This is a genomic window from Paenibacillus paludis, from assembly GCF_042610515.1.
Taxonomy (GTDB): domain Bacteria; phylum Bacillota; class Bacilli; order Paenibacillales; family Paenibacillaceae; genus Paenibacillus_AQ.
In genome coordinates this window covers 228,272-343,614 of sequence record NZ_JBGJZP010000002.1, presented here as the reverse complement: position 1 = coordinate 343,614, position 115,343 = coordinate 228,272, and the positions used below count along the sequence as shown (strand labels likewise).

The following is a 115,343-nucleotide window of genomic DNA, read 5'->3' as shown; positions in this document are numbered from 1 at the left end:
ATCTCCGGTAATATGCGATTCCGGAACCCCGTTGGCACGCATCAGCCGCCATTTGTAATGATCTCCGTAGAGCCAGGCCTCGGTCAGGTTGCTGAATGCACGGTCTTCATAAATCTCTTTTGGATCGAGATGGCAGTGGTAATCAATAATGGGCATAGCTTTGGCATGTTGATGGAACAGAAGCCGTGCGGTGTCGGTTGTTAATAGAAAATCATCGTTTAAAAACATAATGACGCTCCCTTTGCATGGATTTGGAATGGAAATAGGGTATTATAGCGTGACTCCAGTTTTGAAAATAGCCAGCTCGCGCACTTCGTTTTGCTCATTCCGTGTTTTTTGACCGCTGGCAACATCGATAATATAGCCGATAAACTCCTCAAGCACATCGGCCATCGGGACCTCCAGCAGCGGACCGGCGTTGAAATCCATCCAATGGCCTTTTTTGGCAAAAAGCTCATTGTTGGTCGCCACCTTAACCGTAGGCACAAAGCTACCAAATGGAGTTCCTCTGCCGGTTGTGAACAATACCAGCTGGCAGTCCGATGCGGCCAGCGCAGATGCGGCCACCAGATCGTTGCCCGGTGCCTGGAGGAGGCTGAGCCCTTTTTTGCGCAGCTTTACGCCATATTGCAGCACATCCACCACAGGGGAGGTTCCTGCCTTCTGGGTACAGCCCAGCGATTTGTCTTCCAACGTGCTGATGCCTCCGGCTTTGTTGCCGGGAGAAGGGTTCTCATAGACCGGTTCCCCGTAAGAGAGGAAATATTGCTTGAAGTTATTGATCAGGGATACGATATCTTCATAGACCTCACGGCTTTCCGCACGGGCCATCAGCATTTTCTCCGCTCCGAACATTTCAGGCACTTCGGTCAGTACCGAGGTTCCGCCCTGGGAGATAATGAAATCGGAAAAAGCGCCCAGCAGCGGGTTGGCGGTAATGCCCGAGAATCCGTCGGAGCCGCCGCATTTCAGCCCGATGTTCAGCTCGCTGAGCGGAACTGTCTCACGGGCATCATCCTTAGCTGCTTCATACAGCTCCTCCAGCAGCGTGAGACCTGCTTCCACTTCATTACCCACTTCCTGGGCGACGAGGAATTTGACCCGCTTCTCGTCATAATCACCCAGCATGCTGCGGAACTCGGAGACAATGTTGTTCTCGCAGCCGAGACCGAAGACGAGCACACCCCCGGCGTTGGGATGATTCACGGCATCCAGCAGAATGCTGCGGGTCATCCGGTGGTCATCGCCAAGCTGGGAGCAGCCGTAAGGATGCTTAAGCACGGTAAAGTTGTCGAAGGTTCCCATATCCGGATGTTCAGCCTTGAATTCCTGCAGCATTTGCTCAGCGATGCCGTTCACACAGCCTACTGTGGGAATAATAAACAGATCGTTGCGGATACCAACCTTGCCGTTTGTCCGGCGGTAGCCCTGAAAGGTCAAATCCCGGGAAGGGTAAGTGACCGGATGAAGATCGGGTACGTATTCATATTCCTCTTCACCCGCCAGATTCGTCTTGATGTTATGCGTGTGAATCCATTCGCCCGCTTGAATCGGAGCAATCGCGTGGCCGATAGGATAACCATATTTCGTAATAACGTCATCCGCCGCAAAGCTGGTCAACGCCATTTTATGACCCTGCGGGATGTCCTGGACTGCCTTAAGAGTCATTCCTTCAAAAACAAGCTCTTCTCCGGCGGAAATGGGGCGCAGCGCCACAGCTACCGTATCCCGGGGATTCATTTTCATTAGACGCTTCATGCTGTCCCTCCTAAAAGTATGGTGATTTCATTAACTTCCTTGATTAACTTCCTTGATCAGCTTCCTCTAAAGCTTGCTTTGGAACCTTTAGAAGAAGCTGTGATTGTTAGTCCGCCTATCGTTCATTAACCTGCCAACGGTAGAAGTCTCAGCTTACAAACTGCTCCAGTGCAGCCCGGCTGTCCGAGCTTTCCAGCTTCTGCAGATGGGACGCAAGCACCTCTCCCAGGCCCGGCACCTGCGACAAATCTTCGCCCCACAGGCTCTCGTCCTTCAATATCGCCTGAACGAAGTTGGCAGGATTGCTCCACGCTTCATCAAAAATGGCCAGCACTTCCGGACTGTCCTGACGCGCCACAAGGTCTCCACGGTAGCTGAGCAGCAGGCCGGCAAAGGAGAGGGTAATCAGCTCCGGCAGCTTGCCGCGCTCCTGCTGGTACTTTAGCAGCACAGGGAGCAGCCGGGTTTTGAATTTGGAGATACTGTTCAGGGAAATGGATGTAAGCTCATGACGGATAAAAGGGTTCTTGAACCGCTCCTGCACAGCGTCAGCATAAGGCAGAAGCTCCTCTTTCGGCAGATCCAGCATCGGGATCAGTTCTTCCTCTATCAGTTCCCGTACAAACCGGGAGAACGTTTGGTCATTCATCACATCCTCAACCGTCTCAAGGCCGGCCATCATGCCCAGTGGCACCATCGCCGTATGAGGGCCATTCAGCAGATGAACCTTCCGTTCACGGTAAGGCGTCATATCATCAGTCACCACGACATTCAGCCCGGCTTCCGCCAACGGCAGCTTCTCTGCAAGCCATGCCGGGCCTTCAATGACCCAGAATAGAAACGGTTCAGCAGTCACCATCAGGTTGTCAAGATAACCCAGTTCAGCCTCCAGCTCCGCGGCTTTATCGCGGGGATACCCTGGTACAATCCGGTCTACCAGACTGCAGCAGAACGTATTCTCCTGTTCCAGCCATTGCAGGAAGGCTTCACCCAGGTTCCATTCCGCAGCGTACTGCTGCACAATTTGCCGCAATTTCTCGCCGTTGCGGTCGATCAGCTCACAAGGGATGATGACGAAGCCTTTTTTGCCCAGTTGAAAACGCCGGTGCAGAAGTGCTGTCAGCTTAGCCGGGAAACTCTTCGGCGGCGTACCGTCCGCGCGGTCACCCGGATGATAGGCAATCCCGGCTTCAGTGGTGTTAGAAGTGATGAATTCCAGCCCATCGTCCTCAGCCAGAGCGAGATAAGCTTCATAATCGGTATAGGGATTAATCACCCGGCTGACGCTGGAGATGATCTCGCGTGAATTCACAGGCTGCTGCTGCATGATTCCGTTTAGCAGAACGGTATACAGGTTATCCTGGGCGGCCATCAGCCCGCCAAGACCCTGCTCGATCGGCTGAACCAACACTGCACTTCCGTTAAATAATCCTTGATTGTTCATTTGCTGCAGCTGCCAGTCTACGAAGGCGCGCATAAAGTTGCCTTCACCGAACTGAATCATCCGTTCAGGATGCAGGGGCAGATGGGGGTGAGTGCTTCGGGATAAACGGTTTGTCGACATTGGTTTGATCTCCTTTGAGTTCAAATAGTTATATGCACACGTTAACATTTTATTTTAAAAAAGAGAGGCTCTTTTTTAAACAATATCAGGGACCCGGTATTTGCTCTGCCGGACCGCATTGGACCGGCAGGGCAGGGGCGGGCAGATCCTTCCACATCCCTAAATTTCAGCGACCGTGTCCCGTACGACCAGCGAAGTCTTGACGAACAACTGCTGGGGTTTGGTCTCCGGCTGCTGCAGGAGCTGAATCAGCATCTTGGTGCCGAGCTCACTGATATCGGCAATAGGTTTGCGGACCGTAGTCAATGCCGGATTCGTGTAGCGGGCGAACATAATATCGTCGAAGCCGATGAGTGAAATCTGTTGCGGAATGCTGACCTTACGGGCATAGCAGGCATTCATGGCGCCGATAGCCATATCGTCATTGGAGCAAAAGACGGCCGTAGGCGGATCAGGCAACTCAATCAGCGTTGTCATTGCGGCATATCCGCTTTCAATGCTGTAATCACCGGCTGCAAAATAACTTGAATTCAGCTGAAGCTGGTGGGCGATCAGGCTATCTATGAAGCCCTGTTTACGTTCGGTTGAGGACTTGAAGCCGGGTTTGCCTTCAATAATTGCAAAACGCTGATGCCCTTGTGTTACGGCATAATCGATCGCTTCCTTCACACCTTCGCGGTCATTGGCTACAACGTTCATAATGCCGGGATCCTCCAATTGGCGGTTCAGCACCACAAGCGGGATGCCCATTGTTTTGACATGGTAGATAAAAGCGTTATCCTCGTCGCTCTGGCTCATGACCAGAATACCGTCAAAGCGCTGCGGCTGAATGTTGGCGTAATTGTGAACGCCGTCAATTCCGTTTACAGTCAGGTTAAAGTTCTCATCCAGCACATGGCTGATCCCTTTAATGACGTCGACCAGAAAGCTGGACGATGTTCCCTGATCAATACTGGAGAAGAACAGGCCGATGGTAAAGGACCGTTTGGTGACCAGGCTTTTGGCGCTGTAGTTCGGCACATAATTCATTTCCGCGGCGATTTTCTCGATCTTGTCCCGGGTTACTTTCTTGATTAGCGGGCTGCCGTTTAGTGCTCTGGAAACGGTGGTATGGGAAACGCCGGCAACACGTGCAATATCTTTGATAGTAATCATAATATCTCTCCGGGAAATAGAATTGTTAACGATTCCAGTGTAGTTCCTGAACGGGATCAAGTCAAGCGATTTATGAAATGCACACGTTAAAATTTATACTGGCAGAACACGCTGCCGGGCGCTATAATTTATTTGCATGCGGACGGAAGAGGAGGAAAATGAAATGCTGGTGGGCAAAGAGGGCTTTTGCGATTTTCATTCGATCCAGGGGGCGGTTGATGCGCTTGAACGGCTGCCTTCAGGTAAAGCGGAGACGTTGTATATTCTGGCTGGTATTTATGAGGAGGCTGTGCGGATCTATCGTTCGGACCTGACGATCAGGGGCATCGGACAAGTAGAGATTACCAACAACCGTTACGCAAGGCAGAAAGATGAGACTGGAGAGGAACAGGGCACCTTTGCCACTCCGACCTTGTTTCTGGGTGGGAGCAGGCTGGTGCTGGAAAACCTGACCCTATCCAACACGGCCGGGCAAGGCACTGAAATCGGGCAAGCGCTTGCAGTATATGCACATTGCGACGAAACGGTCTTCCGCAACTGTATCTTAAAGGGGCACCAGGATACCCTGTTTACTGGCCCGCTGCCTCCGGCGAACAAACAGGGGGGAGCTTTCGGAGGTGTTCCCCTCAAAGAGCGGCATAACCATTACCGCCAGCTGTATACCCATTGCTACATAGAAGGTACGGTAGATTTTATTTTTGGCGGTGCGACGGCTTATTTCGAGCATTGCGAAATCCGCAGCCTGCGGCACTACAATGATGGTCCTGGCTATATCACGGCAGGCTCCACACCGCCGGGCCAGCCTTACGGCTACCTGTTCAAGGATTGTTACCTGACAGCTGACCCGGATGTGGATGAAGTGTATTTGGGCCGTCCCTGGCGCGGCTATGCCAAGACAGAGATGGTGAATTGCCGCATGGGCGGGCATATTCATCCAAGCGGTTGGGATAACTGGGAGGATCCGGCCAATGAAGAGACCGTCCGTTACCGCGAATATGGTTTAGCGAAGGATGACCCTTTGAGGAAACAGCGTGTAGGCTGGGCTATTTTGCCGGACATGGGGGAAGAGGCGCCGGGCAAAGAGCAGGTTTTTGCCGGTACGGATTTTTGGAAAGTGTAATTCCCTGCCCGATTTTGAACAATTGTTTACGAGATGAGCCGCCGGGGAGCCTTCTATGAACTGAAGCAAATGCAGGGATAAGATAGCCCGCTGCAAGGGCATGAAAAAGTGGACACCGGGTCAATTTAAGTGTCCGCTTTTTTGCGTTGGGGTCATTTTTAAATCCGGATAGTTATTGTTTTACTAGAAAAAGCAGGGGAATTGCCCTGAAAAGGGGAAATTAAAATAAAGCTTATGTGCGGTGCGTTAGGCCTTGTTATGCTGAAACTTCGTAATATCCCTGTCATAGTGCGAGATGGAGCCGTCGAATCTTTTTAAGCGTACATACTCTTCGGAGAATTTCTCAACAATCCCGAAGCCTACCTGGGAGTACATTCCATCGGGGTCAAGCTGCAGCGCGGACACAAAGGTCTGCGACAAGGCAGCAACAAAAAAATCGGCATTTTTAATAAGTGTTTGCGGCATAGTCCCGTCCCTCCGTTTATCGGCTCGAATTTTAATCGTTCCATAAAGTCATTTCAATCATTTTACGACAGGCTGTGACTTTTGAAAATAGGATTTAATTTGTAATATTTGCGAAAATAAAACTGTGGTTATGCAGGGAGGCAGGTGGCTTTCTAGTGAGGCCTATGAGGAAATTCGCTTACAGAGCGCTTGTTGTGCTGATTCTGCTAGTTATTTTGACTGCTGTAATATACGTGCAAGTCAACAAATTCATCTTTTCTCATAGGGTAAAGGCCTATCTGATCGAAGAGAAGGGTTACAGCGATGAAACGATATCTTCGGTAAAAGGGGTTTGGGGAATCAAAGCACCGCCTTTTTTTGCCGTAGTGAGTTTTAGCGATGAGCCTGAGGTGGAGTATACTTATTTTGCCCATAATGAAGTAATGCAGTTCAGCCATGAGATCAGTCTTAAAGGCCGGAAGTCGGGAATCCGTGAGTCCAGTCTTAAGCATATTGAGCCTTATAATCCTTATTAAATACAATCTACAGAACAAGGTGGAACCCTCATGAATGACCTGACACAGCAAGCAAAAGAATGTTTTGCCCGGTATTTGGGCAGCTTTGTGCAGATGCACCGTGAAGGTGTACTGGAGCAGTACAAGAAATATGAAATCCCAAGGGAAATGGAGCTGCAATGGTTTCAGGAGATGGTAACCGATTATTTGCAGCAATTGTCGATCCGTGATTGGGAGGCGGTGTCCGCACTGGATGCACTTTCCAGACAGTTCCAGGCTCCTGTTATCGTAGGAAATACAGCTTCCTTCGCTGCCCGCAACCTGCTCAGCGCCGACAGCATCGTCCGGCTGATGTATGCCGAAAGTCTGGTGGGAATCATCCGCTCGAACAAAGGGGTCATTCCCCGCGATCTTTTGTTCAGCGCTTGCCGCACAGCGGTTCAATTGCTTGAGTCTGTGATTGCAGAGCCGCTGGTCATAGATCCCGGACATGAACTGCAGTCGCTTGGACTTAAAGATAAGCGTGGGCTGAACAGCAGAGCGAAAAAAAGCATAGAAGAGATAGAAGTGCTGATCAATTAAAGCAAGCAAAGCAATATCGAAAGGGGATGGAAGATTTGCACTTAAGAACAGAAACAGCGGATGATTACCAACGAGTATTTGATCTAAATTACCGGGCTTTTGGAAACCGCGAGGATGAATCGAGGCTGATTGAAAGATTAAGAGAGTCGGCAGACTTCATTCCTGAGCTTTCCATTGTGGCTGTGGAGAATGAGATGGTCATCGGCCATATTTTGTTAAGCGGAGCCAAGGTTACCGATGGTATTGCGGCCCATAACGTTATTGCGCTTGCCCCTATAGCTGTACATCCCGATTATCAGGGAAAAGGCGTGGGAGGACGGCTCATCGAGGAGGGGCTCAGCCGCTGCAAGGCGCTGGGATACGGGCTTGTGCTGCTGATCGGCCATCCCTCCTATTATCCCAAATTCGGCTTTACACCAGCACGTGCATTTGGGCTGGAGCTAAAGCAATTTGAGGTGCCGGACGAGGTATTCCAGGTGTATGAGTTACAGGAAGGCCAGCTGGGGGACATTAAAGGTGAGCTGAGGTATCCAGAGGCGTTCTTTTGACACTTAAAATGAATATGACATAAGGCTGTCTGGTTCGTTATGCTACGCTTTCCTGACAGAGAGTCTGAATGAAACAGCAGGAGGAGACTAACGTATGGCTGAACCATTAAAAGCAATGTACAACGAGGAATTTCTGCGCGGCTTCGGCGGAAAGATTAAAGCCGTATACGGGCTGTTCGATCTGGATGGCTTCGTCCAGTCGGCGATGAAGGCGCCTTGGGAGGAACTGGAGCTTAAGGGACGGATGCGGCGCATTACAGAGACGCTTGGGTCTTTTTTGCCCTCGGGGTATGAGGACGCCTTGGATATTCTGTATGCAATAGATGCTCAATGTGTAGGGTTTCCGTACCTGATCTTCCCCGACTTTGTCGAGGTGTACGGGCAGGCGGAGGAACACTGGGAGCGGTCGATGGAGGCTTTGGAACGGTTCACAAGAGGATCGTCGGCGGAATTTGCCGTTCGTCCCTTCCTGCTGCGCGATCCGCAGCGGATGATGGCGCAGATGCTGCGCTGGTCCGGCCATTCCAGCGAGCATGTGCGGCGGCTGGCCAGTGAGGGTAGCCGGCCCCGTCTGCCGTGGGGGCAGGCGCTGCCGATGTTCAAGCGTGATCCGGCTCCGGTGCTGCCGGTGCTGGAACGGCTGAAGGCTGACCCGTCGCTGTATGTGCGCAAGAGTGTGGCCAACAATTTGAATGATATCGCGAAGGATCATCCTGATGTTGTCATCGGGATTGCCCAACGCTGGAAAGGTGAGAATGAGTACACGGACTGGATTGTGCGGCATGCCTGCCGTTCGCTGATCCGCAAGGCGGTCCCGGAAATTATGGCACTGTTTGGATATGCGGCTGAAGCGGAGGACACACCGCTTGTTATCGATGCCTCGCTTTCTGTCGATCCGGCTATCGTGCAGATTGGGGGAAGCTGCGAACTGCGGTACAGCCTTGATATTGCTCAAGGCGGCCCTGTGCGAATCCGGATTGAATATGGCATTGATTTTGTGAAAGCCGGAGGAAAGACATCACGCAAATTATTTCTCCTGTCTGATAAAACAGTGCCCGGCGGCAGTACTTTAAAGGCCACACGGACACACCGCTGGGGTGATTTGACGACCCGCCGCCATTATCCGGGAGAACACCGGATAACGCTGCTGGTGAACGGACGCGAAGCTGCTACGGCCATGCTGCAGCTGGAGAAGCAGGAGAAGGGGGATATCGGGCTGTGATTATCAACAATTTAATAATCAAGCTGAAGGACAGCAGTCCGGGCAGCATAGCCAAGACAAGAGAGGTATTGCTTGGCATGCGCGAGAGAATAGAGTATATCCGCGATCTGAAAGTAGAGATTGACGTCCGAAGCGGCTCGTATGATCTTATGCTAATCGTTCAGTATGCATCAATGGCGGACATGGAGGCTTATCTGGTGCATCCTTATCATCTTGAGGTGTCCGGTTACATTGCGGGCGTGCTGGAATCGTCAGCTTCCCTCTGCTATATAGATTGAACTTAAGAATTACATGTAGTCACGGCCAATCCCAAAATAGAAGAATTATAAGTTCAATTTATATTGGGGGGGATAAAGTGAATTTTGAATTTCCTGTATTGGAGACGGACAGGCTTAGATTAAGAGAAATTACAGCAGAGGATGCCGAGGGGATCTTCGCCTGCTTTTCCAGCAGCGAGGTCATGCGCTACTATGGGCAGGAGCCGCTTACGACACTTGCACAGGCGGGGGAATATGTTGATTTCTTCGCAGACAGCTTCCGGGACAAGCGAGGTATCCGGTGGGGCATTGAGCTTAAGGGCAGCAAAGGGCTTATCGGGACGATCGGGTTTAACGCCTGGTCACCAAAGCACCAACGGGCCGAAATTGGCTATGAGCTCAATCCGGATTTTTGGCGCAAAGGTTATGCCGCGGAAGCGGTGTCCAGGGTTCTAGCTTATGGCTTCGAAAGAATGGAGCTGACCCGGATCGGCGCTGTAGTATTCACTGGAAATGAAGTCTCTAAAGCGCTGCTGGTTAAACAGGGGTTTCAGCAAGAGGGGCTATTAAGAAACTATATGGTCCAGGACGGCAAGCCGCATGACACAAATGTATATTCCATCGTAAAATGAGCAAGTGTTCTCTGAGTACAGCATTTACAAAGATACGATCCCACGCGGATGGTATCTTTTTCTAGTTTTCGGCAGCCTATCTGCAACATATTGGAGTGTTATCATCGTTTAGAAAGAAATGGAGCAAGCGCGGGAAACCGCCAAAGGAGGAAATGAAGATGTTTAAGCTGCTGGCCTGTCTGCCGCTGCTGCTGGTTCTGCTGCTTGCAGGGTGTGAAAGCACGGATGGAGGAAACGGAAGCACTACACAGTCTGCAGCTCCAATGCAGAGGCCTGACCACCGTATGCCTGAAGTGATGCCGGAGGATTTTGCCTTCTCTGTCCGTTTCGGAATTACCGGGAAGAATGAAATTAATACCTTTGAAGGCACCGTAACCAAGGATTTGGTGACCCAAGGTGAGGCAACTGCGGATCTGACGTTTACCGGGAGCGAAATGGCGGACATCTATACCCGCCTGCGGGATATTGATGTAATGGGTGAGCTGAAGCTGGAACCGGCGAGGCAAAACTGCAACCAGACACCCTATGATGAAGAGCATTGGCAGATAAGGCTGAATGGAGAAGAGCAAACACTGGAATGGTCCGAGGAAAAATGCGAGGTCACCGAAGATGCCAAAAAGCTGAAGGAAATAAGAAGCTATATCTTTGAACTCGTCAAGAAAAAAGCGGAATATCTGGAGATGCCTGAAGCGGTGGGCGGATATGACTGAGTGGAGAAGGGATATGCGGAATTAGTAATAAACACAGGGCTATCCCATAAGTAGATATTCCTACTACCTGCTCAAAAAACGAGGGGTGTCCCCAGCAGCCATTTCACGGCTTTTGGGACACCCCCTGCGATCGGACGGAAATTAGTCCGTTATATTGCCGGCCATTCCGACGACATAACTCCGCAGTCCGCCAGAGAGAGTATTCAGCAAGGCTGCGGATATCGTGATTGCCGGCAATCAAGCTCCCCACGGTTTATTTCTTCACTTCTGTGACGCCGGATACAATGCCCTGATCTGATGAGTCGAAGGTGGATTGATATTGAGCATTCGCGAAATAGACGTTGCCCTTGATGGTGGCATTCACAACGCTGAAGCCGTCCGCCTCCACATAAACGTCCCCGACAAAAGTACCGCCCTGAATCCGGGCATTTTCACTCTTAATGGTGATTTTGGGAGCAGTCAGTATGAACGAGTTAGTGATGTTGTGCTCCGCATCCTGGGTATAGAGGGCGATTTTGCGCGCCGGTTCTTCCTTGTTGATGAACTGGCCGTCCACAACGAGGTCTTCGGTGAACGTAAGGTCATTCAAGGTTGCTGCAATCCAGGTTCCGTCTTTGCTGATCGCTTTTTTGAAATCCTCTCCATTGTTAACTACGGATGCTGAGGTAACAGCGTCAGTGGTTTCCGTAACATTGGTATTGCCGTTTGCGGACGTATTTGGATTTGCGGCATTATTGTTGTTCGAGTTACCGCATCCTACGAGTAGGGTCAAAGCGAATACTGCGGCCAGGCCTGCAATCTTTCCCATCTAAAGAACCTCCTTATGGTGTGTGAGACTTTGTGGTATGTTCTTTCAAAATTAATGTAGAATGATTAGTGCGGAAATATTGCGATGGAATTCACATTTCCTACATTATATTTACCGATCGTTCTATAAATGGTAAAATCGACCCAGAGAGGAGTATGATGATGGCAAGAAGCAAAGAGTTCGATATCGACAATGTACTCGGTAAAGCCATGATTGTTTTCTGGCAGCAGGGCTATGAGAAAACCTCCATGCAGGACCTGGTGACCGGAATGGGAATTCATAAGCGCAGCATGTATGATACTTTTGGCGACAAGCATACTTTATATATGAAAGCTATAGACCGGTATGTGCAGAATACCTCAGCCAAGATGGAAGAACAGGTGAAGGAAGCGGCCTCAGCAAAAGGGGCAATTCGTCAACTGTTTGAACTGATTCTTCAGATGGCAGAAATGGACCCGAAGGGCTGCCTGCTTGTGAACACTGCGGTTGAGCTGTCCTATCATGATCCCGAGGCAGCAGCCAGAGTGAATGAAGCGTTCATGGATACAGAGCAGCTTATTGAGAAATTGCTGCTGGATGGCCAGGCAAGCGGTGAAATCTCCAGACGCCGTCCGGCGGCGGATCTGGCGGCATATCTGCACAACGCGCTGGTAGGACTGCGGGTAATGGTCAAAACAACCAGGGATGTAGACAAACTACAAGGGATTATAGATACTACGCTTGTGGTGCTCGATTAAACTTCTCGTATAGTATGAGCTTGTGCCGGGTCAAATATCCGCAGATTTTTGAGCGGCAACAGGCTCTGAATATAATTTGGCTTCAATATGGCCGCAGTTTGGATTACAATATTCTTCTGATGAATTTTTACGCGAAGGAAGGTCTGTACCATGGCTAAGCAGAAATTTTATGTAGTATGGGAAGGCAAACAGCCGGGAGTGTATGGTACATGGGCAGAATGCCAAGCACAGACGGATCATTACACCGGAGCAAAATACAAGTCCTATGAATCCAGAGCTGCCGCAGACGCAGCGTACAAAGCTGGCTGGAAGGGGAATTGGGGAACGGGGGCATCCTCATCTGCTTCCGGTAGCACAAAGGGGAAACCGGCTGCCTCACGGGGACGGAGCGCTAGTGTAGAAACCTCGGCAGAGATAGACTATGACAGCATATCCGTTGATGTCGGCACACGGGGCAATCCGGGACCGGTAGAATACAAGGGTGTGGACACTCAGACCGGCGACATTATATTCAGCTGCGGACCCATTAAGAAAGGTACGAATAATCTGGGAGAATTTCTGGCAATTGTTCATGCGCTGGCCCTGCTGAAGAAAGAGGGCAGCAGCAGGACGGTTTACAGTGATTCTGTGAACGCGATGAAATGGGTCAAGCAGAAAAAGGTGGCCACGACTCTGCCTAGAGATGCCTCTACAGAGGAGATTTGGATACTGATTGACCGCGCCGAGCGGTGGCTGCAGAGCAATACTTATGACAACAAGCTGCTGAAATGGCAGACCAAAGAGTGGGGCGAGATCAAAGCGGATTACGGGCGGAAATAGCCCTGGCAACCCAGCTTTAGAGCTGCCCTGCCACTGGAGTGCGTAAGCCAGCCTTATATTATGGGTAATAACAGGTAATGAATAATGATTACGTGAAAGACCGGAAGGAGAACGGGGATGTTCGGCAACGATTGGGATGAGGTATTGCAGGAGGAAACAACAAAGTCCTACTTTCAGGAACTGCGCTACACGCTTGCGGGTGAATATAAACAACATACAGTTTATCCGCCTAAAGAGCTGTTGTTCTCGGCGCTCAAGCTGACACCTTACAGCAAGACCCGGGTGGTTATTCTGGGACAGGATCCTTATCATGGTGCGGGACAAGCTCACGGGTTAAGCTTCTCAGTGAAGCCCGGGGTGCGTATTCCGCCCTCGCTGCGCAATATTTATGCGGAGCTCCATACGGATACCGGGCTGCCGGTTCCGAACCACGGCTCACTGCTGCACTGGGCCGAAGAGGGTGTCCTCATGCTGAACGCAGTGCTGACTGTGCGCGAAGGCCAGCCCAATTCACATAAGGGACTAGGCTGGGAGACTTTCACTGACGCCATCATGGAGAAGCTGAATGAACGGACGGAGCCGATGGTATTTATTCTGTGGGGAAGCCATGCTCAGCAAAAAGGGGCTTATATCGACCGGGACCGGCATATGGTGATTCAGTCACCGCATCCGAGTCCGTTCTCGGCACATCGCGGCTTTCTGGGCAGCCGCCCCTTCTCCAGAGCCAATCAGTATCTGGAGTCACATGATCTTAGAGGAATAGATTGGTCCATACCGAATGTATAGGTAGCACGGACACAGCGAAGGGGGTGGAGCAATGAAGCATTGGGTTGGCAGACCGGTCATTATGTATTGCGGGGAAGAGCCCTACACCATTATGAAGGGCGTTCTGCGCAAATGGGATCCAGCCGCTTCGGTGGCCGTGATCGGCCATCAGGAAATTGCTGTACCTTTTCGTGACATTGTGTTCATTAAGGCTCTGGCTCCCAAAGAGAGAGCCTTGCCCCCGGTTCTTCATTCCGTTGGATATGTCATGAGAGAGCGCCAGCAGTTCGATAACGCAGTTTATTTTAAATCAGCAGTAACCGTGTGGAAAGGTGATCAGCTGATTGCTTTTAATACAACTATAGCTTCGCATACCAAAGGTTCGGTTACCCTGGTGGACGGGCAGAATCTGATGAAAGGCACACACATCTTTGTCGTCCGCTCCCTGCGGGGCTGAGCAAGACAAAACAAAAAACGGCTGCACCCTCCCGATTAAGGATGGCGCAGCTGTTTTTTGTTTTGTTTCAGGGGCCTATATGAGAAGTTAGCCTAACCAACAGCTGCTATAGCTGTTCTTCCTTGATGACCTCAACCTCTTCAACACGTTCCGCGATGATAATCTCATAGATTCGCAGGAATATGATTTTGATAATCATATACACGGGAAGAGCAATCAGCACACCGATGATGCCGAAGAAATCTCCGCCGATCAGCACAAGGAGTACCGTCGTGAGCGGGTGAACATCCAGCGACTTGCCGTAAATAATCGGAGAAAGCACATTATCTTGAATTTGCTGGGCGACCACAATAATGACCAAAGACCAAATCGCCATGGATGGCGAATCAATGAATCCCACAATGACTACCGGGATTGCCGCCAGCAGAGAACCGACATAAGGAATGAAATTAAGCGGTATGGAAATTACGGCGAGCAGGAGCGAATAGGGCAATCCAATAATCAGAAAGCCGATATAGAGCATAATTCCCAGCACAACATTGAGCAGTACCCGGGTCACGATAAAACCGCTGAGTGCGCTGTCGATATCCTTCAGCATTTCCTGGCCTTCCTTGCGGTACTTTTTCGGAATCAGGCTCTGCAGAATAGGGGACAGCTTGTGTCCGTCCTTCAGCATGTAATAAAGAATAATCGGCAAAGTGGCGATGACCACTACAATGCTTGAAATGACACCGATAAGATTGGTCATCGAATTGGTGACCCAGGTAATCCCATCGTTCAAATATCCTGAGAGCCGGGCGGCCACGTCGGTATCCCCTTTGAAGAATCTTGACAATGAAGGATCATTCTGCAGCTTGTTGAACTGATCCTGCATTCCCTGAACCAGGTAAGGGGTGTTGTCAATAAAGTTCTGAATCTGTTCACGAAGTGTCGGCCAGACCAGCACCCAGAACAGGATGAATAGTCCCACAGCGACAAGATAGATCAGCAGGATGGATAATCCGCGTCCCAGTTTATGGCGCTCCAGGAATGAGACCAGCGGCCGCAGCAGGTAATACATGAATCCGGACAGCATCATCGGCACAAGCAGCAGATTCAGGATTGCCACCACAGGAGTGAACAGAAAAATAACTTTGGAGCCCAGATACAGAATCGTCAGAAAGGCGATAATGGCTAGGCATGTTCGAAAATACTTGCTTTGTAGCATAGCAGCCTCCCCTTCATTCTAAATAATGCCTGTATGTATCAGCATCAGGATCATTGGTAGATCTACCAATATACTAATAGTACATTAAAATCGCGGTAAATCTAAACCCGATTCTATCTTTATAACCGATATACGAGAGTTTGATTCAAGTTTATCCGGAACCAGGACAACCGGCCGGCCGGTTCAAGCCGCAAAGGTGGCGGTTAATATCGCTTAAACAGGAGGGATGTCATATGACTATGCTGGTTGTAGGAATATTCGGGCACCGGAGCGATGCGATACTGGCGATAGAGGCGGTGCAGGAGCTCGGAGTCAAAGCGAAGCAGATATCGGTTGTGACGAAGGAGAAAAATACGCTGGAGGTCATCAGCCACGATACAGGGATTGGCAAGCCCGAAGCCGGGGAAGGCAATGCAGGCTTGTTCGGAACAGCGAGAGGCCTGGGGGTAGGGCTGGATATGTTGTCCGATACGGCGGTGGCAGCGGGGCCTGCAGCGAAGAAGCTGGCTGGAGCTGATCTGGATATCGACGGTCTTGCCGTCAGCCTGATTAGCATCGGAATCCCAAAGGAGGATGCTGAGGCCTATGCCAAACATGCTGACCTCGAGCATATTATTGTGATTGTCACACTTAAGAATGAAGAACCTCGCGGGGAGATAAACGCCATATTTGAAAAGCATCAGGCCATACCGCTTGGGTCTGCCTAATGCGAAAGAACTTATTGCCATGGATTAAGCTTTAACGCGGTGGACGGGATTTCCGTCGGGCCGCTTTTTTTTTTCTGGATTGTATGAATAAAAGCGGGTCGATATTTACCTGGCCTCCGGTTTCCTTGGTCACTTGCTTCGCTTTGACGAGGGCCAAAAATGCGAATACTTCTCCCAAAGCGGTCAGACCGGCAGCGATAATTTCATAATCTTCAGCGCTTAGCTCCGCGGATTCTACCGGATTGCTGGCGCCGGGATTATTATTCAGATTGCTGACACCCATGCGGTTGCGATATCCAAAGTTGTTTTTGTTATTGGCCATTTTCTGTTCACCCGCTTTTCCCCATATGTATTATAAAATATGTAACACCCCGGGCAGATGAAATAGGCGTTCGGGAGGATATTTCAGACAGCCGGCTTTGAGCAGATATGATCAAGAAAAAGGAGCTTTACAGATGATGAAAACGCTGTTATTATCATAAATAAGCAAAAGTAATCACAAACAGTCAATTTCAATCAAAATCGAGCAGTGGAATCTATTCGATCAAAATATGGAGTATAAGGATTATTGTTAATTCAGATCCTAAAGAAGCCGGAAGGTAACGCTGTTCCGTTAAGGAGTGAACCGTCATGCTGTTTGAAGAGGAAAGAAAACGTAGCATCGTGCAGTTTGTCGAGAAGCACACGAGGGGCTCGGTGCAGGAGCTTAGCCAGCAGCTTGGCGTATCCGAATCGACGGTCCGCCGTGATCTTAAAGAGCTGGAGGAAGCACGGCTGCTGAAACGGACGCATGGCGGGGCGGTCTCCCTGCAGAGCGTCAACTTTGAAGCGGTCTTTCAGGACAAGGAAGACCGGTTCCTGGAGGAGAAGCTGCGGATCGCCCGCAAAGCGGTGGAGATGATTCAGGACGGCGATGCAATCCTGCTTGACGGAGGAACAACAACCCTGCAGATTGCCAGGGAGCTGAAATCCTTCTCTAATCTTAAGGTCATTACTAACTCTATCATGGCGCTAAACGAGCTGAAGGAGTGCCGTAATATCGAAGTATCCATCACAGGCGGTATGCTTCGTCCGGATACACTCGCTTTTGTGGGACCGATGACGGAGCGGTCACTGGAGATGGTTCGGGTGGATAAGGCGTTTCTCGGTACGAACGGGCTGGATGTGCATGAAGGCATTACCACACCGAATATGCTGGAAGCCGCCACCAAACGCAAAATGATCTCCGTTGCCAAGCAGGTCATCCTGCTGGCCGATCATAGCAAGGTCGGGCAGGTATCCTTTTGCAAGGTGGCGGATCTGCAGGAAATTGATCATTGCATTCTGGACTCGGAAACGCCGGAGAGCTTTATCCGTGAGCTTGAAATGATGGATATGGACTATACATTAGTTTGAAAACTAGAAAACCACAATAATGAGGGATAATCATGATTTATACAGTGACACTTAACCCTTCCATTGACTATATCGTGGAAGTTGACCAGGTAAAGCTTGGCAGCCTGAACCGGATGAAACGTGATTTGAAGCTGCCGGGCGGTAAAGGGATCAACGTCTCGCGTGTTCTGAACCAGTTGAACGTCCAGAACAAGGCAATTGGCTTTCTTGGGGGCTTTACCGGCCGTTATATTGAAGATTGGCTGCATGAAGAAGGCATTGCCAGTGATTTCGTATCCGTCTCGGATGATACCCGGATTAACATCAAGCTCAAAGCCGGAGAGGAGACGGAGATTAACGGAGCGGGTCCGGTGATCCGTGATAACGAAGCTGAGGCGCTGCTTCAGAAGCTTGCTACTTTGCAGGCGGGTGACATCGTTATAATGTCCGGAAGCATTCCTCCTTCGCTGGGTGAGGATTTCTATAACAGGCTGATAGGCGTATGCAAGCAGCACGGGGCTGAATTTGTTATTGATACGACCGGACAAGCATTGCAACAGGCATTGCCTCTGGGACCGCTGCTTGTTAAGCCGAATCATCATGAGCTGGCAGAGTTGTTCGGGGTTCAAATCAGCAGCAAGGAAGATCTTATTACCTACGGGCGTAAGCTGCTGGAGCTCGGGGCGAAGCATGTGCTGGTCTCCATGGCTGGAGAGGGGGCTCTGTTCATTTCAGAGAATAGCCTGTTCCGCGCCAACGCGCCGGCAGGCAAGGTGAAGAATTCGGTAGGTGCGGGGGACTCTATGATTGCTGGTTTTGTTGGCACATTGTCCTTGACAGGAGATGTATTGCAGGCATTCCGTGCAGGAGTAGCTTCCGGCAGCGCAACCGCATTCTCCGATGATCTGGCGGACAGAGAACTTATTGAGCAGCTCAAGCCCTTGATCGAAATTTCGCAGTTGTAAACGGGCAGTTTAAGAAAAAAAGGGGAGTTGAAATAAATGAAAATTACAGACTTGATGATAAAAGAAACGATGATTATGGACCTCAAGGCCACGACCAAGGAAGCGGCGATCGACGAACTGATCGCCAGTCTTGCAGGCAGCGGGCGCATTAATGATCCCGTGCAGTTTAAAGAAATGATCTTACTTCGTGAAGCTCAATCCAGCACCGGCATTGGCGGAGGCATTGCAATGCCACACGCCAAAACCCGGGCCGTCAACGAGGCAACGGTAGTGTTTGCCAAAAGCGCAGCGGGCGTTGATTTTGCCTCACTCGATGAAGAGCCGGCACAGCTGTTCTTTATGATTGCCGCGCCGGAGGGTGCTGGAAATATGCACCTGCGTACACTGGCTTCATTGTCCAGGTTGCTCATTGAAAGCGAATTCATCGAGGCGCTGATGAAAGCTTCCACCCCGGATGAAGTATCCGCTTTGTTCGATGCCAAACAGGCAGAGCAGGAGGCCAAGGCCAAGGAAAAGGACAATGAATCCGAAAGCGTAAAGCAGGCTCCTGAACGCGTAATTACAGGCAACCCGGCTTCTTCAAGCTTCGTCGTTGCGGTTACGGCGTGCCCTACAGGAATCGCCCATACCTTTATGGCTGAGGATGCATTAAAGAAAAAGGCCCTGGAAATGGGCGTCAACATCCGTGTAGAGACAAACGGTTCTGAAGGGGCACAGAATGTGCTGACCGAGGACGAAATCCGCCGGGCCAGCGGTGTTATCATCGCTGCCGACAAAAATGTGGAGATGGCCCGGTTCTCCGGCAAGCCGGTGCTGCAAAGACCGGTAAGCGACGGTATCCGCAAACCCGAAGAGCTGATCACCAAAGCAATGAATGGAGATGCGCCGATATACCGCAGTGAAGGCCGCAGCAGCGGGGATGCCCCAGCAGGGAACTCCTCCAGCATCGGTAGCAAGATCTATAAAGACCTGATGAACGGCATTTCACATATGCTGCCATTCGTAGTCGGCGGGGGGATTCTGCTGGCGATCTCCTTCCTGTTCGAGCAGGTGGCAGGTGTAGATAATCCGCTTGTGAAGCTGCTGCAGACGATCGGCGGGGGAGATGGTGCCTTCCATTTCCTGATTCCGATTCTCGCCGGATTTATCGCACTCAGCATTGGCGACCGCCCGGCACTCATGCCCGGAATGGTCGGCGGTTATATGGCCTTGAACTCCAATGCCGGATTCCTTGGCGGACTTGCCGCAGGTTTCCTGGCAGGGTATGTGGTCATCCTGCTGCGCAAGGTTTTCGCCGGTCTGCCCAAAACTCTGGACGGCTTGAAGCCGATACTGCTCTATCCGGTATTCAGTCTGCTCATTACCGGCGGCATTATGTTCTACCTGTTTGATCCGGTATTCAGCTGGATCAATGAAGGACTTATCAATGGTCTCAACAGTCTGGGCACCAGCAATATGATCATTTTGGGAATTATTCTCGGTGGAATGATGGCGATTGATATGGGCGGTCCCTTCAATAAAGCAGCTTACACTTTTGCCATTGGAGTATTTACGTCCAGCGGCAACACTAACGGACTAATGATGGCTGCCGTTATGGCGGGAGGGATGGTTCCTCCGCTGGCCATTGCGCTGGCAACCACATTCTTTAAGAACAAGTTCACAGAAACGGAACGCAAGTCAGGTGTAACGAATTATGTGCTCGGCTTGTCATTCATTACCGAAGGAGCTATTCCCTTCGCCGCAGCCGATCCGTTGCGTGTCCTGACCAGCTGTATTATTGGTTCAGCTGTAGCTGGCGGACTTACACAGCTGTGGAACATCAACGTCCCGGCTCCGCACGGCGGAATTTTTGTAGCCGCTCTGTCCAGCAACGCTCTGCTGTTCATTCTGGCGGTTCTTATCGGAGCTGTTATCTCCGGCCTGACGCTGGGACTTTGGAAGAAGCCGATTAAGGCTAATTAAGACAGTACAACATCCGTACTGCGGGATTCAGAATTCAACTCTGAGTCCCGCAGTTTTTTTTGCCTGAACGACCTGCATTTTGCAGGCGTATTTCTGTATAATTACAAATATACTTAACGAGAAGATAAAGGAGCGAGCGAGATGATTCTGCACAAAGGGGAGGCTTTGTTCCGCCAGGGAGACAGCTGCCAAAATCTGTACAAGGTAAAGAGCGGGCTGTTTAAGGTGACAAGGCTGCATGAGAACGGGAACATGGTGCTGTTCAACCTGTTGTATCCCGGTGAGACGGTTCCCCATCATTCCCTCATTTCGCCAAAGGAGGCGCATGGAACGGCGGTGGCGATGATGAGAAGCGAGGTGGAGGTCATTCCGGCTGCGGAATGGTACCGCGAGCTGCGCGAGGAGCCGGATAAAGTGATGGAAATCGCTTTGCTGCTCCAGGAGAAGGTTCGTTTTATGCAGACACGCATTGACCACCTTACTGTCGGATCGCCGGGGGAGCGGATGGAGCTGCTGACCCGCTGGCTGAATGAGTACTCATATGGAGCACAGCTGACAGACCTGCTGACACAGGAAGAAATTGGGCAATTGATCGGCGTCCGGCGGGAGACGGTGAACCGTCTGCTGCGAAATCCGGGCTAATTCATGCTTTTTATTGGAAAACTGTTTAGAGTGACTCCTTTGCGTGGTATAATCTAAACAGAACATATCAAACTAAAGAAAGGATCAGGATACCATGTGTCCCCGAAGGACGATTCCCCAAAGGACGATTTGGAAACGTTATGATCTGTCTTATACTTAGCTTCCCTGTAGAATGTGCGCGAACCGTTGTTAATTGACGAAGCCGCCTCTGCGTGGGAAGGGAGTATTGTATGCGAAGGAAGAACTCTTCTGGTTTTACCCCTCGTAGAGGCTGGCGGGACGTATAAGCCGCCATTTACGATAAGGGGAGACCTGTATGAAGAAACAAGACAGTGGCATGAGGTTGCCGCTACGACTCATTATTATTTTATCCGGAACATTGTTACTTGCATTTACTTATTATCACATCAATTATCAGAATCATTTGACCGAGGGCGGGTTTGTAGGCCTGGCACTGCTCGGCAAATACGTATTAGGAATTTCACCTTCACTATCTACGCTAATCTTAGACATTCCAGTACTCATAATCGCAATGATATTCAAAGGAAAATCGTTCGTGGTGAACACCTTCATCTCCGTAGGAGCCTTCACGGTATTCTATGGTTTGATGGAACGCTATTCCGGATGGGTCATCGACTTGCAGGATAACTTGCCGCTTGCGGCGTTGTTGTCCGGTGTACTGACAGGTCTAGGAGCGGGAATGGTCCTGCGCGGCGGCGGGGCGAGCGGTGGAGACGATATTTTGTCCCTGCTGATCAGTGAATGGAAAGGAATTAAAGTGGGTACGGTATTCATCCTGATGGATGTAATTGTTTTGGCGTTGTCACTCTTCTATATGCCTCTCAAGGAAACCTTGTATACGGTGATGGCCGTGGTTGTAGCCGGCTATGTGATCACCTTTACCACGTCCTTGGGCAGACCGAAGCTGAGCAAGGCGCCGAAGATCCAGCCTGCACGCGTGAAGCCGCAGGATGGTACGGTAATGTGAATAGGGCAAAGTTAGCCCCATGTCATGGGGATCATTATGAGAGGCCAACGGGAACTTACCCGGCTGGCCTCTTGTTTGTGTGGCGAAGTTAACCGCCTTCCGGTAAAAAACAATTAAAAAAGTTGATGTCGGGGAATTGTGTTATATAATGGAAACAAATAAAAGAACGGTGGGATCAGCGCTTTGATGATGACTATATTCCTGACAAAAGAAATCGGTTAATCCATTAACTGAATAACGCATGAACTGACCAGGCACAGGTATTCCCGGAGTACTGAGGGATTATTCCGCATGGCCGCAGCTCATGTTTCTTTTGTTATGAACTATAGTCTAGTCTCAAGCTGCCGTATCCATTGCCGCGATAGAGGTCTCTCTATTGCCGGGCACCGTTTGCGTAAAGCCGTGGATGAACAATGTTCATTCACGGCTTTTTGCTGTGCCCTGGAGGAGGCAGACTGGGCTTTATTTTACCAATTCAAAGGGAGATGATGAGTAATGAACAGAGTTAAACCAAACGTCACTGCAGAGGAAATCGAAAGGATTGTCAGAAATGACCGGGGAATGCAGGCCGAGAATATCAATGCGATGGAAGGCGGGAATCTCAGCACTGTCTTTTCATTCAAGGCTGAGGAACGCGAGTATGTTATTAGGTTCAGTGCAATGGAGGATGCCTTCCAAACCGAGTCCTATATTGCAAATCTGCTCACCTCACAGGGAGTCCCTTTTCCGAGAGTATTGGGGCTGGGGCTACATAAGGCTTACAGCTATTGTATCTCGGAGTGCGTGACAGGGCATAATCTGGCAGACCTGCAAGCAGAGCAGAGGGCTGCACTGCTTCCCGAGCTGGTTCAAGTCATTACCGGGATGAACGGGGTGAAGCTGGACAGCAGCTCTTCAGGGTATGGTTTCTTGAACAATGAAGGGAATGGCATCTATGCCAGCTGGGAGGAGTTCATCCGCTCTTTTTACGGGCAGGAGCAGCAGGAAGGCTTCTGGGAGAATTGGCATGAGCTGTTCACCAGCAGTTGTCTGGAAAAGGATGTATTTGACGAGTGCTACGCCCGGTTGCTTGCATACAGCAAATATAACGCGCCGCACCGCCATTTTGTCCATAATGATTGCCATGAGTGGAACATACTCACAGACGGCCGCCGGATTACCGGAATTATCGACAGCAACAGCATATACGGGGATTTCATGATTGATGTGGCCTCAATGCATGCAATGATACCCGGTGTGGATATGGCACAGGTTATCCACAGGCATTATGAAGAACTGGGAGCACCGGTTGCCCATTTTGAGGAGCGCTTAACAGGTGCCCGCTATTTTAAAGGGCTGGATGCTATGAGGTTTTACGCAAAAATGGGCTGGGACCATGCTTATATGGAGACGCGTGACCGTCTGCTGTCCATACCCTGCAATATTTAACAGAATGCTGAAACCGCTGCTGGAGGGAGCGCGTATATATCTCATTCAAAAACATAGGATTACAAAAACTTTGGGGGGATAACAAGGATGAGTGCTCACGAAATTGATTATGTCATTATGGGCGAGGAAATACAGTGTGTGGAGGTGCAGCTTGATCCCGGAGAGAGCGTAATCGCTGAAGCTGGGAGTTTCATGATGATGGACCCGGAGGTTACGATGGAGACGATCTTTGGCGACGGATCAGGATCTGGACGGACAAATGGTCTGGTAGGCAAGCTGATGGGTGCAGGCAAACGCCTGTTGACCGGAGAAAGCCTGTTTATGACGATCTTCACGCACAGCGGGGGTTATGGCCGGAAGAGTGTTACCTTTGCGGCTCCATACCCGGGCAAGATTATCCCGCTTGATCTTCAGCAATACCATGGTAAAATCATCTGCCAGAAGGACGCGTTCCTCTGTGCAGCGAAGGGTGTTTCGGTGGGAATTGAATTCCAGCGCAAGCTGGGCGCAGGCTTCTTCGGCGGTGAAGGATTCATTATGCAAAAGCTGGAGGGAGACGGACTCTCCTTCGTCCATTCCGGGGGCTATGTGCTGGAACGGACGCTGCAGCCTGGAGAGACAATCAAGATCGACACCGGCTGTCTTGTGGCCATGACTTCGTCTGTAGATTATGATATCGAATTTGTCAAAGGTGTTAAGACCGCGCTGTTTGGCGGGGAAGGATTGTTCTTTGCTACCCTGCGCGGGCCGGGCAAGGTATGGGTACAGTCGCTGCCGTTCAGCCGGATGGCGGACCGCATTCTGTCGGCAGCCGGCAACACCGGCCGCAAGGAAGAAGGAAGCGTCCTTGGGGGCCTTGGCAATCTGCTGGATGGCAGATAGGATTGCCAGAGACAAGAATTAGAATTGCAGCTTTTCCACTTCGCGGGTACAGCGTGATTAGAGAAACAGCCGTCTTCACCGGATTACCCGGGAAGGCGGCTGTTTGTGTTATTTTACGGCCAGAATAATATTAGTATGTATCCCTTCAGTAAAGACTCCTTTGGGGTCAAGAAGCAATAACCTCTCTTCCAGCTCTCTCTCGAATAGAGGTGCCCGGTCGCCGAGAAACCGCTTCGAACCAAAGGAGGTGGAATACAGATTCCCCAGTATGGCTTCTATAGTCCACTGATATTCATACATTGGCAGCCGGTGAGTTTCAAGGCGGAAGCTGGATCCGGCTACGATATCCGTGTGACTTTTGAGCGGATGAGAATAGGTCGTATTGCCAGCCTTCCGCTCCTCGCCATACCATTTGCGCACGATCCGGTCCACTTCGTTCTGCCAAGGCAGGGGCGCTTGATCAGGCTTATATTGATCCACAATAGCGACCCCGCCTCCCGGAGCAACCCGGTTGTAGAGCAGTTCGAGCACCAGGTCCCTGTCCATCCAGTGAAAAGCCTTGGCTATAGTGACCAGACGGTACACGGGAAATGTGGCCAGAGCCAAATATTCTTCCGCTTTTCCCGCAACCCATTCCGTATTAAGCGCTCTCATTTCCTTGCTGATCCGCATTGCCTCATTGATCATTTCCTGTTCGTAGTCGAGTCCGGTCACGCGCTGAACCCAATCGGCAAAACGCAAGGCAAGCTGCCCGGTTCCACAGCCCAAATCCAGCAGTTCGCCTTCCCCGTCCAGCCCAAAGCGGTTCACAAGGAATCTCACCAGCCCGGAAGGATAGAGCGGACGATACTTCGCGTAATAACCTGCCGATCCTTTGAAAAGATCCTGACCATAATCTATCATGCCTCTCATCAGCTCCTTTGACTGAAAATTATAACCTATATTTGACTAGCCTGCAGTGACTGTATATATTATTGGGCAAACCCCTTAGCTTCACTAGGGCATAAACCGGAGGCCTGATATGTTCAAAATATTTATCATTGAGGATGACCGGGGGCTGGTGGCGCTGCTCCAGGAATATTTACATAGGTTCGGCTATGGAACACAGGCGGTGAACGATTTTGAAGCGGTTCGGACCGAGTTTGAGCAGTATGCGCCGCATCTCGTACTGCTGGATGTTAATCTGCCTAAATTTGACGGTTATTACTGGTGCCGCCAGATCCGCGGAATCTCGACCTGTCCGATTCTTTTCATCTCCGCCCGCGACGGCAAAATGGATCAGGTGATGGCGCTGGAGAACGGAGCGGATGATTACATTACGAAGCCGTTTGATTATGAAATTGCCATGGCCAAAATCAAAAGCCATCTGCGCCGCGCTTACGGCTCCTATGCTGTGGGAGCGAACGAGCGCAGTCTGGCGGTGTCAGGGTTGACGCTGGATGTGGAACGTCTGGTGCTGTCGCGCGGCAATGCCAAAGTCGACCTCAGCCATACGGAAGCGAAAATTCTCGACGAGCTGATGAAAAAAACAGGCACCATCGTGACCCGCGACCGGCTGCTGGAGAAAATCTGGGATGACCAGGCGTTTGTTGATGACAATACGCTGAATGTCTATGTCACCCGTGTGCGCAAAAAGCTGGCGGCGATGGGTATTCAGGACGGGCTGCAGACCGTACGCGGGCAAGGGTACCGGTTAAGCGACAACTGGGGGGAAATGACGTGAAGCTATTTTTGCGGGAACAGACGCCGTTAATCGTGATCTACCTTGCCCAGCTTATGATCATTACCCTGGTGTACCGGCTGGACGGAGGAAGCGGTGTGAATGTCAGTCTGTACGCCGGGCTGCTCAGCACCTTTTTGCTGCTGGCCTATCTGGCGTACCGTTATTTCTCCAACCGGTCATTCTATGAGCGGCTGGAGAGCCTGCCTTCATCGCTGGATGAATCGGGAGGGCCCGCACAGGGCTCTCCGCTCGCGGAAAGCCTGCGCAAGCTGCTGGCACAGCAGTTCCGGCTCTACCAGAATGATTTGCACAGCTACCGCCACAAGCTGGAGGAGCATATTCATTTCATCAACCAGTGGGTGCACGCTATGAAGACTCCGCTCTCGGTGATACACTTGATTATTCAGGATAAAGACGGTCCCCCGTTTACGGCCATTGGCGATGAGCTGGACCGGCTGAAAAAAGGGCTGGATACGGTGCTCTATACCGCAAGACTGGATACGTTCGAGCATGATTTCTATGTAGAGCAGCTGGAGCTGGCGGACATCGTGCGCGGTGTGACCTCAGAACAAAAACGGCTGTTCATCCGCAAACGGGTGTTTCCGGCGATAGCGATGGACAGCGGCATAACCATCACCTCTGACGAGAAATGGCTGACGTTTGTGCTGACACAGCTGATAACCAATGCCTTGCGCTATACGATAGAAGAGAGGCGTGTAGTTCATTTTCGCGGATATCTTCAGGAGAAGGGCAGGGCGGTGCTGGAAGTCCGCGACGAAGGAGTCGGCATCCCGCCGGGGGATTTACCGCGTGTCTTCGATGCTTATTTTACCGGTGTGAACGGCCGCAGCTTTCAGGAATCCACGGGGATGGGCCTCTATTTGGTGAAGCAGATCTGCAGCAAGCTGGGGCATGAGGTGGAAATTTCCTCTGAGGTGGGCAAGGGTACGGCAGTGCGGATTATTTTCTGAGCCGGGGCTGAAACCGCAGGATCAGAATAACGACAGCCGATACTACTGTTAAAGACATGGTGTTTGTGATGAAAAAAGCAAGTCCCACGCCCGTCAACACCAAGTTGACAGCATAAGCCTCCATTAAACCAATCCCCAGCAGCATCAATAAGTAGGACTTCAGGTTTAAGTCCGCAACCGATTTTGTCTTGAGAATTTGGATGATTTGCGGTAGCCAGCCGAGGGAAAGAATGACACCGCCGATCAGCTGCATAAGCGAAAAGAGCATGAGAGCACCTCACAGTTCCTTTTTGTACGTTGTATGCGCCGCGGGCGGAATGGGTTCTTTTCACCCCAAAAAAACCGCCGCCTCTGGGATGAGGCAGCGGGTCGTTCAGGAAGCCAGGCTTACGCCATCATTGCTGTTTCAGACGCAGCAACTGCTCCAGCAGTTCCTGCACCCTGGTGTCAGGGAACGACTGGGCCAGAACCTCGTTAACGGTCACCCGGGCCCGGTCCAGCTTGTCTTGCCCTATGGCAGTAAGCGAGGTATAGATGCTTCTGCGGTCATCATCACAGGTCTTTCTTTGGAGCGCGTTGCAGCCTTTGGCTTCGAAACGGCTGACCAGTCTGGAGACGGCGCTCTGGCTTAACCCGACCATCGACTCCAATTGCTGCAGCTTCAGCTTCTTCTCCGGGGCTTCGGAGAGAAACAGCAGCAGATAGAATTCTTTTAGAGACAATTGGTATTTTTCCTGAAGTTTGGTTTCTAACTCATTTGCTACATTCATTTGTATATGGGTCAATGACAACCAGCTGGTTATCAGTTCATTGGCAAGAGTATCCTTCATCGCATATCACAATTCCTCTCCCGGCTATATACCGACTCATGAAATTAAATATTCAACTATTATAGCATCATACGCCTGTGGTTTGATAGATACAGAGGAAACGGCTGCAGCGTACCGGAATTCTGTCAACTCTATTCTGCTTACAATAATGTAAGGTGACTGTAAGTTTCAGAAATAGCAGCTGTAGTTTACAGTTTGTATAATGAAGTCAATCCAAAACGATCAGGTGAACGAAGGAGCGGAAGCACTTGCCCATATTAGACGTCCATAATTTATCCAAAATATATGAGGGCAAGGTATCGATTCATGCGCTGAACCATATTCGTTTTGCCGTGGAGAAGGGTGAGTTTGTAGGTATTATGGGACCTTCAGGCAGTGGGAAAACAACACTGCTCAACGTGATCGCCACGATCGACGAGCCTACCTCAGGCGAGGTAATGATTAACGGCGGAAATCCGAATGCGCTCGGGCGCAAGGACAAAGCGCTCTTCCGGCGGAAGGAGCTGGGTTTCGTCTTTCAGCATTTCAATCTGCTTGATACGCTTACCGTAGAAGAAAATATCGTGCTGCCGCTGACGCTCACCGGGGTGCCGCTTCCGGAAATGGAACACAGGCTGCAAGAGGTGGCTGAGCGGCTGGCCATCGGTCCGCTTCTTCATAAACGGACGTATGAAATCTCCGGCGGGCAGATGCAGCGGGTGGCGATTGCCCGGGCAATGATTCACCGGCCGGCGCTGATTCTGGCCGATGAGCCTACGGGCAGCCTGGACTCCAAAACAGCGGCCGAAGTGATGAGCCTGCTGGCTGAAGTGAATGAAGCGGAAGGGGCAACGGTGCTGATGGTCACCCATGACGCAGTGGCGGCGAGCTTTTGCCACCGGGTCATCTTTATCAAGGACGGACGTTTCTACAGCGAGATGTACCGGGGCAGCAGCAGGCCGGCTTTCTTCCAGAATATCATCGACATGCTGTCGCTGCTGGGAGGAGCAAGCCATGACCTTTCGGCAGTTCGCTTATAGAAATGTAACGCGGAATAAGCGTAAATACGCCGCTTATTTTGTCAGCAGCGCATTTTCCGTAATGATCTTTTTTCTCTGCGCACTGTTTATATTTCATCCGGCGATTTCGGGTGATATGATCCTGGATACGGCGGCTGACACCATGATGGTGGCTGAGGGAATCATCTTTGTATTTTGTTCACTGTTCGTGCTGGTGTCCGTAGGGTCTTTTCTGCAGTCCCGTAAGCTGGAATTCGGCATCCTGCTGATGCACGGCATGACGAAGCGGCAGCTGAACCTGATGGTCTTTTTGGAGAATATGATGATCGGCAGCTCCGCCATTCTCACCGGCACTTTGCTCGGTCTGCTGCTGGGCAAGCTGTTCCTGATGATTGGGGCGGGGTTCCTGGGCATTGGCCCGCTGGAATTTTATCTTTCCTGGCATGCGCCGGTACTGACGATTTGCAGCTTTGCTCTGCTGTTCATGCTGATCTCGTTAAGTACCTTTGCCTTTATCGGGAACGAGTCGGCGAGAGGTTTGTTTCAGCGCGGACGCAAAGGAGACAAGGAGCCGCGGGTGTCTGCCTTACTGGCGTTCACTTCTGGCTTGCTGCTGCTTGGAGGCTATGTTCTGGCCGCTACCACGACCGCAGCATCGGTGGAGAGAGTGATGTTTCCGGTAGTGGCGATTACGGTCGCCGGCACTTACTTGTTCTATACACAGCTTAGTCTATATGTGGTTAGGATAATGAGGAAAGTCCGGCGGTTTTATTGGCATAAGACAAACATTATTACGCTCTCGGGCTTAACCTACCGCTGGAAAGACAACGGGCGGATGTTTTTTATGGTGACGATTGTTTCGGCGGTATCCTTCACCTCTGTCGGGGTATTTGCTTCTATTCATACACTCTCCAAAGAGCTGAAGCTGGACTATCCGGCAGCGGTCGGTTATGTGGCCAAGGGCAATGAGGCCGGGTCCGCTGCGGAAGAGGATTTAAGCGGGATAAAAGCGGAACTGGAGCGGTTGAATCTTCCCTATCGCTCGCTGGAGATCCAAATCAAATATGCGGAAGTAGAGTCTCAGACCGGTCCTGACCGTACAGAGCGTTTGCCGCTGATGGCTTACAGTGATTACAAACAGGCGCTCCAGCAAGCCGGATTTACCTCCCGTGAGCAGCCGCTCATGGGGAACGAAGGTCTGGTCATGATCGGTTCCCAGCGTGACCGCAGCCTGACCTCTGATCGGGTTCATGCCCTCTATAAGCTGAAGCAGGGAGTAGATATTCAGGAGATCGGATATACGGAGCATGTGCCGATTGCTGAATATCTGCTGCCGGAGCTGGACGGGAGGGATGGCGGTGATTTCAGCGGAGTTGTCGTCAGTGACAGCTTGTTCTCCGCCATTGATCCCGTGCAAAGCGATTTGTATACCGGGTTCTATATGGACCCATTCCAACAGACGGTTGGCATTGCTTCGGGACTTGCGGACAAAGGCAAAGTGTCCTACGAGAGCAAATCCCCTTATGCCGTTGTGGTCAGCGGCACGCTGTTCGAAATTCAGCAGACACTATACAGTACGATGCTGTTCGCTTCACTTTTGGTCGGCACAGTTTTTTTTATCGCCGCAGGCAGCTTTTTGTACTTCCGGTTGTACATGGATCTTGACCATGACCGGCTGCAGTATTCGACCTTGTCCAAAATGGGCCTGACCGACCAGGAACTGGACCGGACTGTGACCCTGCAATTGTCCCTGATGTTCTTTGTTCCGGTGGGGCTAGCCATCCTGCATAGCTTGTTCGCCTTTATTGCGCTGCAGCGGCTGTTCTATCTGTCCATCGCTGCCGAAACGGGCGCGGTGCTTATCGGCTACCTGGCTGCGCAGGGGTTATACTTCTTCCTTATCCGCAGCCGTTATTTGCGCAATCTCAAAAAAAATCTCATCTGAACGCGGAGGAGCACGATATGAAAACATGGATTACCGATTTTATGGAACAGTTCGGCTATCTGAGCATTTTTCTGATGCTGGCCCTGGAAAATATTTTTCCGCCTATTCCCTCGGAGGTAATCCTTCCGTTCGGCGGTTTCATGACAACCACTTCCGGGATGACCATCCCCGGCGTGCTGATCGCCTCAACGGCCGGCTCGCTGCTGGGAGCGCTTGTGCTGTACTGGATCGGCCGGATGCTGGACGTGAACAGACTGGAGCGGATTGTGGACCGCTGGGGCGGACTGCTCCGGATAAGCGGAAAAGATATCCGCAAAGCGGATGCCTGGTTCGACAAATACGGCTACTGGACGGTATTATTCTGCCGGATGATTCCGCTGGTGCGGAGTCTGATCTCCATTCCTGCCGGAATGTCGGGGATGAAATTCGGATTATTCATGCTGTTTACGACGATTGGGACGCTCGGCTGGAATGTGCTGCTTATTCTGCTGGGTGCTGCGCTGGGAGAATCCTGGGAGGATATTGGCGTGTACATGGAAGCTTACTCGAGTGTCGTCTACGTATTGATTGCTGTGGGAGTTGTTGTGGGTGGTGTGCTCTATTTCCGCAAACGCCAGTCCGGTAGAAAACCGGTAGATACCACAGATTAATTAAATTCACAGGTTTCGCAGAACATTTAAAGCCTCGCATAGGGTGAGGTCAACAAAAAGGAGGGGATCAATATGGAGCTGCTGACTATCATGAAAGCCATCATTTTGGGAATTGTAGAAGGATTAACTGAATTTGCTCCGGTATCCTCGACCGGCCATATGGTAATCGTGGATGATATGTGGCTGAAATCCCAGGAATTTCTCGGAAAATATGCGGCGAACACGTTCAAAGTAGTCATCCAGCTGGGTTCGATCCTGGCGGTAGTCATCATTTTCCGCAACCGGTTCATCGACCTGCTGGGTCTCAAACGATTCAGCCGCAAGGAGCTGACGGCGGTGCCGGAAGGACAACCTCCGGTGGAGACGGAAGGCCGGCTGAAGCTGGCGCAGGTCATTGTAGGACTTATCCCTGCAGGAATCCTCGGTTTTCTGTTCGAGGATTACATCGATGAGCATTTATTTTCAACATCAACGGTGCTGATCGGTCTGGTCATTGGTGCAATATTCATGATTTTTGCCGACCGGTTCGCCCCCAAAAAAATCAAGACAGAGAGTGTTGACCAAATTACATATAGACAGGCGCTATCGGTAGGTTTGATCCAATGCTTGTCGCTCTGGCCCGGCTTTTCACGCTCCGGATCGACCATCTCAGGTGGTGTGCTGCTGGGTATGAGCCACCGTGCGGCTGCCGATTTCACCTTTATTATGGCAGTGCCGATTATGGCGGGTGCGAGTCTGATTTCACTGGTCAAGAACTGGCAGTATTTTACGATAGATGCCCTGCCGTTTTTTATTGCCGGGTTCATTAGTGCCTTCCTGTTCGCGCTGCTCTCTATGAAGTTTTTCCTGAAGCTGATCAACCGGATCAAGCTCATGCCGTTTGCGATTTACCGTCTCGTTCTTGCCGGGGTAGTCTACCTCGTCTGGTTCTAAAAGACAGTTTGAAACAGTCCGTTGACTGCTATCATTTATCGAAAAGGAACCGGCTGTACCTCCTTAACAAGGACGGTACAGCCGGTTCTTTTTGCTGTACACCAAACGTTCGCTGAAGCTGCTTCTTGAAGAGAGGCTGTGAGGGAATGTGCGGCAGAATCGCCGCAAAATGAGCCTGCACGGCGCCAGCTATAGAGAATGTGTATAACGGGAATACCCGTAAATCTGTTGCGGATAAGGTATCGGATTCAGTATGATGGCATCAGATTACGGGATGAATACAATTTGCAAATATCGGAGACAGGCGCCAGCCGGAGTATCAGAAAGGCCCGGAGGCTTAATAGGGAAATTCGGTGACAAGCCGATGCGGTCCCGCCACTGTAACGGAAGAGTTCATAGCAGCCCATGTCACTGGCCATATCTACTTCGCCGGGAAGACTTGCTGATGGATGCCGACGCCGCTAGCCAGGAGACCTGCCTGTCTCAACAGCACTGCAGTACCTACGGAAGATAGGGAGGTGTTAAGACGTTACCCATTGGCAGCCCATGGGCGTCTTTCCCTGCGGCCTGGTTAGGGGAAGACGCTCTTTATTATCGATACCGACTGAGATCATTAACTAAAGCTTAAGGCATTTACTATAGACAAGGGAGTGACTGTAATGACAAACAACATCAAGACGAGCAGCCTCGGTTATCCGAGAATCGGAAAGAACCGGGAGTGGAAAAACACGCTGGAGGCTTACTGGAGCGGCAAAATCAATGAAGAAGCCTTCCGCGCGGAAATGGCCGGGATTCAGCTTCAGCACCTCAAGACACAGCAGCAGGCCGGGATCGCACTGATTCCTGTCAATGATTTCACCTTTTATGACCATGTGCTGGATACCGCTGCTATGTTTGGCATTGTTCCTCCGCGATATGCCTACGATGGCGGAGACATTCCGCTCGATCTGTACTTCGCCATGGCGCGCGGCAATTCGGCCGCCCCTGCCTGCGAGATGACCAAATGGTTCAATACGAATTACCATTATATCGTGCCGGAAATCGGCGGGCAGACTCCCCGCCTGATTGAGAACAAACCGCTCGCTGCCTACCGTTTCGCCAAAGAGCAGGCGGGTATTGAAGGCAAGCCGGTTATAGTCGGACTCTATACCTTCCTGAAGCTCTCCAAGGGGTTCGCTGCCGATCAAATTGCAGAGGTTGCTGCCCGTTTCCTGCCGGTGTATGTGCAGCTGCTGCAGGAGCTGCAGCAGGAAGGCGTGGCTTGGGTACAGATCGACGAACCGGCTATCGTAACCGGCTTAACCGCGGAAGAAGTTGAACTGCTGGGAACTATCTACAGAGAGATCGCTGCAGCAGTGCCCGGACTTCATGTCTTGCTGCAGACTTACTTTGAAGCCGCAGAGCCGCTGGAAGCGCTGCTGGAGTTGCCTGTGCAGGGTATCGGACTGGACTTTGTCCATGACGGCGGGGCTAATCTGGCCTCGATCCGGCGTCTGGGCTGGCCAGAGGACAAATGGCTGGGAGCGGGCATTATCGACGGGCGCAATATTTGGCGTTCCGATCTGGATGCCAAGCTTGAGCTGGTCCGCGCGCTGAAGTCCCATGTGCCGGACGAACGGCTGATCCTCCAGCCATCCTCCAGTCTGCTGCATGTGCCGGTAACTGTTCAAGGCGAGGACAAGTTAAAGCCTGCGGTACGGCAGGCGTTGGCCTTCGCCGACGAGAAGCTGGCGGAGCTGAGTCTGATTGCAGCAGCGGCGGGCGAGGATGGGCAGGTCTATGCCGCAGCGCTCGCCGAGAGCCGCGAGGCGCTGAAAGTGTTCCGCGCCTTGCCGGAACGCGGGCGCCAGGATGTGGCTGAGCAGGTGAGCAGCCTGGATAAGCTGCCGGACAGCCGCAGCTTGCCCTTCGCGGAACGCGTGAAGGTGCAGCAGCAGAAGTGGCAGCTGCCGCTGCTGCCGACAACGACGATCGGCAGCTTCCCGCAGACGCCTGAAGTGCGCCAGGCCCGGCTCAAATGGCGCAAGGGTGTCTGGAATCAGGAGCGCTATGACGGATTTATCCGCCAGCAAATTGCAGATGCGATTACTTTTCAAGAGGAGCTCGGGCTGGATGTGCTCGTGCACGGTGAATTTGAGCGGACGGATATGGTTGAATTCTTCGGCGAGAAGCTGGCAGGGTACCTCTTTACCAAAGGGGGCTGGGTCCAATCCTACGGTTCACGTTGTGTGAAGCCGCCGGTCATTTATGCCGATGTTGCGTTTACCGGCCCTATGACCGTGAAGGAAAGTCTGTACGCCCAGTCGCTCACCAGTCTTCCGGTAAAAGGGATGCTGACCGGTCCGGTGACCATTCTGAACTGGTCGTTTGTCCGTGATGATCTCAGCCGTGAAGAGGTGGCCAACCAGATCGCCCTTGCCCTGCGGTATGAGGTTCAGGCGCTTGAGGAAGCGGGAATCGAGATGATTCAGGTGGATGAACCGGCGATCCGTGAAGGCCTGCCGTTAAAGGCTGAAGATCATGAGCATTATTTGAACTGGGCGGTAAGATCTTTCCGTATCGCTACCAACTCTGTGAAGGCGACCACGCAGATCCATACGCATATGTGCTACAGTGAGTTCAATGACATGATCGGATCGATCTCGGCGATGGATGCCGATGTAATCTCCATCGAGACCTCGCGCAGCCATGGGGAGCTGATCGTCAGCTTTGAAGAACAGGAGTATGACAAGGGAATCGGTCTTGGTGTGTATGATATTCATAGTCCGCGTGTACCGAAGGTAGAGGAAATGACACAGGCTATTGAGCGGGCGCTGCGTGTGCTTGATGCCGGACAGTTCTGGATTAATCCGGACTGCGGCCTGAAGACACGGGGCTGGGAAGAAACCGGAGCGGCGCTGCGCAACATGGTGCAGGCTGCCGTGATTGTCAGAGAGAAGAGCGGAGCGGTCAGCCGCTGATACGTCCATTATACCGGGTGCACATTTTCCCAGTGATCCGTAGGGGGGCTGAATATCCCGAGGAAGTCCAGCTAGGGTCGGCATATATACTGTAAAAACCAATCCGGGGTATTCCACCCCGGATTGGTTTTTTGCGGCGATCTTTTTTAGCATAAACACTTGATAATAATTCTCATTCTTGATAGAATGGGAAACAGAAAAGAAGGAACCGTGGAGGGTCCCTTCTAAGTCTACCCTTATTTACTTTCGAAAGTTTTGCAGTCTGTTTCTTCAGACTGTGTAGGCTCTTTGGAGCTGTGATAAGCAACAAAAATGGACTCAGCGTTGCATTTGTTCTCTTCTGCCCAATAGGTGCAAGAGTTCACTGCGCACAATACGTCTTTTGCCATGAGGGTTCACCTCCCCTTATAGTGGATTGGCAACATGATTAGAACGTTGTGATTTGTCCTGTTCAGCAAGGTGGAGCTTGTCCGAACAGAACCCTGCCCTTATTCCTTGTGAATAGAGGGTTTTTGGTGTTTCGTGTCTTTTCAGACACGATTATTGTAGCAAATAAAGCCTCATTTCGCAAACAGGATCATTCAGCATTCGAATGATCCTGTTTGCGATGTAAACGGTGTTATTTTTGGGAATAAACATCAAAAAAGGTCCGGAATTCTCTAATCTCCTGCAACCTTCCAGCTTTTGGAACGTCAAAATAAATAACGCGGAAGAGACTCAGAGATCAAAGGGCCTTTCGCCGGGGTAGTTTATATAGAAGAAGCTGAAATTCCACTACACTTTTGGAGGAATGAGAATGCGAAAATGGGGTCTGCATTACTTTTTATCTTTATTGGTTCTAGCAGTTGTGCTGGCAGGCTGCGGTTCAGGCGACGACAGCAACTCGGCTGCTGATCAACTCAGTGCGAACACCTTCTCTGAGGGAGGGGCGGCAGATTCAGTACCTGCGGCTGCTTCGGTTCAATCAAAGGATTCTTCGGCGGAGTCTGCTACAGTAACAGCAGGCGGACAGGATCAGAAAACCGATGCGAACAAGACCGGTACAGCCAAGAATCTTGGTACAGAACAGGGTGCTGAACAACCTTCCGGATTTACCGGGAGCGATGTTGCAGCCGGACTGAACAAGAAGCTGATCTACCGGGCCAACCTCAATATGGAGGTAAAGGACTATGCCTCAGCGCAAAGTGATGTACGTAACATGATTACTTTGGCCGGCGGCTATATTATTGAATTCTCGGAGAATATGTCTGAATACGAGAAGGGCGGGACCTTTATTCTGAAGGTGCCGGCTTCCGGATTCTCGTCTTTTCTGGATAATCTGGAGAAGATCAAGAATGAGAACATTCAGCAAAGCATTACAGGGCAGGATGTCTCAGAAGAATATGTTGATCTGGAATCACGTCTTAAGGCTAAGCAGCTGATGGAGAACCAGTATATCGAGTTTATGAAAAAAGCAACCAAATCGGCCGACCTGGTCGCTTTCGCTAACCAGCTTGGAGCGATTCAGGAGGAAATCGAACAGATTAAAGGCAGAATGCGTTATATTGATCAAAATGTCTCCTTCTCCACCGTGGAGCTCCGCCTCTATCAGACGGACGAAAGTCTTGCCGTTACGCAGAAGAAAGAGCAGGGTCCGCTGTTAGAGCGGGCATCGGATGCACTCAAGAGCAGCCTGAACGCTTTGTCCATTATGTTCCAGTGGCTGGTTGTTTTCCTTGCAGCGGCACTTCCGGTGCTCCTTATAGGCGGAGTGGTTACAGCGATTGTCCTCTGGTACCGGAGAAAATCCAAGGAGCGTGAGAAGACGCATATGGAGCGGATCGGCCAGATCAACCGGGAGCAGAACAGGGAGAATCTGAACCGCAGCAGCACAGAGCCTGCGCCGGAGAATAGAACTGCCCCCGAGGAAGATGGCGGTGAACCGGAGAATAAAGGATAAAGAATGAGCACCCTGTATGGGATGATAAGTTTTTTTGGAGCTTGGTTGTAATTCTCTTTTGAAATTTCCCTAATAGATGAGAAGCAAAGATGGCGCGCCAGCTTCTACTAACTAATATGTATAGGGAGATGGATAAGAATGAACAGACACGGAGCAGTTAGAACAATTACCAATGCAGCCAGCTACACAGGGGTAACAACAAAGCTTATTCTGCCGACAACGATTAATCCGGTAAACGGCTACGTCGACTGGTACTTGGGCATCGGAGATGCCTCCATTGAAGCGGGGATTTCCTACTCTTACCTCGGGTTCAAAGTGTTTCTTGGAGCCTCCTACGGAGGAACCAGCACGTACTATGATTCCCAAGTTGTATCGAGTCTTGCCAAAGGCCAGACGGTTGACCTTAAGCTCACTTATGATCATTCCACGCGTCAAGCCACCTTGTATCTGAATGGTGCGGCGCTCCCTTGGACCGACCACAAGGATGTCGGCAATGCGTCGAAGGCGCTGGGGACGTATAACAAAGTGAAAATGATACACGGTGTGGAGGATCAAGGCGCCAGCTCGTACAGCCAGGCCAGCTTCTCCCAAACCCAGCTGCGTACGGACACAGCCGGGGCAAATTACACCCCTTGGACCAGCAGCCTCTCAACAACACAAAAGGTTGCTGTAGGCAGTGGTGATCCAACCAGTGCGAATAAATTCTCAGTGATTAATTTTGCACCACTTATTACGAAGCTTGACCCTGCATAAGCAAATACAAAAAAAGAAACTCTGTAATCAGAGTTTCTTTTTTTTGTATGGGTTAGATGTTTAGAATTCCTGCTCGTTATGAATCAGGCATGCTGGAAGAGCACACGGTACTCTCCATAGCCTTCCTTCTCCAGATCTTCTTTCGGCACAAAACGCAGGGCAGCCGAATTGATGCAGTACCGCAGGCCATTTTCACCGGGACCGTCGTTGAACACATGACCAAGGTGGGAATCGGCAGTTTTGCTGCGCACTTCCGTGCGGATCATTAAGTGGCTGAGATCGGTTTTCTCCTTGACCGAATAGTCGCGGATTGGCCGGGTAAAGCTGGGCCACCCGCAATCGGAATCGAATTTATCATGGGAACTGAAGAGCGGCTCACCGGATATGATATCTACGTATATACCGTCTCCATGATGATCCCAGAATTCGTTACGGAAAGGCGATTCCGTAGCGTTGTTCTGCGTTACTTCGTATTGCAGCGGCGTCAAACGTTCCTTCAGACTGTTCTTATCCTCCTGATATGTCCAGTGATTCTCGATAAAAGCATCCCGGCCGGAGCCCTTGCGGTAACGCTTGTAGTGTCCGGGATTCTTGTGATGATAACCCTGGTGGTACTCTTCGGCAGGGTAAAACGGTTTAGCCGGCAGGATTGGAGTTACAATTGGCCCCGAGAAACGTCCGCTGGCCTGTAGCGCAGCCTTGGAAGCTTCTGCCTGCTGGCACTGCTCCTCCGAATGGGTGAATATCGCCGTGCCGTAGGAAGTTCCGCGGTCATAGAATTGTCCTCCGGCATCTGTAGGGTCTATCTGTTGCCAGAACAGCTCCAGCAGCTTGCTGTATGGGAAAATATCCGGGTTAAAAGTAATCTGTACCGCTTCAACATGCCCGGTCGTTTCTGAGCACACTTCTTCATAGGTCGGATTGACCGTATGCCCGCCCGTATAACCGGAGAGGATCTCGACAATACCCGGCAGCTCCTCAAAAGGAGATACCATGCACCAGAAACAGCCTCCCGCAAAAGTCGCTTTTTCTGTTTTGGTGCCTATATGGTTAGACTGAACATCACTCATAAATATCCCTCCATTCATAGAATGCAATTAAATAGATCACAATTCAATTTAATTATAAAGCAAATTAGATCACTCTGCCAGCAGATGCCATTCGTGTGGCAGAATGCTTGTAAGCAACATCCTCATAGCTGCCGGGACTCTCACTGCTACATGTGTGCTCAGTTGACTCTTTATTCCAAGGAACGGCGGGGCCGGAGGGACCATACGGCCAGTGCGATTACGGCGACATAGATCAGAATAGCTATAACAGCGCTTTTCGGATGAAGGAACAGCTGTCCTCCAAGAAAGGCGTACAGCAATATGCCGGGGATTTTGCCTAGACCGGTAGCGGTGAGATAACTCCAGAAGTGCAGTCCGGATACACCGGCGTAGATGTTCACCGCCATTTGCGGAATTACCGGAGTCAGACGGGCAAGCACGATGGAAGCAAAGGGGCGCCGCTGTACGGCAGACGAGAATTTCTCAAGCAGTGGTATAGAGGCTAAGTATGTACCCGCCCTGTCTTGAAATATATATTTTACGATGCCGTACACTACCGCGGCAGCTATAGTGGTCGCTAACCAGCAGATGGCTGCGCCGGCTACACTTCCGTAGGCATATCCGAATAAAGCGATGACAGCCTTATAGGGTATGACAGGAAAAAAGGCCAGCAATGTGGCCGCGCCGATCGACAGGAGGAGATTGTGATCCTCCCGCAGCCAGCCCAGGATTTCATTTCTATAGATAAACACAAGGATTACACCCGCAATATACAGCAAAGCCATCAGCCATTTTCTCATTCTACTATTCCCTTTCTTCCGTTCATTCATCTCATCATACTGAAAAAAAAGTAATTAATGAAGCAAAGATCATTTGTCGAATGAGCTTGTCACTGTATAATACATCTAAGAATGACAGAAGGGGGAGATGCTACGATGAATAACACTGCACGTAAAAGAGTGGCGATGGTCGGCATCGGGGATATCGCCCGTAAAGTCTATTTGCCGCTGCTCTCCCGTCATGACCAGGCCGAGGTAGTTGGAGTGCTAAGCCATTCTCCGGCTACGGTTCAGGGAGCGGTCGGTATGTACCGCTTGCCCAAAGGCACCACCGATCTAAATGAGCTGCTGTCCTGGGATCTTGATGCGGTCTTCGTGCACAGTCCCACGCCTACTCATTATGAGATTGTGACCCAGTGTCTGGAGCACGGATTATCAGTGTATGTAGATAAGCCGCTGTCTTATGAGCTGGAACAATCCCGGCGGATGGCGGAACTGGCCGATGACAAAGGACTGCTTCTGGCTGTAGGCTTCAACCGCCGGTATGCCCCGATGTATATGGCAGCCAAGGCCTGGCTAACTAAAGCCGGCGGTATCAGCCATTGTCAGGCGGTCAAACACCGCGCGAAGCTGCAATCCGGCAGCAGCCGTGAAACTGTGCATGATGATCTGATTCATATGCTGGACCTGCTGCTCTGGCTCTGCGGCGGGGATTATGAGCTGCTTCACAGCAATCTTAAGTCCGATCGGGAAGGCAGGCTGCTTCAATCCTCCGGAATGTTGTCCTGGACCAGCGGGGAGAGCGGAATGTACAGTATGGTCAGGGATGCCGGAGCTGACCTTGAGAAGCTGGAGCTGCACGGAAACGGCAGATCAGTAGAAGTGGTGGACATGGAGAAGGTTACGTTATTCGAGAAGGGTTCCCTGCCACGCAACCAAAGCTTCGGAAGCTGGGATACGATTCTGGAGCGGAGAGGCTTCAGCGGCGTGGTCAGTCATTTTTTGAACAATATTCATACCCCGGAGCAATGCGGCATCTCAGCTTCCGCCGTTCTGCCCAGCCATGTGCTGGCAGCGAAGCTTGCCGAATGACAGAAGAGCAGAAAGGAGCACACTATGGACGAGTACAGCAAATCAATGGAAGAGCAGATTATCGAAAGCTACAAACGGGATGAGGAAATGATGATTCTCGTATTTGCCCAATGGTGTGTGAACAACAAATTAGACCCGCATATGCTGTATCTGCAGGCTTACCCGCAGCAGGAGGGCAATGCCGCGCTCAGCAGGGCACTGGCGCTGACTGTACCCGAGGAGGAAGCAGGCTTTATCTCCGATGATACGGTTCTAGGAGTGTTGTCCCTCTATAGCAACGATGATCTGGCTTACGTGGTAACCGAGGCGATTGCACAGCGAAAGCCGCCGCAAGGCACCATGGATTGACATCAGGGATATAATAAGGTAGGCTAATGAACTTTTTTTTGGTAAACGATGTTCATTACGCTATAAATGTGGTAAAATTATATATACTAACTAATTGTAAGTTTCACAAGTGAGAGGTGAGAACAATGGAAGAACATCAGCTGACGATGTGCCCAAGATTCGAAACGGCCTTCTCTTTCTTAGGCAAACGTTGGAATGGGCTGATTATCCAGACATTGATGAGTGGACCGAAGCGTTTTAAGGATATTTCCGGCCTGATTCCATCAATGAGCGATAAGATGCTGTCCGAACGAATGAAGGATCTGGAATGTGAGGGTATTCTGGTAAGGCATGTGTATCCGGAAACTCCGGTGCGCATCGAGTACGAATTAACCACTAAGGGCCGCGCACTTGAGCCGGTTATGCAGCAAATTCAGTCCTGGGCAGAGAGCTGGGTCGAGTAGCCCGCGCTTCAGTGTCCTATTGATCGCCTCTTTTCCGCTTCATGGAAAAGGGGCTTTTTCAAATTTATTCAAATTTTTTCAAATAAAACTTGCACAATCAACCGCAGGATATAATATAATAGAAAAAACTGTTGCCGGACGTGTGCGAGCGTTACCAAATATATGAATGTGCTTTCGAAGTGAGTTTTGTCGTAGTGGACTCGATAGAAGTAACGCTAACAAAACTAAGTGTATGCTTTCGAAGTGAGTTTTGTCGTAGTGGCCTCGAAGAAGTAACGCTAACAAAACTAAGTGTATGCTTTCGAAGTAAGTTTTGTCGTAGTGGACTCGATAGAAGTAACGCTAACAAAACTAAGTGTATGCTTTCGAAGTAGTTTTGTCGTAGTGGACTCGATAGAAGTAACGCTAACAAAACTTTTAGGAGGCGAGGAAGATGAAAACCACCTTGTTTTCCCGGGAAATAACATATGGAAAAGACGATGTTGCCGAGCTGGAGACCGCCTCAATTAAAGTTCAGCTCATTTACGACAAGACGTTGTTTATGCTGCACGGACATCTTCCCGGCTCGTTATGGGATGCGTGGATTGGAGTGCCCTACGAAATCATATCTTCCTTATACAAGGGAGATAACGATAGCGGGAGCGTGTTTCAGAAATGGATCCAGAGCCCGGCCGGCTGGAAATGCATCGGCTGTGAACGGCATTGCCTGGAACCATCGGCAGTCCCGGACAATCTCAGCTCCAGCCAGCAGCGCAGGTTCACCTTCCATAATGGCATCCGGCAGAGCATGGTGCTGCAGGCTGTAATATGGTCGCTGTATGAGAATACGGTGCTGCTTCAGCCATACTTGGGCGAAGAAGCCTTTCTGGATGGCGATGATCTCGATACGATTTCCACGTATTTCGTACCGACCTATATGAATAATCTAAGGCTGGCCGAGATTGGCAAACCCAGCAAAGAATATAAAGAAAAGAACATAAGGGTGTATCAGGAATGGATCGCAGCTCCCGATCTTGTACTGCAGTGGAATGGCGGCCTGACTGAGGGGCGATGGATGACAGGAGTCTATGTAGACCATTCCCGCTTCGCCGGTCTGGGACCTTATTTGAAGGATTCTGAGGGTAAACGGACGTATATGCAGGCTACGGTTCGATAGCGAAGCTTGATAACAAGAAGGATGGTAAGAATATAAAAAATAAACCAGTGGGAATGTCTATGACAACAGCGCGTGCCGGCACAATCGGTGCGCGCTGTTTTGAGTTGGGCTTGAAATCGCTGAGAGTAATAAGTACGGACAATCTGAACTATGGCTGTGAAAATAAGTTATTGACTGTTCCCTTGGGTATTAGCTTATTTTATTACAAGGAGGTGTTATTGATGAAAATAAGTGCGATTATGGATATTACGGGCCTTACCAAAAAAGCAATAAACTATTATGAGGAAGAAGGGTTACTAAGCCCTCATGTTAATCCTGAAAACAATTATCGGGAGTATTCGCAAAGTGATGCCGGTGTATTGGTGCAAATATCTGTTTTGAGACAATTTGATGTACCTCTAAAGGATATCAAAACCATGATATCGAACCCTCAAAGGTTAAAAGATTGTTTAGAACAACACTTAGTAAGACTTGACAATGAGATCAAAAGACTTGAAAAAAGCAAAAATGTGCTTCGATCCAGCCTGAGCAGTTTCGATTCTGATGAGATTGGACTTCTGCAATTAACACAACAACTATCGGTGCTGAATAAAACTCTTGAGCTGGATGAGCGTAGCAGAGAGGGTTTTATGAAAAAGCAGATTGAGCGTATTTTTCCAGGGAACTTTGGGAAGATGTTGATCATGCAATACAGTTCTTTCTTAAATGAACCTATAGATACGCCGGAAAAAGAGGAAGCGTGGATTTCCATAGTTAAATTCTTAGATGAAGTCGAAGTGATAAAATATCCACAGGAAATAGTCGACATGTATGAAAAGCTGACAATTAAAGATATTGAAAAGTATGAAAAACATATTAATGACTATATCGAGAAACGGCTTACCATAACAGACGAGGGACTTGTAAACGAAAGAGAGAAAATTACTGATTATATTCACCGATTAGAACACGATCCTGATATGCAGGCAGAATATATAAGATTGACAAATCTATCCGAAGGGATGAGGGGATTGATGAATGAAATTGGATATTATGATAAGTTTGTTAAAAATCTAAAAATTCTAAGCAAAGCGTTTTGTGCTTATAATGAAAAAGTGGAAGAGCTTTCGGAATTTTCAAAGTTATCAAATATTACATTTGACGTTCAATAAAATTTTATATATTCAGTGCGTTCAATCACTAGCTTGAGCTTCTCTGGGCGTTAAGGTGGAAGGGTAACAGAAACCAATAACGTAAGGGAGGGGCCATTATGACGGCCAATCAATTCAATAATACAATTACAGGAACACGGGACAATGCGGGAAGCGATTCTGCGGCAGCGCCTATCCAGTTTACCGGAGCGGACATGGTCAGAGATATTGTACTGCAATTCCCGAAGGCGGCAGATTATTTCAAGGGACAGCGGATCGACTTCTGCTGCGGGGGTGCAAAGCCGCTGGCCGAAGTGGCAGCTGAGAAAGGGATTGACCCGGAGACACTGCTTGCAGATCTGCATAAGCTGCTGAAAGAGCATCCTGTGCTTGATGTAGACACTGCATGGAATGAGGCATCTTCCGCTGAGCTGGTTGAGTATATTGTGAACAAGCATCACCGGTACTTGCGCGAAGAGCTGCCCCTGATCAGTCAGAATGTAACCAAGGTATTCCGCGTCCATGGCGAGGATTCTCCGCATCTGGGCGAAGTTTACCGGTTGTTTAACCTCCTGCGGGAAGATTTGCTGCAGCATACAGCGAAGGAGGAGGAATCCGAATTCCCTAAGATGCTGGCCTACTCCGAGAATCCGAGCGAAGAAGGATTGGCCGAGCTGCGCGGGCTGCTGCATACGCTGGAAGAAGAGCATGACGGAGCCGGTGAGATTTTGCGGGAGCTCCGCAGAGTTACGAACGACTTCACTCCGCCAGAGCATGCCTGCACAACCTACCGCCTGACCTATGCCCGCCTGGAGGAGTTAGAGGGAATGACCTTCGAGCATGTGCATCTGGAGAATAATATCTTGTTCCTGCGTTATCAGTAAAATAGAGCATGCTGTTCTCAAAGTCCCTGCGGGGACTTTTTTTCTTCTGCACCGTTTCGCTGCCTGATTAACGCCCGAAATTTATCGTTTGAGAACAAAGCTAGTTTGCGTTATTCTTAAAAGATAGTATACATAATGACTAAAGACCTGAGAAAATGATTGAGGTTATGATCGGGCGGAAGAGGGCGGTGCCGGGAATGTCCACGAAATTTCTGTGGCGTTTATGGTTAGGATTAATTATCATTGCGACGCTAGGCGGATGCTCGTCATTTGGTTCAGATGCGAACGGAAACAATGCCGCAGCCGGGGCTGCAGGCCCTGCTTTTTCACTAATGGCCGGTGATAATGAGCTGGCAGGGAACTCGGGGAGACAGCTTAGCGAAGCATACAAGCCAGGAATAACGCTTATAGAGCTGCTGAAGAGTAGCGGTGTCGTTACTTTTGCCGAAGACGGATTTAGCATACTGGCAGTCAATAAAATTTTTCTTGCCCCGGACATGATCTGGCAGATTCAGCTTGGCGGCAAAATCATAACCGATTGGAATAGTCCAGTCTCGCGGGAGCAGGCGATTGTTATTACTGCGAAGCCGGCAGCCGGAGATGCCCCGCTTCTGCCCATTATTCTTACAGTGAACGGCGGGAGTGAGCAGCCTGAACTGACACATTCACATATTTTATCTTATAGCGAGGACTTGTCTGTCAGGGGTCTGCTGAAGAGTAGCGGAATTGTTCAGTTGGCGGAAGACAACAAGACGGTAATCACGGTCATGGGGTACACGCCGCTCACCAGTGAAGACTGGAAGCTGAAAGTGAACGACAAGACGCTGCTTGACAGCGGAATTGATATGAAGCTCAGACCTCAAGATGTACTCGAGATTTCACTGGTTCTCCGGTAAGATGATAAGTAGCATAGCCAGATTTCCTTAATGCAAGCGGTAGCATAAGGGAAGCTGGCTATTTTTCTTTCAGCAAAAAACCTTACATACGCTGGCATAAAAATATGTGAAAAGATTCACATTTATTGTGATTTGAATCACAAATGCTCTTCAAATTTAAAACGTATAATTTTGTTATCAGATATGTATATGAAGAAATCCAGAAGCATTAAGGAGGGTCTTAACAGTGACCGTGGAGAGAGAAAAGTTAGTTTTGATAGGGAATGGTATGGCTGGCGTAGGCACTATCGAACAGATCCTTAAGCTTGGCGGCGCTTATGATATTACGATCTTTGGAAGCGAGCCTCATCCCAACTACAACCGGATAATGCTGTCCTATGTCCTCGAAGGAAGCAAGAGCATTGAGGATATCATTCTGAACGACCGGCAGTGGTACGAGGATAACAATATTACTCTGCATACTGGAACCACTGTTGTCCGGATTGATGAAGCCTCCCGTCAGATCGTTACAGATAATGGAATGTCGGTTCCTTACGATAAAGTTATTATTGCAACAGGTTCAAATTCATTCATTCTGCCGGTACCGGGCAGCACAAAGGATGGAGTTGTAGGCTTCCGCGACATTGCGGATTGCGACGCCATGCTGGCTGCAGCACAGCAATACCGCACAGCGGCTGTGATTGGCGGTGGACTGCTTGGTCTTGAAGCAGCCAAAGGACTTGTGAACCTCGGTATGGATGTTACCGTCGTGCATTTGCTGGAGGATTTGATGGAGCGTCAGCTTGACCATACTGCTTCATCCATGCTTCAAGCTGAACTTGAACGCCAGGGTGTGAAGTTTGCCATGGGCAAACAGACGGTTGAGCTGACCGGGGAGGAACGGGTAAACGGCCTGCGTTTCAGCGATGGAACCGAGCTGCAATCAGATTTTGTAGTGATGGCGGTCGGAATCAAACCGAATGTCCAACTGGCCAAAGACAGCGGCATCACGGTGAACCGCGGAATTGTCGTGAACGATTATCTCCAGACCTCGATGGCGAATGTCTATTCTGTAGGAGAATGTACAGAGCACCGCGGCACCTGCTACGGGCTGGTAGCTCCACTGTTCGAGCAGGGGATGGTGCTGGCGAAGCATTTGTGCGGCGCCTCCACCCAACCGTATGAAGGTTCTGTCGTAGCCACCAAGCTGAAGATCTCGGGGGTGGATGTCTTCTCTGCCGGTGATTTCACTGAAACAGCGGAGCATACCGTCATTTCGGCTAAAGATGAATGGAAGAGAACCTATAAGAAGATTCTGCTCAGAAACAATATTATTGTCGGTGCAGTTCTGTTCGGCGATGTGACTGAATCCGCAAGTCTGCAGAAGCTGGTCAAGCAGGGCACCGAAATGACCGACGAAATTTATGGCGAAGTAATGGGCACGGGCTGCTGCGGCGGAGGCAGTGCGAAAAAAGGCTTGTCAGTCGAAACGATGGCTGATGAGGAGATTGTCTGCGGCTGCAACGGCGTGACCAAGAAGGCGATCGTTGATGCCGTTACGGAGAACGGTTTTACCACGGTAGACGAAATTAAAGCCTGCACCGGAGCTACCCGCTCCTGCGGTGGCTGCAAGCCGGTTGTCGAGCAGATTCTGCAGTTTGTTCTCGGTGACAGCTTCCAGGAAAGTGCGAAGCAGGGGATTTGCGGATGCACCACCTTGAGCCGCGATGAGATTGTAGCAGAGATTACCGCTAAAGGCTTGAAAACGACCAAAGAGGTTATGAATGTGCTGGGCTGGAAACAAGCGGAAGGCTGCTCCAAATGTCGTCCGGCTGTGAACTATTATCTTGGCATGATCTACCCGGATACCCATGAGGATGAGAAGGAATCGCGGTTCGTCAATGAACGGATGAGTGCGAACATCCAGAAAGATGGTACCTTTACCGTTATTCCACGGATGTACGGCGGGGTAACTACACCGGAAGACCTGAGACGAATTGCCGATGTTTCCTTGAAATATAACGTGAAGGTTGTAAAAGTGACCGGTGGTCAGCGTCTGGATCTGGTCGGTATCCAAAAAGAGGATGTGCCTAAAGTATGGGAAGAGCTGGATATGCCTTCCGGTTATGGCTATGCGAAATCGCTTCGTACGGTAAAAACTTGTGTAGGTTCGCAGTTCTGCCGCTTCGGGACACAGGATTCCATGGGTATGGGAGCTTTTATTGAACGTAAATATGAACGCCTTGATTTGCCGGCCAAATTCAAAATAGCAGTCAACGGCTGCCCGCGCAACTGTGCGGAATCCTGCACGAAGGATATCGGCATCGTCGGCAACGACGGCGGCTGGGAAGTGTTCATTGGCGGCAACGGCGGGATCAAACCACGGATAGCCGATGCCTTCTGCAAGGTGAAAACCGATGATGAGCTGATCGAAATCTGCTCCGCCGTGATTCAGTACTACCGTGAAACCGGGAACTACCTGGAAAGAACCTCGGAGTGGGTCGAACGCATGGGACTGGAAAATATCCAGAACGTGATTCTGAACAATGAGGACAACCGTAAGGAGCTGGCTGCACGGATTGATTTTGCCCTGGCTCAGGTAACTGATCCTTGGAAAAAAATGCTGAATGACGACAGCACCCGCACCGCGCTGTTTGAGAAGGCAAGAGTCTAATCATAACCCAAAAGGAGAGAGAACAATGGATAGCGCAAAACAAGAATACGCCGTAGGACCGGTACAGAGTTTCCTGCCGCAAATTGGACGTGTTGTAACAGCCGGGAATCTGGAGCTGGCCATATTCCGCACCTCGGACGGAGCTTTCTATGCCGTAGAGAACAGCAGCCCTCATCCCAAGGGTGGGCCTCTCGCTGAGGGAATCGTATCGGGACATTATTTGTACGATCCGCTGTATGACTGGAAGATTGACCTTCGCAGCGGCGAGGTTCAGGCACCGGACCACGGTACAGTAGCAACCTTTCCCGTTTCTCTTGACGGAGATATCGTGAAAGTCAGCCTGCAACAGGCAGTTTTTCAAAGCTAAATTAAGATGAGGAATGGCGGGGTGGAGAGATGTTTACGCAAAGTGTCGAGAACATCGTAGAAACAGCAGTAGGCAAACGCGACAAAATGAACGAGAGTCTGCCGAGGTATTTTCTGGCTGCATTATTGGCCGGGGCTTACGTTGGGATCGGAATCATTCTTATTTTCTCACTCGGCGCACCGCTAGCGGCGGCCAAATCTCCTTTTCAGCCGCTTGTGATGGGCACCTCCTTCGGGATTGCACTGACACTGGTCGTATTTGCCGGATCTGAGCTGTTTACCGGGAACAATATGTTTTTTACCGTAAGTACGCTTGCCGGAAGAACCAGTGTCTGGGATACGGTAAAAAACTGGATTATTGTATTTGTCGGCAATGTTGCCGGTGCGGTCATTCTGGCGCTGCTGATTCAAGGAACGGGTCTGTTCAAGGCAGCTCCTGCTGAGCATCTGATCTTTACCGCTGCCGCCAAAAAAATGACTCTGCCCTACTCGGAGCTGTTCTTCCGCGGTATCCTCTGTAACTGGCTGGTCTGTCTGGCCTTGTGGATGTCCTCGCGAGCGAAAAGTGAAGCGGCGAAGCTGGTGCTGATCTGGTGGTGTCTGTTCGCCTTTATCGCCAGCGGATATGAGCATAGTGTGGCTAACATGACACTGCTAAGCGTAGCCGTACTGCTGCCGAACCATCCGGAGACCATCAGCATTGCCGGCTGGCTGCATAACATGATTCCTGTTACCCTGGGCAATATCATCGGTGGCGGTGTGTTTGTAGGTATGGCCTATTGGCTGATTTCACCGGTGCGCGCTGCCCGAGGCAAACGTTAATGTAACGATAAGTTTTGAATAGCAAGGAACTATAACTGTCTTGTGGGTCATAGCCCGCAGGACAGTTTTTTTGTTAAACTGTATCTGCACGGGGACTTTACATTAAGTCATATTGTTATTTTTTACAGGGAGAGATCTGCGATGAAGAGCTTCAATCATTTTGGGGTTTATGGAATTTGTGAACGTGAGGGCAGGCTGCTGGTCATACATAAAGGAAGAGGGGCTTATACCGGAAGATATGATCTTCCCGGGGGAAGGCTGGAGGAGAATGAATCGCTGGCTGATGGCTTGGTCAGAGAATTTATGGAGGAAACCGGGTTGTCCGTCAAGGTGAGAGACAGTCTGGGTACCTTTGATTTTTTTGTGCGCTATCAGGAGAATGACTTTACACATATGCATCACATCGCAGCGCTGTACACTGTGGACATCACGGACCCTCAACATGCTGTTACCATCGGAGTATTCGCGGAGCAGGATTCACTGGGGATGGAGTGGGTGGATCTGGCAGCCATTACGCTGGATTCGGCTTCACCGGTGGCGGTACTTGCAGCAGGTTGGCTAAGCGGAGGCAGCTTATCTCCAGAGGCTGGATATTATGGGGAATGGGAGATGAAAAGAGGCTCCATGTAGTACAGCTTAACAAATGGAGCTTTGCCTCAAGGCAATACAAACGGAAAAAAAGACGCCCGCAAGGCGTCTCAGACCACTCTATTTTTATTGTGAAGAAAATTTGGGCCCTATATGTTTCATTGAGGAGAATAGAGGGTATTATTACAAGGAAATTAAATACGGCAAATTTCGTTCGGACATAATTCACAGTGGCAGATTTCCTGCAGCATGCCAAGATCTTTAATTACGATCATGCCGTTTTCGTATTCCACAGCGTCTTTCTTGCGAAGGTCGCTCAGCATCCGGTTGACGCTCTCACGGGTAGCACCGATCATGTTGGACAGATCCGTATGCGTGATTTTTTTGTTGATCAGAATGTTGTCGCCGTTCTTCTCGCCGTAAGTGTTGCCGAGGCGGATCAGCGTCGAACAAAGTGCGCCAGGCTTGCCGTACATCATCAAATCACGGAATTTCGTCTGGGTGAGACGGTGGTGAATGCCCATCCATTTCATAAAGTCAATGGCGAAATCACAGTGCTGGCAGATCAGAATCTCCAGATCCTTCTGCTCAATCACACCAACCTCGCTCTCCTCAATCACTTCTGCGGTGAAGCTGTGCTTCGTGCTGAAGAAAGGGTCTGCTTGACCTACCATATCACCAGCCTGATACATATAAAGAATAAGTTCCTTACCCTCGTCAGTAGATTTGGTCAGTTTAACACGTCCACGTTTGATATAAAACAATTTATCCGAGTAGTCGCCTTCCCAAAACAAGTGAGATCCTTCAGGGACCATGCGTTCTTTCATTGTGACAAGAAGTCTGTTGAAGTTCTGTTCGGAGAAACAGTTTGTATTCCCGTGGGCTTCGATAACATTATAATGTTCCTTGATCATAATCGACATCCCCTTTATTCCCTCAGTTTTTCAGTAAATTTTAAATTAATTATACCTTGAAATCCCTCATTATGGGTAAAAATTTTCGCCAAAAAGTGTCGAATTTTTAACATTGTGATAATTTTCACTTCAAACGTGTGAGATTTAATATGCTTTTCAGTGCTGCTCAACTTCATTGATCATATCCTAAACTGCAGGATTCCTTCAACTCCGTAAAAATGCACATAACTCCATTACAGGCAGACATTGGCCAAGATTCTCCGGAAAGATACTCTTGAAGTGAGCGTCCGGCGTTTCCTGTGAGCACAAGGGGACATGTGGATACAACTCGGGAGAAGGAGAAATCAGACATGGCAAAAGTGGCGGATAAATATTTAAAGGTCGATCCATGGGCGATCATTGAAGAGGGGTTTGATCCGGAAAGGAACCGTACCTCGGAATCGATTTTTTCACTGGGCAATGAGTATATGGGTGTGCGTGGTTATGCAGATGAAGGTTATAGCGGTGATTCACTGCCTGGCAGCTATTTTAATGGTCTGAACGAGCAGCAGGAGATTGGTAATCACTATAAGGGTATCATTCGTTCCTTGCGCTACATGGTAAATGCAGTGGACTGGCTGCACACCCGAATTACTGTGGACGGAGAAGTTCTGGATCTTGCAAAAAGCAAGGTTTCGGAGTTCAGCCGCAGACTGGATTTTCAGAGCGGGACGTATTGCCGTGAATTCATCTGGCATCTGGAGTGCGGGAAGAATCTAAAAGTAACATTCACCCGGCTGGTCAGTATGACCCTGTCCCATCTGGGGCTGCAGCAGGTTGCCTTTCAGCCGCTGAATTTCTCGGGGACAGCAGAAGTGTGCACAGGGCTTGATTTTAACATGATTCATGAGGAACGCGGGAAGAGCATGTGGAAAAGCCTGCGCAGCGGGGTGGAAGACGGCGTCACTGCGATTATGGCGGAAACGCTGACTACCGGCAATAAGCTGTTTAGCAGCTTTGTCCTGCACTCTTCGCAAGTGCTGAATACTGCACGGGTAGAACTGGATCGATTTATTGGCCAGCAGTTCACACTGGAGCTGACCCAGGGGAAAGCCGTGCATTACACGAAGCTTGCCGTCAATTGCACGGATAGTGACTCCTCACGGAGCGAAGATAGTCTGTGGGCAGAAGGAATGGAGCTTGCGGTTGCGGCAGGCAGACTAGACGAGCAAGCAGTATTCTCCGAACAAAAGACCTACTGGAGCGGCATCTGGCAGACCAGCGATATCCGCATCGAAGGTGATCCTGAGAACCAGCAGGGCATCCGCTTCTGTATCTTCCAGCTCTACCAGACGTATCACGGTGACCATCCCGGCTTCAACATCGGTGCCAAAGGCTTAACAGGCGAGGCTTACCGTGGTCTTGCCTTCTGGGATACCGAGTCCTACTGCCTGCCGTTCTATATGTTCAATAATCCCAAGGCAGCCAAAAGCCTGCTCGAATTCCGCTATAAAACGCTGCCGGAAGCGATGCTGCGCGCCAAAGACGTGGACTGCGAGGGAGCCTGTTATCCGATTGCCACGATTGACGGGACGGAGAGCTGCGACCTGTGGCAGCATTCTAATCTGCAGCTTCATGTTGGCACTGCCGTTTCCTACGGCATCTGGCATTATGTGAAGAATACGGGCGACCGGGCCTTCCTGTACAGCAAAGGTGCAGAAATGCTGATCCAGATCAGCCGCTTTTATGCTACACGAGGGCAATGGGGACAGCGGAGCGGAGAATACGGCTATTTCGGTGTCATGGGTCCTGATGAGTTTCAATTGATGGTGAACAATAACTGCTATATCAACCTGATGGCCCAAAAATTGTTCGAATACACGCTGGCAACGGTCGCTGAAATGAAAGAGCAGGTACCTGATACGTTCGCCGGAGTGATGGCCAAGACGGGATTGCGTGACGAAGAATTAGCGGACTGGAGCCTTAAAGCTCAGCATATGCGGATTCCGCTGGACCCGAACAGCGGGATCTATGAGGAGCATGACGGATTTTTCGATATGCCGCATATTGATATTCATTCCATACCTGTCACGGATTTTCCGCTTTATGCGAATTGGTCCTATGACCGTCTCTACCGTTACGACATGATCAAGCAGCCTGATGTGCTGATGTTCATGTTCCTGTACAGCGGGCAGTACTCCAGAGAAGCCAAGGTAGCGAACTATGAATATTACGAACCCAGATGTATCCATGAGTCTTCACTCTCTCCGTCGATCCATTCCATTCTGGCCAGTGAAATCGGTAAACATGAAGAGGCTTATACCTTCTTTGAATTTGCCACCCGGCTTGATCTGGATAATTATAACCGCAACACCCGGGAAGGCCTGCACACCACTTCAATTGCTGCCGCATGGATGAATATTGTATACGGCTTTGGCGGCATGCGCTCTGATGGCGATTGTCTAAGCTTCCAGCCTTCGCTTCCGCAGCGCTGGACCTCTTACAGCTTCCAGGTGATGTATGAGGGAGTGCTGCTGCGCATCGAGGTCACGAAGGACACGGTGAGCTTTAAAGCTGTGGATGGCGGAAGTACAGAGATTGTCGTCTATGGACAACAGCTGAAGGTGGATACTGCCGGCACAGCGATTCCGCTGGGTGAAGGGATGTTGGCCGGATGAGCTGGACAGTAGCAGAGCATGACTTCGACAAAAGCAGGGTGACGACGAACGGAAACAAATATATGACCGGCAACGGCTATATGGGTTACCGCGGTACGCTGGAGGAATTCACCAAGGAGCAGCTAACAGCTGTAACTCTGGCCGGATTGTACGACAAATCCGGCGAGCAATGGCGAGAGCCGGTGAACGCTCCAAACGGTCTGTTCACCAAGCTGAGCTGCAATGGCCAGCCGCTTGGAGTTCTGGAGGCTGATCCGCTGTTTCATTGTCAGGAGCTGGACTTCCGTAACGCTGTCCATCGGCGGGAGACTGAATACGGGTTCCGCGGCGGCAAGCTGACCTTCACGGCCGAACGGTTTGTCAGCATGGATCAGCTGCATTTGCTGGCAGGCAGGCTGACCCTGCACAGCACAGCAGATTGCCGTCTCTATATTGAGACCGGCATCGACGGAGAGGTGTGGGATATTAATGGCCCACATCTCACGGAGAGAAAAGAACAGTTCAAGGCAGGGACAGCCCTCTCCACTGCCATAACCGGTGAGCTGAAACTGCCGGTAGCTGTCGCGGAAAGGGCAACCTTCACCTTTGATGTTCAGGAAACCGCCGGGGAAGGTGCCATGCGTGTGATCTCTTTTGACGCGAAGGCGGGAGAAACCTACGAATGGTTCAAATATGTCGCGGTTTATACCGGACTTGATAACGCTGGCGATCCGGCAGCGGCAGCGGAGCAGGAGGTCCTGACCGCGGAAATGGCAGGCTACGAAGAGCTGCTCAAGGCTCACTGCGCGGTTTGGGAGGAGCGGTGGTCACGCTGCGATTGCCGGATTGAAGGTGATGAGGCGGCCCAGTTTGCGCTGAGGTACAGCATTTATCAGCTGCTGATTATTGCACCCGCCGAATCGGAGAAGGTTTCGATTCCGGCGCGGGGGTTATCCGGGCAAGTGTATAAAGGTGCCGTGTTCTGGGACACGGAAATGTTCATGCTGCCTTTTTTTCTGCACAGCGATCCCCGGATTGCCCGCAATCTGATGATGTACCGCATCCATACACTGGATGGAGCGCGCCGCAAGGCAGCGGAATACGGATTTCTTGGCGCTTTTTATGCCTGGGAAAGCCAGGACAGCGGAGACGATGCCTGTACATTATTTAATGTAAATGATGTATTTACCGGCCGTCCGATGCGGACTTACTTCCGTGACAAGCAGGTGCATATCAGCGCGGATGTGGTGCACGGGATCTGGCAATACGTAACGTTTACCGGTGATGACAGTCTGCTGGTGGACGGTGGGGCAGAAGTGATCTGGGAATGTGCCCGCTTCTTCTATTCTTATGCCTACTATAACCCGGTCAAAAAACGGTATGAGATCCTCGATGTTACCGGCCCGGACGAATATCATGAGCGGGTGAACAACAACGCTTTTACAAATGCGCTGGTGAAGGAGACACTGGAAATCGCCCTGCGGGTTGTGCAGTTGCTGCAGGACAAATATCCCGGGCATTACCCGGGACTTGCAGCATTGTTTGCGGATGGACCTTTCGTGGCGGAATTTAACGAGATGCTGGAGCATTTTTATGTTCCACAGCCTGATCCGGAGAATCTTGTGATTGAGCAGTTCGACCGTTATTTCAAATTGGAAGAGGTGACACTTTCCGAGCTGAAATCCCGGGTCATCAACAAAAATGAATATTGGGGCGGCGGCAGCGGGCTGGCCACTACCACGGCTATTCTGAAACAGGCTGATGTTGTGCTGATGCTGAATCTGTTCAAAGCTTCCTTCTCTAAGGAAGTGAAACAGGCAAACTGGGAATTCTATGAGCCGCGCACCGAGCATGGCTCCAGCCTCAGCCCCTGTATCTACGCATTGGTGGCCGCGGACATCGGCTCGCCTGATTGGGGATATCCGTATTTCATGCGTACAGCCACGGTTGATCTCACCGGGGAGTCGAAGCAATATGTCGGTGACCTCTACATCGGGGGAACCCATCCGGCCGCGAACGGCGGCGCCTGGATGGCTGCAGTACTCGGCTTTGCAGGGGTACAGTTTGACGGTGAAGTGCTGCGCCTAAATCCGGCGCTGCCGGGACCGTGGCAATCTGTGGAATTGCCTGTGATTCTGCGAGGCGGCCTCTTCAGACTGCGGATCAGCCGAAATGATGTGGCAGTCACTGCGGCTGCGGATAACCGCGAGCCATTGGCTATCAGCGCATTTGGCGGCGGGTGCGTGTCATGTCTGCCGGGTGCCAAGCTCCGTCTCTTGAATAGCGCAGCTGCCAGTGAGCAGGAGAGGAACGGGCAAGGAAAGTTCATTAGAGAGGAAAGAAAATAAATGCTGGAACATATGAAAGGCGCAATCTTTGATCTCGACGGTGTGATTGTGGATACAGCTAAATATCACTTTTTGGCCTGGCGTTCACTTGCCGAAGAGCTTGGCTTCGTGTTTACAGAAGAACACAATGAACGGCTTAAGGGGGTAAGCCGGACGAGATCGCTGGACATCCTGCTGGAAATCGGCGGCATGGAATTCAGTGAAGCGGAGAAGCTTGTCATGGCAGACAAGAAAAACCGCCTGTATGTAGAGTACATCTCCGGTCTGAATGAATCTGCACTGCTGCCCGGGGTTAAGGAATACTTGAACAGCCTGAGAGCGCGAGGTGTAGCCATTGCCCTCGGTTCAGCCAGCAAAAATGCCGCGTTCATTCTGGATAAGCTGAACATTGCCGGATTGTTTAATGCGGTTGTTGACGGCAACAAGGTAACCCTTGCCAAGCCGGACCCGGAAGTATTTCAAACCGCCTGCAAGGAGCTTGGTTTGCAGCCCGGCGAGTGTGTGGTGTTCGAGGATGCAGAGGCTGGCGTTGCAGCAGGAAAAGCGGCAGGGATGCTGGTTGTCGGTATCGGTAAACCGGAGGTGCTGAAGGAAGCCGATCTGGTGGTTACCGGATTGCATGAACTGTAAGGCCTTGATAGACTAATGATAGAAGAGGATAAATTATCCTCCGTCTCATTATTCTATTATAGAAGGAAAGTATGAGGGATGCAGATGGAAACGTTGTTGTTATGGCCGGAGGGAGCTCCGGGAGCTCTGGGAAGTAGCGATGAGGACAGTCCGGCGATTACGCCGTATCTGGTAGAAGGAAAGCACAATGCTGCGGTATTGATATGCCCGGGTGGCGGCTACGGCATGCGGGCATATCATGAAGGGGAGCCGATAGCAGAGTGGCTGAATGCACTGGGAATCTCAGCCTTTGTACTGCGCTATCGTGTGGCGCCATATCAATATCCAAGCGCGCTGCAAGACGCCCAAAGAGCGCTGCGCACAATCCGCTTCCGTGCTGGCGAATACGGAATTGATCCCGGCAAACTTGGAATCCTGGGCTTCTCTGCCGGCGGGCATCTCGCTTCGACCACTGGAGTCTCGTTTGACCGGGAAAATGCCGGGGCGGCCGAACCGCTGGACCGTCAGTCCAGCCGCCCGGACTTTATGATCCTGTGTTACCCGGTGATCACCCTGTACGCCGCGGCAGCCCATCAAGGCTCCAGAGCCAATCTGCTCGGGGAGACTCCGGAGGAGGAGCTGGTCAAGCTGCTCAGCAGTGAGCTGCAAGTAACAGCGGACACTCCGCCGACCTTCCTCTGGCACACCTCAGATGACGGTTCAGTACCTGTAGCGAACAGCCTGCTGTTCGCCGCCGAATTAGAACGTCATCATATTCCGTTCGATCTGCATGTATACGCGCACGGGAGACATGGGCTCGGCCTGGCGGATGAAGAACCTCATACCCGCACTTGGACAGAGGCATGCGCTTCCTGGCTGCAACTGAACGGCTATGCCAAACAGCGCTAATATTTAGCTATAAGTAAATGTGAGGGAACTTTAGGGAACTGTCCTGTGACAGTTCCTTTTTTGCCTGCACACCGGAGTAATTGCATACAAATACCCATAATAAACTTTAAAATAAACATATGTAAGCGCTTATTCATTTGATATATTATTGAAACTGGAGGTGTATCCAGATGTTGTCAGCACTTATGAAGCCGTTCGTCAGGCTGAACGTTAAGCAGCAGCTGATCCTGCTGTTTCTGATTATGGTCTCACCTATACTGATCCTGAACAGCTACGGAAATTACAAGGCGGAGGAGATTCTGAAGCGGCATGTCACCAATGCTTATGTAGAGCTGAATAAACAGAATTTTGCAATCATTAACAGGGACATTGATACAGTAAACAAAATCACTACGACGGTCATCCAGAACCCGATCCTGCAGCAGCTGAATATGCAAGGGGATGATACGGTATTGGAGCGAGTCGAACGTTATGAAACGATTGAAAAGCTCCTGGGGAGCTATTCACAGGGAGCCGAACACGGCGACGGAATCTTCTACTCTCTCTATGTGTATGATCCGGATAACTATTACTTTTTCGCACCCAACTTCCCGCAGGTGAAGAAAGCAGGCGTTTATTTTTTCTCCACAGGGGAGGAGCCGTATTGGTTCGATCAGGTGGTGCATGAGAAGGGCCGGGGGTATCTCATGTTTACAGAAAGACTCAGTCCGCAGGCGGAAAATATGAAGACACTTACCTACGTCAGAGCGGTCAATAACATTTACAGGGGATCAGGGACGATAGGTGTGCTGGTGGTGACCAAGATGGAATCCAAGATCGGCGAATCACTTAAATCCATCTCTCTGCCTGACGGAGAAATTTACTTAACGGATATGAGCAACCGTGTGCTGGCGTCCACTACAAATTCCACCGGTGAAGTGATTAAGCTGCCGGAGGGGGCAGAGAGCGGGGATCCCGAAGGGACGCGGGATGTGATTACAGATGATTTCATTTATGTTGTGAACAATAATCATATGCTGGGGCAGAAGCTGGTTTATAAGGTTCCGGTAAAAGCGCTGCTGCAGCAGCAGAATGAAATGAAGCAGGTCATTCAATACATAACGGTCGCCTATGCGCTATTCGGGATTATCATCATCACCTATTTTTGGCGTTCCCTAATGACACCGCTGCAGAAGCTGGCCTTTTTCGTCCGGAAATTTGAACCGGGGAACCGTGTGCCCGAAACGCCCAGAAGAGGGACCAACGACGAAGTCAGCGTCCTGATCTCCTCGACCTATGATATGGCCCGCAGGTTAAACGGCTTGATTATGTATAAATACCAAATGGAGCTGAAACAGAAAGAATCCCAGCTGCAGCTGCTTTATCAGCAGATCAACCCGCATTTGTTGTATAACACGCTGGAGAGCATCTACTGGAAAAGCTCGCTGGAAGGTAACGTGGAATCGGCGGAAATGATCAAGGAACTATCCAAGCTGATGAAAATCAGCCTGAGCCGGGGCAGGGAACTGATTACGCTGGAAGAAGAACTGGAGCATGCCAGTGCCTATATCAAACTGCAGCAGCACCGCTATGATTATGTTTTTGCTGTCATCTGGAGAATAGAGCCGGACACGAAAAGCAATCTGATTCCCAAGATCACTTTGCAGCCATTGATTGAGAACGCCATCATACACGGTGTCAAAAACATGGATGAGGACGGAGAGATTATCATCAGCGCAAGCGCGCAGGATGACGTCATCCATATCACAATTGAAGACAACGGATATAAGCAGGTCGACTATGAGGCGATTAGGCAGGTGCTGAACGATGAGAGCCCGAACCCTGCCAGCGGTTATGGCATCCGCAATATTAATCAACGCGTGCATTTGCATTTTGGTCCTGATTATGGAATCAGTTATGCGCCGCGCCGGGAGGGCGGGACGGTAGTGACCGTCAAGCTTCCGAAGTCGGAGAATCAGGAATAGAAAGGGGAATCTGCATATGTTCAATATTTTGGTTGTGGATGATGAACCGCTCATTTGCAAAGGGCTTAGCAGCCTGCTTGCTTCCTCTGGGCTGGATATCGGCCATATCTATACCGCGAGCAGCGGTTTTGAGGCGCTGGATTGCGTCCGCATGGAAGAGATTGATCTGCTTGTTACCGATATCCAGATGGGAGCGATGAGCGGCATTGAACTGATGCAGCATGCGAAGCTGGCGAAACCCTGGGTGCAGACCATCGTCATTTCCGCTCATGAAACCTTTCAATATGCTCAAATGGCCGTAAGACTGGGAGCTAAGGATTATTTGATTAAACCGCTGAACAGTGAGCAGTTTCTCGACTCGGTACGCAATGTGCTGCTCAAGATGGATAAGCCATCACCGGAGCTGGCGACTTTAATGAGCGGCATCGGCGAAAGCTTCCGGCTTGAGGAGCCGCTTCCGGCATACAGTCAGCTATTAAATGCGCTGCTTGCTGATCCGGGCATTGTGTTAGGCGATGAGGAAGGGATACGCAAGCTGGATGAACTGCAGCTGAAGGGGCCTTATTTCTCGGTAATCAAGCTCAAGCTCCCGGGAGTAGGACTGGGCAAGAAGTACAATGCCCGCGATAGCGGCTTGCTGCGTTACGGTGTGCTTAACATCGCCAAAGAGCTGCTGGATCAGGAGTGGAACTCCATTGCTTTTTATTCTCCCGGGGAAGAAATTACCGTTATCATCCAGTGGGATGAGATAAGCTACGAGGAATCGGCGGCAGGCCAGGTGGGCAGGCTGGATATGCTCGGCCGCAGTCTGCATTTTAATATCCATAAATATCTGCATCTGAACGTGGTGATCGGGATCAGTCAGATTCTCAAGGGATTGTCGTTCATGGAGGTGCTGAACCGTCAGGCTTCCAAGGCTATTCTGTGGAACAAGGAACATAACGATCATTATGTGTTCTACTACGGAGATTTCAATTGGAACAATTATACCGCCGACCCCTCTGCAGAGGAGCTGCATACACGCAGCAATCTGATCGTGCAGAAGGCCAAGGAATATATCGACGAGAACTACGCCCAGAAGGGCTTGACCATTCACGAGGTAGCCAAAAAAAATCATGTCAGCCCCAATTATTTAAGCTATCTGTTCAAAAAAAATACGGGCCATAACCTGTGGGAATATGTTATTAAGCTGCGGATGGAGGACAGCCGGGAGATGATTCTGCATACGGACCTGCGCCGTTATGAGATTGCCGAGCGGGTCGGCTACGAATCACCGGAGCATTTCAGCAAGATTTTCAAAAAATATTATGGAATCAGCCCCAGTGAATTGAAGAAGTAAGAACGCTCACTACTTCGGTAGATATAGACATGTTCAGCCTCCCCCGCCTTTCCTACAATTAAGGTAGGAAGCACTTTGTCAAAGTGCTGAAGACTAAAGGAATGAGGGAGCAAGATGAACCAGACCGCTGCGTTACACGAGGAGCTGCCGGCGAAGCTCGAGAACAAACCGTACAAACAGAATCGCTGGAAAAAAAACTTTTGGGGCTATATGTTCCTTCTGCCAGCAATCATCATCTTTATCATGTTTATGTGGGTGCCTATTTTTAAAGGTTTTCTGTACAGCTTCTATACTGTAGATTTCGTTAAAGGCAATACCTTTGTCGGCATGGACAATTATGCGAGAGCCCTCACGGACCCCGATGTTCTGATTGCCGTCAAAAATACAGTCTACTATATGGGACTCTGTCTGGTTATAGGCTTTTGGGTACCGATCGCTTTTGCTATCGCTATCTCGGAACTGAGGAAATTCGGCGGTTTTGTACGCGTTGCGGCTTATCTGCCTTATGTTATGCCGGCCGTAGTGCTCTATGGGCTGTGGAGATGGCTGTATGACCCCGTAGGCCCGATCAATGCCTTGCTGGGCACGATGGGTGCAGACCAGATCCCGTTTCTGACGGACAGCAGGTGGTCGATGATCTCACTGGTGTTCATGGAAACCTGGCAGCAGTTCGGCTCCGGGATGCTGATTTATCTGGCAGCCGTGCTCAGTATTCCACGCGACTGGTATGAAGCTGCGGAAATTGACGGTGCCGGTGTCTGGGCCCGTATCCGCCATATCACACTTCCTTCACTGCGTAATCTGATTATTCTGATGCTGATCCTGCAGGTCATCGCGACTTCCCAGGGATACCAATCACAGCTGGCATTGCTTGACGGCGGACCCAATAAGACGACGCTGACCTATGCTCTGCTAATTGTGAAGTATGCATTTACCAGACTGGATTATGGAACCGCGACTGCACTGGGCATGCTGATGTTTGTTGTCCTCGGCGGTTTGGGCATTTTACAGTTCAAGCTGAACAAGGAGGACAATTAAGATGAAGAGCGCAGAGAGAGGAATTCTTTCCGAACATGATTTGAAGAAAACAAGCAACAAAATCGTCTACGGAATTATGGTGTTTTTCATCCTGATTATGATCTTTACCATGCTGTATCCCATCCTGATGACGATGTTCAACGGCCTGAAATCCAATCAGGAGGTCAACTCGTTCCCGCCGCATTTTTTCCCCCAGGAATGGCATTTCGCCAACCTGAAAGATGCACTGGATTACATTGACCTGCTGAAATTCCTCAGGAACACGATTTATATTTTTGTCGGGAATATGATTATGACCCTGGTCGTGCTCGGTCTTGCTTCTTTCAGTATTTCGCGGATGAATGTGCCGTTCAAGAGAGTTTTCTATTTCTTCTTCCTGATGACGCTGTTTATTCCGGCGACCAGCTATATGATCCCGAACTTTGTCAATCTTAAGGAACTCGGACTCTTGAACCAGTATGCAGCTTTCTGGCTTCCTGCCGGGGCGAATACGTTTTATTTCCTGCTCCTGAAGAACTTTTTTGACGGACTCCATCCTGAGATTTTTGAAGCTGCGCGGATTGACGGTGCCTCGGAACCGCGAAGCTTCTTCTCAATCGCTGTACCATTGTCCATTCCAATCTTCGCCACACTGGCGATCTTTATCTTCTCGACAGCCTGGAATGACTGGTTCTGGCCATCGCTTGTCATGCATAGTGAGGACAAATATACACTTGCGACATCGATCTATAAATATGTGATCAACGTCAAGGCGCTCAATACTAATATCAAGTTCGCTATTCTTTTTCTAGTCTCGCTGCCGCCAATTTTGGTCTTCCTGATTTTCCAGAGATTCATTATGCGCGGGGTGGCGCTGTCAGCGGTTAAGGGCTGAATCAGAATATGTCTTCTTCCATGCAGAGATCGTAAACATGCACACATAAGGAATATAAATACACCTCGTTTGTAAGCGATTTCTCTTTTATGATGATTTTGTTAGCTAATTATGAATTGAAAAGGGGAGTTTCAATGCGTAAATATTCCAGCGTATTAGCCTGTCTCCTTGTGACCGGCTCGTTGTTATCCGCCTGCGGCGGCAACAATAACAACAACGGAAATGCACAGGGGAATAAGGGAGGGGACGCTTCACCGGCAGCTACCGCTGAGACGGCGGATAAAACTGCTGCTCCAACGGATGCGCCCGTGGATGATATCACTCAGAGAAAAGTAACGATCAAAATTCACTATCCTACGCCTGACTTGACAGAAATGAGGGCACAGGAAGATGACCGGATCAAACGCTTCCAGGCAGAGTATCCGAACGTCGAGATCGTTAAAGACGACTGGCAGTACAACGTAAGTGAAATCGGCGTGAAGATGGCTGCGAATGAAGCGCCGACCTTCTTCAACACTTATGCTACAGAAGCCAAATTCCTGATTGAAAAAGGCTGGGTTGCCGATATTACCGATCTTTGGAACAAATATGAATACAAGGATCAGATCAATCCGGTGCTGCAGAACCAGTTCATTATTGACGGTAAAGTCTACGGGGTCACACAGAAGGGTTATGTTACCACGACAATGATCAATAAAAAAATGCTGGATGACAAAGGTGTAGCGGTGCCTGCAATGGATTGGACCTGGGATGATATGCTGAATACAGCCAAAGGTGTAGCAGATGCCAAAAAAGGAATTTCCGGTATCGCACCTATGGGTAAAGGCAATGAAGCAGGCTGGAACTGGACCAACTTCCTGTTCGAAGCGGGCGGAGAAATTCAAAAAGTTGAAGGAGGCAAGGTTGTTGCAACCTTCAATTCCGATGCAGGTGTGAAAGCGTTGGACTTCTACAAGAAGCTGAGATGGGAAGCGGAGGCAATTCCTCAGGATTGGGCACTTGGCTGGGGTGATGCTGTAGGTGCATTCCAGCAAGGACGTACGGCCATGGTAATGGCGGGTTCCGACGGAGTTATTGAGCAAGCGCTGAATCAAGGCGGATTGAAGCCTGCAGATGTGCTGACCTATCCGATGCCTGCTTTTGAAAAAGGCGGCAAGCATACCGGAGTACTTGGCGGAGACTATCTGGTCATCAATCCTAACGCTACAAAAGACGAGCAGGAGATGGCGTTCCGTTACATTACCTTTGATTATTTCTCCGATAAAGGTCTTGATGCGCTCGACGCTATTCTGCAGCAGCGTAAAGCGGACGGCAAATACTTCATCCCGCCGCTTCTGGACTACTATGCTGCAGATTCCGAGTTCGGCAAGAAGACCAAAGCGGTATATGACAAGTATTCCGATATCGTGTACCAATATAACCCGGATATTATGGCCCTCTTGGACGGCAAACCGGAAGCACAGTACAATACTCAAGATTATTATGCAACCCTGTCCAATGTGATTCAGGAGCTGTTCTCCAAAAAAGGAACCGACTCCAAAGCACAGCTAGATGCTGCTGCCAAAACTGTGCAGGAGAAATTCTTTGATACTATTAAAGTAGAGTAGGAAGTTTATAAAATGGTAGTTTTTATAAATGAATTGTAAAAAGCGGAAGAGGCAGGGGACGTTGTTCCCCTGTCTTTTTGCTGTAAATAGTTCTCCAAAGGTTAGGTGAGGGAAGAGGCGATCAAGGATAAGGCGGGAGGAATAAGATAAAGAAATATGATGTAATTACCAATAAATAGAAAAATAATGCTTTGTGGAGCCCTGTAACAGGTTCATACGGTTAGAGTCCTTATTTTGCTGTTCGCAGATTGGACAAATATAAGCGAATTTTACCATATAAAATGGAAATAATACCTGAATATGATTAAATGAAAGCGCTTTGAAAACAAATCAAAAAAAACTTTATACTTTGTGAAAGATTTCACTTTAAATGTTGAAGAGGATGTGATAAGATAAATGTGTAGAGAAAAACAACCTAAAAATTGACAGGAGGACGAGGGAGATGGCAGTTAAAAACGAAGTCGCCGCCCAAGTGAAACAAACCACCGCTGAAGAGTATATTCAGATTTTGGTGGATAAAGCAAAGAAAGCTCAAGAAGCGTACATGGCGCTGGATCAAGAGCAAGTTAACACAATCGTTCATGCAATGGCATTGGCTGGGCTCGACAAGCATATGTACCTGGCAAAATTGGCTGTAGAAGAAACAGGACGCGGTGTATACGAAGACAAAATTACGAAGAACATCTTCTCAACTGAATATATCTGGCACGGAATTAAATACGACAAAACAGTAGGCGTCGTTGAAGATAATAAATATGATAGCTTCCAAAAAATTGCCGAGCCGGTCGGAATCGTAATGGGTATCACACCGGTAACCAACCCAACATCCACCACGATGTTTAAAGCACTGATTGCCGCTAAGACACGTAATCCTATTATATTCGGTTTCCATCCATCAGCGCAAGAGTGTAGTGCCGCAGCAGCAAGAATTCTTCATGATGCAGCTGTGAAAGCAGGCGCTCCTGAGAACTGTATCCAATGGATTGAGCTTCCGACAATGGACAAAACAAACGCATTGATGAACAATCCGGACGTCGCTCTTATCCTGGCAACAGGCGGATCTGCAATGGTTAAAGCGGCATACAGCTGTGGTAAACCGGCTCTCGGCGTAGGCCCTGGTAACGTACCTGCCTTCATTGAGAAAAGTGCTGATATCGACCAAGCGGTTACTGACATTATTCTTTCCAAGACTTTTGACAATGGTATGATTTGCGCTTCCGAGCAGGCTGTTATTATTGAAGAAGCGATTTTTGACCAAGTGAAAAAGAAAATGATCGCAAATGGCTGCTACTTTGTGAATAAAGAAGAAGCTGCTAAGCTGACCAACGGCGCAATGAATGTAGAAAAATGTGCGGTTAACCCGGCAATCGTAGGTCAATCCGCTGTGAAAATCGCTGAAATGTGCGGTATCCAGGTTCCTGCCGGAACGAAGATTCTGGTAGCTGAACTCGAAGGCGTAGGCACCAAGTACCCGCTGTCCGCTGAGAAACTTAGCCCGGTTCTGGCTTGCTACAAGGTTAAGAACGCTGACCAAGGGATTGAACGCGCAGCTCAAGTTGTTGAATTCGGCGGCATGGGACACAGCTCGGCTATCCATTCCAACAATGAAGAAGTTATCATGAAGTTCTCGAACCGTCTGCAAACTGGACGTATTCTTGTTAACTCGCCTTCAACACATGGCGCCATCGGCGACATTTACAATACTAATATCGCTTCGCTGACTCTGGGCTGCGGATCTTATGGACGCAACTCGGTATCGCAAAACGTAACTGCCATCAATCTGATCAATGTGAAAAGGGTGAACCGTCGTACCGTGAATATGCAATGGTTTAAGGTGCCTGATAAGATTTATTTCGAAAAGGGAGCCACTCAATACCTGGCCAAAATGCCTGATATTACCCGCGTAGCAATTATCACTGACCCTATGATGGTTAAACTGGGGTATGTAGAAAGAGTAGAGCACTACCTGCGTCAACGCCAGACCCCTGTAGCGATCGAAGTGTTCTCGGAAGTTGAACCGGATCCATCGACAACTACCGTGGAAAAAGGTACAGCTATGATGAACAGATTCCAACCGGACTGCATCATCGCACTCGGCGGCGGTTCCCCAATGGATGCTGCAAAAGGAATGTGGCTGTTCTATGAACACCCGGATGCTGACTTTAACGGTCTGAAACAAAAGTTCATGGATATCCGCAAACGGGTATACAAATTCCCTAAGCTCGGCAACAAAGCGAAATTTGTAGCTATTCCAACAACATCGGGTACAGGTTCGGAAGTAACCTCTTTCGCGGTTATTACTGACAAAACTACTGCAAATAATACTAAATATCCGCTTGCAGACTATGAGCTGACTCCGGATGTAGCGATCATCGACCCTGAGTTTGTATATAGCTTGCCTAAGACTGCTGTTGCTGATACAGGTATGGACGTATTGACACATGCGATTGAAGCTTATGTTTCCGTTATGGCAAGTGACTACACCGATGGTCTGGCTATCAAAGCTATCCAGCTGGTATTCCAATACCTGGAGAAGTCCGCACTTGAAGGCGACAAACTTGCCCGCGAAAAAATGCACAACGCATCGACGCTGGCTGGTATGGCATTTGCCAATGCATTCCTGGGCATCAACCACAGCTTGGCGCACAAATGGGGCGGTCAATACCACACGGCTCATGGACGTACCAATGCCATCCTGATGCCGCACGTTATCCGTTACAATGCCAAGAAACCAACGAAGTTTGCTTCGTTCCCTAAATATTCGCACTTTGTAGCTGACGAACGTTATGCTGAAATCGCCCGTATTCTGGGATTGCCTGCACGCACTACCGAAGAAGGCGTAACCAGCCTGATCAATGCAATCCGCGACATGAACAAAAAATTGGGCATTGAAGAGTCGTTCCAACAACTCGGCTTTGATCCTAAGGATTTCGAATCCCGCGTAGACTATCTGGCTGACCGTGCATTTGAAGACCAATGTACTACTGCCAACCCTAAACTGCCGCTGGTTACTGAACTTGCTGATGTATACCGCAACGCATTCTACGGAAGATTCGACAACTAATTGGTGATTGCTTAGCAAAGGATAAGGTTATAGGTTAATATGGAAGGGGATGGTAGTGACAAATATCACCGGAAAGGTGATATTTGTCACAGTCCTTTTTCAGAAAATAAACTAAAATGTTTATATAAAGAACGGTCCCAGTTATGAAGACGCGATTGTGAATTTAATTACAACCATATCTTTGGGATCACGAGACACGGGATTAACCTTCAAGCCCGCGATCTCTACAAATATAATAAATATAAATGGAGGGATTTAGCATGTCGGTGATTGAAAAAGATGTACAAGAAGTGAAGTCGAGTTGGAGAAGTTTTACAAAAGGTAAATGGGCAAGAAAAGTCGACGTTAACGAATTTATTTCCAAGAACATCAAGCCTTATGAAGGAAACGAAGATTTCCTCGTGGGTCCTACCAGCAACACTACTGAACTGTGGAAGATTATCTCCCAGCTGAGCAAGGAAGAAAGAGAAAGAGGCGGCGTATGGGACGTTTCCCTGGATACTGTCTCCACCATCACTTCCCACAAGCCAGGCTACATCGACAAGGACAAGGAACAAATTGTAGGCGTACAGACTGATGCTCCTTTCAGACGTTCTGTTCAACCGTTCGGCGGTATTAAGATGATGATCGATGCCACCAAAGCTTATGGCTTCGAGCTTCCGAACAACATTGTCGAAATGTTTACGAATATCCGCAAAACGCATAACCAAGGCGTGTTTGATGCATATACACCTGACATGAGAGCAGTACGTAAATCCGGCGTTATTACAGGTCTTCCTGATGCTTACGGCCGCGGACGTATTATCGGTGACTACCGCCGTATTGCTCTATACGGTATCGACTTCCTGATTAAAGACAAGAAACAACAACAAACCGAGCTTGAAGTTGATTCCATGACTGAAGAAGTAATCCGGTTGCGCGAAGAGCTATCGGAACAAATCCGCGCTCTGGGCGAGCTGAAAGAAATGGCTGCCGCTCACGGACTTGATATTTCCAAACCGGCGAACAACTTCAAAGAAGCTACTCAATGGGTATACTTCGGTTATCTGGCAGCAGTAAAAGAACAAAACGGTGCTGCAATGTCCCTGGGACGTGTATCCTCCTTCCTCGACATCTATGCACAGCGCGATTTTGAAGAAGGTACACTTACTGAAGAACAAGCACAAGAAATCGTTGACCATTTCGTAATGAAACTGCGTATTGTGAAATTCCTGCGTACGCCTGACTATAATGAACTGTTCTCCGGCGACCCTACTTGGGTAACGGAATCCATCGGTGGTATGGCTGAAGACGGAACAACACGCGTAACTAAGAACAGCTTCCGCTTCTTGCATACCCTGTACAACCTGGGACCTGCTCCAGAGCCTAACTTGACGGTTCTGTGGTCCGAAAGACTGCCTGAAGGCTTCAAAAAATATTGTGCCAAGGTTTCCATCGAAACCAGCGCTATCCAATATGAGAATGACGATGTAATGCGTCCATATTGGGGTGAAGATTACGCAATTGCTTGCTGCGTATCCCCAATGCGCATTGGTAAACAAATGCAGTTCTTCGGCGCCCGCGCCAACCTGGCGAAAGCTTTGCTGTACGCGATCAATGGTGGTATAGACGAGAAATCAGGCGTGCAAGTTGGACCTGAATTCCCTGCGATCACTTCCGAATATCTGGATTACAACGAAGTAATGAAACGCTTCAAACCGATGATGGAGTGGCTGGCTAAGACTTATGTCAACACCCTGAACATCATTCACTACATGCATGACAAATATTCCTACGAACGCATCGAAATGGCACTGCATGACCGTGACATTCTGCGTACGATGGCTTGCGGTATCGCCGGCCTGTCCGTTGCTGCTGACTCCCTGAGCGCAATTAAATTCGCTAAGGTTAAACCGATCCGCAACGAACAAGGCATCGCCATCGACTTCGAAACCGAAGGAGAATTCCCTTGCTACGGCAACAACGACGATGCTGTTGACAACATCGCAGTTGAACTGGTTGAAACCTTCATGTCGATGATCCGCAAACACAAAACTTACCGTGACGCTATGCCGACTCAATCGGTATTGACTATCACTTCGAACGTAGTTTATGGTAAGAAGACTGGTACTACTCCTGACGGACGTAAGAAAGGTGAACCGTTCGCTCCAGGTGCTAACCCAATGCACGGACGCGACAAGAAAGGCGCACTGGCTTCCTTGAATTCTGTTGCCAAACTGCCGTATTCCGAGGCACAAGACGGTATTTCCAACACGTTCTCCATCGTTCCTAAGGCGCTGGGTAAAGACGAAGAGTCCCGTAAGTCCAACCTGGTATTCATGATGGACGGATACTTCCACAACAACGCTCAGCACTTGAACGTTAACGTGTTTAACCGTGAACAACTGATCGATGCTATGGATCATCCGGAGAACTATCCTCAATTGACCATTCGTGTATCCGGCTATGCTGTTAACTTCATCAAGCTGACCCGTGAACAACAGTTGGATGTTATCAATCGTACATTCCACGGTACAATGTAATTAAATTAACTGTGTAATACAGTTCTTGTATAAGATGTAATAGCAGTGAGGTGATACCGCCCTTGATTCAGGGGGCGGTAAAATCTTGCTAAAAATTAATTAAAATTTTAAGTTCTTTTCGAAAGGAAGTCATCATATGGCTAATGGACATATACATTCCTTAGAAACGTTCGGGACCGTAGACGGGCCTGGTATCCGTTTTGTTCTATTTATGCAGGGCTGCTTATTGAAATGCCAGTATTGTCATAACCCGGATACCTGGGGTCTTAATGAAGGCAGAGAAATGAGCATCGAGGAAGTGCTGTCGGAAATCGAACCTTACCTGAATTATTATAAGTCTTCAGGTGGCGGGCTTACCGTGTCTGGCGGCGAACCAACGCTGCAGGCGCATTTTGTCAAACAACTGTTCACTGAAGTGAAACAGCGCTGGAATCTGCACACCACACTGGATACAAATGGCTATAATGATGGTTCGAAGATCAGCGATTTGCTGGATGTTACTGATCTTGTGCTGCTCGATCTCAAGCATATCGATGATGAAGCGCATATTAAGCTGACCGGTAAATCGAATGATCGTACATTGAAGCTGGCCCGCTGGTTGTCGGATCATAACCGTAAAATGTGGATCCGCCACGTGTACGTTCCTGGCATTCATAATAAGGAAGAGGATTTACTGAATCTCGGCCGATTCATTGGAACGCTTAATGGGGTGGAAAAGTTTGAAATCCTGCCGTATCACCAAATGGGGATTTATAAATGGCAAGAACTTGGCCGTCCCTATGAACTAGAAGGGGTACCCTCACCGAACGATGAAGAAGTGCAGCGCGCTTACCGGCTGATTGAAGAAGGACGCAACGAGACAGCACTTGTTAAGTGATGATAATTATCATAGGAAGCAGAAGCCGTATCTTGCAGTAGCTTATGTACTGCGGAAACGGCTTTTTTGCTTTTTAATGATCCAGAACGCATGTTATGTTTCAGCAGATAAAGGGATTATTTTGCAGGAAGGATGATTTTGTGTAGAGGTTTAATGACGCAAGGTCTATTTCCTATGGAATAATTTTTCAGTATATGTAACTATAAATAACGCAGAATGTGACTGTTAAGAGGTGTATTCGCTTACATTAGAGTATTTTATCCCTATAGTAGATGAATCTTAACCTTACGATTACACACACTGTTTTTTATAATAAGAGTTGTAAGGGAAATTAATAAATAGGGAGGGTCACCCGTAATGAGAAAAAGTATGACTATGCTGTTGTCCCTGGTTTTTGTCTCTTCTGCTTTGCTGGCTGGCTGTGGAGGCAACAATAATAAGGCAAGCAACAATGGAGAAACTGCAGCACCAAGCAATTCAGCTGCTGCAACCAATGCTGCTGCCACTGATGAGCCTGCCAGCGCTGAGCCTTTCGAAATGACGATCCGTCATACGCAGGTTGGTGCTGATAAGCAGAAACGTCTTGCTATTTTGGAGGATGTGGTAGGCAAGGTTCAGAGTGAAGTGCCGGGGCTGACATTCAAACTGGATGGTGTAGATTCCGATGTGAACCGCAAAGAGAAGCTACGCGGTGAAATGGCCGCCGGCAATCCTCCGGCAGTGTTCGATCTCTTTGGGAGCCCTGACTCCAAAATATACGCCAAAGAAGGAAAATTGCTTGACCTGACCCCGATCCTCGAAGAATTGGGCATTAAAGACAAGTTCTCGAATCTTGATCCATTTACTTATGAAGGCAAGATTTACGGATTGCCAATCGGCGGTTCCGGTGAAGGTTTCTTCTATAATAAAGAATACTATGGCAGCAAGGGCTGGGAAGCTCCGAAGACCTTTGCTGAGCTTGAGAAGCAACTGGCCGATATTAAGGCTGATGGCAAAGTACCGCTGGCTGGCGCTTCCAAAGCCGGCTGGGTACCGCTGATGCTGGCCAACCACCTCTGGTCACGTTATGCCGGACCAGATGTAACGGCTAAATTCGCGACCGGTGAAGCTAAATGGAGTGATGCTAATGTTGTGAAAGGTTTTGCGAAATACAAGGAATGGGTAGATAAAGGCTACTTCAAAAAAGGCGAGCTTGGTTTCGAATATGCTGAGTATACCACCCAGTTCACTAGTGGCGAAGCCATTCTGCTCTATGATGGAACTTGGAAATCCTCTGTATTCAAAGCAGGACAATCGGGTGAAGGTCTGATCGGCAAGGTTGGATTCTTCAATATCCCGGCAGTTGACGGCGGGGTAGGCGACCAAACGGCACTGATGCGCGATGTGAACAACGGTTACGGGTTCTCTGCTTCAGCGGCAGATGACGAGCGTCAGCTGGCTGCAGTGAAATCCTTTATCAAGAATATGTACAATGAAGAAATGCAGCTTCGCGGTCTGGTAGAGGACGGAGTGCTGCCGGCCATGAAGATTGATCAGAATATCCTGAACGAGAATATTACCGATGATCTGATGAGTGAAATCGTAGCGGTACTGAATAATTCCCAGTCTTCATTCCCTGCCTTTGACTCTCTGGTTCAAGCGGATGTCACCACCGAGATCAGCAACATTCAAATTCAGAAGCTGATCGGCGGACAGACAACACCTGAAAAAATGGGCGAGGCGCTGCAAAAAGTTCAAGAAGAAGCTAATGCAGCAGTGGAATAAGGAACGGTAAATTCTATGTACCCTGGTGCTTGCTCCAGGGTGCATTTTTAAAATCTGCCCTAATCGCTCCCAGATAGTCTAAGCAATCGGAGGTAGTCATGAATAAATCACTCAGAAATCCATTGGTCTTTATCCTGTTTGTTATTCCTGCACTTGTATTATTCTTCATGTTCTTTATATATCCGATCTTCAGCTCACTTTACTACAGCTTCACCAGTTGGAACGGAGTATCGGATACGGTTAAATTCACCGGCCTCACTAACTTCAAAAAAGCGCTTGGAGATGAACGCTTCTGGGTTTCGGTGAAGAATAACGGCTGGTTTATCCTATTCTCCGTGTGCGTGCAGGTTCCCCTGATCGTATTCTTTTCGCTTTTGATTGCCAACGTTAAGAAGCTGAAAGGACTCTACAAGACAGCCGTATTTATGCCTTCTATTATGTCTACTGCGGTAATCGGCATTCTGTGGGGATTTATTTATGAGCCCAATATCGGCCTCTTTAATAAGCTGATTGGTCTCGTTGGCATTGAGCCGGTGTACTGGCTGTCGGATGAGCGGTTTGCCATGCTGTCCATTCTGATCACGAATGCCTGGCAGTGGACCGGATTCTACATTGTTATGGTGCTGGCGGCTATTCTATCCATTCCTAGTGAACTGGATGAAGCTGCGGCCATTGACGGCGCTACCGGCTTTCAGCGTGCCACACGCATCACACTGCCGCTGATTGTGCCGATCATTTCCGTAGTTATTATGCTCTCCATCGCCGGTGCAATGAAGGCTGCGGATATCGTCATCGTGATGACGAAAGGCGGTCCGGCTGGATCGACCGAGGTCATGGCGACTTATATGATAAAATACGCGATCACCAACTTTAAGTATGGCTACGGCAATGCCATCGCAGTCCTGATCTTTGCATTCACGCTTGTAGTTACGGCGCTGTATCATCTGCTGTTTGCCCGGCGCAATGAAAGGATTGAATACTGATGCCACGCCTGAAAAAGAGTCTGCCGCATGTTGTGCTGTTGTCGTATCTGCTTGTTATTCTTTTTCCTTTCCTGTTCGTCCTGTTCTCTTCAGTAAAGAAAGACAACAACGCGATCGCCTTGAATCCATTCGGCATTCCGAAGGAATTTGCCTTCTCTAACTATGTGGAGGCCTGGGTCAACGCCAAGATCAGCACCTACTTCTTTAACAGCTTGTACATTTCTGTGCTGGCTTCTGTCGTCTCCATTTTGCTGGCGTCGATGTTTGCCTTTGCAGTCACACGGATGCGGCAGGGCAAATGGAACGGTATCCTGTTTTCGCTTGTACTGGTCGGAATGCTTATTCCTAACAATGCGCTGATGCTGCCGATTTATACGATTGTGCGCAAACTGCACATTCTGAATACACATTGGGCATTGATCATCCCTTATATTGCCAATGCAATACCGTTTACAATTATTATTTTGGCCGCATTTATGCGTTCGTTGCCCAGTGAAATTGAAGAAGCGGCAGTTATGGATGGCTTGAAGGCTCCCGGTATCTTTGCTAGAATTATTGTACCTCTGACGGTTCCCGCCATGGTTACAGTATTCATTGTTAATTTCCTGGGAAATTGGAATGAATTTTTGCTGGCTAACTATTTTCTTTCGAATGACGAGCTGCGCACACTTCCGGTGGGAATGGTCCAATTCCGCGATCAGTATCAGATGAATTATGCGCAAATGTCTGCAGGCATTGTCTACAGTGTGCTGCCGGTCATTATTATTTACGCCATTTTGCAGGAGAAAATTATTGAAGGCGTAACGGCAGGCAGCGTAAAAGGATAACCTTATTCACAGTCAGGAGCACTGCCGATGAATTTGCGCTATAAATTATTTACGGCATTTTTGGGCCTGATTATCATCCCCTTGTTTATTCTTGGCATGATTATGTTCTTCGTTACTTATAATTCAATTGAGAAGAAATACAGCCAGCAGTCCGAGTATTCACTTAAAGCGATCAGCTACAGCATCTCTAACGTCTTTAAGGACATGAACAATGTGACAGACAACGGAATTGCTACCTCGGTGTTTCATATGGCGCTCAGCGCGGATGATCCTTCAAAACAGGATCTGACTGATGCTGAGCAGCTGAGCCTGAATGCCAGCCAGCGCAATTTCCGTAGTCTGCTGTATAATCACCCTTCGATCAGCTATGCCTTTCTGTACAATTTTAACGGTAAAGGCAGCTCGGAGATCGTATCGGTATTCAACAAGGAAAACTTCCGCACACTCCCTTACGATAAATTCAAAGGAAGTGCTCTCTATCAGGAGGTCATGAAGCTCAATGGTGTGCCGAAATGGCTGGCACCGCATGAATATCCGGAACTGACAGGAACAGAAGCCGTGTTCACACAGATCCGGCTAGTGAAGGAGCTTAGCTTCTTTGAGAACATCGGAATTCTGGTCGTGCAGATCAAGAACTGGGAGTTCGAATCCATATTCCGGAATTTGAAGATTGGGGACAGTAACCAAAAGGTCTCTTTCATGCTGGTGAACGATGACGGAATGATTCTGCTGGATCCGGACCGCAAGCTGGACGGACAGGATTTCCAGTCGTTTACGGCGAAAAATATTACCTTCAAGGAAGGTTTTCAAAGCTTCAAAACCCAGTTCGACGGGGAGAAAAGTATTCTGTCCGTCTATCATTTGAAGGAATATCCCTGGAGCCTCGTTTCTATCACCTCGTGGGGTTCGTTGTCACGGGAGGTTACAGTGTTCGCCCGCTGGTTTGTCGGGGTTATCTTTCTCTGCTTCCTGGCTGCCGTCATCTTTAATTTGTTCTTTATGAACCGGATAACGGGCGGGATTGCTGTTATTGTCCGCTTTATGCGGCGGGTGGAGGATGGCGATCTTACTACAAGGGTTGAGGAGAAGGGCAATGACGAGATGACATTGCTTGCCAAAGGCTTTAACGATTTGATGGATAAAATCAACGGCTTGTTTAATCGGATCCATCTGGAGCAAAGACGGAAGAATCAGGCTGAGATGCGGGTTCTGCAGGCACAGATCAAGCCGCATTTCCTGTTCAACACGCTGGAGTCGATCAATGTGCTTGCTGTACAGAATGAAGGCCGTAAGGTTAGCGAGATGGTCTACCGGCTAGCCAGCATTCTGCGGATCAGCATTCAGGACAGGGATGAAATCACACTGGAAGAAGAAGTTACCCACCTGCGTAATTATCTCGATATCCAGAAATTTCGTTTCGAGGATGTATTTGATTATGAAATAGACATCCCGGAAGGGCTTATGGGCTGCGGTATCCTCAAGCTGACACTGCAGCCGCTGGTGGAGAACAGTATCCAGCACGGGTTCGAGGGGATCGGATACAAGGGCAAGGTGACTGTAAAGGGCTGGGAAGACCGCGGCAACTTGATCCTGCAGATTGAGGATAACGGAATCGGGATGACTCCGGCCCAGCTCTCGATGTTCCAGTATATGGTTAACGAAACAGCAAACCAGTCGGACGAAGGCCGGACGGAGCATGGCATTCATCCGGAGCGGCGTGGTCTTGGAGTGCGTAGTGTGGCCGATCGTATCCGGATTGAATACGGCGACAGATACGGGATATTCATCTGTGCCAGCCCGGGTGAAGGAACAATCATCCAATGCGTCATACCTAAATACGGGCAGGGGGAAGATCATTATGCTAAAAGTATTATTGGTTGACGACGAAGCTCCCATTCTGAACAATCTCAACAGGGTGCTGCCATGGCAGGAAATGGGGATGGAGGTTGCCGGTATGGCCCGCAGCGGCATGGAAGCATTACGGATTGCCGAGGAGAACGCGCCGGACCTTGTGCTATGTGATATCCGCATGCCGGTGATGGACGGCTTGACGTTCATCGGCAAGCTGCGGGAGATGGGTCTGGAGAGCGAGGTGCTGCTGCTCAGCGGCTACCAGGAATTTGATTACGCCCGGGAGGCCATACGCCTCGGTGTAAAGGAGTACATCTGTAAGCCGATTCATTATGAGGAGCTAGGCAACAAGGTGCGGGAGATCGGTACGCAAATCCGCAGCAGGCAGTACAAGGATAAGCTGTACAACAGCATTCCGCTGTTTCAGGAAGTGCCTGCAGCCGACGATTCCGTCAAAAAAACACCAGACCAGCTGATGAATCTGGCAGCACAGTATATTTCGGAGCGGCTGCATTATGATCTGGGCATAGAAGAAGTCGCGAACAAGATAGGTATCAGCGGCAGCTACTTCTGCCTGTTGTTCAAGAATCGCTTTGCGATGACCTTTGTGGAATATGTGACCCAGCAGCGGATTGAAGCCGCCAAGTTCATGCTGGCGAGCAGCGACAAGAGTATCACGGCGATTAGCTCCGGAGTAGGTTATCAGGAGCGGCGTTATTTTACCAAAGTGTTTCAGAAGCAGACAGGCATGTCCCCCAAGGAATACCGTGATCAGTACCGGAAAGTGTAACTGCATTGCTGTCAGGGCAATGTAAGGCCTGAACGTAAGTAACGTAAGAGGAAACCGGCACTGCAAATAATACTATAAAAGGCGATTAACCTTGAACTACAAGGCTAATCGTCTTTTTTGTTTGTAATTTCTGTATGTAGTTGCTTTTTTCATAGAAATCTAAGCTGCGCCTTATACTCCCAAAATAAACCATATGTTTTAATTAAAGGGCAGGGGGGTGCGGAAACAAAGAGGGATTGCAAGGGGAATCGAGGCTTCAAAGGATGATAGGAAATGAAATGGAGGAAAGAACCATGAGCGCGAGTAATCCTTCCGTCAGCTTATCCAAAGCTAACAATGCCGGCAGGACCATAAAACCTTCGATATGGCGGGTCATGAGGAAATATTGGGTGTTCTACGTGATGATGCTTCCGGCGATTGTGGTTCTGGTCATTAACAACTACATTCCGATGTTCGGGACGCTGATCGCCTTTAAGGATGTCAATTATCAAAAAGGGATTTGGGGCAGTGATTGGGTTGGTTTTTCCAATTTCAAATATTTGTTCTCTACAGAAACGGCATGGATCATTACAAGAAATACGCTGCTGTACAATACAGCTTTCATCGTGCTGACACTGGTGATTTCAGTCGCCTTTGCCATTATGTTTAACGAAATGCGCAACAGGCTGCTGTCAAAGTTTCATCAGAGTGCAATGTTCCTTCCGTACTTTCTGTCCTGGGTAGTGGTCAGCTATCTGGTGTACGGCTTTCTGAGCAATGAGCATGGATTCATCAATCAGACAGTGCTGCCTTTTCTCGGCCTTAAGCCGATAGAATGGTATTCTCAGTCGCAATATTGGCCAATTATTCTCGTAGTGGTGAAGATATGGAAGGAAATAGGCTATACGACGGTCATATATATGGCCGCCATTATCGGAATCGACCACGAATATTACGAGGCTGCACTTATTGACGGAGCTTCGAAATGGCAGCAGATCCGTAAAATTACGATTCCGCTGATCAGTCCGGTAATCATTGTCATGACGCTGCTGCAGATTGGGAGGATTTTCAATGCGGATTTCGGACTTTTCTTCCAGGTTACGCGGAATGCAGGCGCACTCTACTCCACGACTCAGGTTATCGACACGTATGTGTATCAGACCTTCCTGGCCATTGGAGATATCGGAATGTCATCCGCTGCCGGCCTTGTGCAATCGGTGGTAGGTTTTACACTGATCTACCTGTCTAACCTCGCGGTGCGGCGGATCAGTAAAGACGATGCCTTGTTCTGAGGCGGCCTTAGGCTATGCAGTTTTATAACAATATTAAGAGGTGGGGAGCATGAGTGTAACAACGGAAACGGCAGATGGCTTAATTCTTAGACCCGGCAAAGCCTTGAAACGGCAAAAAAAGCCCAATGAGATCTCCGGGATCTCCAATCTGCTCATAAATATATTCTTCTGGATCTACTCAGCGCTTTGTATCATACCGCTCCTGCTGGTCATCATTGTATCGTTCTCGAATGAGGACGCCGTCCTCCGTAATGGATACAGCTTCTTCCCGAAGCAATGGGATACATCATCCTATGAGTTTCTACTGAAGGATTACAAGCAGATTCTTGATGCAGCAGCAGTTTCTTTATTCGTTACAGTGGCTGGAACGATTTTGAGCCTGCTTATTATGGCGCTGTATGCTTATCCAACTTCAAGAAGCGATTTTCCGCACAAAAATTTCTTCGCCTTCTTCATGTTTTTCACGATGCTGTTTAACGGGGGGCTGGTGCCATGGTATCTGGTCTATACACGGATGGTACATCTCAAGGATACTTTGTGGATCCTGATTATGCCGCTGCTGGTTTCTGCATTCTTTGTCATGCTGCTTCGAACGTTCTTTGCGAACACGATACCACCGGCACTAATCGAATCCGCTAAAATTGACGGCGCTTCCGAATTGCGGATATTTATCCGGATTATTCTGCCGTTGTCGTTGCCGGTCCTTGCTACAGTGGGGCTGTTTCAGACCTTGGCCTATTGGAACGACTGGTATCTCAGCCTGATCTTCATATCTCCGGATGGACATGTCAATCTGCAGTACCTCATGTATAAAACGATGCTGAACGTGCAGTTTCTGACGGCAAGCCCGCAGGCGATGGCGGCGCTCGCAGCACAGGGTGTAGAGATCAAGCTGCCTACAGAAACGGTGCGTATGGCAATGGCTGTTATAGGGATTGGCCCGATCGTGTTCGTCTACTCCTTCTTTCAGAAGTATTTCATCCAAGGGCTTACTGTCGGTGCCGTCAAGGGGTGACAGCAACTTGTTCCGGTTTTACCCGGCCGATTTGCGGCACTGCCGTTAAAGCGGCCGGTCCAGCATAAACAAAATAATTGGGGAGGTTATGTTTCAGATGAAGGTTGTGCGAAAAGGCTCCATAGTACTGTTGATGCTCATGGTTGTTTTCACACTTGGTTTATCCGGTTGTGGGGGGGATAACGGCAGCAACGCCAATAAAGATACGGCGTCCCAGAAGCCTGCTGAAAATGCAAGCGCTGTCAAAACGGAGGCTAGCGCTGATCCGACGGCGGACCCGGCAAAGGAGCTTAAGCCTTACATTGTGAAGTTAATTTATGTTGGCGCTCCGCAAAAGGATGAAGTGATGGTAGAAGAAGCTATCAACAAAATCCTGGAGCCGAAGATTAATGCGAAGCTGGACATTGCACCGATTGACTGGGGGCAATGGGACAGTGAGACGAATCTCAAGATTGCCAGCCAGGAGAAATTCGATCTGATCTTTACGGCGCAATGGAGATATTATGTTACCAACGCTGCCAAGGGTGCTTACCTTCCGCTGAATGATGATGGCGGACAGAGTGGCAATCTGCTGAAGGATTACGGCCAAGGCATACTGGATACCCTTGATCCGCAATTCCTTAAGGGTTCAGCGATCAACGGTGTGAACTATGCGGTTCCTACAAATAAGGAGTTGGCGGCACAGGGAGGAATTGTCTACCGGTCGGATATTGCGGATGAACTTGGAATTGATATGGCGAATGTGAAATCCATTCAGGATCTGGATGCTGTACTTAAGGTAGTCAAAGATAAGAGACCGGATATTACACCGCTTTATTTTAAACAGGGAGAGACGTTCAATTCTCAGTATATGGCACAGTATGATACACTCGGCGATGCGGCGATTCCCGGCATCCTGCTGAAGGATAGCCAGGACACCAAGATTACTTCGATGATTGAACTTGACCGCTACAAGGAGATTGTCAAGCTTACCCGTGAATACATGAAGAAAGGGTATATCAATGCCGATGCAGCGATTGCTACGACCTCAACCCAGGATGCGATGAAAGCGGGCAATGTCTTTATGACTGTGCAATCGCTTAAACCGGGAAAAGACAGCGAACTTGCAAATGCTACGGGTCTGGTAGGCAAGTTGAAACAGATTGCCTTCAATGAGCCGACGATTTCCACAAGCGATGCTGCCGGGTCCATGCTGGCCATCTCGGCCTCGTCCGGCGACCCGGCCCGGGCCATGATGGTGCTGAACCTCCTGCACACGGATAAAGAGATCAACAATCTGCTTGTTTTCGGAGTGAAGGGTGTCCATTATGATGTCGTCAGCGGAGATACGATCAAGGCATCGGCCAAATCCGGTGACTATAATACAGCCGCCGCCTGGATGCTGGGCAGCCAATTCCTGAATCCCGTCTGGGAAAGCGAAGCTCCTGACAAATGGGAGCAGTTTAAGGCTTTCAATTCCCAGGGAAAGTCCACTGTGGCGCTTGGCTTCAACTTTGATGCTTCACAGATGAAGACAGAGGTAGCTGCCTGCAAAGCGGTTATGGATGAGTTCGATACCAGCCTGGATACCGGCTCCGTTGACCCGGATACCGTGCTGACGAAATATGCCGAGAAGCTGAAGAAGGCGGGAGTCGAGAAGATTATTGCCGAGAAACAGAACCAGCTGGATGCCTTTTTAGCAGCGCAGAAATAAAATACTGTAACGGTTCAGTTGGATTTACACTATAAGAGGCTTTCTCCGGCAGTTTGATTCCGCTGGAGAAAGCCTCTTTGCCGGTCCGGGTGCTGCTAGCGGAAGCCGGCATCAATCTTCTTCGCATTCTGGACAGCATAGGTCCAGGCAGTGTCAGGATCAAGCTCACGAAGCTCGACACGGGTCAGGAATTCCAGCATGTTTTCTTCAATTGCGGTATGGTGCGGGCCGTAATAGGTTGGCTGGATGCGCAAGGCGGACTCGGAATAGATCAGCCCCGGCTGGGCGTTGCCGAAATAAGGATCGTGCTGATCCTTAATCTCCGGCGCTTCATAAATTTCCGGTGTTGAAGGGAAATTTCCTTGCGCTTTGAAGACGGCAAGCTGCTGCTGGGGGGAGGTCAGCCACTTAATCAGAGCGAAGGCTTCTTCGGGATGTTTGCCGCTCTTCGGTAAGGTCAGCACAGAACCTCCCCGGTTAGCGCTATTTCCTGGAATCAGCGTCATATTCCACAGGCCGCTGGCTGTGGGCGAGCTGCTCTTGATATGTCCGACCATCCAGGCCGGACAGAGCATAACAGCAAAATCCCCGGTCAGCAGCTCTATTCCCCACTGCTGCGTATCTATGGCTGTATGTGCGGAAAGATCAAGCCGGTGAGCCTCGATCGCATACTCCCAGGCCCGCTTAATCTGCGGATTGTCCTCAACCAGCAATTCTCCGGAAGGACTGTAATATTGCAGCGGAGATTGGCGCTGAATGGCCAGATACAGATCCTCCAGATTGTTGACGAAGGCTTTGCCCGTCTTTTCTTTGATGATTTTGCCTGTCTCAATAAATTGCTCCCAGGTTCCAATTCTTTCAGCCACTGCCTCCGCTGTGTTCGGAAGTCCGGCAATCGAAAAAATATCCTGACGGTATAACAGGGCGTAGGGGCCAATATCCGTTGGCAGGCCGTAGATGAAAGCTCCGTTCAGTGCTTCCTGCCACTTCCACGCCAGAAACTGCTTCTCCAGCTCCGCTGCACCATATTGACTCAAATCATAGAAATATTCGGGGAATTGCTTAAACTGATCCAGATAGCTGATATCAATAGAAGCAATGTCCGGGGAGCTGTAGCCCGCAGCAAATGAAGTCTGCAGCTTGAGGGGGAGCTGGGTGAAGGTAGAAATCTGGATATGTATATCAAGCTCCGGATGCAGCGCCTGATATTGTCCGATCAGCGGCTCCAGACCCGATCCCGGTATAAGCCAAATATTCAGCTCAACCGGCGGGTCCGGCTCAACAAAACCTTCCTGCTGGGATGCGATGCGGCATCCTCCGGTAGATACAAGCAGCCCCAAGGCCAGAAGGAAGGCCGGCAGTTTGAAGGCCGGTGTTATAGGGTTTGCAGACAAGAAGTCCCACCTCAACTTTATTTATTGTGCTTCTGGTAATCCTGTGGCGTCACACCCATTGTTTTTTTGAAGATAAGGCTGAAATAGGCAGGATCTCTGAATCCGACAAGATCGCTGACTTCATAAACCTTCAAGGTGACATCTTCCAGCAGCTCTGATGCTTTCTGGATGCGGAGCCGGGTCAGAAAGCTGGAGAAGCATTCACCCATATCCTCCTTAAAGATGCGGCCCAGGTAGGTGGGATTCATGTAAAGCTCATCAGCAATCATCTTCAGGGTGAGATTCTCCTGCAGTCTTGATCTCATCGCCTCAGTCATCAGGGAGATGATTCTGCGTTTGGCTTTAACCTGCAGCAGTTCCTCCAATTGTGCGGAAGATGAACTCCGGTTGCCGTCACTGCGGGAAATATCAGGTGAGGCGTTCTCTTTCTTAACCTGCCGCAAGGCTTCGAGGCTCTCACGGTAAGCAGGTGTAATTTCTTCCAGCGTCCGGTGGAACTTGGATATTCCAGCCCCAAATGAATATTTCAGCAGGTTCTTCAGCTTCTCCAGCCCTTTCAGCGCCAACGCTTCATTCACGTTCTCAAGATCTTCGGATTCCTGTGCATAGAACAGCAGGAAGATCGCTTCCTGCTCATCCTGAATCCCAACCGTGTAGGTATGCTGGTTGAACAACTCCTCGAGAATATTGATTGCTGCAGAATACATCGCTTGCTCTGACCAGCTTTGCGGGAGGGTATCTCCGCGGAGCGATATTGTGACGACAACCAGCGAATGGAAGGAGGGGAGGAGATTAGTTTCAAAAAAAGGCAGCGGCAGTCCGTAAAGCAGGTCGGACAGCAGCTTTTTCTGCAAATGCTTATTACGCAGCTGCAGCAGCTGTTCCTGCTGCTTCTTTAGCTGCAGCCGTTCAGATGTTGCCGATACAACGCCCAGAATGCTTTCAACCGAATTCGGTTTCACAAGATACTCTCTTACCCCATAGCGGATCGCCTGACGGGCGTATGTGAAATCCTGGTAGCCGGTTAAGAGTACCGTCTCGGTATCAGGATAACCTTCGTGAATATGTCTGGCGAGCTCCAAGCCATCCATTCCCGGCATGCGGATATCCGAGATCACGAGATCAACCGCATGCTCCTGCAAGATACGGACAGCTTCAATTCCGTTTTCTGCCGAGCTTACCTTGCTGGAGGGTGAATCCTCGCTTTCCAGCAGCTCTAACAAGGAGCGGCGGACAAAACTTTCATCATCGACGATTAGCACATGCATTTACGTGCTTCCCCCTTTGTGGTCCTGATCATATTGCAGAGGAACAGTCACCCTGACAAGCAGACCGCCCAGTTCACTTTCTGACAGCTTGAGGCCATACTCCTGGCCGTAAATCAATTTGATGCGGTTATGCAGATTGGAGAGCCCGATCCCGGTATGCAGCAGATTTACCGGGCTGTTATTCTCTGTGGAGAGTGCTTCTATCATCCGCTCCCCGGTCATTCCTTCTCCGTTGTCTTCTACGGTAATGACTAAAGACGAGCCTTCACTGTAGACCAGCACCCGTATCAGCCAATAATCGCGGACTGCAGGCTCCAGGCCATGGGTAATGGCATTCTCAATTAGAGGCTGAAGAGTAAGCTTCATAATCTGGCAAAGCCTGACCTCTGGAATTACGGTGAGCTCAACCCGGAGCTTCTCTTCATAACGCAATTTCTGCAGATAGATAAAGCGGTCAAGCTGCTGCAGGTCTTCCTCGACCGTAACGAATTCAGAGCCCCGGTCGATGCTGTAACGGAGCAGGTCGCTTAACGCCAGCACCATCTGTGCTTCTTCGCGCAGCCGTTTACCCGCCAGAGACCAGTAGATGGTGTTCAATGTGTTGTAGAGAAAATGAGGCCGGAATTGTGCCTTAAGGGCTACGATCTGCGCCTGCTTCTCACTGATCCGCTTATCTGCAAGATCGGCGATGGTATGATCCAGGTTCTGAAGCATGGAATTATAGCTTGAATAGAGAATATCCATCTCCTTGTTCATCGTTCTTTTCAAAAGCGGCAGTGTCGTTCCCCGTTCTACCTTGTTCAGCTTGAAAGCCAGGATTCGGATGGGCCTCGACAGCGTCCAGGAAAAAAAGAAGGTGAAGAGCAAGGCAGCCGCGATGCCGAACAAGCCGATAAGCAGGATATTCCGCCGGATGGAGTTCAAATCTTTCACTGCTTCCTTCGCATCTATATAAGCATAGACACTCCACTGGTTGTAGGCAGAGTGGGCGTAGGAGATAAACATATTCCGTGAGGCTACCTTCTGCTGAATGACTTGCGCTTTCCCGCTGCTGAATTTCTCGACCATTCCGCTCTCCATGTACATCCCGATGTCCTTCGGATCAGTCGAATAGACGATGGTGTTGAACGAATCGGAGATCTGAATCTTCTCGTGGGGGCCGAGCTGAAACTGGTTGACCGCATTGTCTATAACTGCTACTGGAAGAACAAGGAACAGGGTTCCCAGCGGCTGCAGATCATCATAGTTAATGATTTGGCGTGCGCCCATCAGTACCGGAATGTTGCCATTCTGCCAGACATCGGCGCCGAACCAGACCATTTTCCCCCGGTTCTCCCCGATTGCCGGATACCAGTAGGCGCTGTGAATTTCCTGTTCCCGCTCCCAAAGCACCTTAAGCGAGCTGGTATTGGAGTAGACCTGTCTATCGTATAGACTGAAAAGTTTAAGCTGCACATCGTAATTAATGGAACGTGTATGCTGGTCAATGAAATGATTAATCTCCCGTCCGTCGGTCCGCGGTCTGCGGTTGCCTGCGACATCTTTAAGGTTATTCTGGATGATTGGGCTGAGCATGATTGTGGAGGATAATCTGTCATGGTCCAGCAGGATGGCGTCCATCTTGCCCTGAAGCTGCTTGACCGATTCCAGAAGGTACTGATTGGAGCGGCTCTGTACAGCTTCTGAGGAGGAGCGGTAGGACCAAAAAATCGTGACAGCAACAATGGCGATAATGATAAGCGAGAAGCCGGAAATCAGTTGGGTCAGAATCGAACTTTTTTTGGACAAAGGCATCACCCGCTGCGTTAATTCTATAATGCAATCATTGTAGCAAAGGTAAATAAAGGAGAATATAACAAAACGCAGCAACCTCGGCTTTTTTATAAAAAAATCATATTTTTACAGGTTGAAAATGGATTTTGATCTTTCTTTACATTTAATGAAACTTTTAAGGGCTTACTGCGTCTAATACTATGTTTTGTAAAAAGCATGTGGCAAAATTTTGCCTGCCTTCCTTTCAGGGCGTCATGCGTTTTGCGGGGAATATAAGGATTACAGAGAGAGAACTGCAGGCCTTATATACTACAACTGGGAGTAGAAGGAGTCATATCATGAATCTTAAGAAATTATCATTAGCTGCTGTATTGGCCATCACACAGGTTGCCGCAGCGGTACCGGTTTTCGCCGCACCCGTCAGCACCACTTCACCGAGCAACGTGAGCACCGCGGAGGCGACACCAACACCGTCCGCTTCATCTGTGCCCCTATCTACTGACCCGTCGTCAGGCGGATTGTTGGACGGTACAGCATCACCGACTCCGTCTGCAGAGCCTACGGAAACACCGCTGCCGCCAGCAACGGTTACCGATCAAACGTACATGCAGACGAACAGTATGGATCCGCAAATGCTCTCCGCTACAGGCGATGACCAGCTGGTGCTGATGTTGAACAGCAACAAAATGTACGTAAACGGTGTGTTATATTTGGCCAATCAGCCGATGGCAGTCAAGAACGGCGTGTCCTACGTCTCTATCCGGGCGATGGTGGAACGTGTAGGACTGCAGGTTACTTATGATTCCAAGGCTAAGGAAACCGTAGTTACAAAAGGCAGCGATGTAATGCGCTTTAAGCTAAACAGCAAAACCTATACAGTCAATGGCAAGAAGTCCACAATGAAGGGTGCAACCTACCAGTACAAAGGAACGTTTATGATTCCTTTGACCTCCATTACATCGGCACTGAAATTAAATTATGTATTGGATACTGTTCAGAAACGTGTAATTCTTACGCTTTCCACAAAGCCTAAGGCTTCTTTTACCGTTCAGCCTACCGAAATTTATGCCGGTCAAACCATGGTCAACTTTGTGACCTCCAGCAGTTCACCGAATAATACGCCTATCGTTAGTGATCTATGGGGTGGAGACAAGCGGGACTACTATGATGAACCCGGTATTTATACCGTTACCTATTCCGTTGTGGATGCCAATGGACGCACGAGTGATCCGTACACTGCGACCATCAATGTTCTGAAGCCGAATGAAGCTCCGGTGGCAAATTTCGTCACGGACAAGGAACAGTACAAAATGGGTGAACCCATCACTTATACGGATAACAGCAGTGATCCAGACGGCGATACGATTACAGTAACATGGACCAATAAAGCCCAGGCGTTCTTTACACCCGGTGCAAAGGTCATCAGCCTGACTGCTACGGATTCCCATGGAGCCGTCAATACGTTTGAGAAAACAGTTATTATTACGGAAGAACAGCTGTACAATGAAGAGGATTTTAACCGCCTGTTCGCAGTACCCGGTACAGCATTCAAATTTGACGGCACTCCGGTCCCTACTTGGCCGAATCTAAAATACGACACGTCTTCCGAGCCATTTACTCTGATCCGCAGCAACAGCCCGGAAACGGTGTTCAGCGAGGGTGTTCTGTACCGTGAAACGGCTACAGGCGCAACACGTTTCCTGATTCACCATAAGAATAATTTGTCGATCAACACCAAGGTATATGTGATTGCCACCAATGACAATATGTATCCTGTGACAATTACAACCCAATATTCCGGATTTGGTGGTCCTAGCTCATTTGCAGAGCTAACCGGACAGAAATCTGTAACACGGTACTGGGAATCGATGCTGAACGGCAGCTCGTACAAGCAAACGGTAATCCAGCCAGGACAAAGCGTATCGATTCTTACAGAACTAAATACTATAGCCATGAAGCCAAATGATAACGTCTCGATGCAGGCTGATTTGTACAGTGATTTAGCGGTTACCTATTCCGTGATGATGATTGATGCGAATAAAGAGCCGATTTCTTCACTGCCTTTAACGCCTATCTTGCCGCGTGACGGAGTCCATAATCGTGGAACCTATCCGGATTCTACTCGTCTCATTAACGTTTCGGATTTGGTGGGAACTACTCCAGCCAGACTCGTGATCGGCGACAATAACAATGATCCGAACTTGCTCGGCCTCGATGCCCTGACAGGTCTCCAGGAAACCAATCTGGGGAACTTCGGTGTTCTGTACAAAATCAGGCTGGAGCGGGTAGCGGCCAATACGCTGATTACCTTTAACCCGCGTGGAGGAAACTATATGGGCACTGTTCTTGTTAACGGCAATCAAGTCGTGCAGGTGCCAAACGAGAAAAGTCTGGGAAGTTCCGATTTGAACAGCGTTGTGTACCGGACCGGTGATTATGAAGGTCCAGTAGAGATCCAGTTTACTCCGGCTTCCGGCAGTAACTTGTCGATCAACTTCCTGTTCACACCACTTCCTCCGAAGAAATAAACAGGGAAGTACTTAAGTAATACTGGAATGTCCGGCAACGGACATTCCAGTCTACAAAAAAAGGCTGCCGCTTCCGTCATGGAAGGGCAGCTTTTTTTGTGGCAAATATAGGGGGATTAGGCCTGAAGTCTTCCAGCAAGCGAGTCTTGGGTGGCCCGTTTCATTGACGGGGCATTTGTTTTGGGGCATTATAAAGAGAGTGCAATACAAATGACCTATGTTATGGGAGATGAGCGAATGCTGTCGACAGAACAAATACTGGAAGCCATGTCGGGGCAGGGACTGCGAATCACCGATCAGCGCAAAACGCTTGCCAAGTTATTCGGCGAGAATACGGGATATTTGTCGGCGAAGGATGTTTATGAGCATATGGGCCGCAAGTACAGCGGGCTCAGCTTTGATACAGTTTACCGCAACCTGCGTGTCATGGAGGAACTGGGTGTGCTGGAGCAGGTGGTCTTTGAGGATGGCGTCAAGTTCAAAGGCAGCTGCAATCAGGATCATCACCATCACCATATGATTTGCCTTCAATGCATGAAGACTTACCCGATTCATTTCTGCCCGATGAATTTAACGGATACTCCGGATCAGTTCCGGGTGGTCAAGCATAAATTTGAGGTGTTCGGTTACTGCAAGGATTGTGAACAGAACCGTGAAGAAGAGACGGCACTTGCGGCGCACAGCAAAGAAGGGCACTGATTATGCCTATTATACGCAGAACGATCCAGGCCCCAATCCGCGTGTACCGCAAATTTATTTCGCCGCTTAAACCGGCGACCTGCCGCTTCTATCCGACTTGCTCAGCCTACGCGCTGGAAGCAATCGAAATCCATGGCCCGCTCAAGGGTTCGTGGCTTGCCGCGAAGCGAATTGGCAAATGCCATCCCTTCCATCCCGGGGGACTGGACCCGGTACCGCCGCGCAAAGAACACTCTGCCGGGGACGAAGCTGCTCCCACGACTTGACATGATGCCTGCATTGTGGGTATATTTTGGATAATAACATCAATTTCCGAGGAACGGATGAGTAGATCGGGACGTCCATTACAGAGAGCCGGGAACAGCTGGGAGCCGGTATGGTACGCAGGATTGAATATGGTCCGGGAGGAACTGTGTTCGAGCTGGAGCCGGATTGTTGCGGCTTAAGTAAGATAACAGCGTGTTCCAGCGTTAATGGACAGTTCCGCAAGGGAACTGGCGAAGCCTGTGTTCTGTGAAGAACCAGGGAACTTTGGGTGGTATCGCGTGAGTATACTCTCGCCCCATAAAGGGGCGGGAGTTTTTTGTGTTTATTGTGTTTGCCAAGACGAAAGGATGACATGAAATGAGCGATAAGAAAACTTTTTACCTGACTACGCCGATTTATTATCCGAGTGACAAGCTGCATATCGGGCATGCTTACTCTACGGTAGCTGGAGATGCTATGGCCCGCTACAAGCGCCTGCGCGGCTATGAGGTCCGTTATCTTACCGGTACGGATGAGCATGGGCAGAAGATTGAACGAAAGGCTGCTGAAGCCGGCAAGACCCCTCAGCAGTTCGTTGACGATATTGTCGTCGGCATTAAGGATCTGTGGCGCAAGCTGGATATTTCCAACGATGACTTCATCCGCACGACGGAAGAACGGCACAAGAAAGTGGTGCAGGATATCTTTGACCGCCTGCTGAAGCAGGGCGACATCTACAAAGGTGAATATGAAGGCTGGTACAGCATTCCGGATGAGACCTTCTACACCGAAACTCAGCTGGTGGATATCGAGCGGGACGCAAACGGTGCCATCACCGGCGGTAAAAGCCCGGACAGCGGCCACCCTGTCGAATTGGTCAAGGAAGCAAGCTATTTCTTCCGCATGAGCAAATATGCTGACCGTCTGCTGAAGTATTATGAAGAGAATCCGGAGTTTATCCTGCCGGAATCACGCAAGAACGAAATGATCAACAATTTCATCAAGCCCGGGCTGGAGGACCTTGCGGTCTCCCGTACAACCTTTGATTGGGGCGTTAAGGTCAAGGGCGACGAGAAGCATGTCGTGTATGTATGGATTGATGCATTGACGAACTATATCACAGCGCTTGGCTATGGCTCCGAGGACCGCAGCTTGTATGACAAGTTCTGGCCTGCGGATGTGCACATTGTCGGCAAGGAAATCGTGCGTTTCCATACGATCTACTGGCCGATCATCCTGATGGCGCTGGGCGAGCCGCTTCCGAAGAAAGTGTTCGCACACGGCTGGCTATTGATGAAAGACGGCAAAATGTCCAAATCCAAGGGTAATGTAGTGGATCCGGTCACGCTGATCGACCGCTACGGATTGGATGCGCTGCGTTACTATCTGCTGCGTGAAGTGGCATTTGGCTCGGATGGTACCTTTACGCCTGAAAGCTTTGTAGACCGGATCAACTATGATCTGGCCAATGACCTCGGCAATCTGCTGAACCGGACCGGGGCGATGGTTGAGAAATATTTTGGCGGCGAACTTCCGGCTTACGAAGGCAAGGTAACGGCGTTCGACGGCGAGCTTGAAGCGGCTGCGGGCAGCACCTATGCCAAAGTTGAAGAAGCGATGGAAAAAATGGAGTTCTCCGTGGCGCTTACCGCGATCGGGGCATTCATCAGCCGTACGAATAAATACATTGATGAGACCCAGCCTTGGGTGCTCGCGAAGGATGAGAGCAGAACCGGCGAGCTGGCTTCCGTCATGAGACATCTTGTGGAGGGCCTGCGCACCGCTTCGATTCTATTGCAGCCGTTCCTGACCAGCGCACCGGCGAAGATCTGGGAGCAGCTCGGCATTCAGCCGGGTGAGCTGACAGCCTGGGACAGCGGCAAAACCTTCGGCCTCATTCCAGCCGGAACGAAGCTGGCCAAAGGCGATCCAATCTTCCCGCGCCTCGATGTTGCTGTAGAGGTTGCCTACATCGCCGAAGCGATGGGTGCCGGCAAACCGGCGGCAGCAGAAGCGGAACCTGCAAGCGCTGAAAGCGGCGCAGCAGCTGAGCCGGAGGAAGAGCATAAGGAAGAAATCGGCATCGACGATTTTGCCAAAGCCGAACTGCGCGTGGCCCAGGTCATCGCCGCTGAGCCGGTGAAGAAGGCAGACAAGCTGTTGAAGCTGCAGCTTGATCTCGGTTATGAGCAGCGTCAGGTGGTGTCCGGGATTGCCAAGTTCTACACTCCAGAGGAGCTGGTGGGACAAAAGGTAATCTGCATCGTCAACCTGAAGCCGGTGAAGCTGCGCGGCGAGCTGTCGCAAGGCATGATCCTGGCCGCCTCCAAAGGCGACAAGCTGACGATCGCAACCGTACCGGACAGCATGCCAAACGGTGCAATTGTGAAGTAAACAGACTGTACCAGAACAAATAACGGGTCCAAATGGGCAAATCCCACTGACCCGCCGAACGACTGCAAGGGAACGCACGTAAGCCAGCAATGGCTGCGGGCGTTCCTTTTTGTTATGGATACAAGGGATACACAAAGCTTCGAAGCTGTAATTGACGCTGGCAGCGGAACGTTCGAGAGAACATGAGAGTTGACTTATCGTAACCATTACTATTATAATTCTCATAGTAAAATTTACGATTTAAGGAGTCGATAGTAATTATGTCTTTAACAAAACCACACAGAGGGCTGCTGCTGGTGCTTGCTCTGCTGGTAATCCTAACGCTTGCGGCCTGCGGTCCCAAGAGCAGCGGGAGTATCGTTGAGGGTAAAGTGAATGTAGTCACTACTTTTTATCCTATATATGAATTTGCCAAAGAAATTGGCGGGGAAGATGCCAATGTCATCAATCTGCTTCCGGTGGGTGTGGAGCCTCATGATTGGACCCCGCGCAGCCAGGATATCATCAATACTTCCAAAGCCCAGCTGTTTCTGTACAATGGTGCCGGACTTGAGGGCTGGGTGCCAAACTTCCTCAAAAGCCTCAACAGCGACAGTAAAGCCAAGGCTGTTGAAGTCAGCAAAGGCGTCGATTATATTATGACAGATGAAGAAGACGGGCATGATCATGGAGGCGAGGAACATGCGCATGAAGGTGAGGAACATGCGGATGAAGAGCATTCCGAAGAAACAGGCACCGACAGCCTGCATACAGATCCCCATACCTGGGTAAGTCCAAAATCCGCGCTTGTGATGGCTGAGAACATTAAAGAGAGCCTCCAGTCCGTCGATCCTGAGCATAAATCCGGTTATGAGGAACGTTATAACAAGCTTGCAGAGCGCTTGCAGGCGCTGGACAGCAAGTTTACGACAGAGCTTGCCAAGCTGCCGAATAAAGAAATCGTCGTGTCCCACCAGGCGTTTGCTTATCTCGCGCGTGATTATGGCTTGAAACAACATGCTATCATGGGCTTGTCCCCGGATGCGGAACCACGCGGGCAGGATTTGCTGGATCTGGCGGCTTTGGTAAAAGAGGAAGGCATCCGTTATATCTTCTTCGAGGAGCTGGTTTCCGACAAGCTGGCCAAAACCCTGGCTGGTGAAGCCGGTGTGGAGACGATGGTGCTAAATCCGGTTGAGGGACTTACCACCGAACAGGACAAGAATGGAGACAACTATTTCACATTAATGGAGAAAAATTTGCAAAATCTAATTCTGGCTTTACAATAGTAAGGAAAGTATAAGTGAAAGGCGGTACTTCACAATGCAATCGGTATCCTTGGACTGCCATCAGCATATGATCGAGATACAGGATCTTTCCTTCTCTTACGGAGAGCAGAAGGTGATTTCCAATCTGAATTACACCGTTAAGGAACGGGACTTCCTGGGAATTATCGGTTCCAACGGCGCCGGCAAAACAACCTTGCTGAAGATGATCGTCGGGCTCCTGCCCGCAACCAGCGGGGATATTAAATTATTCGGCCAGTCTGTCCGCAAGTTTAAGGATTGGGAGCGCATCGGCTATGTCCCGCAAAAGAATGCGTTCAACCCCTTGTTTCCGGCAACGGTCCGTGAAGTCGTGCTGTCCGGCTTGTACAACAATAAGAATCTGATCCGCAGAGTGTCCAAAGCGCAGCAGCGCCAGTGTGAGGACGCCCTTGAGGTAATGCGGATTCAGGATATCGCTGAGAAAAGAGTTGGCCAGCTGTCCGGCGGTCAACAGCAGCGTGTATTCCTGGCCCGTGCGCTGATCAACCATCCGGATTTGCTCATTTTGGACGAACCTACCGTCGGTATTGATGCCGAAACGCAAGCCGGGTTTTTCGACCTCATTATGCATATGCACGCCCATCATCATATGACTTTCCTGATGGTTTCGCATGACATCGACATGATCAAAAATTATCTGGGGCAGGAGCCGGTACAGAAAAACGGCAAAATCAATTTCTACTGCCGCCACTCTCATGACGTCCAGGATTGCGCCGTGGAGAACCTGCAGCATACACTTAGCTGATCCGGGGCTGTCACAATACACTTATTACTCCAAACCAGTTGCTGACATGCTAAAAAGCTGCAGTAAATACAAATATGCCGGATACCGTACCGTTAACCATCGGTCTGCCGCATCAGTAACTCAACCAGAAGCTAACTTTAGCAAGAAAACGCCTGATTTGGCATCTATGGACAGACTAATAACTTGATCTGCTGCATTATGTGCAGCAGAATAGCTACATATTTACTAGTTTTTATATTCTGATGTATTTCCTACATTAGAATTCAGTGAACGCACCATTATTCAGCCATATTGCTGCATTCTGCTGCACATAATGCAACAGAATTCCATATCAGCGCCAAAAGTGAGCAATCTATTGTATCATCTGCAGTAGATTGCTCTTCTCCGCTGAAACAAGCCGGTTTTCCCGTTGGTCATCCATTGTACAACATAGGATGACCAGGCTTTTGATCTTAGCCTTTGATCTTAGCCTTTGATCTTAGCCCTTGACCTTAGCCTTTGATCTAGCCTTTAATCTAGCCTTTGACCTTAGCCTTTGACCTTAGCCTTTGACCTTAGCCTTTGACCTTAGCCTTTGACCTTAGCCTTTATTCCGTACCCAGATCCCGCACCGGTAAAGCGTATCCCGTAAGGGAGGAAAAGCGTTCATTCCTCCGCTGTTACAAGATACCGCAATACACCTCTCCCACGCCAGTTGCACTTAAGCGGGTGTCCAGAGGGCAGAGCCCTTGGGGCCCTCCCTTGGAAGGGAGGGTTTGGGAGGGTTCGAAATTGTTTCAGACGAGGAGAATATATCTTGGAAATTCTATTCAGTGACTTTTTTCAACGGGCGCTTGCGGGCGGGCTGATGATCGGCATTACCGCGCCGCTTATAGGCGTTTTTCTTGTGCTCAGACGATTGTCGATGATCGGAGACACGTTGGCCCATGTGACCATCGCAGGTGTGGCGCTTGGCTTTCTGACCGGGTTTTATCCGCTGGGGGCAGGTCTGATTTTTGCGGTGGTGGCCTCCTTTGCCATCGAAAAGCTGCGCAAGGCGTACAAGAGCTACGCTGAGCTGTCCATCGCGATTATTATGTCAGGTGGGGTAGCGCTGGCTTCACTCTTTTTCACCTTAGGCAAAGGGTATAATGCGGATGTGATGAGCTATCTGTTCGGGAGTATCTATACGCTCAATAATACAGATCTGATTGTAGTGGGTATCGTGACGATTGCCGTAGTTGTAGTTGTGACGCTGTTTTTCAAGGAGTTTTTTCTGCTCAGCTTTGAGGAGGATGCGGCGAGTGTCAGCGGCCTGCCTGTGAAGCTGCTCAACATGCTCATTACGGTGCTTACGGCGCTTGTGATCAGTACGGCTATTAAGATTGTCGGTTCGCTGCTCGTGTCTGCGCTGCTGACGATTCCGGTGGCGATCAGTCTGCTGCTGTCACGCAGCTTCAAGTCTTCGGTTGTACTGTCGGTTATCATTGCCGAGATTGCTGTTGTGGGAGGTCTGGTAGTTGCGGGGGTGTGGAATCTGGCGCCTGGGGCAACAATCGTTCTGCTGCTGATTGCCCTTCTGACCCTGACACTAATCGGCAAAAAAGGATTGCCCACGTAAGTATGTAACTAGCAAAGTGACCCTGAACCCGGAAGGAGAGCTGCCGCTTTGTCGAACCTGAATGCAGGAATTGCTTTTGCCGCTGGTGTGGCGTCGTTTATATCACCTTGCTGTCTGCCGCTTTACCCTTCGTATTTATCTTATATTACCGGGTTGTCCGTGCAGCAGCTGAAGAGCGGCAGTAACAGCAAAGAGGTACGTTTCCGCACCCTGTCGCATACGCTGGCTTTTATCCTGGGGTTTTCAGTAGTCTTTTATACGCTCGGCTTTGGGGCCGGGCTGTTCGGGCAATTTTTCAACGGGCAGCGTGATCTGATCCGCCAATTGTCGGCTATCCTAATCATTGTGATGGGACTGTTCCTGCTGGGGATTTTTCAGCCACAGTTTCTGCTGCGGGAACGCAAGCTTGATCTGAAATGGAAACCGGCGGGTTATGCCGGCTCCTTTATTTTTGGCATCGGCTTTTCCGCGGGCTGGTCACCTTGTATCGGGCCGATTCTGACGGCAATCATCGCGCTGTCTGCCAGTGATCCGGGAACTTGGTTTACGATGATTACCGCATACAGTATCGGCTTTGCCTTGCCGTTTTTCGCACTGGCCTTCTTCCTGGGCGGGGCGAGAAAAATCCTGAAATATTCCAATGTGCTGATGAAGATCGGCGGCGCACTAATGGTCTTAATGGGGGTTTTGCTGTTTACAGATCAAATGTTCCGGATAACGATCTGGCTGCAGGGAGTCACGCCGGACTGGCTGATCTTCTAGCTTAGGTAAAATAATCAATTCCCGCTTCCGGGAAATGTTCAAAAATCCGCTCTGTGATGAACTCCCGCAGGGCGGTTTGCTGTTCGTCAGGGTACACATATTTATTCTGGCCCCAGCGGCCCCATTTCTTTTTGCGCTTTTCAATATCCATCTCCAGCTTTGATTTGGGGTAACGTTTCTCAATCACGGTTTTGGCCGTTTTGGTGAAACGGTGCTGAATCATCTCAAAAGTCAATCCTTTGCCCACATCCGGCGGAAGGGTTTTGGCCAGTTTCTCCAGCAGTTCCGCATAGCCTTTTTCCCAGCCGTCATGCCAGATAATCGGTGCGATGATAAAGCCCAGCGGATAACCGGCCCGGGCTACTTTTCCCGCAGCCTCAATCCGCTCCTCAAACCGTGAAGTAGCCGGCTCGAAGTTCTTGATGACATAGTCGGCATTCACACTGAAACGGATTCGTGTATGGCCGTTATGCTTCAGTTGAAGCAGCGGCTCAACATGCTGGTATTTGGTTACAAAACGCAGCCGCCCGAGCGGCTCTGCGGCCATGAAGCTGATCAGCTCCGTCAGGGAGCCGGTAATATGCTCCAACCCGAGCGGATCTGAAGTACAGGCGGCTTCAAACGTAGTGATTTCTGGAGCGCGCTCTTCGATATATTTTTTAGCGGCCTCGATGACGTCCCCGGTGTTCACATAGACACGGATATAGGGCTTGGCCCCCAGCGTGGTTTGCAAATAACAATAATGGCAATGTCCCATGCAGCCGGTGGCAATCGGAATCGCATAATCCGCGGACGGCTTGGACTGGTCAAAGGTCAACGTTTTGCGCAGGCCGACCACCAGTGTTCTTTTGGCGATTTTGTATTGCTCAACCTCGGTTTCGCCGGGCAGGTTCGTAATACGGTTATGCGAGGTCGTCATGCGGTAGGGGATGTTCTGGGCTTTGACCCATTCCATAATCCGTACTCCTTTGGGATAATTAAGCGAATCCGGCTCGAAAAAAACCAGCTCTGGAATGAAAAGACCGGTCGGCTTTTTCTGTCTTTTTACCGCGGGACGTTCGGGCGTTACTACAGTCATGGGTTCACGCTCCTTAGGGATGAGGATATCGTTATTGTGCCGGTTAAGGGCGGAATAAAATCATGGTAATCATCGCTATGCAGGGCAACAAGGGGCCGGAGGACTTGCCAAAGAGCGGCAGAAACATGTATCATTGTTAGAGCAAGGTTGGCCCCCGCGCCACGCTCATTATAGAAAAGAGGTAAACTTGAATGCCAACACCCAGCATGGAGGATTATTTGGAGCGCATATACAAGCTCATCGACGAGAAAGGATATGCGCGGGTTTCGGATATTGCCGAGGGACTGGAAGTACACCCCTCCTCTGTAACCAAGATGATCCAAAAACTGGATAAGGACGACTATCTCATCTATGAGAAATATCGTGGGCTTGTCCTAACGAGCAAAGGTAAAAAAGTAGGAAAACGTCTCGTTGACCGTCATCAGCTGCTGGAGGAGTTTCTTGGCCTGATCGGAGTACAGCAGGAGCATATTTATAAGGATGTGGAAGGCATCGAACATCATTTGAGCTGGGATTCTATCACGCGGATTGAAACGCTGGTGGAATATTTCCGGCGCGATGAAGCACGTCTCCAGACCTTATACGATATTCACCATGAGCTGGTCAGCGATTCTTAAACGAAGCAGATTTTTCTTGCTTTGCGCAACTTTTCCAGTTTTTTTACGTCAAAACGGGTAACGTTCTTTTTTTCTATGACCCCGTTTCCAAAGCAAACGGCCGTCTCCCTTATTTAAGGACGAGAGGGCCGTTTCTTTTTGTTTATACACATTTCAGAATGTAAACCTGGGAGGAATTATGAATTACCGAAAATGGATTGTAGGATTGCTGGTTTTTGTCTTGTGCCTGTCTGTAGGGTTACCCGGTGTCCGTGCGGCAGCGGTGCCTATTACGATTGAGCTGGATGGGAAACTACTAAGCAGTGATGTGCCGCCGTACATTACCGCTTCCAACGTAACACTGGTGCCTGTAGCTGTAGTCAGCAGGGGACTTGGCGCGACAGTGGATTGGAACCAGAGCAGCAAGACGGCCACGATCAGCAAAGGGAGCACTGTGCTGAAGCTGACCAGCGGCAGCACAACGGCCCTCGTGGACGGAGCTTCTATCAGCCTTGAAACATCAGTTCAGAGCCGGCAGGGCCGGGTGATGGTGCCGCTTCGTTTTGTAGGCGAACAGCTCGGGCTACAGGTGGCCTGGAATAAGGCAGCAAATAATATTGCCCTATACTCGAATACCGAAATTATCAGTCCTGTGACCCCGTCGGTTCCAACTACACCGGAAGCGCCTGCGGTGCCAACACCTACCGTGCCAACGCCAACGGTGCCGAAGCCAACCGTTCCTGAAATCCCGTCCATTCCGGGAGCAAAAACAGGCAAGGCGATGAAAGGGGCGTGGATCTCCACCGTATTCAATCTGGATTGGCCGTCGACCTCATCGGCAAACAATGCCGACAAACAGAAGAAAGAGTTCAACACCATGCTGGACAAGCTGCAGGCCACCGGCTATAACGCCGTATTTGTCCAGGTCAGACCGTCAGGGGACAGCCTGTATCCTTCGGTGCTTGTTCCCTGGTCCAAGGTGTTAACCGGAACGCAGGGGAAGAATCCCGGTTATGATCCGCTGGAGTACATGGTTAGCAGCACACACGAACGCGGTATGGAGTTTCATGCCTGGTTCAACCCGTTCCGTGCAACCACGGATGCCAGCACTTCAAGCCTTGCCAGCAATCATGTGGCCAAGGCCCATCCGGAGTGGATTGTAAAAGCAGAGAACAAGCTGTACATTAATCCGGGAATTCCTGAGGCGCGCCAGCATATTATCGACACGGTGATGGAGGTTGTCAAAGGCTACGACATTGATGGTGTGCATTTGGATGACTATTTTTATCCCTCCGGCTCTTTCGCCGATGACACGGCGTTCAATACATATAACGCCAAGGCTATCTCGAGTAAAGGGGATTGGCGGCGGGACAACATCAATGAATTTATCCGCCAGCTAGGCCAGGAGATTCATAGCGCCAAGTCAGATGTTTCTTACGGTGTCAGCCCGTTTGGCGTGTGGCGCAACAAGAAGGCCGACAGTACCGGCTCGGACACAACGGCAGGCGTATCAGCCTATGATGACATGTATGCGGATACCCGGACATGGATCAAAAACGGCTGGATCGATTATATTGCACCGCAGATTTACTGGAGTTTATCCTTCTCCGCTGCCCGCTATGACAAGCTGGTAGACTGGTGGGTAAATGAAGTTAAGGGTACCGGAGTGAAGCTGTACATTGGTCAGGCAGCTTATAAGGTTGGAGCAAGTGATCAGAAGGCCGAATGGCAGAGCGGCGAGCAAATCATCAACCAGCTCAAATATAACGAACAGTACGATGAGGTTGCCGGAAGCATTATGTTCCGTGCGAATGATATCGTCGTGCGTGATCCGTTCGGACTCTCCAGCTTATTGACGTTCTATTTCAAATCCTGATGAATTGCCGGCAATTGCAATCATAAGAAGTCATGAAACTACCCCCGTGCTCATAGATAAGCAATAGGATCTATGGAACGGGGGTAAACTCTGTATGGAGATTAATGCTGTGTTTGAAGGCGGTGGGGTAAAGGGAATATCGCTCGCGGGAGCTGTGGAGGCGACGGAACATGCGGGCCGCACCTTTCGTAAAGTAGCCGGAACCTCCTCGGGTTCCATTATCGCCTCGATGCTGGCTGCAGGTTATAACGGTGAAGCCATGAGCCGGATTATAAAAGGAACTTCTTTTTCTTCTTTTTTGAAACGGGGAGCGTTGTACAACACAGCTTTCGTAGGCCCTGCGCTGCGGGTGATGATTAAAAAAGGCCTGTACTCAGGAGAGGCGCTGGAATCCTGGATCCGCGGCATTTTGCGGGAGAAAGGCATTGTTACCTTCAGTGATTTACCGCGCGGAAAGCTGTCCATCATTACTTCGGATATCTCGAACGGACGAATTGTTGTCCTTCCGGACGGACTGGAGGAATACGGCATAACCCCAGGCGGGTTTGAAGTCGCCAAGGCAGTCCGTATGAGCTGCAGCATTCCTTATTTTTTCGACCCGGTTATGCTGCGTTTAAGCGGGCAGGCTGCCCGGGGGAAGTCATTCACTGAACAATTCGTTTATTTCGTGGACGGAGGACTGCTCAGCAATTTTCCGTTATGGCTGTTCGATGAGAAACAAGCAGGCTTTAAAAGTCCGGGGCACAACATCCCTACAGTCGGCTATCAGCTGATCGGGAGGACGGATCCCCAGCCTCACCGGATCACCGGTCCCTTCAGTATGCTGCAGGCGCTGGTTGGGACCATGCTGTCGGCCCATGATGAACGTTATATCGAAACAGAGAAACTTGTGCGGACGGTCAAAATTCCGACACTGGGGATTTCCACAACCAGTTTTCATATTTCCCCGGTGCAGGGTGATGATCTGTACGCGGCGGGATATAAGGCGGGGGAGGAATTCTTCAAAAACTGGAGGCCGCCCGTTCACAAGCTCTCCCAGTGAGTCTCCATCTTCCCACCGCAGCAATGGTATTAAAAAAGGCATCCCACACGTCAGTTATGCAACGTGGAGATGCCTTTTTGAAAAGATAAGAATTTATATGTTTCACGCTATAAATTATCCTTCTATTTCTCGCTGAAACGGATACCGTCCTTTTGAGGACGGCAAAGCCGTTTCCACTTTTGCTTACAGTTTTCTGCTTGAGCAGCAAGAACCTGTTAATGATATTTTGGAAGCTGATCGTCGCTTTTACCCTTGCTGCCCTCGATAACCTGGAACGGATAGCTTTTGCGTTTACCGGGTGCGGTTTGGGCTTTGCGTACCCCGGCCACTTTAGACATGGTTTTCTGTGAAGGCTTTACTTTTGTACGTGGTCTGCCGGGAGTCCGTGTTTTTCCCGCCGGTGTCATCTTGTAGCCATAATAGAGCAGACCGAATAACACCAAAGGAAAAATGAATACCGACAACGTTCCGAATACATCGCTCAACATTCCTGTAACGAGACCCAGTACCGCAAGCGATACCGAAATCCAAAAAATCAAAGCATGCCTCATAGGCCACTCATCCTTTCGCAGGATCCAATATGCCGCCTGACACTCTCACTTCTGAATATTCCCCTGCTTCAATTGCGGCATCAAGCTCCCGCATCCGGTTGAACGAGGCGATGGAGACTTCCACCATATCATCCTTTGGTTCCTTAGTGGTGAGCAGCTGCAGCCACAGCCCCGGATAACCTAAATACTTGAGACCCGGAATGTCGCGTACAGCGTTGGTGCCCTTCAGCACTTCAAACGATACACCAATGACGACAGGAAGGAGAATAATCCGCTGCAGTACGCGCTGGGTAAGGTTATCCCAAGGGACAACGGAGTAAATGATCACGCCCAGTACAATAGTCAGCATCATAAAGCTGCTTCCACAACGGTAATGCAGGCGGCTGTACTTCTGTACATTCTGAACAGTCAATTCCTCACCGGCTTCAAAAGCGCTGATGACCTTATGCTCGGCTCCGTGATACTGGAACAACCGCTTGACCACCGGGGTCTGCGAGATTGCCCATAAATAAACGAGCAGAAGAACCAGCTTGATCGCACCTTCTACGAGGTTGTGCAGAACATAGTTATCAAATGCATTGCCGAATAAAAAATCTTCAACGAATACCGGCACCAGCGTAAATATTACCTTACCGAAGAGAAAGGAGAGAATACCCATAACCGCCACGCCAAAAATCATGCCGAGGCTCCAGCCCTCATCCTTTTTCTTTTCTTTTTCTTTCTGTTGCTTGGCAAGCTCTTCCGGCTCTGTTTCATCCTCAGCATACGATTCCGCAGAGTAATTCAGATGTTTGGAGCCTTTGGCGCTGGAATCTATAATACTGACAATGCCGCGAAGCAGCGGAATCTTGCGCAGTTTAACGACCCAGCTCTTATCGCTTCTCGGCACCTCCAAAAATGTGATTTCCTGATTCTTCCTTCTTACGGCTGTTACGTTGATATGCTTGCCGCCGAACATGACGCCTTCAATAACGGCTTGGCCGCCGTAACTTGGAGTTTCTTGGGACAACCAATTCACCTTCCCATGTATTAATATGATTTATATAATACATTGTAACTAATTTATGCCCACATTGCTAGTTGGATTGCCTTTTCCTGTGCATACTAGCATTTAGAGAGCGGAGGGGCCTAAGGGCAACCTATATATTGAAAGTGAGGCAGTAAGATGAATAATGCAGGCAAGCAAAAATCGCAGCATACGAACCCTTTTTATTTTGCCATTGAACTGGGCTTTTTTGCCGGAATAATCTGGGGAGGGATCCGCTGGCTGATGTATGCCTTTCATTTCACCAAGGTTCTTCCTGGTTTTTTGGCCGAGCCGTTCTTTAAACATGAATTTCTGATGACAGCGGCCGGGCATTTGGCCGGATACCTGTCTTTTATCGTGTTCTCGGTAGCCGCATCACTCTTTTATGTGCTGATCTTCCGCAAGCTGAAGGGCCCCTGGCCGGGGATTATTTACGGGGTTCTGTGCTGGTCCGCGCTCTTTCTTGCCGGGTCGTGGCAATTTCTCATGCAGCCTCCGTTCAGGTTGCCTTGGAACTCTGTAATCAGTGAATTTTGCATCTTTTTACTCTGGGGTTTGTTCATCGGCTATACCGCGGCGATCGAGTATACGGATGAGCGGAAACGCGAGCAGCAGACAAGCCTGGCTTAATGGCCCGAAAAAACTTCTCAAGGGCATGACCCTATGTTAAAATACAATGTGGCTATTTCGAGAGGAGAATGAAAATGGGCAACGAGCGCGTCTCCAAGCTGCGTACGGTTTTGCAGGAACAGGGATTGGATGCGATGTTAATAACCAGCGGCATCAACCGCCGCTATTTGAGCGGATTTACCGGCTCTTCCGGTTATGTACTGGTGACCGGTGATGACAGTTATCTGCTGACCGACTTTAGGTACATGACACAGGCTGCAGAGCAGGTGAACGGACTTAAAGTGGTTCAGCATGGTGCGAAATTCATTGACACTGTACGCGAACTGCTGCCGCAGGGCAGCAATATCCGTGTCGGCTTTGAACAGGATGATGTAACCTTCAGCGCTTACACCGCATATGCTGCGGCTCTGCAGCCTGCGGAACTGGTTCCAGTCTCCAAAGCAGTTGAGAACCTGCGCATGTTCAAGGACAAGGAAGAGCTGGCCGTCATGCAGCGGGCAGCGGATTTGGCGGATGCAACATTCAGCCATATTCTGAATGTGATCAAGCCCGGCATGACCGAGCGTGATGTAGATCTGGAAATGGAATTCTACATGCGTACCCATGGCGCTACTTCTTCATCGTTTGACACCATTGTGGCTTCCGGTGAACGTTCGGCAATGCCTCATGGCGTGGCAAGCAGCAAGGTCATCCAGAACAACGAATTCGTAACCTTCGATTTCGGTGCGCTGCTGGACGGCTACTGTTCGGATGTAACCCGCACCATTGCGCTGGGAACTCCGGATCCCAAGCTGAAAGAAATCTATGATATTGTACTTGAAGCGCAGCTGCACACGCTGGCTAACATCAAGCCGGGTATGACCGGACGGGAGTGCGACGCTTTGGCGCGTGACATTATTACCCGTTATGGTTATGGGGATTATTTCGGCCACAGCACAGGCCATGGCCTTGGCATGGAAGTCCATGAATGGCCGCGGTTGTCCAAGCTTGCTGATGAAATTATGCAGCCGGGTATGGTAGTAACTGTGGAGCCGGGCATTTATTTGGAAGGCCTTGGCGGTGTGCGCATTGAGGACGACATCGTGATTACAGACAGCGGCATTGCGCTGCTCACACATTCGTCCAAAGATTATACGGTATTGTAAGGATCGCTTGAACAGGTAAATTATTGATTCCAGGAGGGATTTTTTGTGATTTCAGTTAACGATTTCAAAACAGGCTTGACCGTAGAGGTAGAAGGCGACATCTTTACCGTACTTGATTTCCAGCACGTTAAACCAGGTAAAGGTGCGGCATTTGTTCGCTCCAAACTGAAGAATCTGCGCAACGGCAACACTGTAGAACGTACATTCCGTGCAGGTGAAACTATTGGCCGGGCGATCATCGAGAACCGTGGTGTGCAATATCTGTATGCCAGCGGTGCGGAACATGTATTTATGGACAACGAAACTTATGATCAATTCGAATTGTCTGCCAAGCAATTGGAATGGGAGCTTAATTTCCTTAAAGAAAACATGACTGTGAACATCGTCAGCTACCAGGGCGAAATTCTCGGAATCAACCTGCCTACCAGCGTTGAGCTGAAGGTTGTAGAAACAGAGCCGGGCATCAAGGGTAACACGGCTCAGGGCGCTACTAAATTTGCTAAGGTAGAAACCGGATTGAACGTTCAGGTTCCTCTTTTCATTAATGAAAACGACGTGCTTCTGATTGATACCCGCGAAGGTAAATACATCTCCCGCGCGTAAGATTTGTCCTGCCTTAACTTACATTTATACCAACCGGCCTCCCTCGCATCCTGCGGGGGAGGCTTTTGGCTACCCGGGTAAGGCAGTCTGGTAAATCACGGAAAGAAACGGGAATTGGGCGCTTTTTTTGTGAAACCATTAACGCATGATATGGTTTTCGTATTATACTGGTTTAAAGCGGGAAACCAAATATAAGCTACTACATAGAGCGAAATAGGGAGTGAATGGGACTTTGTCACTTTATGTCATGAAATTCGGAGGCAGCTCCGTCGGCGATATTGAACGCATGCAGCGTGTCGCCAAACGCATCGCAGACAAGCAGGATGAAGGGCACCGCTGTGTTGTGGTTGTATCCGCCATGGGGGACACCACGGATGATCTAATCGATCAGGCGAAGCAGCTGAACGCTCAGCCGCCCGCGCGTGAAATGGATATGCTGATGACGACGGGGGAACAAATCTCTGTTGCGCTTCTTTCCATCGCATTGCACGGAATCGGCCGCAATGCCGTATCGTATACGGGCTGGCAGGCCGGCTTCGTCACCGATGAGACTCACGGCCGGGCACGGATCAATGAAATTGATCCCCACCGCGTGCTGGAGTCGCTGGAGCGCGAGCAGATCGTTATTGTAGCCGGATTCCAGGGGATGACCCAGAGCGGCGAAATTACCACGCTGGGCCGCGGAGGTTCGGATACGACAGCCGTAGCGCTGGCAGCCGCCATCAAAGCGGATGTATGCGAAATTTACACGGATGTGGACGGCATCTACTCCACAGATCCGCGCATCGTGAAGAGAGCGCGCAAGCTGAAGGAAATCTCTTATGATGAGATGCTGGAGCTGGCTAACCTGGGAGCGGCAGTACTACATCCGCGCGCCGTGGAATATGCCAAACGATATCAAGTGAAGCTGGTCGTCAGATCGAGCTTTAACCATAATGAAGGTACTGTTGTGAAGGAGGAAGCGAGCATGGAGCAGGGAGTAGTAGTTAGCGGAATTGCCTATGACAAGAACGTGGCGCGGGTCAGTATTCTGGGAGTGCCTGATGTTCCCGGCGTATTGGCCCAAGTGTTCGGCAAGCTGGCCGAAGAAGGCGTTGACGTAGATATTATCGTACAGAGCGGCGTGCAGAATGAGAAAGCGGATTTCTCCTTTACGGTGGCGCTTAGCGAGCTCGCACGGGCCAAGGAAGTGATCGAGGGGCTGCACAGCGCCTTGCCTTACCGGGAAGTCACTTCAGAGGATAATCTCGTCAAAGTATCGATCGTAGGCGCAGGTATGGTCAGCCATCCGGGTGTGGCCGCGCAAATGTTCGAGGTCATTTCCCAAGAGGGTGTAAGCATTAAGATGGTCAGCACCTCCGAGATCAAGGTATCTTGCGTGATTGAATCCGGCAATCTGCAGCAGATTATTCAGGCGCTTCATACCGCCTACAATCTGGATACAGAGGAGCAAGCCTTCGTCGGGGGTCCGCAGGACCGCCGCTAAATAACAAAAAGTCCTATTCCCGCTATAAAAGTGGTGAATAGGACTTTTTGTTATGGGCAGCTTTCCGCTGCTGTTATCCGAGACGCCGGAACCGGCCGACAATCTCTACGGTCTGCAGAACATTGACGAAGGACTTTGGATCGGTTTCCAGAATTGTTTTTCTCAGTTCGGCAAGCTCATATCGGGTCGTTACAGTCATCAGCATTGTATTGCCTTCATGACTGTAGCCGCCTTCCGCATTGACGACGGTAACGCCGTGAGGCAGAAGCTTGAGGCGGGTCAGCATCTTTTCCCGTTCCTTCGTGACGATGAAGCAGGTCAGCTTGATGTGGCGGCTGTGGATCATATCGACTACACGGCTCTTGACGAAAATACAAAGCATAGCGTAAAGGGCAGAATCCCAGCTTTTGAAGAAGCCGAGGCTAAGGATTACCAGACCATCCATTACAAAGAGTACGGTGCCCATTGGAATATCGTGTTTGCGCGTAATAATAGAGCCAAGTATATCAAAACCCCCGGAAGAACCCCCTGCACGAAGCGAGAAGCCTACCCCGCCCGCAATTATTACCCCGCCGAAGATACTGGCAAGGATCGGGTCCTTGGTCAGTTTCACCAGGGGGATGACGGTCAGAAACCAGGTAGTGGCTAGTACCGAGAGCATGCTTAAGCAGATATATTTCTTCCCTACGGCAATGAAGCCCCAGATCAGAATTGGAAGATTGATACCAAAATAGAACAGTGAGATGTACTTCGGATTCGTTAAATAACCAAGGATGGATGCCGTCCCTGCTACCCCGCCACTTAGCAGCTGATGAGGAATAAGGAACAGCCGGAGTCCGCTCGCCACCAGAAAGGCCGAGAAAATAATGATGGCCACATCCCTCACCTGTTTGGCTACTGTGTTTGAAACAAGCGGTACTACGAAATTACGAACTTGCATGACATAAATCCCCTCTTTTTCCGATGTCTTTATCCAACTATAACAATGTAACAAGAAGCTTGAAGCGATAAGTACGCTTGTAGTTTATCCCACAGGCCGCCCTTATATTTTCCAGCTCCTTTTTTTCAGGCACTGCAAAATTTATTTTATCATACTGATGATATTTTTTTATAGAGGGATTCACTATGATTTCTTTCACATCTTCCAATTGAAAACCGCCCATTTCTTATTGTCTAAAGTAGGCAAGTCCAGCATATCCATGGATAACAGCAAGTTTTCCCGCGGGTGAAGTCTGGCAGGTTGCAATTCAATTTCCAATTGTAAAAAAGGAGTTGAACAGATTGGACAAGTATGTGAGCTGGATGGCGGCGCTTCGGCTGCTCTCAGGCAGTGTGGAAATAACGGCTGCGCTGATCATGCTGCGGCTGAATCAGGTGGACAAGGCACTGGCGGTCAATTCCGGGCTGGCTCTGGTCGGACCTACGATACTAATCTTAACGACGGCGGTTGGTCTCACAGGGATGGCGCAGGAGCTGTCCTGGGGCAAGCTGGGCTGGATTGGCTGCGGGGTAGCCTTTCTCTTAATCGGGATTCTGAAAAAATGATAGATGATAGTCATAAAGCACAGGTACAAGCATAAATATGGAATAAAGCTATTAAAGTAGAGGACAACTTGGGGGTACTCTGTATGGCTAACGACTGGCTTTTATTGTTTCCCGAAAAAGTAAGGGCGCTGCTGAGAGGACTTCCTGTTCATTTGCTGGACAAGGTGGAGGAAATCCGGGTCCGCGAAGGGCGTCCGCTGGAGATCAACTATTCCGGCAAATATCATTTCCTCACCGGCGACGGCAGTCTGACCCAAAGACCCGAAGAAGCGTACAAGCCAAGCCGAGAGGACACTCACCGGTTGCTTGACCTGATCAGCAATCATTCGCTCTATACGATGGAAGAAGAACTGCGCAAAGGCTTTATCACCATCCCCGGCGGACATCGCATTGGTCTTTCCGGCCGGACCGTCTTAAGCGGCGGCGGCGTGGAACACTTGCGGGACATCACCGGCTTCAATGTCCGGATCGCCCGTGAGCTGCCCGGCATTGCCGACGGAATTCTGCCCTACCTGCTGGAAAGGGGGAGGCAGCGGGTCATGCACACGCTGATCCTCTCGCCGCCGCAGCATGGCAAGACTACCCTGCTGCGCGATCTCGCCAGGCAGATCTCGACAGGGAGCCCAAGAGGGCGGGAGGGCAACCGGCCGGGACTGAAAGTCGGCATCGTCGATGAACGTTCGGAAATCGCCGGCAGCCGCCGCGGCATCCCGGCCTTTGACGTGGGTCCGCGTACGGACATCCTCGACGGCTGTCCCAAGGCGGAAGGCATGATGATGATGATCCGCTCCCTGTCGCCCGATGTGCTGATCGCCGATGAAATCGGCCGCCCTGAGGATGCCGAAGCCGTCACCGAAGCGCTGCACGCCGGCATCTCGGTAGTGGCCTCGGCCCACGGCAAGGAAGTGGCCGAGCTGGCCCGGCGGCCCGGCCTTGGCGGATTGCTGGAACATCATATGTTCGAGCGTTACGTCATCCTGCACCGGACGGACGCCGGGCTGTCGTTCCGCATCCTGGACGGGCAGAAACGCGGGCTGCTGCTGGTCTCGCCTGAAGAGCGGCTGGGCGGTGACCGCCATGCTTAAGCTGTTCGGAGCCGTGCTGATCGTGCTGGCGGGTACGCTGGCCGGGTTCAAGCGGGCTGCGCAATATGCTGACAGGCCCCGGCACATCAGAGGCCTTATCGCAGCGCTGCAGCGGCTGGAGACCGAGATTCTGTACGGCTTCACCCCGCTCCCGGAAGCACTGCGCCGGATTGGGCTGCAGTCCAAGGATCCGCTGAGGGCGTTTTTTATGAGAGCGGCTGAAGAGATGAGCCCGCCACATGACCGCAGCGCCGAGGAAGCCATCCAGCGGGCTATGGATGCCCACTTCAAAACCGCCTCCCTGAAGGGAACGGAGCAGGAGATCCTCCGGCAGCTGAGCTGCACGCTCGGCACCAGCGACAGGTCGAATCAAAGCACGCATATCGCGCTGGCTTTGCAGCAATTGAAGCAGGAGGAGACAGTGGCCAGAGAAGATCAGGGCAAATATGAAAAAATGAGCAAAAGCCTGGGTCTGCTGCTTGGAGCATTGATCGTCATTTTGATCTTTTAGCGAGGTGCCAGGAATGAATATTGAAGTCAATGCGATCTTTCAGATTGCCGGCATCGGCATCATCATCGCCATGATTCACACGGTGCTCAAACAGATGGGTAAAGAGGACATCGCCCATTGGGTGACGATAGTCGGGTTCATCATCGTGCTGTTTATGGTGATCCGCATGCTGGACGGACTGCTCCAGGAAATCAAAACGATTTTTCTTTTTCAATAGGCAGGCCTTATGGAAATCATTCAAGTGGTAGGAATAGGGCTCCTGTCAACGGTTCTGATCCTTGTTCTGAAGGAACAAAAGCCCATGTTCGCCTTTCTGCTGACCACTGCGGCAGGCATTCTGATCTTCCTGTTCCTGATCGGCAAGATCGGCACGATTCTGGGCACGCTGGAGCGGGTGGCGGAGTCCTCCGGGATGGAAATGATCTATCTCAAAACCGTGTTTAAAATCATCGGGATTTCCTATATCGCGGAGTTTGGAGCGCAGATTGTGCGTGATGCCGGACAGGAATCCATCGCCTCCAAAATCGAGCTGACCGGCAAGGTGCTGATCATGGTGCTTGCCGTACCGATCATCAGCATTATTATCGAAACGGTGATGAAGCTCCTGCCCGCCTGATCCGTGACCCTTAGTAAAAAAAGCCAGAGAAAGGCGGGAGGAAAGGATATGCGTCAACGCAGTATTTTTCGTCCGCCAAAACTAAAAATGCTGCTGCTGCTCCTGCCCTGCCTGCTGTTTCTGTGGTGTGCGGATACCGCCCGGGCTACAGCCGCTGCGCCAACCAATGCGCCAATTACCTCACCAACGTCTTCACCCACCCAGGGAGGAACTTCCTCTCCAGTGGATCAGTGGGTGAAAGGGCAAATGCAAAGTCTGCCGACAGACAAGGTGGAGTCGTACTGGGACCAGCTGATGAAGGATTACGGAGGATTTTTTCCGGACGGGAAGACTCCTTCGCTGATGGATATGCTGCTGCCGGGGGAGAAGGGACTCAGCTTCAAAAGCGTGCTGACCGGACTGACCTCCTACATGTGGCACGAGGTGCTGTACAACGGCAAGCTGCTGGTGACGATCGTTATGGTCAGTGTGCTCAGCATGATTCTGGAGACGCTGCAGACCGCTTTTGAACGGAAATCAGTCAGTAAAATCGCCTATATGCTCTGTTACATGGTTGTGCTGGTCATCGCCGTCAACAGCTTCAATATCGCAATCGGTTATGCCAAGGATGCCATCGACCGGATGATCGATTTCATGATGGCGATGATCCCGCTGCTCTTCGCGCTTCTGGCTTCGATGGGCAACATCGTTACGGTGTCGGTTACCCATCCGCTGATCGTTTTCATGATCCATGCGGTGGGCACGCTCATCCACACCGTCGTGTTCCCGCTGCTGTTCTTCTCGGCGGTGCTGCATCTGGTGAGCGCAATGTCCGAGAAATACAAGCTGACCCAGCTGGCCAATCTGCTGCGCAACATCGGAGCGGGCTTGCTCGGCGTACTGCTGACGGTGTTCCTCGGAGTCATTTCTGTCAGGGGGATCACCAGCTCGGTTACGGACGGGGTGACCATCCGTGCCGCCAAATACATTACGGGGAATTTCGTGCCGGTTATCGGCAAAATGTTCGCGGACGCCACCGATACGGTGATCTCGGCCTCACTGCTGGTGAAGAATGCCATCGGGTTGTCGGGCGTCATTATCATCCTCTTCCTTTGTGCTTTTCCGGCGATCAAAATCCTGGTTCTCGCGCTGATCTACAATGTGGCCGCAGCAGTCATGCAGCCGCTGGGCGAGACACCGATTGTAACCTGCCTGCAGACGATCGGCAAAAGCATGATTTATGTATTCGCGGCGCTGGCCGCCGTATCACTGATGTTCTTCCTGGCCGTCACGATCATGCTGACGGCCGGCAATGTCACCGTCATGATGAGGTGAATAGGGAACAGCTTCAAAGCGGTTTTTTCTCCGAAGTGAGTATTGTCGAAGTGAGTTCTGCGATGCAGTCCTAAGAAAACTTGTAGGAGGTAGACAATGACCTGGTTGGGCGGATGGCTGCGGGAGCTCATTCTGGTGGTGCTGATGGCCGCCTTCGTGGAAATGCTGCTTCCGAGCAAGTCGATGGAGCGTTATGCCAGGCTGGTGCTCAGCCTGCTGGTCCTGCTTACTATGCTGAGCCCGATCGTCTCTTTTCTGAAAGGAGATGCTGCAGCAGAGCTGAGTGTGGCGATGGTGCAGCAGGAGAAACACGGCGGTCTTTTGTCCGGTGCAGGTGACGGGGCAGACTCGCTGGAGAAAATCCTGGCGGACGGGCGGAGGCTGGCTGCGGGAGCGAAGGAACAAAGTCTGAAGCTGGCCGCCGAAGAGGTGGCTGGGCAGATGAGAGACCAGATTGCCGGCAGCACAGGGGTAGGCGGGGCGAAAGTCACCGTAACACTTGGGATGGGCAAGGCTCCCGGGGAGGGCGGCGGTGAAGAGGTTCCGTTAATCTCTTCGGTGACCGTCTCCCTGCCGGCAGCAGCTGGAGCAGTGGAGGCTGGGGGTACAGGTGCGGAATCAGACAATGGCGCAGGCACAGCAGAGCCGATCATCATCCAGCCGGTGGAACCTGTGCAGGTTAGCCTGGGCGGTGAAGAGGGAGAGGCAGCTGAGGTTGGAACGGAAGCCGGGACATCGGTTGAAGACAGCCCCAGTGCAAATACCGATGAGGAATTGATCATCAAGCTGCTGGAGCAGAACTGGAATTTAGACCGCGATGCGATCCATATTCAAGGCGGTAAAAACGGCGCCGAGAAATTATAAATATAGCTCTACCAATACGGCATACGCCGGTAACCGGAGGAGGGATAAGAAGTGGGCAATTGGCTGAAGAAACTGGAGCAATGGGCAGGGGGCGGGTCCGGCAGTCCGAAAAGGAGTCATACCTTCCGCTGGCTGATTATTTTGGGACTGCTGGGTGCGGCAATTATGCTGTTCAACTCCTTCGTGAACGTGAAAAAGCTGGACAGCGAGAACACTGGAAGAGAACCGCCGGTAAGCGAGAGTTCGCAGGCGACCCTGCAGCAGGGGGAATTGAGCACTCCCAATTCATTTGATGGCATTGAGCTGGCAATGGAGAACCGCACGAAAGAAATTCTGGAGAAAATCGTTGGTGTAGGCACGGTCGATATTATGGTCACTGTGGATTCTACTGAAGAAATTGTCGTGGTCCGGGATATGAACGATTCCCAGCAGCAGAGCGAAGAGACCGATGCCAACGGAGGCAAACGGCACACCACACAATACACAAGGGATGGCGAGATCGTCACCTACAGCCAATCGGGCGACGAAACCCCGATTATAACCAAACGGATAAAACCCCAGGTGCGCGGCGTTCTCGTCGTTGCCAAGGGAGCGGAGAACAAAGTCGTCCGGGGATTGATTGAAGAGGCTGTCGAGAAGGGTTTGAACGTGCCTAGCTACCGCATATCCGTAGTGCCGCGCAAGCAGGAGCAGTGAATGATTACATGCACAAACTTTGAGGAGGAATAAAAAATGAAGGGCAAAAGACAAACGATTTGGTTGGTATCCATGCTCAGCTTAATGGTTGTGCTTTCCGCATACTATTTATTCACAGAGGACTCCGGGGCCTCGGTCCCCCAGGAAACAGCGGGAAGTATTCAAGTGGATAACCTCAAGGAAACTGGCGCGAATTCATCAGTACTGGATAACGGCTTGGTCATCAATGAAGTGGACACAAAGGATGCAGTTACTGCTGATGCCGGAACAAAGGGTACAGCGGACGACAACACAGCTGTCACTGCTGATGACAGCACAGATGACAGCACTGTCACTGCGAAAGGTGACAACGATGATACCGCAGTAAAAGATGACAGCACCCTGCCGGCGAATGCCAAAGGTGAAGACACCGATAAGACAGCGGCCGCAAAGGACGACAAATCAAGCGATTCGAAAACCGCAGCAGCCGATAAAGATACTGCAGCAGCTTCCACAGAGAAAACTCCAGTCAAGGGCGACGATGAAATTCTGGATGAGGTAGCCTCCCAGAGTGTTTCTGCAAGCAGCCTGTTCAACAACTACCTCTATGAACGCGAGCAGCAGAATCTGAAGAATTACAACGATTTGCTGGCCCTGATCAATGACATGGACAAAACCCCTGCCGAAAACGCAGTTGCCCATGAACAGCTGAACAAGCTTGAAGAAAAAGAAACCAAAATCACCGGAATTGAAGAGCAACTGCAGAAAAAATACGGTGAAGCCATTGTCAAAGAAGAATCCGGAGATGCTTATACCGTGGTGGTGCTGAGCGAGAAGCTGGATGTGAAGCAAGCTGTTGGAATCGTGGATCTCGTGATGAAGGAACTAAGCGTTTCCCAGGATAAGATCAGAGTCCAATATGTCAGCGAGCAATAATCAGCCTGTCGAAAACCAAAGAAAATGCCGAAAGAGCCCGGGCGCACCCCGGGCTCTTTCCATTTCTATCGTTTGTGATATAATACATAAAGTTATCTTGACCGTATCAGAAGAGTGGCTTCGAGAGAAAGCTGAAGGAGTGAACTATTAAATGTTCAAGTTAAGCGAAATTAAGGAATTGATTAAATTGTTGGACCAGACCTCCTCCGTACACGAGTTGGAGATTGAAAGCGAAGGAATGAAGCTGGCTATTCGAAAACCGGATCGCCCTGAAGCTGATGGAACAGCAATACAGGCGACTCCTTATGGCTATCCCTTTACGCAAGCACCGCAGCCGCAAAGTCCGCAGCAAGTTGCACCTACGGCCGTTTATGAGATCCCTGCTGCACAGCAGCCGCCATCTTCACCCGCTGAAGGCGCATTACATAAAATTGTCTCACCGATGGTAGGGACTTTCTATAGTGCCGCTTCACCGGAAACCCCGTCTTTTGTTAATGTCGGCGACCGGGTCAGCGAGAAATCAACGGTCTGCATTATTGAAGCGATGAAGCTGATGAATGAGCTGGAGGCTGAAGTGCGCGGAGAGATCGTCTCCGTCCTTGCCGAGAACGGCCAGCTTGTGGAATACGGCCAGCCGCTGTTTCTGGTGAAACCGGAATAAAGCACGCTGAACTTGAGGAGCTTGCAAGCTTCGTTAAACTTTGGGAGGAAACGCATGAACATTCAAAAAGTGTTGATTGCCAACCGCGGCGAAATCGCGGTCCGCATTATCAGGGCCTGCCGTGAACTGGGCATTTCCACCGTGGCGGTCTATTCGGAGCCTGACCGGGATTCACTGCATGTCCGGCTGGCTGACGAAGCTTACTGCATCGGCCCGATGCTGTCGAAGGATAGTTATCTGAATTTTACAAATATTATGAGTGTAGCCACGCTTACTGAATGCGATGCCATTCATCCCGGCTACGGTTTTTTGGCTGAGAATGCCGATTTCGCAGAAATCTGCGGATCCTGCAATATAACCTTCATCGGACCGTCCCCTGACGCGATTACGCGTATGGGCGACAAGGCTGTAGCCAAGGAGACGATGAAGCTGGCTGGCGTGCCGATCATTCCCGGCTCTGACGGGCTGGTGGGCGATGTGGAGGAGGCTATTATGCTGGGCCGCGATATCGGATATCCGATTATCGTAAAGGCTACCGCAGGCGGCGGAGGCAAGGGCATCCGCATTGCCGAAGATGAGGAATCACTCGTGAAGCAGATTACCGCCGCACAGCAGGAAGCACAGAAGGCTTTCGGCAATGCAGGCGTGTACCTGGAGAAATTCCTGACCGGCATGAAGCATGTGGAGATTCAGATCATTGCCGATAACCACGGCAATGTTGTCCATCTAGGCGAACGGGATTGCTCCGTGCAGCGCCGCCGCCAGAAACTGGTGGAGGAAGCTCCATGCTCCGTACTTACGCCGGAGATCCGCGAAGCTATGGGCCAAGCAGCAGTGCGGGCCGCACTGGCGGTCAATTACTCGGGAGCGGGTACACTGGAGTTTCTGCTGGGTCCGGACGGACAGTTTTATTTCATGGAGATGAATACACGGATTCAGGTTGAGCATCCGGTAACGGAGATGGTTACGGGTGTTGACCTGATCAAGGAAATGATTTCTGTGGCTGAAGGGAATCCGCTGTCCTTTACACAGGAAGATATCGTGATTAACGGCTGGTCCATTGAATGCCGTATTAATGCAGAGGATCCGGAGCGTAACTTCATGCCTTCACCGGGCAAGATTGGCTTTTATCTGCCTCCGGGCGGACTGGGTGTACGTGTAGACAGCGCAGCTTATCCGGGATATACAATCTCACCTTTCTACGACTCGATGATTGCCAAATTGATTGTCTGGGCGCCAACGCGCCAGGAAGCGATTGCGAAGATGAAGCGTGCGCTTGCTGAATTTGCCGTGGAAGGCATACATACTACAATTCCTTTCCATCAGAAGCTGCTG

Annotated in this window: 109 protein-coding genes and 1 riboswitch (2 of these 110 running past the window's edge); of the genes, 86 read left to right on the top strand and 23 right to left on the bottom strand. The window is 50.1% G+C overall.

All coding sequences use genetic code 11. From position 1 onward, the window contains the following. From uxaC to ACAN56_RS04905, 4 genes are all read right to left on the bottom strand, one after another. Positions 1 to 228 carry the 5' portion of a glucuronate isomerase gene (gene uxaC, locus ACAN56_RS04920; protein ID WP_038595072.1) on the bottom strand. Its footprint begins 1,173 nt before the window's first position, so only the first 228 of its 1,401 coding nucleotides appear in the window; it begins with the start codon at positions 226 to 228; its stop codon lies beyond the left edge, outside the window. Between the two features lie 42 nt (positions 229 to 270). Beyond that, positions 271 to 1,758 carry a UxaA family hydrolase gene (locus tag ACAN56_RS04915; protein WP_379140831.1) on the bottom strand — a complete coding sequence of 496 codons (1,488 nt, stop codon included), beginning with the start codon at positions 1,756 to 1,758 and terminating at the stop codon, positions 271 to 273. Positions 1,759 to 1,906: 148 nt separating this feature from the next. Next, entirely contained in the window at positions 1,907 to 3,322 is a 1,416-nt protein-coding gene (locus tag ACAN56_RS04910; RefSeq protein WP_379140829.1) for a tagaturonate reductase, read from the bottom strand. Between the two features lie 159 nt (positions 3,323 to 3,481). Next, positions 3,482 to 4,477 carry a LacI family DNA-binding transcriptional regulator gene (locus ACAN56_RS04905; protein ID WP_379140826.1) on the bottom strand — a complete coding sequence of 332 codons (996 nt, stop codon included), beginning with the start codon at positions 4,475 to 4,477 and terminating at the stop codon, positions 3,482 to 3,484. A gap of 163 nt (positions 4,478 to 4,640) precedes the next feature. On the opposite strand from ACAN56_RS04905, the gene ACAN56_RS04900 reads away from it, so the two are divergent. After that, complete coding sequence (locus tag ACAN56_RS04900) at positions 4,641 to 5,597, top strand: pectinesterase family protein (protein WP_379140824.1); 957 nt, start codon at positions 4,641 to 4,643, stop codon at positions 5,595 to 5,597. 246 nt (positions 5,598 to 5,843) lie between these two features. Here the strand turns inward: ACAN56_RS04900 and ACAN56_RS04895 are convergent, their stop codons facing one another. Further along, the gene (locus ACAN56_RS04895; protein WP_340897216.1) at positions 5,844 to 6,062 is read right to left on the bottom strand and encodes a hypothetical protein; all 219 of its coding nucleotides are present in this window, start codon (positions 6,060 to 6,062) and stop codon (positions 5,844 to 5,846) included. Between the two features lie 164 nt (positions 6,063 to 6,226). On the opposite strand from ACAN56_RS04895, the gene ACAN56_RS04890 reads away from it, so the two are divergent. The 7 genes from ACAN56_RS04890 to ACAN56_RS04860 all read left to right on the top strand — a co-directional run bounded on the left by ACAN56_RS04890 (position 6,227) and on the right by ACAN56_RS04860 (position 10,507). Then, complete coding sequence (locus tag ACAN56_RS04890) at positions 6,227 to 6,577, top strand: DUF3139 domain-containing protein (protein WP_379141404.1); 351 nt, start codon at positions 6,227 to 6,229, stop codon at positions 6,575 to 6,577. Between the two features lie 30 nt (positions 6,578 to 6,607). Beyond that, on the top strand, positions 6,608 to 7,138 hold the full coding sequence (locus ACAN56_RS04885; protein WP_379140821.1) for a hypothetical protein: 531 nt from the start codon (positions 6,608 to 6,610) through the stop codon (positions 7,136 to 7,138). A 26-nt stretch (positions 7,139 to 7,164) separates the two neighbouring features. After that, on the top strand, positions 7,165 to 7,686 hold the full coding sequence (locus tag ACAN56_RS04880) for a GNAT family N-acetyltransferase (RefSeq protein WP_379140819.1): 522 nt from the start codon (positions 7,165 to 7,167) through the stop codon (positions 7,684 to 7,686). 94 nt (positions 7,687 to 7,780) lie between these two features. Then, the gene (locus tag ACAN56_RS04875; protein ID WP_379140817.1) at positions 7,781 to 8,908 is read left to right on the top strand and encodes a DNA alkylation repair protein; all 1,128 of its coding nucleotides are present in this window, start codon (positions 7,781 to 7,783) and stop codon (positions 8,906 to 8,908) included. After that, positions 8,905 to 9,186: a Dabb family protein gene (locus ACAN56_RS04870; RefSeq protein WP_038595051.1), complete on the top strand. Its 282-nt coding sequence runs from the start codon at positions 8,905 to 8,907 to the stop codon at positions 9,184 to 9,186. The genes ACAN56_RS04875 and ACAN56_RS04870 overlap by 4 nt, the downstream gene beginning before the upstream one ends. 77 nt (positions 9,187 to 9,263) lie before the next feature. Next, positions 9,264 to 9,797, top strand: a complete 534-nt coding sequence (locus ACAN56_RS04865) for a GNAT family N-acetyltransferase (RefSeq protein ID WP_379140815.1) — start codon at positions 9,264 to 9,266, stop codon at positions 9,795 to 9,797. 158 nt (positions 9,798 to 9,955) lie between these two features. Then, positions 9,956 to 10,507 carry a hypothetical protein gene (locus ACAN56_RS04860; RefSeq protein ID WP_052092227.1) on the top strand — a complete coding sequence of 184 codons (552 nt, stop codon included), beginning with the start codon at positions 9,956 to 9,958 and terminating at the stop codon, positions 10,505 to 10,507. A 253-nt stretch (positions 10,508 to 10,760) separates the two neighbouring features. On the opposite strand, the gene ACAN56_RS04855 is transcribed toward ACAN56_RS04860, so the two are convergent. Then, entirely contained in the window at positions 10,761 to 11,315 is a 555-nt protein-coding gene (locus ACAN56_RS04855) for a hypothetical protein (protein WP_038595047.1), read from the bottom strand. A gap of 161 nt (positions 11,316 to 11,476) precedes the next feature. On the opposite strand from ACAN56_RS04855, the gene ACAN56_RS04850 reads away from it, so the two are divergent. The 4 genes from ACAN56_RS04850 (at position 11,477) to ACAN56_RS04835 (ending at position 14,093) form a co-directional block, all read left to right on the top strand. Beyond that, the gene (locus ACAN56_RS04850; protein WP_379140811.1) at positions 11,477 to 12,052 is read left to right on the top strand and encodes a TetR/AcrR family transcriptional regulator; all 576 of its coding nucleotides are present in this window, start codon (positions 11,477 to 11,479) and stop codon (positions 12,050 to 12,052) included. Positions 12,053 to 12,202: 150 nt separating this feature from the next. Next, complete coding sequence (gene rnhA, locus ACAN56_RS04845) at positions 12,203 to 12,871, top strand: ribonuclease H (RefSeq protein ID WP_038595043.1); 669 nt, start codon at positions 12,203 to 12,205, stop codon at positions 12,869 to 12,871. Between the two features lie 117 nt (positions 12,872 to 12,988). After that, entirely contained in the window at positions 12,989 to 13,657 is a 669-nt protein-coding gene (gene ung / locus ACAN56_RS04840) for a uracil-DNA glycosylase (protein WP_379140808.1), read from the top strand. Between the two features lie 31 nt (positions 13,658 to 13,688). Next, entirely contained in the window at positions 13,689 to 14,093 is a 405-nt protein-coding gene (locus tag ACAN56_RS04835; RefSeq protein ID WP_038595039.1) for a hypothetical protein, read from the top strand. Between the two features lie 106 nt (positions 14,094 to 14,199). Here the strand turns inward: ACAN56_RS04835 and ACAN56_RS04830 are convergent, their stop codons facing one another. Then, positions 14,200 to 15,300, bottom strand: a complete 1,101-nt coding sequence (locus ACAN56_RS04830) for an AI-2E family transporter (RefSeq protein ID WP_038595037.1) — start codon at positions 15,298 to 15,300, stop codon at positions 14,200 to 14,202. A gap of 233 nt (positions 15,301 to 15,533) precedes the next feature. Between ACAN56_RS04830 and ACAN56_RS04825 the strand changes: the two genes are divergently transcribed. Further along, positions 15,534 to 16,007, top strand: a complete 474-nt coding sequence (locus ACAN56_RS04825) for a general stress protein (RefSeq protein ID WP_038595035.1) — start codon at positions 15,534 to 15,536, stop codon at positions 16,005 to 16,007. A 31-nt stretch (positions 16,008 to 16,038) separates the two neighbouring features. Here the strand turns inward: ACAN56_RS04825 and ACAN56_RS04820 are convergent, their stop codons facing one another. After that, the gene (locus ACAN56_RS04820) at positions 16,039 to 16,329 is read right to left on the bottom strand and encodes a hypothetical protein (protein WP_038595033.1); all 291 of its coding nucleotides are present in this window, start codon (positions 16,327 to 16,329) and stop codon (positions 16,039 to 16,041) included. 308 nt (positions 16,330 to 16,637) lie between these two features. On the opposite strand from ACAN56_RS04820, the gene ACAN56_RS04815 reads away from it, so the two are divergent. From ACAN56_RS04815 to ACAN56_RS04785, 7 genes are all read left to right on the top strand, one after another. Then, the gene (locus ACAN56_RS04815) at positions 16,638 to 17,402 is read left to right on the top strand and encodes a DeoR/GlpR family DNA-binding transcription regulator (protein WP_038595031.1); all 765 of its coding nucleotides are present in this window, start codon (positions 16,638 to 16,640) and stop codon (positions 17,400 to 17,402) included. A 32-nt stretch (positions 17,403 to 17,434) separates the two neighbouring features. Then, the gene (gene pfkB / locus ACAN56_RS04810) at positions 17,435 to 18,346 is read left to right on the top strand and encodes a 1-phosphofructokinase (protein WP_038595030.1); all 912 of its coding nucleotides are present in this window, start codon (positions 17,435 to 17,437) and stop codon (positions 18,344 to 18,346) included. A gap of 36 nt (positions 18,347 to 18,382) precedes the next feature. Continuing rightward, positions 18,383 to 20,308: a PTS fructose transporter subunit IIABC gene (locus ACAN56_RS04805; protein WP_038595028.1), complete on the top strand. Its 1,926-nt coding sequence runs from the start codon at positions 18,383 to 18,385 to the stop codon at positions 20,306 to 20,308. 141 nt (positions 20,309 to 20,449) lie between these two features. Further along, positions 20,450 to 20,950, top strand: a complete 501-nt coding sequence (locus ACAN56_RS04800; protein WP_038595026.1) for a Crp/Fnr family transcriptional regulator — start codon at positions 20,450 to 20,452, stop codon at positions 20,948 to 20,950. 316 nt (positions 20,951 to 21,266) lie between these two features. Next, positions 21,267 to 21,938 (top strand): YitT family protein, encoded by a 672-nt coding sequence (locus tag ACAN56_RS04795; RefSeq protein WP_038595024.1) that lies wholly within the window; start codon positions 21,267 to 21,269, stop codon positions 21,936 to 21,938. 495 nt (positions 21,939 to 22,433) lie between these two features. Continuing rightward, a complete protein-coding gene (locus tag ACAN56_RS04790; RefSeq protein ID WP_379140801.1) occupies positions 22,434 to 23,366 on the top strand; it encodes a phosphotransferase family protein in 933 nt (310 codons plus the stop codon). Between the two features lie 87 nt (positions 23,367 to 23,453). Further along, on the top strand, positions 23,454 to 24,248 hold the full coding sequence (locus ACAN56_RS04785; protein ID WP_379140799.1) for a TIGR00266 family protein: 795 nt from the start codon (positions 23,454 to 23,456) through the stop codon (positions 24,246 to 24,248). Between the two features lie 108 nt (positions 24,249 to 24,356). On the opposite strand, the gene ACAN56_RS04780 is transcribed toward ACAN56_RS04785, so the two are convergent. Continuing rightward, positions 24,357 to 25,151, bottom strand: coding sequence for a class I SAM-dependent methyltransferase (locus tag ACAN56_RS04780; protein ID WP_038595018.1), 795 nt, complete (start codon positions 25,149 to 25,151; stop codon positions 24,357 to 24,359). Positions 25,152 to 25,269: 118 nt separating this feature from the next. Between ACAN56_RS04780 and ACAN56_RS04775 the strand changes: the two genes are divergently transcribed. Then, positions 25,270 to 25,971 carry a response regulator transcription factor gene (locus tag ACAN56_RS04775; RefSeq protein WP_379140797.1) on the top strand — a complete coding sequence of 234 codons (702 nt, stop codon included), beginning with the start codon at positions 25,270 to 25,272 and terminating at the stop codon, positions 25,969 to 25,971. Continuing rightward, positions 25,968 to 26,942, top strand: coding sequence for a sensor histidine kinase (locus ACAN56_RS04770; RefSeq protein WP_379140795.1), 975 nt, complete (start codon positions 25,968 to 25,970; stop codon positions 26,940 to 26,942). Before ACAN56_RS04775 ends, ACAN56_RS04770 begins: the two co-directional genes overlap by 4 nt. On the opposite strand, the gene ACAN56_RS04765 is transcribed toward ACAN56_RS04770, so the two are convergent. After that, the gene (locus ACAN56_RS04765; RefSeq protein ID WP_342436390.1) at positions 26,932 to 27,210 is read right to left on the bottom strand and encodes a PQ-loop domain-containing transporter; all 279 of its coding nucleotides are present in this window, start codon (positions 27,208 to 27,210) and stop codon (positions 26,932 to 26,934) included. The two genes, ACAN56_RS04770 and ACAN56_RS04765, sit on opposite strands and share 11 nt — an antisense overlap. 127 nt (positions 27,211 to 27,337) lie before the next feature. Then, positions 27,338 to 27,772, bottom strand: coding sequence for a MarR family winged helix-turn-helix transcriptional regulator (locus ACAN56_RS04760; RefSeq protein ID WP_379140792.1), 435 nt, complete (start codon positions 27,770 to 27,772; stop codon positions 27,338 to 27,340). A gap of 248 nt (positions 27,773 to 28,020) precedes the next feature. Between ACAN56_RS04760 and ACAN56_RS04755 the strand changes: the two genes are divergently transcribed. The 5 genes from ACAN56_RS04755 (at position 28,021) to metE (ending at position 35,258) form a co-directional block, all read left to right on the top strand. Beyond that, positions 28,021 to 28,791 (top strand): ABC transporter ATP-binding protein, encoded by a 771-nt coding sequence (locus ACAN56_RS04755; protein WP_076108833.1) that lies wholly within the window; start codon positions 28,021 to 28,023, stop codon positions 28,789 to 28,791. Beyond that, positions 28,766 to 30,715, top strand: a complete 1,950-nt coding sequence (locus tag ACAN56_RS04750; protein ID WP_038595007.1) for an ABC transporter permease — start codon at positions 28,766 to 28,768, stop codon at positions 30,713 to 30,715. Before ACAN56_RS04755 ends, ACAN56_RS04750 begins: the two co-directional genes overlap by 26 nt. 17 nt (positions 30,716 to 30,732) lie before the next feature. Continuing rightward, on the top strand, positions 30,733 to 31,365 hold the full coding sequence (locus ACAN56_RS04745) for a DedA family protein (RefSeq protein WP_379140789.1): 633 nt from the start codon (positions 30,733 to 30,735) through the stop codon (positions 31,363 to 31,365). Positions 31,366 to 31,437: 72 nt separating this feature from the next. Beyond that, complete coding sequence (locus ACAN56_RS04740) at positions 31,438 to 32,298, top strand: undecaprenyl-diphosphate phosphatase (protein ID WP_038595003.1); 861 nt, start codon at positions 31,438 to 31,440, stop codon at positions 32,296 to 32,298. 285 nt (positions 32,299 to 32,583) lie between these two features. Next, positions 32,584 to 32,794, top strand: a riboswitch (cobalamin riboswitch). A gap of 163 nt (positions 32,795 to 32,957) precedes the next feature. After that, a complete protein-coding gene (metE, locus tag ACAN56_RS04735; protein WP_379140787.1) occupies positions 32,958 to 35,258 on the top strand; it encodes a 5-methyltetrahydropteroyltriglutamate--homocysteine S-methyltransferase in 2,301 nt (766 codons plus the stop codon). Positions 35,259 to 35,494: 236 nt separating this feature from the next. Here the strand turns inward: metE and ACAN56_RS04730 are convergent, their stop codons facing one another. Beyond that, positions 35,495 to 35,647 (bottom strand): DUF1540 domain-containing protein, encoded by a 153-nt coding sequence (locus ACAN56_RS04730; RefSeq protein ID WP_076108838.1) that lies wholly within the window; start codon positions 35,645 to 35,647, stop codon positions 35,495 to 35,497. Positions 35,648 to 36,054: 407 nt separating this feature from the next. Between ACAN56_RS04730 and ACAN56_RS04725 the strand changes: the two genes are divergently transcribed. After that, a complete protein-coding gene (locus ACAN56_RS04725; RefSeq protein WP_379140784.1) occupies positions 36,055 to 37,197 on the top strand; it encodes a DUF4349 domain-containing protein in 1,143 nt (380 codons plus the stop codon). Positions 37,198 to 37,335: 138 nt separating this feature from the next. Further along, positions 37,336 to 37,950 (top strand): hypothetical protein, encoded by a 615-nt coding sequence (locus ACAN56_RS04720; RefSeq protein WP_052092225.1) that lies wholly within the window; start codon positions 37,336 to 37,338, stop codon positions 37,948 to 37,950. A gap of 83 nt (positions 37,951 to 38,033) precedes the next feature. On the opposite strand, the gene msrB is transcribed toward ACAN56_RS04720, so the two are convergent. Together msrB and ACAN56_RS04710 are read right to left on the bottom strand one after the other, a co-directional pair. After that, positions 38,034 to 39,020 carry a peptide-methionine (R)-S-oxide reductase MsrB gene (gene msrB / locus ACAN56_RS04715; protein WP_379140782.1) on the bottom strand — a complete coding sequence of 329 codons (987 nt, stop codon included), beginning with the start codon at positions 39,018 to 39,020 and terminating at the stop codon, positions 38,034 to 38,036. A 170-nt stretch (positions 39,021 to 39,190) separates the two neighbouring features. Beyond that, positions 39,191 to 39,799, bottom strand: a complete 609-nt coding sequence (locus ACAN56_RS04710) for a TVP38/TMEM64 family protein (RefSeq protein WP_379140780.1) — start codon at positions 39,797 to 39,799, stop codon at positions 39,191 to 39,193. 135 nt (positions 39,800 to 39,934) lie between these two features. Here ACAN56_RS04710 and ACAN56_RS04705 point away from each other — a divergent pair, with 135 nt between their 5' ends. The 11 genes from ACAN56_RS04705 (at position 39,935) to ACAN56_RS04655 (ending at position 50,198) form a co-directional block, all read left to right on the top strand. Then, positions 39,935 to 40,870: a Gfo/Idh/MocA family protein gene (locus ACAN56_RS04705; protein ID WP_379140778.1), complete on the top strand. Its 936-nt coding sequence runs from the start codon at positions 39,935 to 39,937 to the stop codon at positions 40,868 to 40,870. Positions 40,871 to 40,894: 24 nt separating this feature from the next. Next, positions 40,895 to 41,218, top strand: coding sequence for a hypothetical protein (locus ACAN56_RS04700; RefSeq protein WP_038594993.1), 324 nt, complete (start codon positions 40,895 to 40,897; stop codon positions 41,216 to 41,218). Positions 41,219 to 41,343: 125 nt separating this feature from the next. Further along, on the top strand, positions 41,344 to 41,661 hold the full coding sequence (locus ACAN56_RS04695) for a winged helix-turn-helix transcriptional regulator (protein ID WP_038594991.1): 318 nt from the start codon (positions 41,344 to 41,346) through the stop codon (positions 41,659 to 41,661). A gap of 433 nt (positions 41,662 to 42,094) precedes the next feature. Further along, positions 42,095 to 42,817 (top strand): hypothetical protein, encoded by a 723-nt coding sequence (locus ACAN56_RS04690; RefSeq protein ID WP_038594989.1) that lies wholly within the window; start codon positions 42,095 to 42,097, stop codon positions 42,815 to 42,817. Between the two features lie 59 nt (positions 42,818 to 42,876). Next, positions 42,877 to 43,968 (top strand): MerR family transcriptional regulator, encoded by a 1,092-nt coding sequence (locus ACAN56_RS04685; protein WP_379140774.1) that lies wholly within the window; start codon positions 42,877 to 42,879, stop codon positions 43,966 to 43,968. Between the two features lie 194 nt (positions 43,969 to 44,162). After that, entirely contained in the window at positions 44,163 to 44,831 is a 669-nt protein-coding gene (gene ric, locus ACAN56_RS04680) for an iron-sulfur cluster repair di-iron protein (protein WP_379141402.1), read from the top strand. Between the two features lie 197 nt (positions 44,832 to 45,028). Beyond that, the gene (locus ACAN56_RS04675; RefSeq protein WP_038594987.1) at positions 45,029 to 45,727 is read left to right on the top strand and encodes a hypothetical protein; all 699 of its coding nucleotides are present in this window, start codon (positions 45,029 to 45,031) and stop codon (positions 45,725 to 45,727) included. A gap of 226 nt (positions 45,728 to 45,953) precedes the next feature. Beyond that, positions 45,954 to 48,380: a nitrite reductase large subunit NirB gene (nirB, locus tag ACAN56_RS04670; RefSeq protein WP_038594985.1), complete on the top strand. Its 2,427-nt coding sequence runs from the start codon at positions 45,954 to 45,956 to the stop codon at positions 48,378 to 48,380. Between the two features lie 25 nt (positions 48,381 to 48,405). After that, positions 48,406 to 48,747, top strand: coding sequence for a nitrite reductase small subunit NirD (gene nirD / locus ACAN56_RS04665; protein WP_038594983.1), 342 nt, complete (start codon positions 48,406 to 48,408; stop codon positions 48,745 to 48,747). Between the two features lie 29 nt (positions 48,748 to 48,776). Beyond that, positions 48,777 to 49,568, top strand: coding sequence for a formate/nitrite transporter family protein (locus ACAN56_RS04660; RefSeq protein ID WP_379140769.1), 792 nt, complete (start codon positions 48,777 to 48,779; stop codon positions 49,566 to 49,568). Between the two features lie 141 nt (positions 49,569 to 49,709). Next, positions 49,710 to 50,198 (top strand): NUDIX hydrolase, encoded by a 489-nt coding sequence (locus ACAN56_RS04655; RefSeq protein WP_076108850.1) that lies wholly within the window; start codon positions 49,710 to 49,712, stop codon positions 50,196 to 50,198. Between the two features lie 152 nt (positions 50,199 to 50,350). Here the strand turns inward: ACAN56_RS04655 and ACAN56_RS04650 are convergent, their stop codons facing one another. Beyond that, entirely contained in the window at positions 50,351 to 51,070 is a 720-nt protein-coding gene (locus tag ACAN56_RS04650) for a Crp/Fnr family transcriptional regulator (protein ID WP_379140765.1), read from the bottom strand. 350 nt (positions 51,071 to 51,420) lie between these two features. Here ACAN56_RS04650 and ACAN56_RS04645 point away from each other — a divergent pair, with 350 nt between their 5' ends. The 20 genes from ACAN56_RS04645 (at position 51,421) to ACAN56_RS04550 (ending at position 81,051) form a co-directional block, all read left to right on the top strand. Further along, on the top strand, positions 51,421 to 53,727 hold the full coding sequence (locus ACAN56_RS04645) for a glycoside hydrolase family 65 protein (protein ID WP_379140762.1): 2,307 nt from the start codon (positions 51,421 to 51,423) through the stop codon (positions 53,725 to 53,727). Further along, positions 53,724 to 56,054 (top strand): glycosyl hydrolase family 65 domain-containing protein, encoded by a 2,331-nt coding sequence (locus tag ACAN56_RS04640; RefSeq protein WP_379140760.1) that lies wholly within the window; start codon positions 53,724 to 53,726, stop codon positions 56,052 to 56,054. The genes ACAN56_RS04645 and ACAN56_RS04640 overlap by 4 nt, the downstream gene beginning before the upstream one ends. Beyond that, positions 56,055 to 56,684: a beta-phosphoglucomutase gene (pgmB, locus tag ACAN56_RS04635; protein WP_379140757.1), complete on the top strand. Its 630-nt coding sequence runs from the start codon at positions 56,055 to 56,057 to the stop codon at positions 56,682 to 56,684. Between the two features lie 84 nt (positions 56,685 to 56,768). Next, entirely contained in the window at positions 56,769 to 57,572 is an 804-nt protein-coding gene (locus ACAN56_RS04630; RefSeq protein ID WP_379140755.1) for an alpha/beta hydrolase, read from the top strand. A 170-nt stretch (positions 57,573 to 57,742) separates the two neighbouring features. Beyond that, positions 57,743 to 59,536: a cache domain-containing sensor histidine kinase gene (locus ACAN56_RS04625; protein WP_379140753.1), complete on the top strand. Its 1,794-nt coding sequence runs from the start codon at positions 57,743 to 57,745 to the stop codon at positions 59,534 to 59,536. A gap of 16 nt (positions 59,537 to 59,552) precedes the next feature. Further along, positions 59,553 to 60,875, top strand: coding sequence for a response regulator (locus ACAN56_RS04620; RefSeq protein ID WP_379140750.1), 1,323 nt, complete (start codon positions 59,553 to 59,555; stop codon positions 60,873 to 60,875). Positions 60,876 to 60,989: 114 nt separating this feature from the next. Continuing rightward, positions 60,990 to 61,913, top strand: coding sequence for a carbohydrate ABC transporter permease (locus ACAN56_RS04615; RefSeq protein WP_038594970.1), 924 nt, complete (start codon positions 60,990 to 60,992; stop codon positions 61,911 to 61,913). Position 61,914: 1 nt separating this feature from the next. Next, on the top strand, positions 61,915 to 62,787 hold the full coding sequence (locus ACAN56_RS04610) for a carbohydrate ABC transporter permease (protein WP_038594969.1): 873 nt from the start codon (positions 61,915 to 61,917) through the stop codon (positions 62,785 to 62,787). Between the two features lie 134 nt (positions 62,788 to 62,921). After that, positions 62,922 to 64,394 (top strand): ABC transporter substrate-binding protein, encoded by a 1,473-nt coding sequence (locus ACAN56_RS04605; RefSeq protein WP_379140747.1) that lies wholly within the window; start codon positions 62,922 to 62,924, stop codon positions 64,392 to 64,394. Positions 64,395 to 64,836: 442 nt separating this feature from the next. Then, positions 64,837 to 67,458, top strand: a complete 2,622-nt coding sequence (gene adhE / locus ACAN56_RS04600) for a bifunctional acetaldehyde-CoA/alcohol dehydrogenase (protein ID WP_342436373.1) — start codon at positions 64,837 to 64,839, stop codon at positions 67,456 to 67,458. Positions 67,459 to 67,718: 260 nt separating this feature from the next. Further along, positions 67,719 to 69,980, top strand: a complete 2,262-nt coding sequence (gene pflB / locus ACAN56_RS04595; RefSeq protein WP_038594966.1) for a formate C-acetyltransferase — start codon at positions 67,719 to 67,721, stop codon at positions 69,978 to 69,980. Between the two features lie 136 nt (positions 69,981 to 70,116). Beyond that, the gene (gene pflA / locus ACAN56_RS04590) at positions 70,117 to 70,857 is read left to right on the top strand and encodes a pyruvate formate-lyase-activating protein (protein ID WP_038594965.1); all 741 of its coding nucleotides are present in this window, start codon (positions 70,117 to 70,119) and stop codon (positions 70,855 to 70,857) included. A 357-nt stretch (positions 70,858 to 71,214) separates the two neighbouring features. Next, positions 71,215 to 72,621, top strand: coding sequence for an extracellular solute-binding protein (locus ACAN56_RS04585; protein WP_038594964.1), 1,407 nt, complete (start codon positions 71,215 to 71,217; stop codon positions 72,619 to 72,621). A gap of 98 nt (positions 72,622 to 72,719) precedes the next feature. Then, positions 72,720 to 73,604 carry a carbohydrate ABC transporter permease gene (locus tag ACAN56_RS04580; RefSeq protein WP_038594963.1) on the top strand — a complete coding sequence of 295 codons (885 nt, stop codon included), beginning with the start codon at positions 72,720 to 72,722 and terminating at the stop codon, positions 73,602 to 73,604. Next, entirely contained in the window at positions 73,604 to 74,431 is an 828-nt protein-coding gene (locus ACAN56_RS04575) for a carbohydrate ABC transporter permease (protein ID WP_038594962.1), read from the top strand. The genes ACAN56_RS04580 and ACAN56_RS04575 overlap by 1 nt, the downstream gene beginning before the upstream one ends. 27 nt (positions 74,432 to 74,458) lie before the next feature. Beyond that, complete coding sequence (locus ACAN56_RS04570) at positions 74,459 to 76,312, top strand: cache domain-containing sensor histidine kinase (protein ID WP_379140742.1); 1,854 nt, start codon at positions 74,459 to 74,461, stop codon at positions 76,310 to 76,312. Continuing rightward, complete coding sequence (locus ACAN56_RS04565) at positions 76,290 to 77,072, top strand: response regulator transcription factor (protein ID WP_038594960.1); 783 nt, start codon at positions 76,290 to 76,292, stop codon at positions 77,070 to 77,072. Before ACAN56_RS04570 ends, ACAN56_RS04565 begins: the two co-directional genes overlap by 23 nt. 293 nt (positions 77,073 to 77,365) lie before the next feature. Beyond that, positions 77,366 to 78,343, top strand: coding sequence for an ABC transporter permease (locus ACAN56_RS04560; RefSeq protein WP_038594959.1), 978 nt, complete (start codon positions 77,366 to 77,368; stop codon positions 78,341 to 78,343). A 49-nt stretch (positions 78,344 to 78,392) separates the two neighbouring features. Next, a complete protein-coding gene (locus ACAN56_RS04555) occupies positions 78,393 to 79,358 on the top strand; it encodes a carbohydrate ABC transporter permease (RefSeq protein ID WP_379140739.1) in 966 nt (321 codons plus the stop codon). Positions 79,359 to 79,455: 97 nt separating this feature from the next. Beyond that, positions 79,456 to 81,051 (top strand): ABC transporter substrate-binding protein, encoded by a 1,596-nt coding sequence (locus ACAN56_RS04550; protein ID WP_379140737.1) that lies wholly within the window; start codon positions 79,456 to 79,458, stop codon positions 81,049 to 81,051. Between the two features lie 95 nt (positions 81,052 to 81,146). Here ACAN56_RS04550 and ACAN56_RS04545 read toward each other — a convergent pair whose 3' ends face one another. The 3 genes from ACAN56_RS04545 to ACAN56_RS04535 are packed head-to-tail and all read right to left on the bottom strand — an operon-like array spanning position 81,147 to position 85,501. Beyond that, a complete protein-coding gene (locus ACAN56_RS04545) occupies positions 81,147 to 82,445 on the bottom strand; it encodes an ABC transporter substrate-binding protein (RefSeq protein WP_052092223.1) in 1,299 nt (432 codons plus the stop codon). Between the two features lie 17 nt (positions 82,446 to 82,462). Continuing rightward, the gene (locus ACAN56_RS04540) at positions 82,463 to 83,713 is read right to left on the bottom strand and encodes a response regulator (RefSeq protein WP_379140734.1); all 1,251 of its coding nucleotides are present in this window, start codon (positions 83,711 to 83,713) and stop codon (positions 82,463 to 82,465) included. Then, positions 83,714 to 85,501, bottom strand: a complete 1,788-nt coding sequence (locus tag ACAN56_RS04535; protein ID WP_038594956.1) for a sensor histidine kinase — start codon at positions 85,499 to 85,501, stop codon at positions 83,714 to 83,716. Positions 85,502 to 85,824: 323 nt separating this feature from the next. On the opposite strand from ACAN56_RS04535, the gene ACAN56_RS04530 reads away from it, so the two are divergent. The 8 genes from ACAN56_RS04530 to ACAN56_RS04495 all read left to right on the top strand — a co-directional run bounded on the left by ACAN56_RS04530 (position 85,825) and on the right by ACAN56_RS04495 (position 95,767). Then, positions 85,825 to 88,014, top strand: coding sequence for a copper amine oxidase N-terminal domain-containing protein (locus ACAN56_RS04530; RefSeq protein ID WP_379140732.1), 2,190 nt, complete (start codon positions 85,825 to 85,827; stop codon positions 88,012 to 88,014). A 237-nt stretch (positions 88,015 to 88,251) separates the two neighbouring features. After that, positions 88,252 to 88,713, top strand: coding sequence for a Fur family transcriptional regulator (locus ACAN56_RS04525; protein ID WP_038600332.1), 462 nt, complete (start codon positions 88,252 to 88,254; stop codon positions 88,711 to 88,713). Between the two features lie 2 nt (positions 88,714 to 88,715). Continuing rightward, on the top strand, positions 88,716 to 88,979 hold the full coding sequence (yidD, locus tag ACAN56_RS04520; protein WP_341379210.1) for a membrane protein insertion efficiency factor YidD: 264 nt from the start codon (positions 88,716 to 88,718) through the stop codon (positions 88,977 to 88,979). A 358-nt stretch (positions 88,980 to 89,337) separates the two neighbouring features. Next, on the top strand, positions 89,338 to 91,353 hold the full coding sequence (gene metG, locus ACAN56_RS04515) for a methionine--tRNA ligase (RefSeq protein ID WP_038594953.1): 2,016 nt from the start codon (positions 89,338 to 89,340) through the stop codon (positions 91,351 to 91,353). Between the two features lie 260 nt (positions 91,354 to 91,613). Then, entirely contained in the window at positions 91,614 to 92,621 is a 1,008-nt protein-coding gene (locus tag ACAN56_RS04510) for a metal ABC transporter solute-binding protein, Zn/Mn family (RefSeq protein ID WP_038594952.1), read from the top strand. Between the two features lie 34 nt (positions 92,622 to 92,655). After that, entirely contained in the window at positions 92,656 to 93,405 is a 750-nt protein-coding gene (locus ACAN56_RS04505) for a metal ABC transporter ATP-binding protein (RefSeq protein WP_038594951.1), read from the top strand. 796 nt (positions 93,406 to 94,201) lie between these two features. Then, the gene (locus tag ACAN56_RS04500) at positions 94,202 to 95,005 is read left to right on the top strand and encodes a metal ABC transporter permease (RefSeq protein WP_038594950.1); all 804 of its coding nucleotides are present in this window, start codon (positions 94,202 to 94,204) and stop codon (positions 95,003 to 95,005) included. Between the two features lie 48 nt (positions 95,006 to 95,053). Beyond that, positions 95,054 to 95,767, top strand: a complete 714-nt coding sequence (locus ACAN56_RS04495) for a cytochrome c biogenesis CcdA family protein (protein ID WP_038594949.1) — start codon at positions 95,054 to 95,056, stop codon at positions 95,765 to 95,767. A 1-nt stretch (position 95,768) separates the two neighbouring features. On the opposite strand, the gene splB is transcribed toward ACAN56_RS04495, so the two are convergent. After that, on the bottom strand, positions 95,769 to 96,845 hold the full coding sequence (gene splB / locus ACAN56_RS04490; protein WP_379140727.1) for a spore photoproduct lyase: 1,077 nt from the start codon (positions 96,843 to 96,845) through the stop codon (positions 95,769 to 95,771). Positions 96,846 to 97,036: 191 nt separating this feature from the next. On the opposite strand from splB, the gene mntR reads away from it, so the two are divergent. The 3 genes from mntR (at position 97,037) to ACAN56_RS04475 (ending at position 100,359) form a co-directional block, all read left to right on the top strand. After that, on the top strand, positions 97,037 to 97,462 hold the full coding sequence (gene mntR, locus ACAN56_RS04485) for a transcriptional regulator MntR (protein WP_038594947.1): 426 nt from the start codon (positions 97,037 to 97,039) through the stop codon (positions 97,460 to 97,462). 178 nt (positions 97,463 to 97,640) lie between these two features. Next, positions 97,641 to 99,317, top strand: coding sequence for a family 10 glycosylhydrolase (locus ACAN56_RS04480; RefSeq protein ID WP_038594946.1), 1,677 nt, complete (start codon positions 97,641 to 97,643; stop codon positions 99,315 to 99,317). A gap of 94 nt (positions 99,318 to 99,411) precedes the next feature. Next, complete coding sequence (locus ACAN56_RS04475; RefSeq protein WP_038594945.1) at positions 99,412 to 100,359, top strand: patatin-like phospholipase family protein; 948 nt, start codon at positions 99,412 to 99,414, stop codon at positions 100,357 to 100,359. 215 nt (positions 100,360 to 100,574) lie between these two features. On the opposite strand, the gene ACAN56_RS04470 is transcribed toward ACAN56_RS04475, so the two are convergent. Beyond that, positions 100,575 to 100,910, bottom strand: a complete 336-nt coding sequence (locus tag ACAN56_RS04470) for a hypothetical protein (protein WP_038594944.1) — start codon at positions 100,908 to 100,910, stop codon at positions 100,575 to 100,577. A gap of 7 nt (positions 100,911 to 100,917) precedes the next feature. Then, the gene (locus ACAN56_RS04465; protein ID WP_144024220.1) at positions 100,918 to 101,868 is read right to left on the bottom strand and encodes a DUF1385 domain-containing protein; all 951 of its coding nucleotides are present in this window, start codon (positions 101,866 to 101,868) and stop codon (positions 100,918 to 100,920) included. A 207-nt stretch (positions 101,869 to 102,075) separates the two neighbouring features. Between ACAN56_RS04465 and ACAN56_RS04460 the strand changes: the two genes are divergently transcribed. The 4 genes from ACAN56_RS04460 (at position 102,076) to ACAN56_RS04445 (ending at position 105,801) form a co-directional block, all read left to right on the top strand. Further along, complete coding sequence (locus tag ACAN56_RS04460; RefSeq protein ID WP_038594942.1) at positions 102,076 to 102,567, top strand: YqhR family membrane protein; 492 nt, start codon at positions 102,076 to 102,078, stop codon at positions 102,565 to 102,567. A 74-nt stretch (positions 102,568 to 102,641) separates the two neighbouring features. Beyond that, on the top strand, positions 102,642 to 103,712 hold the full coding sequence (locus tag ACAN56_RS04455) for a M24 family metallopeptidase (protein ID WP_038594941.1): 1,071 nt from the start codon (positions 102,642 to 102,644) through the stop codon (positions 103,710 to 103,712). A 45-nt stretch (positions 103,713 to 103,757) separates the two neighbouring features. After that, a complete protein-coding gene (efp, locus tag ACAN56_RS04450) occupies positions 103,758 to 104,315 on the top strand; it encodes an elongation factor P (protein WP_038594940.1) in 558 nt (185 codons plus the stop codon). 232 nt (positions 104,316 to 104,547) lie between these two features. Continuing rightward, positions 104,548 to 105,801 carry an aspartate kinase gene (locus ACAN56_RS04445; RefSeq protein WP_038594939.1) on the top strand — a complete coding sequence of 418 codons (1,254 nt, stop codon included), beginning with the start codon at positions 104,548 to 104,550 and terminating at the stop codon, positions 105,799 to 105,801. A gap of 73 nt (positions 105,802 to 105,874) precedes the next feature. Here ACAN56_RS04445 and ACAN56_RS04440 read toward each other — a convergent pair whose 3' ends face one another. Continuing rightward, positions 105,875 to 106,741 (bottom strand): YitT family protein, encoded by an 867-nt coding sequence (locus ACAN56_RS04440; RefSeq protein WP_052092222.1) that lies wholly within the window; start codon positions 106,739 to 106,741, stop codon positions 105,875 to 105,877. Between the two features lie 37 nt (positions 106,742 to 106,778). Further along, positions 106,779 to 106,949, bottom strand: a complete 171-nt coding sequence (locus tag ACAN56_RS04435) for a hypothetical protein (RefSeq protein ID WP_156130937.1) — start codon at positions 106,947 to 106,949, stop codon at positions 106,779 to 106,781. A 133-nt stretch (positions 106,950 to 107,082) separates the two neighbouring features. On the opposite strand from ACAN56_RS04435, the gene ACAN56_RS04430 reads away from it, so the two are divergent. The 11 genes from ACAN56_RS04430 to accC form a co-directional block, all read left to right on the top strand. Continuing rightward, positions 107,083 to 107,346, top strand: a complete 264-nt coding sequence (locus ACAN56_RS04430; RefSeq protein WP_379140721.1) for a YqhV family protein — start codon at positions 107,083 to 107,085, stop codon at positions 107,344 to 107,346. A gap of 83 nt (positions 107,347 to 107,429) precedes the next feature. Further along, positions 107,430 to 108,431 carry a stage III sporulation protein AA gene (gene spoIIIAA / locus ACAN56_RS04425; RefSeq protein ID WP_038594938.1) on the top strand — a complete coding sequence of 334 codons (1,002 nt, stop codon included), beginning with the start codon at positions 107,430 to 107,432 and terminating at the stop codon, positions 108,429 to 108,431. Continuing rightward, positions 108,424 to 108,942, top strand: a complete 519-nt coding sequence (gene spoIIIAB / locus ACAN56_RS04420) for a stage III sporulation protein SpoIIIAB (protein WP_038594937.1) — start codon at positions 108,424 to 108,426, stop codon at positions 108,940 to 108,942. The genes spoIIIAA and spoIIIAB overlap by 8 nt, the downstream gene beginning before the upstream one ends. A 13-nt stretch (positions 108,943 to 108,955) precedes the next feature. Then, positions 108,956 to 109,159, top strand: a complete 204-nt coding sequence (spoIIIAC, locus tag ACAN56_RS04415) for a stage III sporulation protein AC (protein ID WP_020426549.1) — start codon at positions 108,956 to 108,958, stop codon at positions 109,157 to 109,159. A 9-nt stretch (positions 109,160 to 109,168) separates the two neighbouring features. Continuing rightward, positions 109,169 to 109,558: a stage III sporulation protein AD gene (gene spoIIIAD / locus ACAN56_RS04410; protein ID WP_038594936.1), complete on the top strand. Its 390-nt coding sequence runs from the start codon at positions 109,169 to 109,171 to the stop codon at positions 109,556 to 109,558. Positions 109,559 to 109,606: 48 nt separating this feature from the next. Then, a complete protein-coding gene (gene spoIIIAE, locus ACAN56_RS04405) occupies positions 109,607 to 110,872 on the top strand; it encodes a stage III sporulation protein AE (RefSeq protein ID WP_379140715.1) in 1,266 nt (421 codons plus the stop codon). A 96-nt stretch (positions 110,873 to 110,968) separates the two neighbouring features. Beyond that, positions 110,969 to 111,736, top strand: coding sequence for a stage III sporulation protein AF (spoIIIAF, locus tag ACAN56_RS04400; RefSeq protein ID WP_052092221.1), 768 nt, complete (start codon positions 110,969 to 110,971; stop codon positions 111,734 to 111,736). 51 nt (positions 111,737 to 111,787) lie between these two features. After that, on the top strand, positions 111,788 to 112,432 hold the full coding sequence (gene spoIIIAG, locus ACAN56_RS04395; protein ID WP_038594934.1) for a stage III sporulation protein AG: 645 nt from the start codon (positions 111,788 to 111,790) through the stop codon (positions 112,430 to 112,432). A 36-nt stretch (positions 112,433 to 112,468) separates the two neighbouring features. Then, entirely contained in the window at positions 112,469 to 113,347 is an 879-nt protein-coding gene (locus ACAN56_RS04390) for a SpoIIIAH-like family protein (RefSeq protein WP_379140712.1), read from the top strand. 151 nt (positions 113,348 to 113,498) lie between these two features. Beyond that, positions 113,499 to 114,008, top strand: a complete 510-nt coding sequence (gene accB, locus ACAN56_RS04385; RefSeq protein ID WP_038594932.1) for an acetyl-CoA carboxylase biotin carboxyl carrier protein — start codon at positions 113,499 to 113,501, stop codon at positions 114,006 to 114,008. 54 nt (positions 114,009 to 114,062) lie between these two features. Continuing rightward, positions 114,063 to 115,343 carry the 5' portion of an acetyl-CoA carboxylase biotin carboxylase subunit gene (gene accC / locus ACAN56_RS04380; RefSeq protein WP_038594931.1) on the top strand. It continues 63 nt past the right edge of the window, so only the first 1,281 of its 1,344 coding nucleotides appear in the window; it begins with the start codon at positions 114,063 to 114,065; its stop codon lies beyond the right edge, outside the window.

Bases quoted from the DNA above. Each gene is read 5' to 3' on its own strand.
- ACAN56_RS04915 (WP_379140831.1), bottom strand. From the start codon at position 1,758: ATGAAGCGTCTAATGAAAATGAATCCCCGGGATACGGTAGCTGTGGCG.
- ACAN56_RS04910 (WP_379140829.1), bottom strand. From the start codon at position 3,322: ATGTCGACAAACCGTTTATCCCGAAGCACTCACCCCCATCTGCCCCTG.
- ACAN56_RS04905 (WP_379140826.1), bottom strand. From the start codon at position 4,477: ATGATTACTATCAAAGATATTGCACGTGTTGCCGGCGTTTCCCATACC.
- ACAN56_RS04900 (WP_379140824.1), top strand. From the start codon at position 4,641: ATGCTGGTGGGCAAAGAGGGCTTTTGCGATTTTCATTCGATCCAGGGG.
- ACAN56_RS04895 (WP_340897216.1), bottom strand. From the start codon at position 6,062: ATGCCGCAAACACTTATTAAAAATGCCGATTTTTTTGTTGCTGCCTTG.
- ACAN56_RS04890 (WP_379141404.1), top strand. From the start codon at position 6,227: ATGAGGAAATTCGCTTACAGAGCGCTTGTTGTGCTGATTCTGCTAGTT.
- ACAN56_RS04885 (WP_379140821.1), top strand. From the start codon at position 6,608: ATGAATGACCTGACACAGCAAGCAAAAGAATGTTTTGCCCGGTATTTG.
- ACAN56_RS04880 (WP_379140819.1), top strand. From the start codon at position 7,165: ATGGAAGATTTGCACTTAAGAACAGAAACAGCGGATGATTACCAACGA.
- ACAN56_RS04875 (WP_379140817.1), top strand. From the start codon at position 7,781: ATGGCTGAACCATTAAAAGCAATGTACAACGAGGAATTTCTGCGCGGC.
- ACAN56_RS04860 (WP_052092227.1), top strand. From the start codon at position 9,956: ATGTTTAAGCTGCTGGCCTGTCTGCCGCTGCTGCTGGTTCTGCTGCTT.
- ACAN56_RS04855 (WP_038595047.1), bottom strand. From the start codon at position 11,315: ATGGGAAAGATTGCAGGCCTGGCCGCAGTATTCGCTTTGACCCTACTC.
- ACAN56_RS04850 (WP_379140811.1), top strand. From the start codon at position 11,477: ATGGCAAGAAGCAAAGAGTTCGATATCGACAATGTACTCGGTAAAGCC.
- rnhA (WP_038595043.1), top strand. From the start codon at position 12,203: ATGGCTAAGCAGAAATTTTATGTAGTATGGGAAGGCAAACAGCCGGGA.
- ung (WP_379140808.1), top strand. From the start codon at position 12,989: ATGTTCGGCAACGATTGGGATGAGGTATTGCAGGAGGAAACAACAAAG.
- ACAN56_RS04835 (WP_038595039.1), top strand. From the start codon at position 13,689: ATGAAGCATTGGGTTGGCAGACCGGTCATTATGTATTGCGGGGAAGAG.
- ACAN56_RS04830 (WP_038595037.1), bottom strand. From the start codon at position 15,300: ATGCTACAAAGCAAGTATTTTCGAACATGCCTAGCCATTATCGCCTTT.
- ACAN56_RS04825 (WP_038595035.1), top strand. From the start codon at position 15,534: ATGACTATGCTGGTTGTAGGAATATTCGGGCACCGGAGCGATGCGATA.
- ACAN56_RS04820 (WP_038595033.1), bottom strand. From the start codon at position 16,329: ATGGCCAATAACAAAAACAACTTTGGATATCGCAACCGCATGGGTGTC.
- ACAN56_RS04815 (WP_038595031.1), top strand. From the start codon at position 16,638: ATGCTGTTTGAAGAGGAAAGAAAACGTAGCATCGTGCAGTTTGTCGAG.
- pfkB (WP_038595030.1), top strand. From the start codon at position 17,435: ATGATTTATACAGTGACACTTAACCCTTCCATTGACTATATCGTGGAA.
- ACAN56_RS04805 (WP_038595028.1), top strand. From the start codon at position 18,383: ATGAAAATTACAGACTTGATGATAAAAGAAACGATGATTATGGACCTC.
- ACAN56_RS04800 (WP_038595026.1), top strand. From the start codon at position 20,450: ATGATTCTGCACAAAGGGGAGGCTTTGTTCCGCCAGGGAGACAGCTGC.
- ACAN56_RS04795 (WP_038595024.1), top strand. From the start codon at position 21,267: ATGAAGAAACAAGACAGTGGCATGAGGTTGCCGCTACGACTCATTATT.
- ACAN56_RS04790 (WP_379140801.1), top strand. From the start codon at position 22,434: ATGAACAGAGTTAAACCAAACGTCACTGCAGAGGAAATCGAAAGGATT.
- ACAN56_RS04785 (WP_379140799.1), top strand. From the start codon at position 23,454: ATGAGTGCTCACGAAATTGATTATGTCATTATGGGCGAGGAAATACAG.
- ACAN56_RS04780 (WP_038595018.1), bottom strand. From the start codon at position 25,151: ATGATAGATTATGGTCAGGATCTTTTCAAAGGATCGGCAGGTTATTAC.
- ACAN56_RS04775 (WP_379140797.1), top strand. From the start codon at position 25,270: ATGTTCAAAATATTTATCATTGAGGATGACCGGGGGCTGGTGGCGCTG.
- ACAN56_RS04765 (WP_342436390.1), bottom strand. From the start codon at position 27,210: ATGCTCTTTTCGCTTATGCAGCTGATCGGCGGTGTCATTCTTTCCCTC.
- ACAN56_RS04760 (WP_379140792.1), bottom strand. From the start codon at position 27,772: ATGAAGGATACTCTTGCCAATGAACTGATAACCAGCTGGTTGTCATTG.
- ACAN56_RS04750 (WP_038595007.1), top strand. From the start codon at position 28,766: ATGACCTTTCGGCAGTTCGCTTATAGAAATGTAACGCGGAATAAGCGT.
- ACAN56_RS04745 (WP_379140789.1), top strand. From the start codon at position 30,733: ATGAAAACATGGATTACCGATTTTATGGAACAGTTCGGCTATCTGAGC.
- ACAN56_RS04740 (WP_038595003.1), top strand. From the start codon at position 31,438: ATGGAGCTGCTGACTATCATGAAAGCCATCATTTTGGGAATTGTAGAA.
- metE (WP_379140787.1), top strand. From the start codon at position 32,958: ATGACAAACAACATCAAGACGAGCAGCCTCGGTTATCCGAGAATCGGA.
- ACAN56_RS04730 (WP_076108838.1), bottom strand. From the start codon at position 35,647: ATGGCAAAAGACGTATTGTGCGCAGTGAACTCTTGCACCTATTGGGCA.
- ACAN56_RS04725 (WP_379140784.1), top strand. From the start codon at position 36,055: ATGCGAAAATGGGGTCTGCATTACTTTTTATCTTTATTGGTTCTAGCA.
- ACAN56_RS04720 (WP_052092225.1), top strand. From the start codon at position 37,336: ATGAACAGACACGGAGCAGTTAGAACAATTACCAATGCAGCCAGCTAC.
- msrB (WP_379140782.1), bottom strand. From the start codon at position 39,020: ATGAGTGATGTTCAGTCTAACCATATAGGCACCAAAACAGAAAAAGCG.
- ACAN56_RS04710 (WP_379140780.1), bottom strand. From the start codon at position 39,799: ATGAGAAAATGGCTGATGGCTTTGCTGTATATTGCGGGTGTAATCCTT.
- ACAN56_RS04705 (WP_379140778.1), top strand. From the start codon at position 39,935: ATGAATAACACTGCACGTAAAAGAGTGGCGATGGTCGGCATCGGGGAT.
- ACAN56_RS04700 (WP_038594993.1), top strand. From the start codon at position 40,895: ATGGACGAGTACAGCAAATCAATGGAAGAGCAGATTATCGAAAGCTAC.
- ACAN56_RS04695 (WP_038594991.1), top strand. From the start codon at position 41,344: ATGGAAGAACATCAGCTGACGATGTGCCCAAGATTCGAAACGGCCTTC.
- ACAN56_RS04690 (WP_038594989.1), top strand. From the start codon at position 42,095: ATGAAAACCACCTTGTTTTCCCGGGAAATAACATATGGAAAAGACGAT.
- ACAN56_RS04685 (WP_379140774.1), top strand. From the start codon at position 42,877: ATGACAACAGCGCGTGCCGGCACAATCGGTGCGCGCTGTTTTGAGTTG.
- ric (WP_379141402.1), top strand. From the start codon at position 44,163: ATGGTCAGAGATATTGTACTGCAATTCCCGAAGGCGGCAGATTATTTC.
- ACAN56_RS04675 (WP_038594987.1), top strand. From the start codon at position 45,029: ATGTCCACGAAATTTCTGTGGCGTTTATGGTTAGGATTAATTATCATT.
- nirD (WP_038594983.1), top strand. From the start codon at position 48,406: ATGGATAGCGCAAAACAAGAATACGCCGTAGGACCGGTACAGAGTTTC.
- ACAN56_RS04660 (WP_379140769.1), top strand. From the start codon at position 48,777: ATGTTTACGCAAAGTGTCGAGAACATCGTAGAAACAGCAGTAGGCAAA.
- ACAN56_RS04655 (WP_076108850.1), top strand. From the start codon at position 49,710: ATGAAGAGCTTCAATCATTTTGGGGTTTATGGAATTTGTGAACGTGAG.
- ACAN56_RS04650 (WP_379140765.1), bottom strand. From the start codon at position 51,070: ATGATCAAGGAACATTATAATGTTATCGAAGCCCACGGGAATACAAAC.
- ACAN56_RS04645 (WP_379140762.1), top strand. From the start codon at position 51,421: ATGGCAAAAGTGGCGGATAAATATTTAAAGGTCGATCCATGGGCGATC.
- ACAN56_RS04640 (WP_379140760.1), top strand. From the start codon at position 53,724: ATGAGCTGGACAGTAGCAGAGCATGACTTCGACAAAAGCAGGGTGACG.
- pgmB (WP_379140757.1), top strand. From the start codon at position 56,055: ATGCTGGAACATATGAAAGGCGCAATCTTTGATCTCGACGGTGTGATT.
- ACAN56_RS04630 (WP_379140755.1), top strand. From the start codon at position 56,769: ATGGAAACGTTGTTGTTATGGCCGGAGGGAGCTCCGGGAGCTCTGGGA.
- ACAN56_RS04625 (WP_379140753.1), top strand. From the start codon at position 57,743: ATGTTGTCAGCACTTATGAAGCCGTTCGTCAGGCTGAACGTTAAGCAG.
- ACAN56_RS04620 (WP_379140750.1), top strand. From the start codon at position 59,553: ATGTTCAATATTTTGGTTGTGGATGATGAACCGCTCATTTGCAAAGGG.
- ACAN56_RS04615 (WP_038594970.1), top strand. From the start codon at position 60,990: ATGAACCAGACCGCTGCGTTACACGAGGAGCTGCCGGCGAAGCTCGAG.
- ACAN56_RS04610 (WP_038594969.1), top strand. From the start codon at position 61,915: ATGAAGAGCGCAGAGAGAGGAATTCTTTCCGAACATGATTTGAAGAAA.
- ACAN56_RS04605 (WP_379140747.1), top strand. From the start codon at position 62,922: ATGCGTAAATATTCCAGCGTATTAGCCTGTCTCCTTGTGACCGGCTCG.
- adhE (WP_342436373.1), top strand. From the start codon at position 64,837: ATGGCAGTTAAAAACGAAGTCGCCGCCCAAGTGAAACAAACCACCGCT.
- pflB (WP_038594966.1), top strand. From the start codon at position 67,719: ATGTCGGTGATTGAAAAAGATGTACAAGAAGTGAAGTCGAGTTGGAGA.
- pflA (WP_038594965.1), top strand. From the start codon at position 70,117: ATGGCTAATGGACATATACATTCCTTAGAAACGTTCGGGACCGTAGAC.
- ACAN56_RS04585 (WP_038594964.1), top strand. From the start codon at position 71,215: ATGAGAAAAAGTATGACTATGCTGTTGTCCCTGGTTTTTGTCTCTTCT.
- ACAN56_RS04580 (WP_038594963.1), top strand. From the start codon at position 72,720: ATGAATAAATCACTCAGAAATCCATTGGTCTTTATCCTGTTTGTTATT.
- ACAN56_RS04575 (WP_038594962.1), top strand. From the start codon at position 73,604: ATGCCACGCCTGAAAAAGAGTCTGCCGCATGTTGTGCTGTTGTCGTAT.
- ACAN56_RS04570 (WP_379140742.1), top strand. From the start codon at position 74,459: ATGAATTTGCGCTATAAATTATTTACGGCATTTTTGGGCCTGATTATC.
- ACAN56_RS04565 (WP_038594960.1), top strand. From the start codon at position 76,290: ATGCTAAAAGTATTATTGGTTGACGACGAAGCTCCCATTCTGAACAAT.
- ACAN56_RS04560 (WP_038594959.1), top strand. From the start codon at position 77,366: ATGAGCGCGAGTAATCCTTCCGTCAGCTTATCCAAAGCTAACAATGCC.
- ACAN56_RS04555 (WP_379140739.1), top strand. From the start codon at position 78,393: ATGAGTGTAACAACGGAAACGGCAGATGGCTTAATTCTTAGACCCGGC.
- ACAN56_RS04550 (WP_379140737.1), top strand. From the start codon at position 79,456: ATGAAGGTTGTGCGAAAAGGCTCCATAGTACTGTTGATGCTCATGGTT.
- ACAN56_RS04540 (WP_379140734.1), bottom strand. From the start codon at position 83,713: ATGCATGTGCTAATCGTCGATGATGAAAGTTTTGTCCGCCGCTCCTTG.
- ACAN56_RS04530 (WP_379140732.1), top strand. From the start codon at position 85,825: ATGAATCTTAAGAAATTATCATTAGCTGCTGTATTGGCCATCACACAG.
- ACAN56_RS04525 (WP_038600332.1), top strand. From the start codon at position 88,252: ATGCTGTCGACAGAACAAATACTGGAAGCCATGTCGGGGCAGGGACTG.
- yidD (WP_341379210.1), top strand. From the start codon at position 88,716: ATGCCTATTATACGCAGAACGATCCAGGCCCCAATCCGCGTGTACCGC.
- metG (WP_038594953.1), top strand. From the start codon at position 89,338: ATGAGCGATAAGAAAACTTTTTACCTGACTACGCCGATTTATTATCCG.
- ACAN56_RS04510 (WP_038594952.1), top strand. From the start codon at position 91,614: ATGTCTTTAACAAAACCACACAGAGGGCTGCTGCTGGTGCTTGCTCTG.
- ACAN56_RS04505 (WP_038594951.1), top strand. From the start codon at position 92,656: ATGCAATCGGTATCCTTGGACTGCCATCAGCATATGATCGAGATACAG.
- splB (WP_379140727.1), bottom strand. From the start codon at position 96,845: ATGACTGTAGTAACGCCCGAACGTCCCGCGGTAAAAAGACAGAAAAAG.
- mntR (WP_038594947.1), top strand. From the start codon at position 97,037: ATGCCAACACCCAGCATGGAGGATTATTTGGAGCGCATATACAAGCTC.
- ACAN56_RS04480 (WP_038594946.1), top strand. From the start codon at position 97,641: ATGAATTACCGAAAATGGATTGTAGGATTGCTGGTTTTTGTCTTGTGC.
- ACAN56_RS04475 (WP_038594945.1), top strand. From the start codon at position 99,412: ATGGAGATTAATGCTGTGTTTGAAGGCGGTGGGGTAAAGGGAATATCG.
- ACAN56_RS04470 (WP_038594944.1), bottom strand. From the start codon at position 100,910: ATGAGGCATGCTTTGATTTTTTGGATTTCGGTATCGCTTGCGGTACTG.
- ACAN56_RS04465 (WP_144024220.1), bottom strand. From the start codon at position 101,868: ATGTTCGGCGGCAAGCATATCAACGTAACAGCCGTAAGAAGGAAGAAT.
- ACAN56_RS04460 (WP_038594942.1), top strand. From the start codon at position 102,076: ATGAATAATGCAGGCAAGCAAAAATCGCAGCATACGAACCCTTTTTAT.
- ACAN56_RS04455 (WP_038594941.1), top strand. From the start codon at position 102,642: ATGGGCAACGAGCGCGTCTCCAAGCTGCGTACGGTTTTGCAGGAACAG.
- ACAN56_RS04440 (WP_052092222.1), bottom strand. From the start codon at position 106,741: ATGCAAGTTCGTAATTTCGTAGTACCGCTTGTTTCAAACACAGTAGCC.
- spoIIIAA (WP_038594938.1), top strand. From the start codon at position 107,430: ATGGCTAACGACTGGCTTTTATTGTTTCCCGAAAAAGTAAGGGCGCTG.
- spoIIIAB (WP_038594937.1), top strand. From the start codon at position 108,424: ATGCTTAAGCTGTTCGGAGCCGTGCTGATCGTGCTGGCGGGTACGCTG.
- spoIIIAC (WP_020426549.1), top strand. From the start codon at position 108,956: ATGAATATTGAAGTCAATGCGATCTTTCAGATTGCCGGCATCGGCATC.
- spoIIIAD (WP_038594936.1), top strand. From the start codon at position 109,169: ATGGAAATCATTCAAGTGGTAGGAATAGGGCTCCTGTCAACGGTTCTG.
- spoIIIAE (WP_379140715.1), top strand. From the start codon at position 109,607: ATGCGTCAACGCAGTATTTTTCGTCCGCCAAAACTAAAAATGCTGCTG.
- spoIIIAF (WP_052092221.1), top strand. From the start codon at position 110,969: ATGACCTGGTTGGGCGGATGGCTGCGGGAGCTCATTCTGGTGGTGCTG.
- ACAN56_RS04390 (WP_379140712.1), top strand. From the start codon at position 112,469: ATGAAGGGCAAAAGACAAACGATTTGGTTGGTATCCATGCTCAGCTTA.
- accB (WP_038594932.1), top strand. From the start codon at position 113,499: ATGTTCAAGTTAAGCGAAATTAAGGAATTGATTAAATTGTTGGACCAG.